Source organism: Streptomyces sp. MH60, assembly GCF_002939385.1.
Classification (GTDB): Bacteria; Actinomycetota; Actinomycetes; order Streptomycetales; family Streptomycetaceae; genus Streptomyces.
In genome coordinates this window covers 108933-221797 of record NZ_MULI01000003.1, presented here as the reverse complement: position 1 = coordinate 221797, position 112865 = coordinate 108933, and the positions used below count along the sequence as shown (strand labels likewise).

The following is a 112865-nucleotide window of genomic DNA, read 5'->3' as shown; positions in this document are numbered from 1 at the left end:
TTCGTGACGGTGCGCGCCAGTGCGCGGGACATGGTCGGCAACACCGTCCACCAGACGGTCACCCGGGCCTTCGGCCTCCGCTGAACCGACGTCACCCCAGCAGGACGGCGGGCTACGGATCGGGGCAGCGCTGCCCGGATCCGTAGCCCGCCGTGCCGTTCCCTAATGGGTGAATATCCCGGTGACACGGTGTGTCGCGGCTCTCGCGTCAGCACTCTTCCGCTGATGGCTCACCCGGGCGCGGGGCAGTAGGGGGTACACGGTATGGGGCGCCAGCGGCCCGTTTCATGGCGACACCGAGCGCGTTATGTCTTCGACCGGACACTGGCCCGAAGCACCGGGGCATTGCTCGGCTGGCTGGCCGCCTGCTGTCTGGCGATCGTCGTTCCGGTCAGCACGCTCCTGGTGTGGACCGACCCGCGGGCACCCCGCTCCCTCTCGGAACGGCTCGTCGCGGTGTGGCGTACGAGCGCCGAGACCCTCCGCCTCGGCGGGGTGACCGGCGCACCGATCCGGATGCTCCTGTCGGTGTTTCTCGGATTGATTGCCCTGCTGTGTGTATCCACCCTGGTGGGCGTGATCACGACCGGGCTGGGTGACCGCTTGGAAGAACTGCGCCGGGGTCGGTCCAGGGTGCTGGAGCAGGGGCACGCGGTGGTGCTCGGCTGGTCCGACCAGGTGTTCACCGTTGTCGGTGAGATGGTCGTCAGCCAGCTCGGCAGGGTACGGGGGGCCGTCGCGGTGCTCGCCGATCGCGACTCCGCCGTGATGGCCTCGGACCTGAACGCGGCGCTGGGGATGACGCGCGGAGTACGCGTCGTCTGCCGTACGGGCGCGCCGACGGACCTCGCCGCCCTCGCGCTGCTCACTCCCGCCGCGGCGCACTGCGTCCTGGTGCTGCCGGGCGACGACGACGCCGCCGACGCGGAAGTGGTCCGGGTGCTGTTGGCCCTGCGAGCCCTGCTCGGCGCCGGGGCGGGCCCACCGGTGGTGGCCGCCGTGCGCGACGAGCGGTTCCTGACCGCGGCCCGGCTCGCTGCCGGAACGCGGGGCGTCATCCTGGACGTCGAGGCCACGACGGCGCGGCTGCTCGTCCAGGCCGCCCGGCACCCCGGCTTGGTGCGGGCGTTGAGGGACCTGCTCGATCTCACGGGCGCCGAGTTCCACTTGGTCCACGCACCGGACGCCCTGGGGCTGACGTTCGCCGAGATTTCGCCGCGGTACGAGGAAGCCTGCGCCGTCGGGTACCTGGCGGCCGACGGCCGTGCCCTGCTCACACCGGCGTCCGGCGCGCGATGTGGCCCCGGGGACCGTTTGATCGTCGTCGCGCGGGACGATCGGCCGCCCGTTCCGAAGCAGGACGGCACCGCTGTGGATCCCACCGTCATGGCGGACCCGCACGACCGGCAGCGGTCTCCCTCGAAGACGTTGCTGCTGGGTTGGAACCGTCGCGCTCCACTGGTCATGGACTCGCTCAGCCGCACCGCACAGCCGGGCTCACACCTGCACGTCGTCACCGGTTCCGACGACGGATCGGTGACTGCGGGGGCCGCGGGCCCCACTGAAGACGAAAGGGTCGCCGTGTCGTACCACGTCGGGGAGCCGACCCGACCCGACACTGTGCGCGCACTCGACCTGTTCGGCTACGACAGCGTGATCGCGCTCGGACCGGACGCGGGTCCGCACCGGGCCCGACCCGACGACCAGCTCCTGCTCACGCTGCTGACCCTCAGGGCCGTCGAGGAGGAGACGGGCCAGGCGCTGCCCGTCATCGCCGAACTGACCGACCACCGCAGCCTGGCACTGGCCCCGCTGGGCCCGGAGTGGGACGCTGTCGTGCGCGGCGAGCTGACCTCCCTGCTCATGACCAGGATCGCGCAGAACACCGGCATGGCCGCTGTGTTCGAGGAGCTCTTCGCCGCACGGGGTGGCGCCTTGGCCCTGCGCCCGGCCTCGCACTACGTGCTCCCCGGACGGGTCGCGTCCTTCGCCACCGTGGTGGCGTCCGCCCTCAGGCGTGGGGAGTGCGCGATCGGGTACCGAGCGCACGATGCGCGCATCCCGCGCCGGGAGATCGACGTGCGCCTCGCTCCCGGCAAGGCGGAACGACGTGTCTGGACTTCCTCGGACGAGATCCTGATCGTGGCCCCGCCGGACGCGGGTGCCCGTTGCTCGGGTGCCGCGTCCGACGAGCGACCGGTGCGTCCGGACATGCTCCCGGAAGCCCGGCGGGGCACGGAAGGCAGACCTGCGCGCGGCCCCGCCCCTGGATGAGGCCAAGAGGACCGGTCCGCTCAGCCGCGGGCGGAAGGCCGGACAGCGGTCAGGCCGCTGTCCGGCGGGTGAGGGCCGGCAACGTCCTGGTCCTGATCCGACGGTAGGTCGCGAACCCGTTCACGGTCACCGCTGCCCAGATGACGGTACTGAGCAACGGCCACCAAAGCTCGCGTCCCTGCGCACCCTCGGCCAGCTTGGCGACCGAGTTCAGCGCCCAGCCGACGGCGAGGAAGAGAGCCGCCCACCTGGCCCACCGCCAGATCGCCATGGTCCCTCGCGCACGGGATTCCTGCCGAGTCCGTTCCCTGTGCCGAAGTTGTGTGTCCACCATGACTCTTCGTCTGCCCGCCATCCGGCGTCGTCTGCTCGCCTTCGCGAGGAAGGCCGAAAACCACGGGTTGCCGTCAACCGCCAGTCAGTTCGCCAGAGACCAGTCGCCACTGCTCGGCGGGAGGGCCGCAACGGCGACGCGGGCGCAAGACCGCCGGCGGGTCTGGGTCACGCCGAACCATGCGGCCAGGCAGGTGACTTACCGTCCCAATGACATCGAACGGTGCCGCCGGCGAGTGGGTCACAACACACCGTGTTGAACCATGCGGACTCTCGTGGCACCTACAACCAGCTTCGCCCTATAGTCATCCTCGCATCGAGTTGCCCTGCGCCGACGGCCTGCCACGGCCGCTGGTCGGCGCGCCTCGATGCCCTTTACTTCTTGATAAGGAGCATCACCTTGTACAAGTCACGAAGGGCAGTCGTTCTGCCCGTCGGTGTCACGGTGGGCGCACTCGTCGCGGGTGGCCTGTTGTCCATGTCGGGCGCGGCACAGGCCGACACGGCGAGTGACGCCTCGGGAAAGCGCCAGGAGGCCCTGCTCGCCGCGGCGGACGAGTACCACATCCCGCCCGCCGTCCTGCTCGCCCTGTCCCACCAGGAAGCGGCGTGGGACGCACACGGCGGCCTGCCGAGCACCGACGGCGGTTACGGCCCGATGAATCTCACCGACGTCACCCCCGCCATGCTGGCCGGCGGCGGCGCCGGTGCCGCGGGCCGCGCCGACCTCGAGACCCTTGCCGCCGACCCCGCTCTCCACACACTGCGCACCGCTGCGGAGTTGACCGGCCTGTCGGCGGGGGACCTGCGCGAGGACGACGCCGCGAACATTCGGGGCGGCGCCGCGCTGCTGGCCTCGTACGAGCGGGAACTGGTCGGCGCAACGCCCACGGACCCCGCCCAGTGGTACGGGGCCGTGGCCCGCTACAGCCAGGCCAAGCAGGAGAAGGCAGCGGCGAGCTTCGCCGACCGCGTCTTCCGCACGGTGCGGGGCGGCGCCTCCGCCACGACCCAGGACGGCCAGCGCCTGCGCCTGGCTGCCAGCCCCTGGGTCGCCCCCAACCGGCAGCAGATAGACGCACTGGGCCTGAAAAAGACGTCCACGGCGGCCGTTACGGAATGCCCCACGACGGTCGACTGCACCTTCGTCGCCGGCTCTCCGGTCGGCGGCCAGGTGGCCAACCGGCCCGCGAACGGCATCCGCATCGACACGATCGTCATTCACGACCTGGAGTCCACCTACGACGCCGGTGTCGCGGGCCTGGCCAACCCCACCACCCCCGCCTCGACCCATTACGTCATGTCGTCGTCCGGTGCGGTCACCCAGATGGTCCCGACCAAGGACATCGCCTTCCACGCCGGAAACTACTCGACCAACCTGCACTCCATCGGGATCGAGCACGAAGGCTACGCCGCTCACGGCGCCGCCTGGTACACGGAGTCGCAGTACCAGGCCACAGCCGACCTGGTGAAGTACCTGGCCGCGCGCTTCGGCGTACCGCTGGACCGGCAGCATGTCATCGGCCATGACAACGTCGCTGGGCCGAACTCCGCGCTGGTCGCCGGCATGCACTGGGACCCCGGCTACGCGTGGGACTGGAACCACTTCATGAGCCTGCTCGGGGCGCCGGTCAGCGGTCTGCCCGAGGTGCCCCAGCCGGGCGAGGTCGTGGCGATCACGCCCTCGTTCACGGACAACGTGCAGACCTTCCAGGTGTGCCCCTCCGACGACCCCACCGGGCAGACAACCGCCTGCACCGAGCGGCAGCAGCAGACCAACTTCGTCTACCTGCGCACCGCCCCCAGCGAGACCGCCCCGCTCTTCGGCGACCAGGCGATCCACGGCACCGCCGCGGGTACCAACCGGGTGAGCGACTGGGGCAGCACGGCACAGGCCGGTCAGCAGTTCGTGGTGGCAGAGGTGCGGGAGGACTGGACCGCCGTCTGGTTCAGCGGGGCGAAGGTGTGGTTCCACAACCCGGGCGGCACCAACACCCGTATCCGCTACGGAGTGAAGATCATCAAGCCCGCCGGGAGCGCACCGGTGGCACTCTACGGCTCCAGCTATCCCGACAAGGCCGAGTATCCGGCCGGCCTCGGCGCCTCCACCCAGGCCCCGCTCAGCATGTACTCCATCCCGGTCGGACAGGCGTACGTGGCCACCCAGGACGCCTCGGCCACCGACGACTACTTCCCGTCCAGCGGAGCGGTCGTCATCGGCGGGAAGAAGATGTACACCGTGCAGTACAACCACCGCGTCGCACTCGTCTACGCGGACACCGTCACCGCGACCACGGCGACTCACCACTGGGAGAACGGCGGCGCCTGACCGTCGGGCCCGTCACGTGACGTCCGTCAGGGACGGGTCCGGCACGTCGCCGTCGTCAGCGGCGACGTGCCCGCCCTTCTGACGTCGTCCCGCGCACCTGGTCCGCTTCGGCAGGTGTCGGTGACTGGTTGCGCTCCGATCCGGGCAACGCTCCCGCCCGCGGTCGGGTGGCCTTTTCCTCGACGGCCACCCGACCGCGGGCATCTCACTGCCCGGCATCAGCCCTTCCCGTCAGAACGGCGCCCGATCAGGGTGCCCTCAGCCGAGGCCGGCCGCCAGTGTCACCGTGCCGCCCGCGGCCGGAACCGGTCTCGCGTCCGGCCGCTCACAGCCAGTCGCGGCGGGCTGCCGCCACGCCGGCACCGAACCGGTTGGTGGTGCCCAGCTCCGCGTACAGGTTCTGGATCCGACGTCGCAGGGTTCGGGTCGAGACGCCGAACTGGCGGGCGATGGCGTCGTCCTTGACGCCGGCGGCGAAGAGGGCCAGCAGCTGACGCTCCTCTTCGGTCGGCCGCCGCGCGCCGCCGCCCGGACCGGCTTTGTCCGGTCCCGGTGCCGCGGAGGTCTCCGCCTCGCTCAGACGGGCGGCGACGGCCCAGTAGCGGTCGAAGAGTTCGGACAGCACCTCGATCAGGGGCGGTGCCTCGGTGTAGAGGCAGTCGGTGCTGCCTCCTTCCAGGGTCAGCGACACCATCGCCGCCGAGCGATCGACCACGACGAGCTTGACGGGCAGCGCGGGCACCACTCGGGCCTCCTCGCCGCGGGAGACCAGGCTGCCCAAGTCCTGCCAGCCGCCGTCGTCGTCGAAGCTGGCGGCCGCGTAGACGGCCCGTACCCGTACCCCACGGCGGATCGCGGCCTCGTCCAGCGGCTCGTTGGGAGCCAGCAGGTAGGGCGGGCGCTCCAGCTCGCAGATCTCGCGCCGGGCGGCCTGTTTGAGCCGGTAGTAGCAGTCCCCGACCTCCTCCGCGCCACTGATGGTCCGGGTGTCGGGCTGGGCCGTGCCCGACCTCCGCGCCTCGTCGAAGAGTTCACCGAGCGAGGCGGCGGCGTCGCGCACGGCCGCCAGTTGCCGAGTGCGCGACTCCACCAGGGCGGCGAGCGCGTGTCGCGGATCCACGGTCTGGTACTCGCCGGAGGAGCGGCGGCTGAGCAGTCCGTTGCGGTGCAGGCGTTCGAGTTGGGCCACTGCCTGACCGCGGTTCAGCCCGAAGGCCGTGACGAGGCTCTCGGCGGTCCCGCCACCGCGTGTGAGCAGCTCACGGTAGACGGCCTCCGTGTCCGCGTCGAGTCCGACCAGCGCCATCGGCGCATCGGTTTCCGCCATCGCTCTCCCACCCTGACCCCTGCGGCGCGAGCATCCGGTGCGCCTTGCGTACCGTACGCCGGAACACTCGAATTACACACGGTGCAGTGTGTCGCGCTTGCGGAACGTTGCACCTTTTGCATCGTGTCCACATGGTGACATGGCACAGGAGTGCCAGAGATGTGTCTTTACAGCCTCGCGAGCGGGATGGCTGACTTCGATCGATCCCTGCACATCTAGTCGGTGAGGTCCCCTTGCCCATCCCCTGGTCCCGCGGACGCGGGCTGACCGTCGGCATCGCCGCCCTGCTGGTGCTCACCGCGACGGCTCCGGCCGCCTCGGCGGCCCCGGCGACGGTGTCCCCCGCGCCACCCACCGCTCCGGCGGGGCCGACCCGCGTCCTGACGCTGATCACCGGCGACAGGGTCACCGTGACCGGCGAGGGCGGAGCCGAGACCGTGCTGTCGGTGACCGACAGCCATGGCAGGAGCGGCGGCGCGCATGTGATGTCGGTGGGCTCCGACACGTACGTCTATCCCGACGCGGCCGTCCCGTACCTCGGGTCGGGAGCCCTGGACGGGCGGCTCTTCAACGTCACGGAGCTGCTTGAGGACGGGTACGACGACGCGCGCGCCGATGAACTGCCGCTCATCGTCACCTACACCGACACGGCGGCCCGCTCGCGCAGCGCGAAGACGCCCGAGGGTGCCCGGCGGACCCGGGCGCTCAGCAGCATCCAGGGTGCCGCCATCTCCGCGGACCACTCCCGCGCGGCGGACTTCTGGACGTCGCTGACCGGTACCGGGGACACCGGGGCCGGCGACTCGGCGGCCCGGTCGGGCACGTCCGGGGGCCGGCTGGCCGGCGGTATCGCCAAGGTGTGGCTGGACGGCAAGGTGCGGGCCACGCTGTCGGACACGACGGCGCAGATCGGAGCCCCGGAGGTCTGGTCGGGCGCGAACACCGGTGAGGGCGTGGGCGTCGCCGTCCTGGACACCGGCATCGACGCGGGCCACCCGGACTTCGCCGGGCGCGTCGCGGCCACGGCGAGTTTCGTGCCGGACCAGGACGTCACCGACCGGAACGGTCACGGCACCCATGTGGCGTCCACCGTGGCCGGGACGGGCGCCGCGTCCGGCGGGGTCGAGAAGGGCGTCGCACCGGGGGCGTCGCTGCACATCGGCAAGGTCCTCGACAACAGCGGGAGCGGTCAGGACTCCTGGGTCCTCGCCGGCATGGAGTGGGCGGTCCGCGACCAGCACGCGAAGATCGTCAGCATGAGTCTGGGCGACTCCCCCACCGATGGCACCGATCCGCTCAGCGAGGCGGTCAACCGGCTCAGTGAGGAGACCGGAGCGCTGTTCGTCATCGCCGCGGGCAACTCCGGCCCGGAGGCGTACACCGTGGGCACGCCCGCTGCCGCCGACGCGGCGCTGACGGTGGGTGCGGTGAACGGTCCGGGCAAGGGCGTCGACCAGCTCGCGGACTTCTCCAGCCGCGGTCCCCGCGTGGGTGACAACGCCATCAAGCCGGACCTGACCGCTCCGGGTGTGGGCGTTCTCGCCGCGCGCTCGCAGTACGCGCCGGAGGGCGAGGGCGCCTACCAGTCCATGGACGGCACCTCGATGGCCACGCCGCATGTGGCGGGCGCCGCGGCCCTGTTGGCCGCCGAGCACCCCGACTGGACGGGGCAGCGGCTCAAGGAGACACTGGTCGGCACCACCGCCGGCACCCAGCGATTCAGCCCGTTCGACGCGGGCAGCGGACGGGTGGACGTCGCCGCCGCGGTGCGCTCGACGCTGCTGGCATCCGGTGACGCGTTCGCGCAGACCCACTACCCGTACACCCCGGGTCAGACCGTCCGCCGGGACGTCGCCTACACCAACTCCGGCCCCGCGCCGGTCACGCTGGATCTCGCGCTGAGCCCCGCCGAGCTGCCCGAGGGCCTGTTCACCCTGTCGGACGCACAGGTGACCGTGCCCGCCCACGGCACCGCCTCCGTCGGCGTGATCACACATCTCGACGCGGCCGAGGACAACGGCGCGTACGCCACCCGCCTGGTCGCCACCGGCGCCGACGGAGCCGTGCTGGCCCGCACCCCGGTCGGGGTGAACAAGGAGGGCCCTCGGGCGACCCTGGCGCTCACGGCAAAGGACCGCCACGACAAGCCGTTGTCCGGAACCGTCATCCTCAAGGACGTCGAACGCAACACCGCGCCGAAGGTCTACTCCGTGGACGCCTCGGGCCGCCTGGACCTCCGGTTGTCCCCGAGCACCTACTCGGTGTGGATGAACTCCGCCATGCCCGGCGTCGACGGCACGCACACGCTGGGCTTCGCGATGTTCACCGCACCCGAGGTCGTCCTCGACGCGGACCGCACGGTCGCCTTCGACGCCGACGACCTGCGCAAGGCGGCCGCCGTCACACCACGGGCCACGGCCAACCAGTTCCTCCGGATCGACCAGTACCGCGGCAACACCGGACTGTTCCCCTTCATGGACAGCTATGTGGCCGAGTACTGGCGCTACGACAGCCTGTGGGTCACACCCACGCCCGAGGTGCGGACGGGCTCGTACACCTTCGCCACCCGCTGGCGGCAGATCCAGCCTCCGCTGACGTTCTCCGCGGGCTCCCAGACCTTCGACGACGTCACGGTCCAGAGCCTGTCGCCCGAACTGCCCGAGGGCACACATGCCTACCGAGCCGTCTGGGCGGGTGACGGCTCCGCGGCCGAATTCCGCCGGGTCGAGGTCAGGGACCGCGTCGCGGTCGTCCGTCGCAGCGACACCGTGACCCCGACGGACCAGGCCGCCGCGGCGGCGAAGGCCGGGGCGCGTCAGCTCCTGATCCTGAACGACGGGTACGGGAAGTTCGACCCCTGGGCCGACCTGCCGGAGGCCGCCCCGCTTCCCGTGGCGTCGCTGGGCACCGACGACGGCAGGCGGCTGCTGGCCCGGCTCCGCGGGACCGGCACGACCACGCTCCGGGTCGTCTCCCACCCCGCCCCCCGCTACGCCTACGACCTGGTCCGCCACCACGACGGTGCGGTTCCTCAGAACCCGTCCTACCGCCCCGCCCCCGGGGAGCTGGCACGCGTCGACGACACGTTCCGCGACACGTCGCAGGGCCGGGCGGTCGAATACCGCCAGGACGTCTCCCTCCTCGGCCATCCGCTGGGCGTCGTGCCCACCCAGGTCCGGGCCCAGGGTGAACTCACCTCGTGGGTCACCGCGGACGACGACGTCCAGTGGGTGTCCTTCGCCTCCAGGTCCGACCTGGGCCAGCGGGGCGTGGCGCGCTCGTACAAGCCGCGCAGCACCACCCGGGAGACCTGGTTCGCCCCGATCCAGCACCCTCGCCTGCTCAGCGACGACGGCACCAGTGGGCAGGGCCCCTTCCGGGCCGGTGACAACATCAGCACCTCCGTCATGACCGCGTGGGGCGACTCCGGCCGGCACGCGGGCGTCGTCTGGGCCGACAGCGACACGTCCCGGATCTCGCTCTACCAGGGCGGCGAACTGCTCGGCGAGGACGTCAACGAACGGATCGTCACGGTCGGGGATCTGTCGCCTGATCCGAAGCCCTACCGGCTCGTGCTGGAAGGCAGCCGAAACCTCCCGGACCGCCCGTACTCGACCCGTACCCGCACCGTCTGGGACTTCACCTCGGCCACCACGGATCCCACCCGTCTCACACCGCTGCCCCTGGTGCAGCTCGACTACGCGGTGGACGCCGATCTGTCGGGCCGCGCCCACCGACGCACGGAGCTGACCGTCACGGCCTCGCACCTCAGGGGCGCGGCGGGAGCCGGCGCGATCCGCACGGCGACCGTGGAGGTGTCCTACGACGACGGCGCCACCTGGCACCGGACGGCGCTGCGGACGTCGGCGGACGGCTGGACGACGCGGCTCGACGCACCGGGCAAGGCGCGCTACGCGAGCTTGCGGACGACGGCGAAGGACACCGAGGGCAACGGCGTCAGCCAGACCCTGATCCGCGCCTTCGGCCTGCGATGAGCGCGGGGTGGGGACATCTCCGGCCAAGTGCCCCGGGGTCATCGAGACGAGGCCTCGGGTTCGTCGAACAGCGTCGAGAGGAAGGCGTCGGTCCCGAGCCGCGACGGCTCCGTACCGGCCGGTACGTGCAGGTACGTGCGGTCGAGCCACTCCTCCAGTTCCGGGACGGGCAAGCTGAAGATGGCTATGCCACCATGTGCGTTGATCTGGAGCCATGCGGTCTCTCGGTCGGCGGGGGTGTCGGCCCACACCTGCACGTCTCCCAGGCCGCTCGTGGTGCGCAGGCCCTCGTACAGCAGGTCACGGCCGACATGCCAGGTGACCGGTGGGGCGCCCACGGGAGCGAAGCGGATCGTGACGAGGAGCGGATGGTCGGGATCGTAACGAAACTCCGCTGGAACGTCCTCCCACTCAAGAGCACCCGTCATCTGGCTGAGACACAAGGAAAGAGGGAGGAGAGTGTGTGCGGCCAAGTGTTGTGCCTGCACACTGTGGTGGTCACCACTCATGATGGCGGTTCCTTCCAGTTGGGCGATATGGATGACAGCCACTGTGGCCCGGGACAGCCGGAAGTTCATCCGTCGGTTGACGGTCGGACCCAGGGAGACCCGCCGGAGAGGAAGGGCGCGGCACACCGGCCCCGACCGGGCTGTGGCGCGGACAAGATCGCTGCGAGGCACGTACCACGACAGTGCGTCTCACGGTGGCAAGACAGTGGCACATGCGGCTAGTGTGGCGGCACGTGACCGGTTCCCGGGGAGAGCAGTGAATCGGGCACCATGCCGCGACTACGCGCAGGCACAGCAGATGGCGACGCTGCTGCTCGAGAAGCACCGTGTTCTCACGGTCGCGCCCACAGGTATCGCACCGGGCAGCGCTGTCCGGGTGATCTCCACGCTGTACAACACGCGCCAGGAACTCGACCGTCTGGTGGCGGCGCTCCGCCAGGAACGTGGCGCCTTCGTGTGAGGCCGTCCCGGCCGCGCGAGTCCGAAGGAACGTCGGCTCTCCGCGCACCGCTCATCCGGCCAAGCCCGCTCAACCCGAGGTCGGCTGGTCGTCTCCGAGCGCGGCCAGCGCTGCGGAGAGCCTGCCGCGGCTGGTGATGCCCAGGCGCGGATAGATCCGGTACAGGTGGGCTCCGACGGTCCGGTGCGAGATGAACAGGCGCTGGCCGATTTCCCGGTTGCTCAGCCCCTGCGAGGCCAACTCGGCGATCTGCCGTTCCTGGACTGTCAGACTCTCGCCCTTGCTCGGGCGCCGACGTCCGTCCGACTCCCCCGCGGCCCGCAATTGCTCACGTGCCATGTCGGCCCAGGGTTGCGCACCGACTCGGTCGAACTCGTCACGCGCGAGCCGCAGAGGCTTGCGCGCATCCACGTTCCGACGCTGTCGGCGCAGTCGCCGGCCGTGCTGCAGATGAAGTCGGGCACGCGACAGCGGCCACGTGTCCGGCAGTGCGGAGAGCGCGGAGTCGTAGCATTCTTCGGCGGTGTCGTCCGCAGCGAGGACTGCCGCGCTGTAGGCGCGGGCGACGATCATCATTTCCGAGGGCAGCCGGTCCGCCAGCTCCGGCAGCTCTGCCAGCAGCTCTCGTGCCTGTTCGGTCCGGCCCGCGGCCGCGGCCGCGTCCACCAGGTCCGGGACGAGCAGCCAGCGACTGGTCGAGTGGTAGTGCGGGTCGGTCCTGTCGAAGGCACGCGCGAGGACGTCGTACGCCTCCACGGCGCGGCTGTCGAACAGGGCGAGGAGACCGTCGACCTGTTGCGCCATGACGCTCGCGAAGGGCATGACGTGGAAGAGGCTGTGCGCTCTCAGTTCCCCAACGCTCCGAGCTGCCGCTTCGCGTTCCCCCCGCAGCACCGCCGCGAGCGCCGACGTGGCCTTGACGCCCAGCCAGACGATCCACTCCCCGGTCTCCTCGGCGAGCGCGATCCCTTCGGCGGACTCTTCACGGGCCTGGGCCAACTGCCCGAGGTACAGACGTGGCCAGGATCCTGCCAGGGATCGCGCGAGCAGCCCGAGGCGGCCCTGGGACCGCCACACGGAAGCCGCCTGGGCCAGGTAGCGAGTGGCACGGCCGATGTCACCGATGACCATCGAACCGCTGCCGAGGTAGTGCAGCAGCTGGCCGTTCTCTCGGTCCGGCTTGAGCTTCTCGAGCCGTGCGATCAGGTCGGTCCCATGGCGGTACGGCTCCGTGTAGGCCCGTACCGTCAGGACGTGGGGGGCGTCCGGGTCGGGCTTCCACCGGTCCAGTTCGGCGGCGGCCTGGGCACGCACGCGTGCGTCACCGTCCTGGAAGAAGCATCGGGCGGCCGCACGCCACAGCAGGTTCTCCGCGACGCTCGTACTGCCGACGTCGAACGCCCCCGCTGCCGCGTCGATCATGTCCTGAATGCGGCGTTGCGGCTCATCGGGCTCGAACGCGGCCTTGTCGGAGACCAGCATGAGGCGGGCCCGCTCCGTGGGGCCCAACTCCGCCAGATCGGCTCTGTCCAGCAGGATCTGGGCCTGGACACGGTCGTTGATCTCGCTGGCCAGCTCGGCCGCCCTGACCAGAAGGCCGGTCTGGCGACGTGCGTCGTGCACCAGCTCGCCGGCCTGGCGCAGGGCCGGTACGGCCGCGGCCAGTTGCCCCCGTTTCTGGGCGTCGTCCGCGAAGCGCTCCAGCTGGCCGGCCAGTTCGTCGTCCGGCCCGAGCGCGGCCGCGGCGAGGTGGACGAGCCGCCGCCCAGGTGATCCCTCCAGCGTCCCGGCCAGGGCCCGGTGGGTGGACAACCGGTCGGCGACGGTGGCCCGTGTGTAGATCGCGGAGCGCATCAGGGGATGCCGGAACTCGGGTGTGCGACCGGTCAGAACCACCAATCCGGCGTCGACGGCCTCCTGAAGGGCGTACACGGAGACTTCCGAACCCGCGAGACGACTTGCCACGTCGAGGAGCTGGTTCAGTGGTGCGGTGGGTTCCGCTGCCAGGACCAGGAGGAGCGTCCTGCACTCGCGGGTGAGCGAGTCGGTGCGGGAGGCGAAGGCGGTCTCCAGTCGCTGGGTCAGAGGCAGGTCGTCGAGCGGGGGCGACATGCCCTGAGCTGCCCTCGGCAGTTCGACGAGCGCGAGAGGGTTACCGGCGGCGCGCTCCAGGATGCGGGCCCGCACCGCGTCCGCCAGGCCCGGGGCGTCGGCGTCGAGCAGTTCGGCCGCCGCCGCCGGGGAGAGGGGCTCCAGAACGAGTTCGGCGTGCGTCCCCAGGCTGTACGTGCCCGGTGACGAGGTCCTTGCCGCGCCGATCATGAGGATGGGGAGGTCCCGGGTACGCCGGGCCACGAATCCGAGCACGTCACGACTCGACGAGTCGACCCATTGGAGATCATCGACGAGCAGCAGGAGGGGCTGGCGGTCGGCGGCGTCGGCGAGCAGTTCGAGCACCGCCATCCCGACCCGGTAGATCTCGGGTTCCCCGTCACTGGCCCCGAAGGCGCCGTCGAGGGCCTTCTGGTAGGGGGCCGGCAACGTCTCGGCGCCGCCGAGAACCGGTTGGAGCAGCAGGTGCAGCGCGGCGAACGGCAGCCACTGTTCGGTCTCGACGCCGGAGGCGCGAAGGACTCTGACCCCCTGGTCCGAGGCACGAGAACCGAATGTGCGCAGCACGGAGGATTTGCCGACCCCGGGGTCTCCGCGGACCAGCAGAGCGTCGCCCTTGCCTGCCACCGTGCTCGAAAGCAGGCCGTACAGGACCGCCAGTTCCCTGTCCCGACCGATCATGCCGTGAGCACCGACAGCGGTCCGGACGAAGCGCCCCTCAGGCGCGTCGTGGTCGGCCGTTCAGCCGCCGTTTCTCTTCGTATCCGGCTCAGCGTCTGCTGCACACCTCTGATTTCGGCCACGGTTCCGGACTTTACCTGTCCCTGACCGCTTCCGTTGAGACGGGTCCGGCTCAGTCATCAGTCGAACGACTACGTGATGACTCACTGCCCACGGCTTGTCCGGACCGGTCTCCTCCGCTCTCGTCCGCCGTGGGCCGCCCGCACGCGGTCCACCGGCTGGGTCGGTGGACCGGCATGCGGGGAGGTGGACCGAGGCGCCTACCGCTTCCAGAGGTTCCAGTAGCCGGCTTCGAGGTCGTCGTCGCAGTAGTAGCTGTGGCCGGGGTCGCCGCTCTGGTAGACGACCTTCACCGCGAGGCACTGTGCCTGCGTGCTGTAGCTTCCGACCATGGTGTCGGCGTACGCGGCCGCGCTCGCCCCGACCGTGACACCCGTCGCGCCGAGCGCGACCAGGCTCGCGGAGACGAGCTTCCTCTTCAAGCCCTGCAATATCATCTCTGACCTTTCCATTCCTTGGCAGCGCGGTGCTCGTGATACGAGATGACGAGCACGTACAACGTGTCACACTGTGTCACATTGACGAGCAGGCGGTATCCTCGACACATGTGCGCTGGTGCCCGTATGAGGACCGCGCACTCCGGAAAGAACGGGCCCATGCCGCCTGATTCGATGACACCGTTGCACGGTGAAACGTAAGAGAGTGACGACACGTGGATCTCAAGCTGGAAGTCCTGGTACTGCCCGTCTCCGACGCCGACCGGGCGAAGGCCTTCTACGAGGCGGTCGGGTTCCGCCTGGACGCCGACCACGTCACGGACGACACCTACCGAGTCGTCCACATGACACCCCCGGGGTCGCCCTGCTCGGTGCTCTTCGGCACCGGCGTCACCCTGGCCGCGCCCGGGTCGTCCAAGGGCCTCCACCTCATAGTCTCGGACATCTACGAGGCCCGGGACGAGCTGGTCGGCCGAGGTGTGGAGGTGGGCGAGATCTATCACGACACCAGCGACATCTTCCACCGCTGCACGGGCGAGAAGTGGATCAGCGGACCCGACCCTCAGCGCCGCAACTACTGCACGTACGCGGACTTCACCGACCCCGACGGCAATGGCTGGGTCCTTCAGGAGGTGCCGAACCCGTAGGGCTCGTCGTGCGCCTCGTTCGTGGGTCCCGCCCTCTGCTGCCGATCCTCCGCGGGCCCCGGCGCCCGCGCCCGGGGGCGCGCGGTGGCCGGGGCCGTTGACCGACGGTGAAGGCAGCCGTCAGCGGCCTACTGGGAGATCACCTTCTCCACCGAGAAGTGATCGATGTTCGCGACGCCCGGTGCGGTGCCGAGAGCCTTGAGGTAGACGTCGTGCGTGCCGCTCGTCGGCGTGATCGTGAACGTCTGGTCCAGGTACGTGTCCCAGCCGCCCGTGTTCTCCACCCGCACCGTGCCGACGACCGGGCCGGTGGCCGAGTCGAGCCGGACCTCGAAGCGGCCGCCCGCGTACGGCCGCTCGCTGCCGATGCTCGCGACCAGGAGATTCCGGCCGGTGCCGAAGTCCACGTCGTCGTAGCGGACCCAGTCACCGCCGTCGAAGCTGCCGAGCACCGAGCCGGTTCCCGCGGCGTGCGTGGCGACGCCGCCGCCCTCCGCGTACGACTCGGCCTGGACCGTCGTGCGCTGCACGGCCACCCCGGCCTGCCACGGCGTCGCACCGTACTGGTACGCGCCGGCGCTGGGCTGCGGGTCGGTGTAGCCGTCCGTGGCAGGGGGCCGCACCAGGCCGTAGTTGCGTGCCGGTGAGGAGGAGCCGAGGGTGTAGTCGTGGTGCGCGGGGTCGGTGAACTGCGGACCGTCGGCCATGGGCAGGTTGTGGGTGGAGGACACTCCGGCCATGGTGTCGGCGTCGCCGATGTTGTTGGCCACCTCGGTGTCCGAGTAGGTGCCCGGGAAGAGGCTGACGGACTTGCGATCGGTTCCGCTGGTGTTGTTGTAGACGCGGTTGCCGCTGGTGGTGCCGCCGTTGGGGTTGATCAGGACGACGCCGTAGGTCGTGCGGTTCCACGCCACATTGTCGTAGACCGTGGCGTTGTACGTGGACAGGTCCAGGTACACGCCGGGCGCGGGCGCGCTGGCCGCGAACAGTGCGGCGTCGTGGAGCTTGTTGTGATGGATCTCGGTGCCGGCCAGGTTCACCTGGCAGCAGATGTAGATCGCGCCGACGTCCACGACCAGGTTGCCGTAGTCGGACAGGTCGTTGTAGGCGATCTCGTGGCCGGCGGCCGTGGTCCCGGCGACCTTGTTGTCGATGTTGATGTTGCTGCGGCCGCTGTTGGTCACGGTGTTGTGCGTGATCGTCTGGTCGCTGCCGAGGACGTTGATCCCGGCGGCGTAGCTGCCGCGGTAGTCGACGCGGGTGATGAGGTTGTTGGTCACGGTGTTGCCCGAACCGGCCAGCAGCACCCCGTTTCCGGCGCTGTGGTCGATCCTGCTGTTGCGCAGGATGTTGGCGGTGCCCTTCAGGAGGATGCCGCTGGTGGTCTCACCCGCCGTCAGCACGTCGCAGGGGTCGGCGGGCGTGACCTTGCCCGGGTCCACTGTGAGGTCCATGTAGTGGGAGACGTAGGTGGCGTCGATGCCGTCCAGCACGTTGTGCGTGGAGGTGGACGAGGTCACCACCGTGGCGGCCCGGACACCGAGGCCGACGAAGGACACGTAGGACCGCCCGGACAGGTCGACGGCGACGTTGCGCTGCTTGGCCTCGACGGTGTGCCCGGCCGGGCTCGTTCCGTCCGGCATCCACATGTAGAGCCGCTGCGCGTCGGCGTCGTAGAACCACTGGCCGGAATGGCTGAACGCCTGGAGCTTGCCGGTGAGCGAGTAGAGGTTCTGCTGGTTGGGGCTGAGGCCGACACAGGCGGTGGCCAGCCCGGAGGCGGTCACGGAGCCGACCGCGGACGAGGTGACGGTGCCCGTCTGGCTGACGAACCAGTTGTGCGAGGTCAGGCGGGCCCCCTTCCAGTACCCGGTGGGCTGGGTCAGGGCGTCGTCGTACAGCGTGTCGTTGGTGCCGGCGTCCGCGGAGTTGTAGTCGGGGCGCGTCGGCTCGGTGCCCGGGTAGGGCCACTGGGCCTCCCCCAGCATCGTGCCGTCGACGAAGAGCTGGTTGCCGGGCAGCGCGGGGTTCAGGGCGATGTCGGTCCGGTACATCTTCCCGGCCGTGGCGGCCGTGGCGAAGTCCGAGCCGCTCAGTGTCGGGTCGGCGGACTGCAGTACCGACAGGTCGGAGGCGCTGACCTGCGCCCATCCGTCGACCGGGGCACTGCCGTCGAGGACGACGCGCGCACCGGGGGCGGCGCGGAACGTGATCCGGGCGGACGCCGTGCCGTCGCGCGGCGGCGTCAGGGTCTCCCGGTAGGTTCCGGCGGCGATCACACAGGTGTCGCCGGCCTGTGCGACGTCGGCGCACTGCTGCACGGTGCTGAACGGGGACTGCTTGGTGCCGCGGTTCGCGTCGGAACCGGTGACGCTCACATAGCGCGTGGTGCCCTTCGTGTGTGCCGATACCGGAACGGCGGCCGTCAGTGCGGTGAGCACCGTCGCGGCAGCGGTTCCGATGACCAGAGCACTACGTCTCCAGTACATGACTCTCCCATCGCCTATCGATAATCGCGAGTCGGCGATCAATATAGGTCCCGAGGCGCGATCGCGTAAGGAGTCGGAGGCATGGGTCTGTGAGGGGGTGTGCGGCGCGGACGACGCCGCGTGGCGCGGCGCGGCGTGAGTGACACCCGTCGCCGGGGCGGAGACCGGGCGGACCCGCGGCGGCACGGAAAGCGGGAGGCCGCGCACGGCCTGGAGGCCAGGGGCGGCCGGACCGTCGGCGACGGACGGACGGTCAGAGACGGCCAGAAGGACACGAACCGACGGGAGCGGTACGCACGCCGAAACCGTCGTGGACAGGCGGGCCGATCAGCGGGCCACGGCCCGTCCCCGTGAAGCGGAGAACCCGCCGAGCCGGCCGACGGGGCAGGCCGAGGCGGGGAGAGAGACGGCGGACAGCGCGGGACGGCTCAGATCTCTTCGAGCCGACCGGCCCACGACCGGGCCGGGCTGGACCGGAAGGTGCCCGCGCACACGCCCCGCTCAGCCGTGGCCGTGGCCGTGGCCCAGAACGCCCTCGTCCCCCCGGGCGTGCGCGGCGAACGCGGCGGCTGCGCGGTCGGCGTCGGCCGACTCCAGGGTCTCCAGAAGTACGCCGTGCTGGACTGCCATCTCGGCCCAGTCACCGGTGAACATGGGGTCGGATACCACGCGCAGGGCCCGCAGGCTCGGCTCCATCAGGCTCCAGATGCGGGACAGGAACGGGTTGGCGCTCGCTTCGCACAGGATCCGGTGGAAGGCGATGTCGGCGTCCCGGAAGCGTCCGATGTCGCCGGCCTCGGCCGCTTCCCGCATGTCCCGCACCTTGGCGCGCAGCGCCGCGACGGACTCCGGGTCGGCGCGCTCGGCGACCGCGCGGGCCGCGAACTCCTCGATGATGACCCGCACCGCCCGCGCGGCGTCGGCGTCCTGCGAGGACACGTCGGCCACGAAGCTGCCGCGCCGCGGGATGTGGTCGGCCAGGCCCTCGTGCACCAGCCGCTTGACGGCTTCCCGTACGGGTGCCTGGCTGACCCCGAGATCACGGGCGATCTCGGCTTCGACCAGCCGGTCGCCGGCTTTGAGGTCCCCGTTGACGATGAGACCCCGCACCCGGGTGTACACCTGATCGGACAGCAGTACCCGGGTCAGCGGCTCACCGACGCCCGCCATGACGGCCCCCTAGGTTCGTAGAACGTCTTCGCATCTTATCGATGATCGTGTGTCTGTGGTTGCAGGCTCTTGACAACCGCGTGACAGGAGTCATCATATCACCTATCGATAGAACATAATCGATAGGGAGGGCGACATGGCCCGGAGAAGATCCATCAACGCCGCGGTAGGCATCCTGTTGGGCCTGGCCCTGACCACCGCGTGCGGCGGCAGCGGCGGGTTCGAGGCGGACTCGGCCGCCGACCCGGACTCGGGTGCCACCGGCACCGTGCGGATGCTGGTGAACATCACACCGAACCTGACCAAGGGGTACTGGCGGGAGCTGGTCGCTCCCTTCGAGAAGGCCAACCCCGGAATCAAGGTACAGATCGACTCGCCCACGGCCGCCGACGGCTCCGTGGACAGCACACTGCAGCAGCTGCTGGCAGCGGGCAACGCCCCCGACGTCGTCGAGGGCTCGCACAACGACAAGGTCCTCCCCTATCTCAGGGATCTGTCCGACCTGAGCTGGGCGGCCGACGCGCCCATGGCGGACGCCCAGCGACTGGACGGCCACCTGTACGACGTGGCGATCGGACAACAGGTCCAGTCCCTCGTCTTCTACAACAAGAAGGCCTTCGAGAAGGCCGGCATCGCCAAGCCGCCCGCCACCATGCAGGAGCTGACGGCGGCGATGCGGAAGCTCAAGTCCGCCGGGTACCTGCCCCTGCAGACGGCCGGAGAGTGGGTCACGCAGGCACAGGTCATGATGCTCTTCGCACCGACCGTCACCACCGGCGAGCCCGACTGGTTCAAACAGGCCGCCGACGGCAGGCGTTCCCTGGGCACCGACCTCGGCCCGGCCATGGACCTGTACAAGGACTGGCTGGACGAGGGCTATCTCGACAAGCAGGCCCTGGGTACCAAGTACGCCGACGCGGAGACCGAGTTCCTGTCCGGCAAGGCCGCGATGTACCCGATGGGCTGCTGGTTCGTGGCGGCCGAGGCACAGGCGAAGAAGGACTTCGAGGTCGGCGTCTTCCCTTCACCCCAGCTCAACGATCCCTCCACCCCGAGGCTCTCGGTGACCCCCGGGGCCAACTACAGGATCTTCAAGGCCGGCAAGCACCAGAAGGCCTCGGAGAAGCTCGTCCAGTTCCTGACCACCGACCGCGCCGCCGTGGCCGGCCAGCTCAAGCAGGACTCCTCGTTCCGCACCGGCTACCCCTACAAGCTCTCCCCGCTGGCCGACGAGGTGCAGGCGCTCCTCGACAAGTCCACCAACCACCAGGCCATCGCGGGCAGCGGCGAGTACCAGATGCCGACCGGCTTCGAGGCGGAGCAGAACAAGCAGGTGCAGAGCCTCTACACCGGCGGCGACGCCGCCGACGGGCTGAAGAACGTGGACACCTGGCTGAAGGCGCACACGAAATGAGTCTGCCCACCACCTCCCGGCCGGCGCGGGCCGTGCGCGACCTGTTCGCCACCGCCCGCGGCCGGGACCGGCTGACGGGACTGCTCATGACCGCTCCCGCGGTCGCGCTCTTCCTCGTCATGATGGTCGTGCCCCTGGTGCTGTCCGGCTACCTCAGTCTGACCGACTGGGACGGCTACACGGCACACCCCGCGATGGTGGGGCTCGACCACTACCGCGCTCTCGTGGACGATCCGGAGGTCCGGCAGGCGGCCTGGATCACGGTGCTGCTGGCGGTGATCGGCACCCTCGCCGTCAACGCCGTGGGACTCACCCTGGCCCTCGCCATCTCCACTCCCAGCCGGACCAACACCGTGCTGCGGACCGTCTTCTTCTACCCGTACGTCATCAGTGCGCTGATCATCGGCTTCCTCTGGTCGGCGCTCCTGTCCACCAACGGCGCGGTCAACAGCGTGCTGCGCTCCGCCGGGCACGCCGGACTGCCGTTCCTGTCCCAGCCCGGCTGGGCGCTGGCGAGCCTCATCGGGGTAGTGGTGTGGTCCGGCTTCGGATTCACCCTCGTGCTGTACATCGCCGGCCTGCACACCGTCCCCGCCTCGCTGCTCGAAGCCGCCCGGATCGACGGCGCCGGCCGGTGGCGGACCCTGCGCAGTGTGACCCTGCCGATGATCGCGCCGGTCGTCACCGTCAACATCGTGCTGACCCTGGTGACCCTGCTGCGTTCCTACGACCTGGTCCTCTCCCTGACCGGAGGCGGTCCCGCGGGCTCCACCCAGACCGCCGCCTATCTGATCCTGGCCCAGTCGTTCCAGAACAACGCCCTGGGATACGGCTCCGCCCAGTCGATGGTGCTGACGGTGGTGACCGGCATCGCCGCACTGGCGATCACCTTCCTGCGGCGCCGCGCCGACGAGAGAGCGGGGGCCTGACCATGCCCACCGAACCCACCACCAGCCCTCCCCCGGCCGTCCTGCGTCCAGTGGCACCCGCCGCTGCGCCGGACCAGGCCCCGCCGGGCCCGGCGCCCTCACGGACGCGGCGGCGCGGGAGCGGCACCGTACCGGGAACCTCGCTGTGGCGGCTGCCACTGCTCCTCGTGTCCGCCTCGTTCATGGTGATCCCGCTGTGGCTGCTGGTCGTCAACGCCTTCAAGTCGGAGCAGGACATCCGCGACTCCCCGTTCGGCCTGCCGCTGACCCGGCTGAGCCTGCGGCCGCTGCGCGACGCGTTCTCCAACCCGGACTTCGACGTCGTACGGGCCTACGGGATCACCCTGCTCTTCGTGCTGCTCGTCAACGTCCTGTCCCTGCTGGTGTCCGCCCCGGTGTCGTACGTGATCGCCCGCGGCACCACACGGTGGCACACGGCGCTGCTGCTGCTGTTCGTCGCCGGGACGTTCGTCCCCAGCCAGGTGCTGCTGATCCCGGTGGTCTACGTCCTCAAGTACCTCGGACTGATGGGCACCATCCCCGGCTTCGTGCTCTTCGAGACGGCGCTGACCCTGCCCGTGTCGGTGTTCCTGTACAGCGCCTACATCCGAACCATCCCCAGGGAGCTGGACCAGGCCGCGTCCGTGGACGGCCTGGGACGGCTGCGGACCTTCCGGCTCGTCGTGCTGCCGCTGATGCGGCCCATGGTGGCCACCGCGGTGATCCTGCACAGCCTCAGCGTGTGGAACGACTTCGCCAACCCGCAGATCATCCTCGGACCCGGCAGCGGCCTCTACACCGTCACCACCGGGGTGTACGCCGCGGTCGGCAAGTACTCGACGCACTACGCCGTGGTCTTCCCCAACCTGCTCCTCGCCGTCGCGCCGGCACTCGCCTTCTTCGCGATCATGCAGCGGCACATCATCAGCGGCCTGACCTCCGGTGCCCTGAAGGGCTGACATGAACGCACCACACGACAATCCCGCCACCGGGACGAGGTCCGTCGGGGCTCCGCCGTCCGGCAGCACGCCCCCCGAAACCCGCCCCATCGAGATCACCGCCACCCTGCCCACCGGGCCGCCGCCCGCCTGGGCCGTGCTGCAACGCCACCTCTTCGACGAACTCGACAGAGCCTGGCGGCTGTTCAGCGACCGATACACCGAACCCGACGGCCGACTGCGCTTCTCCGGCACCATTCCCGACCGGGACGGCGCCGACGACTTCTACGAGGCGTTCTTCAACTGGCCCGCCCTCTATCGCCTGGGCGGAGCCGACGACCTACTGCCCGCGGTCAAGCGCCACTGGGAAGGAGTCACCGCACAACTCACCGAACTGGGCCTGTACCGGGACGAGTTCGAGCGCGGCTACGACTGGTTCCACCAGGGCGAGGCCCTGCTGATGTTCTACGGCATCTGTGCCGCCGACCCCACCGACCAGCGCTTCCGCGAGCGGGCCCGGCGCTTCGCCGAGCAGTACCTCCCGGGCAGCACGACCGGCAACTACGACCCCGTCACCCGGGCCCTGCGCGCGCCGCACAACGGCTCGGACGGCCCCCGGCCCGGCCTGGGCCCCCAGTGGGACGACCGGTTCGGGCACGAGCAGCGGGGTATGCGCCCCTACGGTCTGCCCCTGCGCGACGTCCCCGGCATCACCTCCTGGGACGACCTGGCCGACGAGGACAACGCCGTGCGGATGGGCCACGCGATGCGCGACCGGCTCGGCCGCGGGGACACCGCCGTCGATCTGGCCGCCACCGCTCTGGTCGTCAACGCCTGGCTGTACGACCACGATCCGCGCCTGGCGGACTGGGTCCTGGAATACGTCGACGCCTGGCGCGAGCGCGCGGCCGCCGCCGGGGCCATGCCCGACAACGTCGGCCCCTCCGGCGAGGTCGGCGAGGACCACGGAGGCCGCTGGTACGGCGGCCACTACGGCTGGACCTGGCCGCACGGTGTGCACTCGATCGGTGCCGCGACGCTGGTCGGAGCCATCAGTGCCGGCATGGTCGGCCGTGCCGACTCCCGGCTGGATCTCGCCCGGCGGCCTCTGGACCAGGTCTGGGAGCAGCGCCGCACCGCCATGCCGTACGACACCGGAGCGACCCGCCGCCCCGGCTGGGCTCACGCCCTCGGCCTGGGCGAGGGACGCACCGTCAACGCGCTGCCCACCCGCGTCGGCCCCGAAGGATGGTTCGACCACCAACCCGCCCAGGTCGCCTACTGGACCTGGCTGTGGTGGTTCGGCATGCGCGACGAGGACCGCGCCCGTCTGGAGCGGGTCCGCGAGCACTCCGGCTACGACTGGCGCGAGGTGCACGCCTTCCGCGACAAGGAGGAGGCCGGACACGAGGCGCCGTGGCTGGCCTACCTCGACGGTGACAACCCCGACTACCCCGAGCGTGCCCTGCGTATGGCCCTCGCTCAGGTCGCCCACCGCACCGCCCTGATGACGGCCGAGGACGCCGACACCGACGACCTCGACCTGCACAAGTGGCAGCGGGTGAACCCGGTGGTCACCGAGGTGCTCACCCAGCTCACCGCCGGAGCGCCGCAGACCCTCTACAACGGTGGCCTGCCGCTCGCCCGGGTGCGCTACGACGACCTGGACGCCGCCCGCCCCGGGCTCCCGTGGGACGTCGCCGCCCTCGTCGAACACCTCGACGCCGGCGGCACCACCGTGCAGTTGGTCAACCTCAGTACGGTGCACACCCGCCGGCTGCGGCTGCTCGCGGGCGGCTTCGGCGAGCACCTGATCACCGAGGCCCACTGGACCGGCGGCGGCGAGCACTATCCGGGCGACTCCCACGACTACCACCTGCCGACCGGCCCCGAGACGGAACACTCGGCACCGGTCAACGACCACAGCCTCCACATCGTCCTGCCCCCGGGGCGCCGCATCCGGCTGCGGCTGGACATGCTCCTCAACGCCCGACCCTTCGCCCACCACGCATCCCCCACGACCTTCCGGAGAACCCGATGACCATGTCACTCCCCCGTCCCGCGGGCCACGAGGCCGACGGCGTCGCGGCTGGCGCCCAGCCCGTGTGGGACCTGCCCGTGCACGGTGCGCCCTGGGACCGCCCCGACGGCGAGCTGGTGAGGAGCCTGAACCGGGTCAGCTCCGCCACCGCCTGCGCCAAGCTCCACGAACTCGGCATCCGCCGCAGCTACCTGTCCGGACCCACCGCCCTGGAACTCGGCAACAAGGTCACGGGCCCGGCCCGCACCCTCCAGTTCATGCCGCAGCGCGAGGACGTCGCCAGCGGCCTGGCCCAGGAGTACGTCGAGCGCAGCACGGCCCTGTGGGCGGTCCTCGAAGAGGTCCAGCCCGGCGACGTCCTCGTCGTCCAGGCCTACGGCAGTGCCTTCACCGGCTGCCTCGGCGACATGCTGGTGCGTTACTTCAAGCGCAAGGGCGGTGCCGGCATCGTCGTCGACGGGCGCATCCGGGACGCGCCCCGTGTCCGCGAACTCGGCGTCCCGATCTGGTGCACCGGCACCACCCCGCACTACGCCTCCCAATCCGAGCTGTTCCCCTGGGCCTACGACGTGCCCGTGGCGGCCGGCGGTGTCCTCACCCTGCCCGGCGACCTCGTCGTCGCCGACGACGACGGCGCCGTGGTGGTCCCGGTGTCCAAGGCCCAGGAGATCGTCGACAGCGCCTCCGACCACGAGCAGTGGGAGGAATTCAGCCGGATGCGCATCGACCAGGGCGCGCGGCTGTCGGACTACTACCCCCTGAGCCCCGACAGCAGGGAGGAGTACGAGCAGTGGCGTGCCTCGAAGCGGTGACCCCGGCCCCCGGCCGACGGCTCGCCCTGCCCCGCTTCGGCCTCGGCTGCGCCCCGATCGGCAATCTCTACCACGAGGTGGATCCCGACGTCGCCGCGGCCACCGTGCACGCCGCCGTCGACGGCGGGGCCACGTTGATCGACACGGCTCCGCTGTACGGCGACGGCCTGTCCGAGCGACGGGTCGGCAGGGCGCTGGCCACCGTGGACCGCGCCCGGTTCCAGCTGTCCACCAAGGTCGGCTGGCAGGTCACCGAAGGCGCCGAGCCCCGGCACGCGTTCGGCCGCGACGACGTCCTGCGCAGCCTCGAAGGCAGCATGGCACGTCTCGGTGTCGACCGGTTCGACGTCGTGCACGTGCACGACCCCGAGGACCATCTCGACGAGGCGGTACGGCACGCCGTGCCCACGCTGCTGCGCCTGCGGGACGAGGGAGTCGTCGGCGCCGTCGGCGCCGGGATGAACCACAGCGCGCCGCTGGCGGAGCTGGTGCGGCGCACCGACCTGGACGTGGTGCTGATCGCCGGCCGCTACACACTGCTGGAGCAGCCCGCGCTGGCCGGCCTGCTGCCCCTGTGCGCCGAACGGGGCGTCGGGGTGATCGCCGGAGGCGTGTTCAACTCCGGGCTGCTGGCGGACCCCCGGCCCGGCGCGCCGTACCACTACCACCCCGTACCGGACGACGTGCTGCGACGGGCGCTCGCGCTCGACGACGTCTGCGCACGGCACGGGGTGCCACTGCGGGCCGCGGCCCAGCAGTTCCCGTTCGGGCACCCGGCCGTGGTGTCCGTCGTTGTGGGCGCCGCGTCGCCGCAGGAGGTGACGGGCAATCTCGAACTGGCCCGTCACCCGATCCCAGCCGCGATGTGGGCGGAGCTGCGCGAGGCGCACCTGCTCGCCCCGGCCGTCCCGGTGCCGTGACAGCGGGCGCCGGGCCACGGGCAGACACAGGACCAGGACCGACGACCATGGGGAGAGAGCACATATGACAACGACCGGTTCCGCACTACCCGGCGCGGTGCCCTTCGCCGGTCTCACCGCGCTGGTCACCGGCGGCGCCTCCGGGATCGGCCTGGCCACCGCCCGGCTGCTCACCGCTCAGGGCGCCCGCGTGGCCGTCCTGGACCTGTCCGAACCGGAGCCCGCCGACTTCGCGGCGACCCTGCGCGCGGACATACGCGACGACGCCTCGGTGATGGCCGCCGTCGACGCGGCGGTCTCCCGGCTCGGTGGACTCGACATCGTGGTCAACAACGCGGGGATCGGGGCGCAGGGCGGCGTCGAGGACAACTCCGACGAGGAGTGGCACCGCGTCCTGGACACCAACGTCGTCGGCATGGTCCGGGTCACCCGGGCCGCGCTGCCCGCCCTGCGGGCCTCCGTCCACGCGGCGGTCGTCAACGTCGGCTCCATCGCGGCCACCGCCGGGCTGCCCCAGCGGGTGCTGTACTCGGCCGGCAAGGGCGCCGTGGTGGCGATGACCCGGGCCATGGCCGCCGACCTGCTGCCGGAGGGCATCCGGGTCAACGCGGTCAACCCCGGGACCGCGGACACGCCCTGGATCGGCCGGCTGCTGGACCGGGCCGCCGATCCCGCCGCCGAGTACACCGCCCTGGCGGCCCGGCAGCCGCACGGCCGCCTGGTCGCCGCCGACGAGGTCGCCGCCGCGATCGCCTACCTCGCCTCGCCGGCCGCCGGGTCCACCACGGGCACGTGCCTGGCCGTGGACGGCGGCATGGACAGCCTGCGGCTGCGCAAGGAGGGGTGAGACGGCTTCGTGCGCGTCGACGCCCATCATCATGTGTGGGACCTGGCCGTCCGTGACCTGCCGTGGACCCACGGCAGTCCGGTCCTGCACCGCACCTACACGGCCGACGACCTGCGCCCGGCCCTGCTGCGGAACGCGATCGACGCCACCGTCGTGGTGCAGACGTGTGCCGTGGCCGAGGAGACGGCGGAACTGCTGGCCCTGGCCGCCGGGGACCCGCACACGAGGGGGGTCGTCGGCTGGGCCGACCTCACCGACCCGGCCGTCGCCGACCGCCTCGCCGCGGTGCGCGAGGGTCCCGGCGGCCGGGCCCTGGTGGGCCTGCGGCACCCGGTGACGGACGAGGCGGACCCGGACTGGCTCGCCCGGTCCGAGGTCCGCCGCGGGCTGCGTGCGGCCGCCGAAGCGGGCCTCGTCCACGACCTGCTCGTCAGCGTGGACCAACTGCCGGCCGCGGTACGCGCGGTACGGGGACTGCCGGAGGTCCGCTTCGTCCTGGACCACGCGGGCAACCCGGTGACCGACCCGGACGCGTTCGCCCTCTGGGCGGGGCACATGGCTGCTCTGGCGGTGAGCCCCAACGTCGTCGTCAAACTGTCCGGTCTGGTGACCCGCACCACCGGGGATCCGGTCCGCGCGCTGCGCCCGTTCACCGACGTGCTGCTGTCGGCCCTGGGTCCGCAGCGTCTCATGTACGGCTCGGACTGGCCGGTGTGCCTGCTGGCGGCCGGGTACGACGAGGTGCTCACGCTCGCCGAGACCCTCACCGCGGGTCTCGGAACGGAGGAACGCGAGGCGGTCTTCGGCACCACGGCCGCCCGCTGGTACGGCCTCGGCGCCTGACCGCCCGCCGGGCGCCGCTCCGAACGCCCCAGGCGCGCCCTCGCGAAGGGCTCGTCAGCTGTGTCCGTCCGTAGACAGTCTGATCGCGTTACGGGGCTCGTCGTAACGCGCCGACTACCGAGCCGCCGAAACACACATGTACTCCAGCATTGCGGTAAGGACGACTGCACTCCAACGCCTGCGGTGATTCTCAGGCTTGTCCGGTTGCTGTGGGTCAGTGCGGTTTGAATTCGGGGTAGTAGGCTGCGGCGGCAGTCGCCGTGTCGATGTTTCGCGGGAAGAGCCCGGCTTCGTAGGCGCGGATGGCCGCGTCGACGTTCTCGGGCTGTTGGGCGATGGCGTTGCCGAGCTGTGCTGCGTCGAAGAGGGCCCAGTTGGCTCCTTCGCCGTCCGGTGGTGCCAGGTGGGCGGCGTCTCCGACGAGCGTGACCCCGGGTACATGTTCCCAGCGGTGTCCGATCGGTAGCCCGTACAAGGGGCGGAAGACCGGCGGTATGTCGCTGTCCGCGACCAGGGCCACGAGCTCCGGAGCCCATCCCTCGAACATCGCCGCGACCGTCCGGGCGGCCGCGGGGCCGTCATTGAAGTCGATGCCGTCGAACCAGTCGAGCGGCTGGTCGAACATGGCGTAGGAGTGCAGGGTGTCCGCGCGCTCGCGCTGCACGCCGAGACCGATGCGGGTGGATTCGTCGTAGGCGGTCATCGATCCGCCGCCGACCAGCGCCAGGGTGTCGGGGTGCCGGGTGCCGCTCTCAAACAGGTACGTCTCGATCATCGAGCGTCCGGCATAGGCGGGCGTGGCATCGGACAGCAGCGGCCGGACCTTCGACCAGGCGCCGTCGGCACCGACCAGGATGTCGGTGCCGATCGTCGATCCGTTGGCGAAGGTCACTTCGTGACGACCGTCGGCGAGGGTCCGGACACTCCGAGTCCTGTGGCCCCAGACGACGCTGTCGGGGGGCAGGGAGTCCAGCAGCAACTGCCGAAGCTCGCCACGCTGTACCTCGGGGCGGCCTCCGGCGGGGTCATCGGGCCGGTCCGCCAGGACAGTGCCGTCAGGTGTCACGTCGCGGGACGCCTGGCGGCCTTCGAGGACGAGGGATCGGAAGCCGTCCATCAGGCCGGCGGCACGGATCCCGTGCTGTCCGTTGTAATCGTGGATGTCGAGCATGCCGCCTTGGCCCCGGGCCTGGGCAGACGCCTCCGCTTCGTACACCGTGGACGGGATTCCGTGAACCGCCAGGGTTCGTGCCAGTGTCAGTCCCGCAAGACCGGCACCGATGATCGTGATCTGGGTCATACCTGTGTTCCTTACTGCTGCTGGAGGAACCGGTGGTCCCGCCCGCGAGGCTCCCGGCCCGCCGTGCCGTGCGGTGCGGTAGAGCCGGTTCAGGGAGAGCTGGGTGGATCGATCCGGGACGCGAGCTGTTCCAGGAGTTCATGGAGCCGCGCCTGCCCTGCGGCGCCCAGCGGCGCGAGGATCGACTCCTCGACGCCGTCCATGGCCTCTTCGAATCCTTGGATCAGCTCGGAGCCCGCCGGAGTGACCTGCACCCGGCGGCTGCGCGTGTCACTCTCCTGTGTCTGGCGCTCCACGAGTCCGCGCCGCTCGAGTCCGGCCAGGAGCCGCGAGACGCTCGGCGCGCTGGTGCGCATGGCCTGCGCGACGTCACGCTGAATGGCGTCCGGGTTCTTCGACAGGTACGCCAACACGGCGCTCTGCTCGTGCGTGAGGCCGCGTTCCCGTATCCAGTCCTCAGCGATGCGTCGCTGCGCCCACACAACCCACCGCATCAGCTCCAACGTGCTCTCTCGGTTCGATCCACTCATAGTTAGCACGCTAACTGTTGTCAGGCTAACTATCAAGCCTTGGGCCTTGCCTCACTCCAGCCGGCACCTCCGCGTCCTGTGGCCCGCCGCGACGTCCGCGACCTGGATCGGCGGTGCTCACGCCTGGTGGCGGGTGCCCGGACACACAGGTGGGCCCGCCCCCTTGCTGAGGGGGGCGGGCCCATCCGCGTCGCGTGGCCGCTCGGCCGGTGAGGAGCGGGTGGTGGCGGGATCACTCACCCGGCCTGATGCGCCCGCGCCAGGCTCCAGACTCGTCGCCGCGCTTCTCGATGTACTCCTTGAAGCGCTGCATGTCGCCCTTCACCCGTCGGTCGATGACTCCCAGCATGTCGCCGGTCTTCTCCGCGACGCCGGTGGGCTCGACATTCATGACGAGTTCGACCCGGGTGTGCGTGTCGTCCAGGCGCTGGAAGCGGACCGTGCCCTTCTGGCTGGTGTCACCCGTGGTGGTACGCCACGTGATGCGCTCGTCGGGGAGCTGGTCCACGATTTCGGTGTCGAACTCGCGCTTCACTCCGCTGACCTGGGTGATCCAGTGGTTGTGCCGCTCGTCCAGCTGCCTGACCTCCTCGACCCCCTCCATGAAATGCGGGAACTCCTCGAACTGGGTCCACTGGTTGTAGGCGGTGTGCACGGGAACCTCGACGTCCACCGCTTCCTTGACCGTGCTCATCTGAGAACTTCCCTCTCTGTCGCGATCGTTGCTGCCAAGGGGCTGACGTCCGGTCAGCGCCCTCGGCACGATGAGGCGAGTACCCGAGGACTGCCCGTATAACGTCACTCGTCGCAGTCGGCCGTGGTCCTTGTGGACGACGACGCCCAGGACGATCGCGCCCACGTCGCCGATTCCCGTGAACACGGCGGACGCCGTGCCCCCCGGCAGGTCCCGACACGGCTCGCCCTCGCCTCGGAAGGGACTACAGAACCCTTCAGAGAGCCTTAAGTCCCGCATCCGCATGTCCACTTCACCCTGATCCGCGGCGTCGGCTCACCGACCGACGGATTCAGTCGGGCCGGTGAGCCGGCCACGGTGCGTAAGCCTGAGCCGGCGCGTTGGCGAGCTCCTCGCGGAGTCCTGGCACCGCGTTCGAGGGCTGGGCGCGGGGACCAGGTCAGGTCACAGCAACCGGTCGACCAGCCCGTCGATGTAGTCCGGGGTGAGCGGGACCATGCCGAACAAGACGCGGATATACATCGGGGCCAGGATATGGTCCAGCACGTCGAACGCGTCGGGTGCGTGCTCGCCACGGTCGCGGGCGCGATCGAGCATGGCCTGCAGTTGCCGGGTGCGTTCGGCGCGGAGGTCCGCGCCGGCCCGCAGCCCCTGCTGACCGCTGGTCGACAGGGCGACGGCCAGGTGCAGCACCGCCGGACCGTCGGGTCCGGTGATCTCGCGGGCCACTTGGGCCGCGTACGTGCGCAGATCACCGACGAGGCTCCCGGTGTCGGGCATCGGCGACTGCGCATTGAGGCGGGTGAGCGCCACGTCGGTGAGCAGGGTTTCCAGGTCGCCCCACCGGCGGTAGATGCTGCTGTCGGCCACGCCCGCGCGGGCTGCGACCTCGCCGACGGTGAAGTTGCCGTAGCCGCGCTCACTGATCAGGGCGGTGACGGCCTGGTGCACCTGCGCGCCGACGCGAGCGCTGCGCCCGCCGGGCCGCCGGGCTCGCTGTCGCTCGTTCATCCCACCACCTTAACGCAGCCGGTACTTGCGTTTACGAGGCAACCCTCCCTATAGTCACCTAACGCAGTAACCGACTGCGTTAGTGCGCTCAAGTGCATCACCACCCGCGGCGACCGCGACCGGGCGGGCGCCATCAACGATTGAGGGGCATCCCATGGCCGCATCGCATGCGACCGCAGGCAGTCGATCGAGCCGTGCCGTGCTGCTCACGACGACCTGCCTGGGCCAGTTCATGGTCCTGCTCGACAACACGATCGTCGGAGCGGCACTGCCCGATATGCAGCACCGGCTGCACACCGAGCTGACCGGACTGCAGTGGATCGTCGACGCGTACGTACTGCTGGTCGCCATGCTGCTGCTGTCCGGCGGCGTCTTCGCCGACCGTTTCGGCCGCAAGCGGGTGTACCTGACCGGCGTGGCGGTGTTCACCGCCGCGTCGCTGCTGTGCAGCCTCGCCCCCTCGCTCGGCTGGCTGGTCGCCGGCCGGGTGCTGCAGGGCATCGGGGCCGCGGCACTGAGCCCTGCCTCGCTCGCCCTGCTCGCCGCCTCCTGTCCCGTACCGCAGGAACGCGTCAAGGCGATCGGGCTGTGGGCCGGACTCAGCGGAATCGGCCTGGCCGCGGGCCCCGTGGCCGGCGGCGTGCTCACACAAGCCTTCGGCTGGCCCGCCATTTTCCTGGTCAATCTGCCCATCGGCGTGGTCCTGCTGCTGGTCGGCCTGCGGTACGTCGGTGAGTCCCGCAACCCGAGCGCCCCCGCTATCGACGTCCCGGGCACGGTGCTGTCCGTTCTGGCGGTGGGGGTACTGACCTACGGGCTGATCGAGGGGGGTGCCCGCGGCTGGACCTCACCGGTGATCCTGGGCAGCTTCGCTGCCGGGGCGATCCTCCTCGCCGCCTTCGTCGCCGTCGAAACCCGTCGTTCCGCTCCGATGCTGCCGCTGCGGCTGTTCGGGCAGCGTCTGTTCACCGTGTCCAACACCGCCATGGTCGTGGTGGGGTTCGCGCTCATGGGCTCGTCGTTCTTCTTCTCCCAGTTCTTCGTGTACGTACAGGACAGCTCGATCCTGCGGGCCGGCCTGCAGACCCTGCCGATGTCCCTCGCCATGGTGATCGTCAGCCCGTACGCGGGCCGACTCGCCGCCCGGTACGGCTTCCGAGTCGTGGTCACCACCGGCCTGGCCCTGGCCGGCCTGGGACTGCTGGCGCTCGGCACGGTGCACGCCGACACCGGCTACGGGAACGTGTGGTGGCGGCTGGGACTCGTCGGCATCGGCTTCGCCCTGGCCATGTCCCCACTGACAGGCGCCGCCATCCAAGCGGTCAGTCCGCAGGAAAGCGGCCTCGCCTCCGGCATCAGCAGCACCACCCGGCAGATCGGTGCGGTACTCGGCGTAGCGGTACTCGGAGCCGTCGTCCGCACCCGGCAATCCGGCGGCGCCTCCTTCGAGACCGGCCTCAACAGCGCCTTCCTCACCGCCGGCGCCATCCTTCTGGCCACCGCCGTGGTCACCGGCCTGTGGCTGACGAGGTCGCAGCCCGCGGAAGGCTACGCGGCGCCGCGACGTCCCACTGATCCCGGTGTGGTCACCACCTCGTACGAGGCATCCGTGAACAGCCGTTGACAAGAAGTACCGCCTTGGCCGGGGGGAGCGGCCGCGCGACATCGTCACCGCCATGCCCAGCCGCGGCGGCACAGTCGACCGGCAACGACGTCCGGTCCAGGGACCGGGCGACCGTCATACCCGACGTACGGATGGGAGACGGCGCCACCATGGCGGCCACCGCCGAACCCACCACCGCTTGCCCACGCAGATACTTCCCCACGGCATCAGCCGCACATGGCTCAGCACCACTGTCAAAGCCATGGCCAGACGTATCGCAGCCCTCTCGAGCCCTTGGTCTTGCTCAGAAAATCGTTCTACTGGAGGCTGACCCATGCATAATCCGCCGACGTTCGTCTTTGTTCACGGCGCCTTCGCGAATTCGTTCTCGTTCGCGCCGCTGCAGGCCGAGCTCGCCCTACTCGGACACCGCTCGGCCGCGGTCGACCTTCCCGGGCACGGATTCGAGGCGACTTTCCCCGCGGCCTATCAGGCTCCCCAGATCCTCGACGCCCTCGCCGCAGAACCGGGGCGCATCAAGGGAGTCACGCTCGCCGACAACGCCGCCCGCGTGATCGAAGTCCTCGAACGGGTCAAGCAGAACGGGCCCACCATGCTCGTCGCCCACAGCAGGGGTGGCATCACGGCCACCGCCGTCGCCAACGCCCGGCCCGAGCTGATCGACCGGATGGTCTACGTGTCCGCCTGGTGCCCCGTCGAGCTGGACGTGAGCGACTACTACGCCCAGCCGGAGATGGCGGACGTCGACGCGGGAGCCTTCGCTGCCACCCTCGTCGGGAACCCCGCCGAACTCGGTCTGCTCCGCACCAACTTCCGCACCGCCGACCCGGCGGCCCTCGCCGCGTTGAAGCGAGCGCTCGCCGCCGACCTCACGGATGACGAGTTCCGGGCCTTCCTGAACACCTTCCAGCCCGATGAGAACCTCGACGTCGGTACGTCCGCCGACCGGGCAAGGGCCGCGACCTGGGGCCGGATCCCCAAGACCTACGTGCGCCTGGCCGCCGATGCCAGCATTCCGCTCGCCGTGCAGGACCGCATGATTCGCGAAGCCGAGGCGCTCACACCCGACAACCCCTTCGACGTCCGGACACTCGAGGGGAGCCACCTGCACTGGCTCGTCCACCCGAAGCCCGCCGCCGAGCTGCTGGCAGACCTCGCAGCGCCACGCTGACCGGACTACTCGGTGTGGGCGGCGGCTGTCTCGCCGTCGCCGCCCTGATCGCCGTCCTGGCCTTCGAGATGGAGGCCGCAGTCGGCACCAGGCTGCTGGTCATCACGGCCAACTCGCCGGCCTCACTGGCCACTCGTTCCAGTGCCGCCATCTCACTCGACTGGGCGCTGATCGGCCCGTTCGTCGCAACCGCGATCCTGGGCGCCTGGGACGGCAGGCGCCTGGCCGCGAAAGTCTCCGGGCCCCGCCCGGAACGCATGTTCGCGGTGGCCCTCCTGGCCGTGGCCTTCTTCATGGTTGCCGACGCCGTGCTGTGATGGCAGCTCAGAACGACGACCAGTTCTCCAGACGGCCCGTAGCGGCCGGTTCAGGGCTGGAGATCGCGTCGCCCCAGGTGAGCCGCAGGATGTCGAAGGTCTCGCGGCGGCACAGTCGCCGGGCCACGTCGCCGTGATGACGCCTACACGCCACCCCGACTCACCGGCGGCCTCCCGCAGCGTTCCGGTGGGCCGAGAGCGAGGGCGTCGTCCGCACCCGCAGCGGCGCCGGGGCCCTCAGGGGTGCTGCGGGTCGTCGGCGCCGCGGCCGTAACGGGCGAGCATCGTCGTGACCGCCTCGTCGACGGCGTGGCCAACGTCGGCAGGTGCGGGGCTCCAGTCGGCGAGCAGCATCCGCGGCCACAGGACGTAGTTGGCGATCATGCCGAGGAACTGGTTGGTGGCACTCTCCGCGTCAGGTACCACCGCAGTGCCCGCGGCGTGCTGAGCCTCCAGGTAGCGCTGGACGGAGACGAAGTAGGGCAGCTTGCCCAGCTCGAACTGAGCCCGTCCCAGTTCCGGGAAGCGCGGCAGTTCGGCGATGACGATGCGGAAGAGGGCCGCCATCGCGGGCCGGCCGATCAGGTCGGCGTACTGGCGGCCGATCGCGCTCAGGCCGGCGCCCAGATCCCCGGGCTGCGCCGCGGGCGCCGCCGGGTCAGGCCCGCCCTTCCAGTACTCGGTGACGATGGCCTCGAAGAGCGCCGCCTTGGTGGGGAACTGCTTGAACAGCGTGGACTTCGAAACGGCCGCTTCCTGCGCGACCTTCGCCAGCGAGGTCCCGTCATAGCCCCGCTCCAGGAACAGTTTCGTGGCCGCTGCGGTGATCGCCTCGCGCTTGCGCTGAGCGAGTCGTTGATGGTGCACGGAGAGGCCTGCGGTCATGGGTCCAGTATGCCCCATCACGAGGCGAGTCACTTGACTCGCCACTGTCCGGATGTTTACGTGGACCGGGAGGCGAGTCGACCGACTCGCCTCTGGACGGCGGGAGCGCTCTCGGCCGCGTCGTTCCGGTGCCGAAGGAGAAGCACGCATGGAGTCAGGCAGGATCGCAATGGTGACCGGTGGCAATCGCGGGCTGGGCCGGGCCACGGCCCAGGCGCTGGCCCGGCACGGACTGCGCGTCATCGTCACCTACCGCGGCGACGCGCAGGAGGCGGAGGAGACGGTCGAGAACGTTCAGCAAACCGGCGTTACGGCTGCCGCACTGCGGTTGGACATCAGCGACGTGGCCGCCTTTCCCGCCTTCGTCTCCCGTCTGGCCGCGCAACTGGAGCGCTGGGAGGCGACCCGGCTGGACGTCCTGGTCAACAACGCCGGGATCGGGCTGTTCGGACCGCTGGAGGCGGTCACGGTCGACGACTACAACGCGGTGATGGACACCAACGTGCGCGGCACGTTCTTCCTCATCCAGGCGCTTGCCCCCGTGCTGGCCGACGGGGGGCGGATCATCAACGTCTCCTCCTCCCTCAGCCGTCACACCAGTGCCGGCACCTCGGTCTACTCGGCCTCCAAGGCGGCGGTCGAGGTCCTCAGCCGGACATTGGCCGTGGAGCTGGGGGCGCGCAAGATCCGCGTCAACGCCATCGCGCCGGGGCCGACCGCCACCGACTTCAACGGCGGCGCGATGCGGGACGACGCGCAGATGCGCGAGGGCCTGAGCGCACAGACCGCGCTCGGCCGCGTCGGCGAACCGCAGGAGATCGGCGACGCCATCGCCGCGCTCGCCTCCGAGGACCTGCGATGGGTCACCGCCCAGCGCCTCGAAGTGTCCGGCGGCGCCCTGCTGTAGGGATCCCCGGACCGCTTCAGCTGTTGCAGCTGAACCCACGTCCGGCTGCGGAACGTCGAGTCATGGCACGCGCGGCGCTGGTGCCGCATCACCCTGGTGCTCCCGCAGGCATGCCCAGGGCTGGTGTGCGCGGCCTGTCGGTGCAGGCCGCGCAGCGGCTGTCAGTGTGCCCGCCTCTCCACGATCCGCTGCTCCGCCGCGTCGGGAAGACAGCCCAGGACCTTCGGCAGCCATTACTCGAGCGGGGACCGCTCTCTGCTGCTACGGGCGCCTTGTCCGCCTCACCACGTAGAACGGGGTCTCAGAAGAAATGCTTGCGTCCACCGACCGCGCGACCGGTCGCACCCAGGATCCACAGGATGGCGCCAACCAGAATGAGGATGCCACCGATCGTCGTCAGCAGACCCATGCCGACAAGCAGGCCGATGATCAGCAGAATAAGCCCAAGAATGATCATTTCAAATCCCATCGTCAATTCCGACTCAGGCGCCTATACGCATAAGCGTCACAACGGCCTGAGTACGCCCCTTGGTTGGTAGATCCCGGCCCGCTCCGAATGCCAGGACCTCGGTGCGATAGCTCGTGTGCCCGGCGAAACGGCGTTCACACACTCCTTCGAAAGTTCGTGCAGTACGCCATCTCCTCGACCGACCACCGCTCCGGAAGGACCGTCCACCCGGACGCTTTGGACGTTCGTGACCAAGACACTCGCAGCGGCGCCACAGGAAGGCGCAGCTCTGCCCACTTCCGCTCCCTTCCCTGCCTGGGACACCTACACAGCGCTCCGGTACCAGGGTTGGTTGCTTCCTTACCGAAGGACATGGCTCAGGCGGTCGGGCCGACATTCATCGCGCCAAGCGTCTTCAGGCGCCCGAATGCCAGGTTCCGCAGCGACGCCGTTTCGCCCACCTGCCTGGAATGCGGTGAACCGTCAGAAGGCAGTCGGCCACTGGTGGCCACCGCAGCTTCCGGCCCGTGCTCACGTCTCGTTGCCGCGCAGCAGCGCCGTGGCGGCGTGCGTGGCCCGGGCGGCGACATCCTCCGGGGAAAGGCGGGAGCAGGTCAGGAAGTCCTCCGCGTCCAGGGTGATGTAGCCGTGGGCCAGGCAGAAGAGCTGTTCGAGCAAGAGCAGCGCCTGGGGAGGATCGGTGTGGCCCGCCCGCCGTGCGAGGTCGAGCAGCAGCGTCATCAGACCGCGGCCGGCCCGGGCCAGGTCGGCGTCGCGCAGCGGCCTCAACTCCCGGGCGAAGATCACGTCAAGGCCGGCGCCGCGGTCGGACACGTGGCGCACGTAGGCTCCCGCGGTGGCCGCGAGCCGGTCGATCGGGTCGGGGCCGGCCGTCTGTGCGGCGGTCTCCATGGCGCGGGTGAGCTCGTCGGCGGCGTGTGTCGCGACGACGGCGAGCAGTGCCTCCCGGTTGCGGAAGTGGCGGTACGGGGCGGCGGTGCTCACCTTGAGCCTGCGGGCGAGTTCGGCGACGGAGAAACCGGCCATCCCTTTCTCGGAGAGCAGTTTGAAGCTCTCGGCGATCAGTGCCGAGCGGAGCTGCCCCCGGGCGGGACGCTCCATACCCGCCCCAACTGTGGCCTCGGCCACTCATGACCACCTGCCTTGACCAGAAGTAAGAGCCCTCTTACTGTAGAAGTGATAGCCCTCTTACTTCTAGTGCTGGAGGCCGCACGTGTCAGGGATCAACGGAAAAGTGGTGGCCATCACGGGCGCGGGCAGCGGGATCGGCGAGGCGAGCGCACTGCTGCTGGCCTCGCGCGGTGCAAAGCTCGTCCTCGGGGCGCGTCGCGGCGACCGGCTCGAAGCGCTCGCCGCCCGCATCGAGGCCAAGGGCGGCACAGCCGCCTGGACGACTACGGACGTGCGTCGCCGCAACGACCTCGCGGACCTGGTGGCGTGCGCTCGCGAGCGCTACGGCGCGCTCGACGTGCTCGTCAACAACGCCGGGGTCGGCCCCATCTCCCCCTTCGACGAGCTGCGCGTCGAGGACTGGGACCAGATGATCGACGTCAACTTCCGCGGCGTGCTGTACGGGATCGCTGCAGCACTCCCCGTCTTCCGCGAGCAACGCAAGGGGCAGTTCGTCAACGTGGTCTCGACCGCCGGGCTGCGCATCGTGCCGAACCAGGCTGTCTACGCGGCGACGAAGAACGCGGTCCGCACCCTCACGGAGGGACTGCGCCAGGAAGCCGGGCCCGACCTGCGGGTCACCATGGTCTCGCCCGGCTACGTCGGGACGGAGTTCGCCGACTCGGTCACCAGCCCCACCGTCAAGTCGCAGGCCCAGACGGTCGACTTCTGCCTCGCCCCCGACGACATCGCCCGCGCTATCGCCTTCGCGATCGAGCAACCGTCGAACGTCGACGTCGGCGACATCGTCGTCCGCCCCACGGCCCAGGGCTGACGCCTCACGGAGATTCTGGCCCCCCTAGGCCGGTCCGCGGCGAAGGCCGTGCGCCAGGCCCGCGATGGTGGCGGAGTCGAGCAAGGCCGGCAACTCGCCGTCCGCGCCGCTGTGGAGGCAGATCACGCCCCCACAGGGACGGGCCCGCGTCAGGAGGACGGATGGTGAACCGGCCGGCGGGCAGCTCGTGCAGCCAGCCGCGGTCGACCAGTCGGACCAGCTTCCCTCTCAGCGGTCCCGCTGCCCGCGTCACATCAGCCTGACGTCCCCACCCGCGAAATTCCTCACCAATCGGCCAGACTCAGGAGCAGTCGGTGGACACCGGCTACTTCGGTACCCACGGGCACGTTCCCCTGTGCGTGACCCTGCCGACCGCGGTGGCGGTCATCCTGCTCACCGCGGCCGGCGGACAGCGCGCGGATCATGCAGTCGCGCGTGATCGCCAGCAAGCACCGCCGGGTCGGCCACAGTGCCGTGAAGGCCGAGACCAAGGGCTCATCGAAGGCCGGCGGTGGCCCGGACTACCGGGAGTCCGCCCCAGGGCGCGGCTTGTAAAAGGACTCCTCCAGGTAAGCGGCCTCGTGCGGCTGGTAGGGCTCCTCCAAGTAGGCGGCCTCGTCTTCGTCGAGTTGGACGTCCACCGCGGCGATCGCGTCGGCCAGTTGGGCCGGCTTGGTGACCCCGACGATGGGCGAGGTCACCGTAGGGTGGCGCATGACCCAGGCCAGGGCGACCTGGGCCGGGGACAGACCCCGCTTGCCCGCGATCTCCTGGACGCGCTCGGCCACCGCCTGGTCCTCGTCGCGGTAGAGGATCCTGCCGCCCTCGTCGGTCCCGGCACGCGCCGTGGCGGTGTCCCGGGCCCGCGTCAGCCTGCCTCGCGCCAGCGGGCTCCACGGGATCACGCCGATGCCCTGGTCGGCGCAGAGCGGCAGCATCTCCCGTTCTGCTTCTCGGTGGATGAGGTTGTAGTGGTCCTGCATCGACACGAACCGGGTCCAGCCGTTCAGGTCTGCCAGGTACAGGGCCTTGGCGAACTGCCAGGCGTACATGGAAGAGGCGCCGATGTAGCGGACCTTCCCGGACTTGACCGCGTCGTGCAGTGCCTCGAGGGTTTCCTCGATCGGGGTCTCGTAGTCCCAGCGGTGGATCTGGTAGAGGTCGATGTAGTCGGTACCCAGTCGCTTCAGGGAGGCGTCGAGTTCGGCGAAGATCGCCTTGCGGGACAGCCCGGCGCCGTTCGGGCCGGGGCGCATCCGCATCCAGACCTTGGTGGCGAGGACCACCTCCTCGCGCCGGGTGAAGTCCTTGACCGCCTGGCCGACGATCTCCTCACTGCTTCCGGCGCTGTACCCATTGGCCGTGTCGAGGAAGTTGACGCCGCCCTCGAGGGCCTGCTTGATGATGTCCCGGCTGGCGTCCGCGCCCAGCGACCAGGGCTCGCCGCCCCGGTCCGGCTCGCCGAAGCTCATGCAGCCGAGGGCGATGGCGGAGACTTCCAGTCCGGTCGTTCCTAGTTTGATGTATCGCACGATTCCGAACCTAGGAGTTGGAGTGCGCTCTATCGCAATACGTCTCGATCCGGAACCCGGAGTGGTGGGGCCTGTGCGCCCTGTCAGGTTTCAACCATTGCGGCCAGACGGGCTTGAAGGACTCAGCGGTCGGCGGGTTCAGCGCGCCGCCGGCCTCCCACGACTGGCGTTCCGCCCACGAGCCGCGCCGGTCCCGACACCCCTGTGACGGGGACATGCTGGGTACCGGTCTGACCAGGGCGAAGACCTCGCGGGTGGCGTACCGCGTCATTCCGCAGGAACGCGAAACTCGAATTCGGGACGGTCCCACGGCAGGACGGGCGGGTTCGCGAGCACGGTCCCGACCCGCACCGCACCGACGCGGTGGTAGAAGCCCTCGGCGGGAAGGTGCGACACGACCTTGACACAGTCCAGACCGGCGGCACGGGCCTCGGACAGCATGTGCGCGACGAGAAGCCGTCCAATGCCCCGTCCCTGCGCTTCGTCGGCGACGAACAGCAGGTCGAGTTCCGGTGGAGCGAGGACGAGCGAGTAGAACCCGAGGACCCGGTCTCCATGTTCGTCGGCGCCGACGGCCACAAAGACGCGGTGGGCCTCGATGTAATCCGGCCCGACCCGGTAGCCCGCGACTGCGGCTGCGTACTTACCCGAGTAGGCACCTGAGCCACGCACGAGCCGGGTAAGCCGTTTGGCATCCCGCGCAACGGCCCTCCGTATCGTGATCGGCCGGCCCATCGGGGAAGTGCGTGAACTCATCGGGAAAGTATTTCGCACCGGGGCGTACCGTCGTGCGGCGGGTCGGCTGCTCGGGCAGAATTCCTGCATCCCTCCCGGGAACCGCCTGTCCTGCCGAGTCGGCGATCACCTGCACGTTCATGCCGTGCTTCTTGTGCTTCCCGGAGTGGAAGGTCGGTCGGCGGCGATCCGGTCGATCGGCAGCAACATGCCGTCCAGGGGTGATCGGGCCGGTCCCGTGCGTCAGCCATCGAGGGGCGGCCGCACGAGGCCGCTCTGGTAGGCGATCACGACCAGTTGTGCCCGGTCACGTGCGTGGAGTTTGGTCATCGCGCGGGAGATGTGACTGCGCACGGTCAACGGGCTGAGGACCAACTGGTCGGCGATCTCGTGGTTCGACTTGCCCAGCGCGGCCAGTGCCATGACCTCGCGTTCACGTTCGGTGAGCAGGGCGAGGCGTTCCGGCGCGGCAAGGGGCACGTGGTCGGCCGGGGAGGCCAGGAAGCGGGAGATCAGGGCACGGGTGGCCGTGGGCGAGAGCAGGGAGTCGCCTGCGGCCACGGTGCGGATGCCGGCCAGCAGGTCGTCGGGTCCGACGTCCTTGCCGAGGAATCCACTCGCCCCGGAACGCAGGGCCATGGCGACGTTCTCGTCGTTCTCGAACGTGGTGAGGATCAGGACCCGGGTGCCCGACAGTTCGGTGCGGGCGCAGATGCCGGAGGTGGCGGCCAGCCCGTCGGTGGAGGGCATGCGGATGTCCATGAGGACGACGTCGGGACGGTGCTGGTGCGTGAGTTCCACGGCCTGCTGACCGTCGGCCGCCTCTGCCACGACGGTCATGTCCGGGTCGGAGTCGATGAGAATGCGGAAGGTGGCCCGGAGCAGCGCTTGGTCGTCGGCGAGCAGAACGCGGATCGTCATGAGGTGCTTTCCTCGGAGCTGGGAAGGGGGAGCGTGCAGACGACTTCGAAACCGCCGTCGGGCCCCCAGCCGGCATGAAACGTTCCGCCCACCGACAAGGCGCGTTCGCGCATGCCGAGCAGTCCGTAGCCACGGCTGGAGCCGGGGAAGCCTGCAGCGGCCGCAAGGCGTGGGCCGGCTTCGTTGGTGATGGTCAGGGACAGGTCGTGAGGGCTGTAGTCCAGCCGGACCCGTGCGGAGGGTGTGGCGGCGTGTTTGGTGATGTTGGTGAGTGCCTCCTGGACGATTCGGTAGGCCGTGAGGTCCAGGCCGGGCGGGAGTGGTCGTCGTCGCCCCTCGACGGCGACGGCGACGTTCAGGCCCGCTGACGAGCAGGTGTCGACGAGTTGCGGCAGCTGCTCCAGACCCGGTGCGGGAGAAAGCTCCCGCGAGTCGGTGTCCTGACGAAGCAAGCCAACCGTGGCCTTGAGCTCGCGGAGGGCCGAGGCGGTCACTTCCGGCAGTTTCTCGATCATGGCGATGGCCTGGTCGGGATGGGTCCGGGCCAGATGGGCGGCGGTGCCGGCCTGGGCGTTGGCGAGCGCGAGATGGTGGGCGACCACGTCGTGCAGCTCGCGGGCGATACGCATGCGTTCCTGGACCACCCGTCGGCGTGTCTCTTCTTCCCTCTCCTGGGCGGCGTGCTCGGCGCGGGCAACAGCGTACTCGCGGCGCACGCGCACGTAGCTGCCGAAGGAGGCGACCATCAGGATCCAGGCGGCCGGATTGACCAGGCCGATGATCCAGTCGTGCGGAGAGTCGGTGGCGATGAAGCCGGTGAGCGCGATCCCGGCTGCGGCCGCGACGGCGCTGTACCAGGTGGTTCTGCGATCGGGACCCAGACTCACGGTGTACTGCGCGACCAGCATCGGGCCCATGAGCAGCGGCGTCAGGAGGTATCCCAGGAACCCCTCGGTCATGATGCATGCCGTGGTCACCAGCAGCACGACAAGGGGGAAGCTGCGCCGGCGCAGCAACACGGCGCAGGCCACGGCGGACAGCACGAGGCCGGGCCACAGGACGAGCGGCTCCTCGGCCGCGACCGCCGGGGTGAGGAAGACACCGCCCACGGTGAAGGCGAGCAACAGGCTCGTGGTCACCGCTTGGAAGAGGGGGGTGCGGTCGTCGGCGCGGTGCTTCCATCGTTCAGTCATCGTCGTACTCCGAGGTGGGACCGGCCGGTTCAGGGTGACAGACGCGCCGTGGCGCCGTGCCACGGCGCCACGGCGCGTCTTGAGGTCGGCTTCGTTCAGCCGGTGCGGGCCGGCTCCCGGGGCTGAGCTTCAGCCCCCGTCGCAGCGGATGCCCGCGTCCGGGACGTGAGTGCGGCACCTTCGACGTCGACTCGGGGCAGCGCCCGGTCGAGCCACCGGGGCAGCCACCATGCCTTGTCCCCCAGCAGGGCGAGGACGGCGGGCACCAGGGCCAGGCGGACGACGAAGGCGTCGAAGAGGACTGCGACGGCGAGACCGAACCCGATCGTCTTGATCATGGACTCTCCGGAGCCGATGAAACCGGAGAAGACCGCCATCATGATCACGGCCGCGGCGACGACCACGCGGGCGCTGTGCCGGAAGCCGCTCACCACGGCCTGTCCGGGACGCTCGCCGTGGACGTGTGCCTCCCGCATGCGGGCGACGAGGAAGACCTCGTAGTCCATGGCCAGGCCGAACACGATGCCCACCAGGAAGATCGGCATGAGGCTCATGATCGGGCCGGTCTGCTCCACGCCCAGCAGTTCGGCACCCCAGCCCCACTGGAAGACTGCGACGACCGTACCGAGCGAGGCGAGTACCGACAGCAGGAAGCCGAGAGCCGCCTTGACGGGCACGAGTACGGAGCGGAAGACGACCAGGAGCAGCAGCAGGGACAGCAGCACGATGACCGCCAGGTAGGGCACCAAAGCGTCCTTGAGGGCCTGCGCGACGTCGATGTTCATCGCGGTGCTGCCGGTGACCTCGAACGTCGCCCCGGTCTCCGCCTCCAGATCGGAGCGCTCCGCGCGGATGGTCTGAACGATGTCCTTCGTGGCCTCCTCGCTGGGGCCGGCGGTCGGTACGGCGGAGAAGAGCGCGGCGTCCCCGGCCTCGTTGAACCGCGGGGGTGTCACGGACACGACGCCCTCGGTGTCCTTGATCTGCTCGGCCATCCTTGCCGCGGCCGCCTGCCGGTCCGCCGACCCCCTGACGTCGGCGATGATGGTCAGCGGGCCGTTGAAGCCCGCACCGAAGCCGTCGGCCAACGCGTCGTAGGCACGTCGCTCCGTCGCCGACGTAGGCTTCGCCTCATCGCCGGGCATGCCCATCTCCAGCTGAGCGGCGGGCAGCGCCAGGGCTCCCAGACCGGCCGCACCCAGCAGAAGGACCGCCACGGGCCGCCTCATCACGAAGCGCGCCCACCGGGTGCCGCCACCGGCGGCGGTCCCGGAGCGGCGGCCGGCGCTGCCGCCCCGCTTGCCGGGCTTGCGGACCTTGCGGGAGAGGACGGCGTTCGGCCACATCCCGAGCAGCGCGGGCACCAAGGTCAGGGCGACCAGGACGCCGACGGCGACCGCTCCGGCGGCGCACAGACCCATCTTCGTCAGCATCGGCACGCCGACCACGGACAGTCCGGCGAGCGCGATGATCACGGTCAGGCCGGCGAAGACCACGGCCGAACCGGCCGTGCCTGCCGCGAGGCCCGCTGCCTCCTGGGGATCGCGGCCGTTCGCGCGCTCCTCGCGGTAGCGGGAGACCACGAAGAGGGCGTAGTCGATGCCGACCGCGAGCCCGAGCATCGACGCGAGCGTACCGGTGGTCATGGACAGCCCCAGGGCGCTGCCGAGAGTGAGGATCGCGCACATGCTGACGCCGACGCCGATGACGGCTGTGAGCAGCGGCAGCCCGGCCGCCGCCAGGGAGCCGAAGGTGATCAGCAGGACGACCGCGGCCAGGGCGATACCGATCGCCTCGGCCGACCCGCCTGCGGCCGGCTGCGAAGCGAGTGCGGTGCCACCCACCTCCACCGTGAGCCCCGCGTCGCGGGCCTGGCCGAGGGCCCTTTCGAGGCCCTCCTTGCTGGCGTCGGTCAGGTCGTCGGCCTTGACCTTGTAATTGACCGTGGCGTATGCGGTCGAGGCGTCCTTGCTGACCGCGTGGGCCTTGAAGGGATCGACGGTGCTGTCCACCTGTGCGCCTTCGGCGACCGTGGACACCAGCTCGTCGATGGCGGCCCGGTTCTCCTTGGCCGTCACCTTCTCCTCGCCGGAAGCGATGAAGACGATGCGGGCGTTGGCGCCGTTGGCATCCGAGCCGGGGAACCGCTCACCGATGAGGTCGAACGCCTTCTGGGCTTCGATGCCGGGCATGAACGACGTGCCGTCGTCACCCGCGGCCGGGGCCTTGGCGGCGCCGAGACCGACGCCGCCGAGGACCACCAGCCACAACAAGGTCACGAGCCAGCGCCGCCGGAAGGCGGCTCGGCCCAGTCGGTACAGGAAGGTAGCCACGAGAAAGGTCTCTCCAAAGTGGGTTCTCAGGTAAGTACCAAGGCTGTCCGTCCGGGTGCTGCCAGAGCATCGTGCCGGTGCCGTGACCTGGTCCTCATGCCCGTGCAGCAGACAAGAGGCCGTCCTCGTGCGAGACGAGGAGGCCGTTTTCCTACCTGAGGATGACCGTGGGGGCGAAGGAGCCCGGCCACGGCATCGGGGGCGCCGCAGGCAAGGGTCGACCTGGCGAGGCGAGGACGGCCCGGGTGTGAACCGCGCGCTCGGTTTGCCAGGCGACCGGCCGGGGGCACAGCGCGTTCGAGGGAAGGAGGTGTGGTGCGCAGCATCCACCTTCGGGCACGGTCGGACGGTCACCGAGCCGGCACAGCCGCGGCTGTCTGGTCATCCCTGCCGCGTCACTGGCATGCGCGCGGAACGGTCCCTGAAGCCCGTTATGCGTGTTCTGACGGAACGCTACTGGTCGGGGGTGTCCGGCGAGGTGAACAGGGCTTGGAGGGTCTGTGTCGCCAGGTTGCGCAGCCAGGTGTGGGCAGGGTCGTTGTCGTGGCGCTGGTGCCAGAGCAAGTGGAGGGGCACTTTGGGCAGTTCGAGCGGGAGCGGCAGTGTGGTCAGGCCCAACTGGTGGCGGGAGGAGCGGGTGGCTGCGTCGGGGAGGGTGACCACGAGGTCGGTGTCATGGGCGAGTTGGAGTGCGGTGGCCGTGGTGGGGGCGGAGGCGATGACGCGGCGTTCGTGGCCGAGGTCGGTCAGGGCGTCGTCGATCCGGTCGCGCAGTCGCCCGCGCCGGGAGACGGTGAGGTGGTCGGCCGCGGCGTACCTCGCGGTGGTCACGGGCTGTTCGGTCAGTGGGTGGCCGGGTCGGACGGTGAGGACGAGCTGGTCGCGGCCGATGAGGCGGTGGCGGATGTCGGGCAGGGACGGCGGGCCGGCGCTGGAGGCGAGGTCGACCTCGCCGCGGCGCAGTTCGGGGGTGTCGTCGCCGGGTTCGGCGGTGAGCCGCAGTCGTACTCCGGGGGCGTGGCGGTGGACTTCGGCGATCAGTGCGGTCCCGCACGTGGTGACGAGGGCGTCGTGCCAGCGGACGGTGAACACCCGCTCCAGCGTCGCCAGGTCGAGTTCCGTCTGAGCCGACAGCAGATGGTGGGCCTGCTGTACCAGGGCGTGGACCTCGGTGCGCATGGCCAGCGCGCGGGTCGTGGGGGTCATGTGGCGTCCGGTGCGGACCAGGATCTGGTCGCCGGTGGCCTTGCGGATGCGGCCCAGCGAGCGGCTCATCGCGGGTGCGGTGACGTGGAGGCGGGCTGCGGCCCCGGTCACGCTGCCCTCTTCCAGTAGCGCGTCCAGGGCGGTGAGCAGGTTCAGATCCAGTTGCATGGCAGTAACTTTACGAGTGACAACCATGCACTTGTTGTTAATACCCGGGGCTTCTACCTTCGAGAAGCGGGGCCAAGGGAAGCACCCACGCTCGCCCCGCTTCCACCGAATCCAGGGAGTCCGCCATGAACACAGCCATGCCTTCCGACCTCGACGCCACGCTTCTGCCCGCGGTGACCGCCGTACTGCAAGACGCCGGAGCCACTCTGCGGGAGCGCCACACGACCCATGCCCGGGGCGTGAGCCTGGGCGAGGTCGTCGGCGAGATCCACGCCAATGACGACGCGGTCCTCGCCGTGATGCGTGAGCCGCTGATCAAGCTCAGGCCGGGGTCGCGGTGGGTGGAGGACGAGCTGGCGGGCGGGGCGCTGCCGGCGGGCGAGTGGTGGATCTGCGATCCGGCCGAGGGCAACATCAACCACGTCCACGGCATGTCCGACTGGGCCGTCACCGCCACCCTGGTCCGCGACAACCAACCGGTCCTCACCGTCGTCCACCTCCCGCTGACCGGCGACACCTACACCGCCACCGCCGGAGACGGCGCCCACCTCAACGGCCGCCGTCTGACCGTGTCGGCCAAGGACGACCTGGGCGCCGCACTGATCGGCACCGGGCAGGCCAGGCCCGGCGAGAGCACCGACACCTTCCGCCGGATCGGCGCCTCGGTCACCGCCATGCTCACCGCCGGCCTCGTCGTGCGGGTCTCCGTCCCGGCCACCCTGCAGCTCATCCACGTCGCCGCCGGGCGCATGGACGCCTTCTGGCAGTTCTCCGACGTCCGCTCCGGCCTGGCCGCCGGCGCCCTGCTGGTCACCGAGGCCGGAGGCACCGTCACCGACCTGGACGGCAAGCCCTGGAACGCGGGCAGCCGCGACTTCCTGGCCGCCGCCCCCGGCATCCACACCACGGCGCTGAACGTCCTGTCCGCGATCTGACCGGCCGCACCCCCACCCCCACCCCCACCCCGAACCACCCGCCTTCCCAAGGAGCCCCCTCTTGACCACCATCGGCATCCTCGGCGCCGGCCGCGTCGGCACCAACCTCGCCCACGCCCTCGCCGCAGCGGGACACCAGGTCGTCCTCGGCCGCCGCAGGAACGGAGACGAGACGAGTCGGCCGCCCGGAGAAGTAACCTCAATCCGCTACGCCGACCACGCGACCACCGCCCGCACCGCGGACGTCGTGATCAACGCGACCCCCGGCGACAGCACCCTGGAACGGCTCACCGCCCTGCGGGCCGAACTCGCGGGCAAGGTCCTCATCGACGTCTCCAACGCCACCCGCGACGCCGCCGACGGCCTGCCCGGCGACCTGTGCTACCCCGGCAGCAGCCTCGCCGAACAGCTCCAGACCGCCCTGCCCGACACCCACGTCGTCAAGACCCTCAACACCATGCTGTTCATGGTCATGACCGCCCCACGGATGCTGGCCACCCCGCCCACCGCCTACCTCTCCGGCAACGACGAACAGGCCAAGAAGACCGTCACCGGCCTCCTCGGCGACCTGGGCTGGGAACCCGCGTGGATCGAGGACCTCGGCGGCATCACCACCGCCCGCGCCACCGAGGCCATGATCCTCGTCGTCCCCCACATCCTGCGCCGCAACGGCTTCACCTCCTTCGCCGTCTCCCTCGCCCGCTGATCCTCATCCCACCGAGGCCACGCACCCCGGTCGACTGACAGCACCAGGCGTACGGGAGGCCCCCGGAGCCCGGAGCCCCTGTGCAGCCCGCACCCCTCGCCGTCAGCACCACCCCACGAGGGAGCACGTCGTACCAGCCCCCTCCGGTCTCGGAGCTGTCGTCGGCCGGACCGCAGCGAGTGGCTGTCTCGAGCCGGGGGCGGCCCGGTCGGCGAGTTCGGTGGCGAAGTCACGGTCGCCCTGGTCGAAGGGCTCGGGTCGTGGACGCGCGGCAGGGACAGTGCACCCGGGACGCAGCCGTGCGCGCTGAGGGGAACGGCCAGGCAGGCGTGGGCACCGGCGCGGGTTGGCGGCCGGGCGCAACAACCGGAGTCGACGGAGCGACCGCACGCGACCGTCGTGCGATCAGTCGCGGCGGGGATGCCGTCCGCCGGCTTCCACGGTCTGGGTAGTGTGCGCCGCTTGTGGGCCGGTCACGTCCAGCAGGAGGAGGGCATCGTGGTCGGGGGTGCCGGGTTCGGCGGTGTATACGCCGATGCGCTGGCCGGGGGTGCCTTCGACGTGCAGTGACTGCGAGGTGAGGGTGACCGGCGGCGTGGACAAGGTCATCGAGGCCGTCGGCACCCGACCGGCCCTCGACACCGCGCTCGGCGCCGTCCTGGACGGCGGCACCATCAGCCGCCTCGGCGTGCCGCAGTACGAAGTGGGACCGATCGGTCCCGGCCTGTTCATGCGGAACATCACCCTGACCGGCGGCGCCAGCCCCGCCCGCGCCTACATCGAGCACCTGCTGCCCGACGTCCTCGACGGCACCATCACCCCCGGCCGCGTCTTCGACCAGACCTTCACCCTCGACCGGACACCGGACGCCTACCGGGCGATGGCCGACCGGCAGGTCCTGAAGGCCCTCATCCGCCCCTGACCCACCGCCCCGCCGACGAGACCGAGCGCGCCGTCCCCGACGCCCTCGCCGCCGGCTACCGCCTCCTGGACACCGCCGCCGCCTACGGCGACGAAGAAGCAGCCGGCAGGTGTGCCCGCTCCGTATCGTCGAGCCGCAGCGCCCTGGCGAGCGCGTCCAGGACAGCGTCGGACACCCCGTCGAGGCTTCAGAAAAGAACGGATCTCCGCCCGGTTTCTAGCTCTCCCCCACGAAGCCCTCTCCACCTCCTGCACGACAGATCGATCACCCCGCCCGTCACCGAGACCCACGTTGCGGACTACTCCACCGGGTTCTCCAGCAGGGTGACTCGGTTGCCGTCCGGGTCCTCCAAGGCGGCGAACCGGGTACGCTCGCCACCGGTTTGCACCGGCCCCGTCGTAAGACCCCGCTCCGCCAGCTCGGACAGCGCCTTGTCCAACGCGGGCACCTCCAGGTTGAGCAGCGTCGAGCCGGCGTGTGTCGGGTCCTCGAAGACCTGGAGCCAACCGCTCGCGGTGAGATGCCAGTCGGCCAGCGACGGCATCGGCCGGAGGTCCGCCGGGCGGCCCAGCAGCCGTTCATACCAGGCCACCGCGATGTCGATGTTCCGTACCGGAGAGACCATCAGTACGCGAGTCACGTCCATGAGAATCACCTGCTTCCACAGCGCGTTCTTGGTGCTTCTTCCCTTGCAGACGACACGCGGGGCCAGAACTCATCGGTCCTCGAAGCATCGCAGCCGGCCCACCAGCACTGAGTGACCGGCGGACCGGCATCGGGACGAGCACGGGGAGGAGTGACGCCCATGACAACCCCGGTACGCAGAGGACGCCCCCGCGGTGCGGACGCCGACGGACGGGTTCTCAAGGCGGCCCACGAACTGTGGGCCGAACGCGGTTACGACCGGTTCGCCATCGACGAGGTGGCAGCCCGTGCCGCGGTGGCCAAGACCACGATCTACCGGAGCCGTCTGCTACCCGCTGCTGATCGCCCGGTGCACCGATCGGCGCCGATTGTGTCGAGGGGCCGGTCGGCCACGTACTCGCCGGATCCGGTGCCAATCGTCGCCCCGGTAGGACCTGATCCTGCCCTGCTGTTGCGTCTTCCGTGCCCGCCGCGTTGCTCGGGGCGGCAGCGCAAGCCTCCCCGGGAGCCGTCGCTTCGCCAGGCTGCGCCGGTTCCGCCCCGAGCCTGCCGGGTGGTCAGTCCAATGCGGGGCGTGTGCGGCGTGCGGTGGGTGCGGGCCGCCCGACTGCGGCGTACCAGACCAGGGCAGCGCATATGAAGGCCGTCGCCGCGGAGACCAGCGTCCTTGTGAGGGTGTCGTTCCGTGCGCCGGACACGAGGGCGACGGCCAGTGCCAGCGTCAGGGTGATGACGGGCAGCGCACGGGGGTTCCGCGTGGCGCCTGACTCGGCGGCCGGCGGCAGCAGCCAGGTGGCGAGGCCGTAACAGGCACAGGCAAGCAGTGTGGCTCCCAGCACTTCGCTGGGCCGGTGGCCGCCCATGGTCGCGCTGGCGGCGGCGATGCAGGCGAGCCACAGCACACCGACCGTGGCGACGTAGGGGCGGATGCGGGGGGAAACCACGAGGACGGCGGCCAGGGTCAGCGCGGCGGGGATGACCGTGTGCCCGCTGGGAAAACCCTGATCAAGGAGATTCTCGGGCGCGCCCACCAGGTCGGGGCGGGGCATGGCCGATTTGAACACCTCCTTGCCTCCGGTCGCGAGAATGACGACCCCGAGCGCCGCGCACCCCTGTCGCCAGCACCGCCGCACCAGGGTGAGGACCACGATGACGGCCAGACCCACCAGCACGGTGGGCTTGGCGCTCAATTCCATCGGCGGCAGGGGCGTCGAGCCGTAGGCCGATCCTGACAGGGGGTAGATCCATGCTTCTTCGCCGCCCTGTTCGCCGAGACCGAACAGGGCGTTCTCAGCTCGTTGCCCCCACGGGGTGCAGACGGCGAGCAGGTAGACCGTCAGGAACCCCAGGGCGTACAGCAGGGCCGGCATCCACGGCCGCGTCTCACGCGACGGGCCGGTGTCGTCGAGGGCCTCGGGGGCCCCGGGGGCCTGCCTTGAGGCCCCCGGACGGTGCGCGGGCAGGGACGGAGAATCGTGCTGAGTCATCTCTCTGTTTCTTCCGTTGGGAGGAGTTCGGTCACGCGCGCCCTGCGGCACGACGTGGGCCGCCGGGCTCGGCCGGCCAACCGGGGGTCCGCTCCTATTCGGCGAGCGCCTGCCCCTGTCGGCGCTGGGCGGTGATCGCCAGGGCGGGGAGGGGTGCGATCAGCAGGATGAGGACGACCAGGTCCGGAAAGGACTGCATGAACGCGTCCGGCCGGACGACGATCGCCTGCGTGCGGACGATCGCCACCGCCGCGACGGGGATCAGCCACCGGTGGTCGCCGGTGGCGGCCGTCGCCACCCATGCGGCGATCAGCGCGGCGACTTCGAGGACGAACAGACCACGCTGGAAAGCCGGGCTGACGGAGATGACATGCAGGCCCCCGGCCACGAACATGGCGAGCACGACGGGGGCCAGCCAACGGTACGAGCGGCGTCGCAGACGGCCGGGACGGCAGAGCGCCAGCACGGCGCACGCGGCGCACAGTGCCCCCGAGAGCGCCAGGTCACGGGCCGTTATCGGGGCGCCGAGACCGTAGTAGCCCAGGCCCGCCTTGCCCTCGTCGCCGAAGAGGGTGCGGCCGGGGGACGTGCCGCCGGCCCAGATCATGGCTGCCGCGGCCGGCAGCGCGATCCACGCCCTGCCCCGCAACAGAGCGATCAGGCAGCCCAGCGGGAGCAGCCCGTAGGGCAGCAGCCGTATCCGCGTGGGACCTTCGGCCCACGGGTACCAGCCGGAGAAGCGGAAGGCGATTGCGTGCTGTCCGGGATCGATGTGCAATGCCCAGTGCCACACATCCTGCAAGTACGGAACCAGTGCCAGCGCGGCGAGGACGAGGGCGGCCAGGTGGATGCCGTCCAGCCACCACGGCCGAGTGGTGTCGTCAACGGTGACACGGGCGCGGGCCTGCACCCCGGCGCGCACCAGGGCGGCAACTTCCCGCGGCGGGGGCCAGGAGCGGCCGGGATACGCCTCGGCCAGGCAGGCCAGCACTTCCTCTCCCTGCCGGGAACGGTAGGGCTCGGGATAGGCCGCAAGCAGCAGACGATTCATGCCGGGGCCGCTCCGGCATCCCGCGAGCGTCCGATGACGACGGCCGCCGCCTGCTGCATCCGCAGCGCCTCCCGGCCGAGTGCCTCGGTGCCGTCCTCGGTGAGCCGGTAGTAGCGCCTCGCCCGCCCGTCCACGATCTCCTCATGACCGGCGGCCACCAGCCCGGCCCGCTCCATCCGCTCCAGCGCGCCGTAGAGGGTGCCGACAGCGATCCGCAGCCGCCCGTCGGTGGCCTGCTCGGCAGCCTTGATGATGCCGTACCCGTGCAAGGGGCCGTCCATGAGCGAAGCCAGGATGAAGTACTGCGGTTCGGTCAAGGGCGGATTCTGTCTGGTCATGCGTCGAGCATATATCGACCTACGAAATATATCTGCCACCCCGGGCGGCCCGGCAGGCCCTCCACGCCCGCGGCAAGCGTCACCTCTCCCGGCCGACGGGTGCGACGGGCGTCTCCTCGACGCAGCCGTGCGGCGTTGGATCAGCGCCTGGCCGACACGGTCGGTGGCGACAACGTCTGCGAGACCACCGCCGGCGCTGACGAGACGAACTGATCCGACACGTCAGCAGAATCCGCCCCTTGGCGAGAGGCAAGGGCGGCCGACGTCGTTTCGCGCATGTTCGAGCAGGGCTGCCGCCGGCCCGCGGAGCTCAGCGCGCTCGGGGGAAAAGCCGCTCGACGGCGGTCACCACCGCTGCGCGGCGGGCGGCGGTGGTGGGGTCCACGGCGTGCGCGGCGGCAGCCTCGCTGAGTTCGGGTTGTGCCGCCCAAGTCATGGCGATCTGGTTGACCAGGGCGAGGACGTCGGCCGGGTCCCAGGCGGGATCGAGCTGTCCAGCCTGCTGCACCTGGCGGAGCTGGTCGACTTTGCGGGCGATCACCGCCTGGGTGGGATCGTCGGCAACGGCTGCGGTGCCCGGCAGTTCGAGGCGGCCCCAGGTGATCAGACGGTGGTGGTCCGGACGGACGACGAAGTAGTCGAACAGGCGGCCCGCGTAGCCAGGCAGGTCGTACGGGTCCATCTGAGTGGCCTCGGCGATGACGACGTACTCCCGTGCGGCCACGGCGGCATAGAGCGCTTCTTTGCCGCGGAAGTAGGCGTAGACGCGTTCTTTGCTGGTCCTGGCGAGCTTGGCGATGCGGTCCACGCGGGCGCCGGCGATGCCGTGGCGGGCGAACTCCTCCATGGCAGCGGCGAGGATGCGCTCGCGCGTGTCGCCGCCGGCGGCTGCGGCTGCGGGCGCTGCGGTCTGGCCGGAGTCACGGGACCGGGACATAGCTCCAGAATAGAGCACCGAACCATTTGGTTTGGCATCGCGGGCGATCGACCCGTACAGTCAAACCGAACGGTTCGGTTTGGCCTCTTCGAAGCAAAACCGGCGAAACACTGAGGGAGTGAACTCATGCAGCACCGCGATCTGGGCTCTCAAGGTCTGCGCGTCTCGGCGCTCGGCCTGGGGACCATGGGCATGTCCATGGCCTACGGCGCCTCGAACAACGACGAGAGCATCGCGACCATCCGCCGCGCGCACGAACTCGGGATCGACTTCTTCGATACCGCCGAGCTGTACGGCGCCGGTACCGGCAGCAACGAGGCCCTCCTCGGCGAGGCGGTCAAGGGCTTCCGCGACGAGGTGGTCCTCGCCACCAAGTTCGGCTTCGACATGACCGCCCGGCCGATCGGCTCCGCCTTCAACAGCCGCCCGGAAAACATCCGCAAGGTCGCCGAGCACAGCCTGCGCTATCTGCAGAGCGACCGCATCGACCTCTTCTACCAGCACATCTCCGACCCCGCCACTCCGGCCGAGGAGGTCGGTGAACTGATCACCGAAGGCAAGGTGAAGTACTTCGGTCTGAGCAATGTCGGCCCCCAGTACATCCGCCGTGCCCACGCCGTCACCCCGGTCTCCGCGCTCCAGTACGAGTACTCGCTGTTCGAGCGGGAGGTGGAGGAAAAGATCCTTCCCGTCCTTCGGGAACTCGGCATCGGCCTGGTGCCGTACTCCCCTCTCGGCCGCGGCTTCCTCACCGGCCAGGTCAAGCCCGCGAGCGAGTACCCCGCCGACGACATGCGCAGCTGGGACGAGCGCTGGCAGGGCGAGAACTACACGTACAACCTGCGCGCCACCGAACAGCTCAAGGATCTGGCCGACACCAGGGGCGTCACTACCGCCCAACTCGCGCTGGCCTGGCTGCTCGCCCAGGGCGAGGATGTCGCACCCATTCCCGGCACCCGCAGCGCCAAGCGCCTTGAGGAGAACGCCGGCGCCGTCGCCGTCCAGCTCTCCGCCGCCGATCTGGATCGCATCACCGAGATCCTTCCCCACGGCTCGGCAGGCAGCCGTTACCCCGCTGCGGCACTGCCCAGCTTCACCACCGACTGACCGCTCCCCCGCTCACGTATGCGAGCCCGGAGACGTCGTCCACAGACGGCACGCGGTCCGGTGGCGATGGCAGGGATGGCGCAGCTTCCTGCCGAACGCCAACCGAAGTGGAAGGGCGGTCATCTCCGCCGGTGCGGTCTGATCTGGGTGACGCCTGTGGTCGTTTCGGATTGCTGGGACAGATGTCGGCTTTCCTGGGTGATCTGCGGGGTGCCGGCGGTGGGCGCCCCGGTCTGGGAGGCGTCAGCGACGTCCCGGACGATGTCGGGGAAGTGACGCCGGAAGGTCGTGTCGCTCAGCCGGCTCTGCTGGCGGTGGTGCCGTGCCGCCGACACGACGCCGACGGCATCCTCACATACACCGAACCGCAGACCATCGTCCACCAGCGCGTCCAGGGGTTCTCCCCACCGTCGGGCATCAGCCCCAAGTCCTGGGCCGAACCTCCTGACCGGAGCGCTCAGGGTTCTCAAGGCAGCCGGGGTCCGCTGAACGGTGACCGTCGTACACCGGCGCCCCGATCGGGCCGCGCCGCGAATGACGGGCGGCCCGTGCACACGGTGGGCCGCCCCCTTGGTGAGCATCAGAGAAGCGGGACCGCTCCGGACGGCGCTGGAGCTGACGACAGGGGGAGATCAGCACATCGACCGTCTCGGTTCCGTCCTTCTTTTCGATCGCTTACGACGTATACGGCATTCACCTTTGAGAGACAATGTGGGCATTCTGATCATTAAGGATGCGTCCCATGTCCCCGAACGACACGTACCATCACGGCGATCTGCGTGCCGCCTGCCTGCGGGCCGCGCGCGAACTCCTCGAAGAGGACGGCAGCGCGGGCCTCTCGCTGCGCGCGGTCGCCCGGCGTGCCGGGGTATCGGCCACCGCCCCCTACCGCCACTACGCCGACCGCGAAGCCCTCGTCTCCGCCGTCGCCGCCGAGGGCTACCGCGAACTCGCCGGACACCTGGCCGGCGCCCATCCCGCGCCCTCGACCCCCGACGAACTCGCCGCGGTCGCCGTCGCCTACGTTCAGTTCGCGCTGAAGCACCCGGGCCTCTTCCGCGCCATGTTCGCCGAGCCCTGCGATCCGACCAGCGAGGAACGGGTCGCCGCGACCGCCGCGATTTCGGAGTACGTCCGCGGCATCGTCCGGGCCACCTTCCCCGACGTGGACTCAGACACCCTGTCCACCACCGTGTGGGCCCTGGTCCACGGCCTCGCGTTCCTGCACCTCGACGGCAAGCTCGACGCCTCCACCCCCGAGGTGGTCACCACCCAGGTCACCGCCGCCGTCCACGCCCTGTTCAACGCCTCCCCGGCGATGTCCACAACGGCGGCAGCCGCTCGGCCCGGGGTCTGAGCCGTCGCCCCCCTCGGTTCCCGGCGGCGCACTCAGCGGTAGTGGGCTGCCACGCTCCGGCCTGGTGCTGTGCCTCGGCACGAAGCGGGCCCCGGAACCCTGGGGGTTGGCCACGTCGAGCAAGATCTACACTGCCCCCGGCGGCTGGACTCTCGCTTCCGGCGATGGATCGCGGTGTGGGCATTCGGAGCACACGATCACCGTCCCCGTGGATGGCGCGCGAATTCTGACGAAGGTGGACTGATGGGGGCAATACCTTTCGATGCGGCGCTGCTGGACGGATACCGCGCCGTGCAGGAGGCCGGTTCGGGCCCGATGAGCCTGGAGCGGCTGCCAAAGGTCCGGGCCGAGGACGCCGCAGAGGTCCCCACGCTCGACGAGCTGCAGCAGGGCGGGCGGTTCGAGGTGACTTCGCACTCGGTTCCAAGGGCGTCCGGCACTTCGGAGGCCGAGCTGCTGATCTGCACGCCTGCCGCCGTTGCGGGCGCGGCCGCGTCCCGCCCGGCCATCTACTTCGTGCACGGCGGCGGCTACTTCAGCGGCGATCCGCGGCACCTGTTCTTCCTCGAACCGCTGCTGGACGAGGCCGAGCGGTTCGGGGCGTCGCTGATCTCGGCAGGGTACCGGCTCGCGCCGGAGCATCCGCATCCCGCACCGCTCGACGATGTCTACGCCGGGCTGCTGTGGACCGCCGAGCACGCGGCCGAACTCGGCCTGGACGCGGACCGGATCGTCGTCGCGGGGACGAGTGCCGGCGGTGGCCTGGCCGCCGCGCTGAGTTTGTCGGTGCGCGACAAGGGCGGTCCGCGGCTGGTCGGGCAGTTGCTGATGTGCCCGATGCTCGACGACCGCAACGACAGTGCTTCGGCCCATCAGATGGACGGTGTCGACGTCTGGGACCGTAGCTGGAACGGCTTCGGCTGGAAGGCCCTGCTCGGCTCCGCGTGCGGGGGCCCGGAAGTGTCGCCCTACGCCGCGCCCGCCCGCGCCACGGATCTGTCCGGACTGCCGCCCGCCTTCATCGACGTCGGCTCCGCGGAAACGCTGCGCGACGAGGCCGTCGCCTACGCCGACCGGATCTGGCGGGCCGGCGGCTCCGCCGAGCTGCATGTGTGGTCCGGCGGCTACCACACGTTCGACCTGGTGGTCCCGGACGCGATGATCAGCCGGGCGGCGTGGCAGGCCCGCCGTTCCTGGCTGGAGCGGGTGCTGGCGGCGGACTGACGTCCCGCTCGGGTCCCGGGCGACGACCGCGCCGGCTCGTTCCAGGGCCCACGGGTTGGCCTCGGCCTTCTCACGAAGGCCCGTTCGGCGTCGTCGGAGAGGCGGCGGCCGGCGCACCGAGGCTGCCCATGGGCGTCATGCCTCAGCGCACCTTGAGCTCGATCTGAGCGGTCAGATACCGGCAGCCCAGGAAGCCGGGGGCATTCGCCTGCGACTCCAGCTGGTCAAAGACGTACGGAATCCGCTCGCGAGGTGCCCTGCCGTCGTCCGTCCCGGGCAGGAGCCCGGCCACGAAGGCGGCGGCGCCCTCCTCCAGGCTTGCCGCCGGCCGCTACCTGGACAAGAGCCACTGGATCTCGCTGAGGCCGGCGGGGCATCAGGAAGCAGCTGATCAACGATGCGGTCGAGCACTCCTACGACCTGGTCATCGACGGTCTGCCGCAGAGCAAGCGCCCGCCGCGAGCCCCTGGCCCGGGGCGCTAAGTACTTACAGCGTGCCGGGCCCGACCCCCGCCTCTTTGACCACCGCCTTCAGGGACGTGCCGACCCCGTACTCCAGGGAGTGGCGCTGCGCCGCTTCCAGGAGGGCAGCCCGGCTGCGCTGCACTCCGCACGGGGCTTGCGGCCCTGGTCCTCGGCGCTCATCCGCTTCTCCCTGACCACTGTGCCCCTGGACAATGAAACGGAGGCTACCTCCGTATGCATCCCCATCGAGAGGAAGGCTCTGGTCCACCTCGTATGGTCGCGTACACGAACCGGCTGGCTGCGCTTGAAGCGAGCTCCTCTCATCAGGCTTCTTGGGATCGATGATCTAGGCTGGCGCGGTGACTGATAGGCAGGAGTGGGTGCAGCCGTCGGGGGTGTGGGCCACGGCGGTGGGGGTGGCCAGGGTGCGGGCGCTGGAGACCGAGCGGGAGAACGCACTGTTCCGCGACCCGCTGGCACAGGCCTTCGCCGCCGCAGGCGGCCTATGGCCGTCCTCGTCGCCGCTGCCCGATGACGAGGCCGCACGACGCCGCCGGCTGGCCGTGTCGTTCTCCATCGTCATCAGGACGAAGTTCCTCGACGACCTGTTGCAGCGGGCCTCCGCGTCCGGGGTCCGGCAGGTCGTACTGCTCGGCGCCGGCATGGACAGCCGGGCCTTCCGGATGAACTGGCCCGAAGGCACCCGGCTGTTCGAGGTCGACACCGCCGCGCCATTGGACTTCAAGGAGTCGGTGCTGCGCCAGGAGCGGGCCGTCGCACGCTGCGAGCGGACTACCGTCGCGGTGGACCTGCGTGAGGACTGGCCAGACGCACTGGCGGCCGCGGGGCACGACCCGGCCGTGCCGACCGCGTGGATCGCCGAAGGACTACTGATCTATCTGCCCGAGGACGCGGTGGAGCTACTGCTGGCCCGGATCAGCGCGCAGTCGGCGGCAGGTAGTTGGATGGGACTGACGTTGGGCTCGCGCGGCGTGGTCGAGCGCTTCAGCGCGGACGCCGAGCCGGGATCGGCGGCGTCCATGTGGGTCTCGGAGATGCCTGACGACCCGGTGGGCTGGCTGGCCGGGCACGGCTGGGACGCCGACAGCCACACCCTGCGCGAGCGCGCCGCCGCCTACGGCCGCCCGATCAGCACCCCGCCGCAGCGCGAGGAGCGACCCGGCGGACTGATCTCGGCGGTCCGCCGGTAGAGAGCTCGACGACTACGAGCCCTACTCGATCAACGTTGGCGGGAAGGCAGCACCAACGCCCGGGAAGAGTGGTGTCCCGCAAAGGTCTTGGCTCCGAGCGCGCAGCAACCTGAGGAGCTGGCGAGGTGCTTAGCCGGTGGTTCGTGAGGCGTCCAGGGACCGGGCGAAGTCGGCGAGCGTGTGGAAGTCGTTCTCCCGTAGGCCAATCCGCGGGTTGACGTGGTGCAGGAGCGCGTGACCTTGGTGGCGGGCAGTCACGTACAGCTGATCCAACTCACTCTGCTCGTCGTCCACCCATGCGAAAGGACGGCCGTCTGCGTAGTCCACCAGCGGTCCGGTCTTCCAGTGGACTCCGTCAGGGCGTTCCTGGAGCAGGACGTCGCCGAAGTCCACGAAGGGAAGTTCCGGAAGGCCGAGGATCGGTGCGATCCACCGGTTGGCGTCGTCCATCCACGTGGTGGCCCAGCACAGCTCGAAGCCGAGCTGGAGCAGGAGTCTTCCGTGCTCCGGATTGAGCCAGACTCGCAGGGGGCGCCGTCGGGACGAAAGGCCCCTGTCGTCCTGATGGACGTCGTTCCGGGGGACTCTGAGCGTCGTGTAGCCCTCGGGACGCCTCTCCGGCTTGGCTGCATAGGGATTGAGTGGCCCGTCCACGTCGAGGAACAGCAGCGGTCGGTTCACGGCTTCCCCCCGGATCTTGCGTACTGTGGACTGCCCCGATCAGCGTAACTGTGGGATTGCCCTGGCATTGAGCCGGTCTCAGCGGTGATCACGATGTGGGGAGTGTGATCACGGCATCGGAGCCGTCCTGGATATCCCCGTTCGCGGGGCTGAGCCCGCGCATGCAACACCCTCATGATCGCAGCCCGCCATCAGCGTCGAGGACGGAAGCGCCCGGTACGTCCGCTGGCTGAAGGGCACGCCCACCGATCTGTCCGGCTGGCTGCGCCAGGAAGCAGGACAGCCTGCCTAGATGACCGGCGGACGGCCCAGGCGCGTCATCCGTGCCACGGTCGCCCACCGCATCGGCCGCCGCGGGCCGCCCGACTCACGGACGCCCTCGGCGAACCCGCCCGCCCAGGCCCGCCATCCGTCCCACGACCGCGTCCGCACCGCCGTCAGCAGGGCCCACACCCCGAGATAGACCGGGACCAGAGGCGCGGGCAGATGCCGTTTCGCCAGCCACACCCGGTTGCGGGCCGTCATCCGGTAGTAGACCGCGTGTCGGGCCGGTGACGTCCACGGGTGCTGCAGCAGCAGCGACGGCTCGTACACCACCCGCCATCCGTCATCCAGCGCCCGCCAGGCCAGATCGGTCTCCTCATGCGCGAAGAAGAACTTCTCGGGCCAGCCACCGATCCGTTCCAGCATGCGCATCGACAGCCCGTGCCCGCCGCCCAGGAACGTCGTCACCTCCCCGGCCCGCATCGGGTCCTTCGACCGCAGCCGCGGCACGTGCCGTCGCTGCGTACGACCGCGCTCGTCAGCGATCCGGAACGACACGATCCCCAACTGCTCATCGGCTTCGTACATCGAGGCCAGGTGGACGAACACGCCGGTGTCCACGAGCAGTCCGTCGTCGTCCAGGTCGACGACGACGTCCACGTCGCCACACGCCCGCAGGTGCTCGATGGCCACATTCCTGCCGCCGGACACCCCCAGGTTCTCCTCCAGCTCCACCCCGTCCACGCCTGCGGGCAGCTCCGGCAGCGGGCTGCCGTTGCCCACCACCACGATCCGCGTGGCCGGCAACGTCTGCCGCGCCACCGACTCCAGCAGCGCCTGCAGCTCCACGGGCCGGTTGCCCATGGTCAGGACCGCGATCCCCAAGCGTGGACGACTCACAGGTGAACTCCGATCGACTTCCGATCGACGCAGCCTATCGGCCCGCCGCCCCTCCCCGCGGCACCGACAGGAGACCACCGCGTGACGACCAACCGGCCGGCCCAACCCCGGACGCCCGCCTGGCCTTCAGCGACCTGACCGCTGGCTGACCCAGTGGCCCGACCTCCGCACGCGGACCGTGAAGACAGTCCCGCCCCTTCCACCCCACCACGATCATTGGTGAGGACGTCATCATCGACCCCGACGTACCGCTCTGGGAGTTCACCACCGTCGACGTCCACACGCTCTTGGCCCCGGGCAAGAGCATCGGCTTCAACCGCACTCTCGTGGGCGACCACACCCACCTCTCCCCCGACGTCCCGCGTGACGCCCTCGATGGCGCCGGCGCCGGCGATGAAGGGCGGCGGCGACTGGTCCTGGCCAGCGAGGGTCAGCAGGGGATGGGCGAGCTTGGCGGGGGTCTCCGGGCTGCTGTCCGTGGATGCTCTTCCGGGCTTCGACCGTGGCGGTGGTGCGCTCGGCATCGTCGTCGATGGTCGGCGCGGGCCAGGTGGTGGAGGCGTCCGCGAGCAGCTCGGTGTCTCATCCGCGAGCAGGTCGACGGAGTCATCGGTGCGTGAGACGTGCTTGCCCGGCCAGGAGGACCGCTCAAGCGCCCCCGCCTCTCCTCTCGGTGCCTGGCTCCTACGTGACGCATTTGACCGACACGCGCGGGCACGTTGCGGTCTTGGACGAGCCGGGTCGGTCCGGGCTGACATCAGATGGTGACGAGCCGGTGAAGGAACCTCAGGAGGCGTGGCGCACGTCCCCTCAGTGATCAAGCCAAAGGAGTCTTCACCATGCGGATCTACATCAGCGCGGACATGGAAGGCGTCACCGGACTCGTCGACGCTGAGGATGTCCAGCCCGGTGGCCGGGACTACGAGCGTGGGCGGTTGATGATGGCCCAGGACGTCAACGCAGCCGTCCGAGGGGCCGTCGCGGCCGGCGCCACCGACATCACCGTCAACGACGCTCATGGTCCGATGCGCAACATCCTTCCGGAGTCCCTGCACCCGGCAGCTCGTCTGATCCGCGGCAAGCCCAAGCACATGGGCATGCTCGAGGGCCTGCTGCCCGAGCATGACGCCATGGTCTGCGTCGGGTACCACTCGCGGGCGGGCGCCGTCGGAGTGCTGAGCCACAGCTTCATGGGGCACGAGATCGAAGACATGTGGCTGGATGATCGGCCGGTGGGCGAGATCGGCTTGGCCCACGCCACTGCGGCGGCCATCGGCGTCCCAGTAACGGTGCTTACCGGCGACGACCGTGCCTGCGAGGAGATGACGGAATGGGATGCCTCCGTTACTACCGTGGCTGTGAAGCGTGCGCGGGATCGGTTCGCGGCGGATCTGCGCCCAACCGAGGAGGCACAGGGGGCCATTGAAGAGGCGGTCGCCACCAGCCTTTCCATACGGCGGACGCCTTCAGCGGTGACTCCCGGTCCGTCCACCCTCACGGTCCGCTGGCAGTCGGCGTCAGTCGCCTCCACGCTCCTGGGAATTCCAGGGGTCACTTCGAAGGACACGCGGACCGTCCAGGCGCAGGGGAATCTGCCTGGCCTCTACCGGTTGTTCGGGGTGTGGATGCGAGTAGCGGCTTCCCTGACCAACCAGCCGCCGTACTGCTGACCCGCCACGAAGTGACAGCCGAGCGCACGTCGGGCTTCTGCTGGTGCGATGTGGGCAGTCACAAGGGCACTGTCATCGCCTCCACCAGGCGGTGGGTCTTCCCCCGTTGTGTGCCTACCCGCGACGTTCTCGGCACGCGACGAGTCGTTTCCGAGCCCAGCTCACGCAGTTCGAGGAGCGGCTTTCGGCGCGGCCGCCAGCCACCCTCCGGCTGTGATGATCGGGCCAGGTCGGCACCGCCCGCACCACCGCGCGCGCTCCTCACTCCGGTGCCTGACGGTGTCGGGCCGGTGACCACCGTTCTGCTCACACACGCCGTGGAAGCCGCCGCCGACCCGCTCGGTGTGCGGCACGCTGACGCGCGGTTCCTCCACGCGCACGGCAGAGCCGGAGCCCGGTTCGCACGGAGCGGGCCCCGGGCCGGTCAGGCTGTCGGGGCGGCCGCCAGCAGGTCCGCGGGGACGCCACCCTTGTCCGGCGCGTAGTAGTTCTTGATCTCGGCCTCCCAGACGTCCACCCGGATCCGGTCGGCGGCGTCGGGTCCGAACGCGTTGAACAGCGCCTCGATGTTGGGCAGGTCGAAGCCGACGCCCCTCATCATTCCGATGAACACCGGGCGCGTGACGGTGCCGCTGCCGTCCACGTCACCGAAGCGCGCGAAGCCCGCCGCGAACGCGTCCACGGCGCCGCTGAAGCGTTCCGGTGACAGGACGCACTCCTGGAACTCGTCGTAGGTGATCCGACCGTCGCGGTTGGTGTCGAGTTCCTTGGCCAGCGTCTCCCAGTAACGCTGGAAGCCGGCGCGCATCGCCTTGGTGCTGGCCTCGTCGGCGTCGGGCACCGCCGCGGCCACCCGGTCGCTCATGAGCCTGAAGTCGTCGGCTTCCAGGACCCCGTTGCCGTCGGCGTCGAACAGGGTGAAGACCAGTTTCACGCGTGTGACTGCTTCGGTGCGCATGTGTATGTGCCCTTCTTGAGTCCGGGAGACGGCCGTGTGTGCCAGCCGAGCAGCAACTATGCGGGCCTGCGGGCCCGGTGTCCCGGGAAGACTGGCTGGTCAACATAAAGAGTGAAGATGGTGCCACGTCGGCATGAACGTGACGCGGAGCCGGTTGAACCGGCGCGCACGGCGCATTGGTTACGGAGGTAGCACCTCCCTCGGTCCTCGCGCGCCCTACCGGTGGTCGTGGGCGGCCGCTGATGATGAGCAGACCGCAAAAGACGCAAGCGCGTTCGCACACTCCGGCCTGCTTCCCGGGCGCTGAGGGGTGTGCGGGAAGGAGTACACGTTGTTACTTCTGATCTCCCCGGACAGCGTCGAGGAAGCCCTCGAGTGTGCGAAGGCGGCGCAGCATCTCGACATCGTCGATGTCAAGAGACCCGAGGAAGGCTCGCTCGGCGCCAACTTCCCGTGGGTCATCAAGGACATCCGGGGAGTGGTCCCCGCCGACAAGCCGGTGTCCGCCACCGTCGGCGACGTGCCGTACAAGCCAGGCACCGTGGCGCAGGCGGCCCTCGGCGCAGTGGTCTCGGGAGCCACGTACATCAAGGTCGGGTTGTACGGGTGCACGACGCCCGCGCAAGGTGCCGAGGTCATGCGAGGGGTCGTCAGGGCGGTGAAGGACCACCGGCCGGACGCCTTCGTCGTCGCCTCGGGCTACGCCGACGCCCACCGCATCGGCTGCGTCAACCCGCTCGCGCTCCCCGACATCGCCCAGCGGTCGGGCGCCGACGCGGCCATGCTCGACACCGCGATCAAGGACGGAACACGGCTGTTCGACCATGTACCGGTGGAGGTGTGCGCGGAGTTCGTGCGACGGGCCCATGAAGCCGGACTCCTCGCCGCTCTCGCGGGCAGCGTGAAGGTCGGCGACCTCGGTGCGCTGACCCGTATCGGCACGGACATCGTGGGTGTGCGGGGAGCGGTCTGCGAGGGCGGTGACCGCAACGCCGGCAGGATCCAGCCGCAGTTGGTCGCCGCCTTCCGCGCGGAGATGGACCGGCATGCCCGGGAACATGCGGCGGCCGTCGTCGCCGCGGGCTGACCGCTGACATGCCGATGAAGTTCGACGCGGCGGTCCTTCGTTCCTCAGAAGGCCGGTTCTCGGTCGAGGAAGTGCTGCTGCACGCAGGACCCGACGCCGACGAAATACTGGTGCGGATCGCGGGCTGCGGGATGTGCCGGACCGATCTCGCCGTCCGGCGACCGGACAGCCGCTCACCGCTGCCGGCGGTGCTCGGCCACGAGGGTGCCGGGACCGTGGTGGAGACGGGCGGGCCGCACACCGGACTGGCCACCGGCGACCACGTCGTCCTGAGCTTCGACTCCTGCGGCCGCTGCCCGAACTGCCGGGGCGCCGCTCCCGCCTACTGCGACTCGTTCGCCGAGCTCAACCTGTTCGGCGGGCGCAAGGAGAACGCCGCCAGGTTCACCGACGCGGCGGGGGAAAGCCTGGCCCCGCGCTGGTTCGGCCAGTCCTCGTTCGCCGAGTACGCGCTGGTGCCGGCCCGCAACGCCGTACGGGTCGACCCGTCCCTTCCCATCGAACTGCTCGGACCACTGGGCTGCGGGTTCCTCACCGGCGCCGGGGCGGTCCTCAACTCCTTCGGCGCGGGGCCGCACGAGACCGTGGCCGTCTTCGGCGCGGGTGCGGTGGGTCTGGCCGCGATCATGGCCGCCACGGCGGCCGGAGCGGTGACCGTGGCGGTCGACCAGTACCCCGAACGGCTCGCCCTGGCGGAGCGCTACGGCGCGATACCCCTGCCTGTCACGACATCCGACCTGTCCGCCCGCATCCGCCGACTGACCGACGGCGGCGCGCACTACGCCCTGGACACCACGGCAGTCCCCTCGCTGATCAACGACGCGCTGCGGTCCCTGCGCCCGACCGGCCACCTCGGCCTGATCGCGCGGCTGCACACCACCTTGCCGATCGAGCCGGGAGCGCTGGACCGCGGCAGGCGCATCTCACACATCTGCGAGGGGGACGCCGTGCCGGGCCTGCTGATCCCGCGGCTGATCGGCCTGTGGCAGGCAGGCCGGTTCCCGTTCAGCGAGCTGATACGTACGTACCCGCTCACCGACATCGACGAGGCCGAACGCGACTGCGAAGCGGGCCGCGTCATCAAACCCGTCGTGGTCCCGCGGGAGCGGAGCCGATGAGCACATCCGTCAACGGAGGAAGCGTGGTCGGAACAACGGAGCACGACACCGGCGTCGCGAGCGGGGTGGGAAGGACCGCGCTCCTGGTCGCCGCCGCACGAGCCATCGAAACGTATCGCGACGACAGTCTCGCCCAGGATGTCTTCGCGGAACACTTCGTGCTCGCCGCACCGGCCTCCCACGGCTGGCCGACCCGCCTGCGCCAGGTGGCGGACGGGGACGCGAACCCGCTGTGGGGACGCTTCGCCCGCTACTTCGGCCTGCGGACGAGGGTCCTCGACGACTTCCTCCTCCAGTCGGCACACACGACTGGCGCCCGCCAAGTCGTTCTGCTCGGCGCGGGGTTGGACACCCGCGCCTTCCGGCTCGACTGGCCCGCCGGCACGGTCTTCTTCGAGGTCGACAGGGAGGAGGTGCTGGCCTTCAAACACAAGGTGCTGGACGGCCTCTCGGCCACCCCGAAGGCGGCGCGCGTCCCGGTCCCGGTGGATCTCCGCGCCGACTGGGTCACGGCGCTCGCCGCCTCCGGATTCGACCCGGTCGCACCGAGCGTCTGGCTCGCCGAAGGGCTGCTGTTCTACCTCCCCGCCGTCGCCGAGTCAGCCCTCATCGCACAGGTGGACCGGTTGAGCGCGCACAGCAGCGCCCTGGCCTACGAGGTCAAGCTCGAACCTGACCTGATGACCTACCGCGACAGCCCCCTCTACGTCGCGACGACCCAGCAGATCGGCATCGACCTGCTCGGCCTGTTCGCGAAGGAACCGCGCCCCGACTCCGCCGGCGTGCTGGCGAGCAACGGCTGGTCCACATCGATCCATACTCCCTTCGAATTCACCCACCGTCACGGACGCGGCCCACTCCCCGAGGGGAACGACGCCTTGGCGGGCAACCGGTGGGTGTTCGCGAACAGGCCCTGAGTCCTTGGAGGCCCGGACCCGATCCGCCGAACGGGCGCGCCACCCAGCCCGCGTCCTACCGCGGCTCGTCCCCATGGTGCTTCGAGCCCCGCGAATCGACGCAGCGGACAGCGAGCGGCAGTTGCAGAGGTCGCGGAGACGGTGATGCAGTCGCTCACCCGGAGTGCCAGGTCGTTGTCCGTCGCTGCCCGGCCCAGCCCGGTCCCGGAAGCGTGCACTTCTCGGTCCCCGTGATGGGTAGGATCACGCCGCACGCCAAGCGGACGGTTTGAGCCACGCGGCGCACGGCACAGACGAAACATCGGGGGCGCACGGGATGAGTACGTACGGCAATGGTCAGTGGGGTCCGGCGGGCGGACCCGGATACGGCCCCGGTGGGCAGCCAGGCCCGGGTCCCGGCCCTCAGCCATACCCCGGAGGCGGACCCCACCCGTACACCGGCGGTCCCGGCGTGGGGCCCTACCCACCGCAGCCCGCCCCCGTGCCGCCGCAGGGGTTTCCGGGACATCCGCAGGGCTGGGGCCCGTACCCGCCGCAACCGTACGGCGGTGGCCCGCGACCGCCGTTCCCCCGACCGCCCCGGCCTCCGCTGACGCGCGGGCAGCGGATTTTCAGGTGCGTCTACAACCCGTTCTACGCCGCCCAGCGCGCCTTCCGCCCCTCGCGCCCGGACGCCGTCGAGGACCTGACGGTGCGCAAGATCCAGATGTGGCGGACCGGGCTCGGCGCCGCCGCCTGGCTCGTGCTGGTCATGTCGTACAAGCCGGTCGACACCGCCAAGGGCGCCAACGCCGCCGCGAGCGACAAGTTCGACCAGAGCTGGACCAGCACGCTGTTCCTCGTGTGCGCCTTCCCGTTCGTGATCGCCCTGTTCGCGTTCGCCGCGCAGGGTACGCTGCGCCGGCTCTACCTGCGGCGGTCCCTGAAGCCCTTCGGAGCGGTGGCGGCTCTGATGGGGTCCATGGCGACGTTCCCCTCGCCGTCGCCCCCGACCCGGCGACCAGTGGCTTCCGTGACGCCATCGGGGTGCCCGGCATGGTCGTCCTCGTCGCCCTCTGCACGTGGTCGCTGGGATTCGTCCTGTACGGGATTGCGCTCTGCCTCAACCACGTCTTCCGCACCGCCGACATCCACGAGGTGCTGCCACCGGTTCTCGCCACCGTGCTGGCGTGGGTGATGGCCGCCCTCGACATGATCAACGACGCGAACGCCGAGGTTCCCGCCCTTGCCCGGATCGTGTTTCTGCTCGGAGCCCCGGTGTCGGTGACGGTGTTGTCGTGCTGGGAGCTGTACCGGCTGCGGAAGTACCACAACCTGTCCGTGCGACAGGCCCTCGGCCGCTAGGTGGACGAAGCGAGGGATTGGCGAGGAGTTGGCGACGCCCCGGCGTCGTCGAATGGCTGACGGCTGGTTGGCCCTCCGCTGCGGGGCCGGTGCTAGCTGCTGATCTCCGGAAGTCCAGCTGTTACGCGGGGCATGGACCGCCGCGGCAAGCTGGGATCGTTGCTCCATCTGCCCAGCGACCGGACCGGACTGCCGCTGTCCCGTAGGTGGCTCGTTCCTTTCGCGGCTCCGCGGTCGGTTCAGGTCAGAACCATCCATCGTCGGCCGTCGATGAGTTCCCGTGCGGCGTCGAGATGTCCGGCGTGGCATGCGGTTTCGGTGATGACGTGCAGCAGTACGTCCCGAACGGTGTGCAGGTGCGGTTCTCCGAAGAGGTGGTGGGGCCACCAGGCCAGCGGAGCGTCCGCGTCCGCAGTGGAGACAGCGGTGTTTGCGAGGCCCGCCTCCGTGCGGTATCGGTCGAGTACCTCGGTGTGCGGTACGTCGGGGGCAACCTGCCAGGCGTCGTCGATGTCGTCGAGGGCTTCGATGACAGCGGGATCACCGGTGATGACGGCACGGAACCAGAACCGCTCGACGTCGAGCGCGAGGTGCTGGACGAGCCCCAGGCAGTTCCATCGGGACGGCAGCACGGGCCGTCGCAGTGTCTCCGGGTCCAGCCCTTCGAGTATGCCGAGGACATGGCGACGCTGTCCCTCCAGAACGGACAGGAGGGCCTGGACCTCACTGTTCGTTGTCGGGAACACGTTTGCGGTCACTGTGCGATCTCCCAGATGTGGCCGCCCGGATCCTTGAAGCTGGCCGTTCGTATTCCCCAAGGCCTGTCCATCGGACCGTTCAGGAGCGTCACGCCGCGGCTGGTCAGCTCCTTGCACATCGCGTCCACGTCGTCCACCGGGAGGGTGAGCTGAACGCGGGAGCCGGCGTCGGGAGCGGCGAGGGGCGCAGGGTCGATCAGTTGGTGTGCCGCGGTGGATTGCAACAGGTTGATGATGGTGTTGGCGAAGCTGAACACCGCCGAGTTGTCGTTCTCGTAGGTCACCGGCAGGCGGAACACGTCACGGTAGAACCGCTTCGTGGCCTCCAGGTCCTCTACGAACAGGGTGATGGCACTGATCTTTCCGGGCCACGCGGCTTCGCTTGTCGTTTGGGTCACGGCTACAAAGGATCTACTAGTGGCTGCCCCCTGCCTAGGTGGCAGCGGGTATCTCCGCGTGAGCAGACCCAGGTCATCAAACGGGCGAGGGCGTGCTCGACGCGGGTGCGGACCTGAAGCACCGGTATGCCCTCGACTACTCGCCCACGTCGCGGTTCTTGGCCTGCTGCGTCCATGCGGGCAGGCGGGCAGGCGGGCAGGCGGGCCACCACGGTCATCTTCCGGCCCTGGTCGTGCCAGGGAATCCCTTCACGCAGCGGTGCCTGCACGAACCGCCTGATCAAGTCCAGGTGTTCCAGGTTGCAGGCCCATACCCCCCGTGTCGGGTCTCGGTCTGCAGCCTGCTTGAGCGAGGGGGAGACAGCACGTGGCATCGACTGCGTTTCGTATCGGCGGGGATCTGGAAGTACGGCGGCTGGGGTTCGGGGTTGATCACTCGCCGCCTGACGGTGCGGGCTGGAAGGCGATGGCGACGAGGTCGTCGCCCAGGGTGGACGCCCACCGGGCGACGTCCTCCTCGATGAAGGTGACGAGACGGGTGGGGGAAACCGGCCCCGCACTGCTCGAACAGTGGTCCTGGAGGCGTTCGCGCAGCGGGTAGAACGTGCCGGCGCTGTCACGCGCCTCGGTGACCCCGTCGGAGTAGGCGATCAGGATGTCACCGGGGTCCAGGGTCTGCGTCACGGTGCGCGGAGGCGCGGTCAGCAGGTCGCTCATGCCCAGCGGCAGGCTGTGGTCGCTCTCCACGACGGACGCCGTGCCGTGCCGGACCGTGAGCAGGGGCTGATGCCCCCGGTCCAGGACCCGTACGGCACGCGCGTCGGCGGTGAACTCGAGCAGGACGGCCGTGACGAAGACCTCGTCCACCGGCCCCGCGGCCTCACCGGGTGTGTAGGCCGGCCGTCCGTCCCCCATCGGCTCCGACGGAGGGCTGTCGCGGTCCAACTGCAGGGCCACGTCGATCCGCTCGGCCACCTGGCTCAGCGACGGGTGGAGCAACGCCGCCTCCTGGAACGAGGAGATCACTGTCGCCACCGTCTGCGTCGCGCTGATGCCCTTGCCCTTGACGTCCCCGACGATCACCCGGATGCCGAACGGCGTCGGACGGACACTGTAGAGGTCCCCGCCGATGAGCGCCTCGTCGTCCGCCGCCCGGTAGAAGCCGGCCAGGCGCAACGGGCCGATCCGGTCAGGCAGCGGACGCAGGAGGGCCAGTTGCACGGCCTCGGCGACCGCCTGTACGCGGCGGAAGCGGCTCTCGGCCCGTCGGCGCACCACACACAGCGAAGCGGACAGCACCGTGACGGTGGCCAGAACGGTCAGGGCCACGATGGTCATCGGACCGATGTAGTCCTCGAGCCACTCGGTGACCACCAGCAGCACACATCCTGCGGCGCCGACGGCGAGCACACCCAACGGCGGGTACGTGAAGAGGGCCAGCACCACCGAGGCCGACAGCAGCGAGCCGAAGAAGTAGCGCGACGGTGTCACCTGGTCGAGCACCATGGTCACCACGACGAGTGCGGGCGGGACATAGCGGAGCCACTGGGGCGGCCAGGGATGCTGCTCGTCCCACTGTCTGTGCTCCGCGGCAGCCCGCCCCGCACCCACACTGTCACCCCGCTTCTCACGAGCTCCCGGTCCCAAGGTCTCGGTGAGCATCATGCACGAGTGAGCACGCTCCGGACGGCACCAACCCACCGCGCGACGACACTGCCCGGAGCACGGGACGCCGCGGCCGCGGGGGCCAGTGAGGCTCAGATCCAGCTCGAAGGCGGAGAGGACGGCGAGGACGAGGCCGAGCTCGTTCACAGCGCTGCCGCACCTCACGCCGACCGCCCCGGTGACCCGCTGCGAGGGCGCAAGACACCGCCTTCTTCGGTGGGTTCGACTACCAACGTACTGGCCCAGCCATTCCCCAGGTCTCGCGTGTCCCGGACTTCCTCGTACTCGCGGCGGGACGTTCGTGGTCGGCCGGACGTGCGACAACACCCGCCGCAACGCACGCGTCTACCACCGCCTCCCGCTCCTGATCAACCGGAGATCGCACGGTCCTCGGGCGGATTGCCGGATGCCGACGGGACGGCGAAGAAGCCCAGTGCGGCGAGAACCGCCACGCTCGCTGCGAGAGCCAAGGCGACTGGAAGGGACCGACTCGCGACAGGGCCGGCAACCGCCGCCCCCACGGCGAATCCGGTGATCTTCAAGCTGGCGCCGGTGGTGAAGATCTGGCCGCGCAACTCTCCCGGGGCCTCCCGGTGACGGATGGCGAACACAGCGGCCAGTTGGGGGCCCTCACCGACCCCCGTTACGAGTACAGCCACGACAAGCATCACGGGAGAACCCACCGTGGCCAGGACCAAGGCGACAGCCTGGACCAGAGCGCCGGCCCAGATGATCGTCTCAGGGGCAACGGAACGCGCAAACCGGGCGAGTACGGCGTTGGCCGCCAGAGCGGAGACCGCCGCGCAGGAGAGCAGCAGCGCGCCGCGGCCGACTCCGCCCAGGACACGCTCACCCAGAAGCGGGACGCACGCCGTCAGCATGCCCTGGGCGACGCAGGAGACGACGGAGGTCAGGGTCGCGCGGGCCAGTGACGGACTTCCGATGATGACCTGTATCCCGGCGGCCAGGTCCCTGATCACCGGGGCCGTCCGAACACCCCGCGCCCGACCTGGACGGGCCGGCAACGTCCAGGCGGCGGGCAGTGCCAAGGTGATGAGCACGACGGAGACCACCACTGCCGACGAGGCGCCCAGCGCCTCCGCCACGACGCCTGCGAGAGCCGGACCGGCCAGACTCGCCACGCTGAACGTCATGGCATCGAGCGCGTTGGCCCGGGGCAGGTGGCCACCGGGCACGACACGGGGCAGCTGGGCCGTCCATCCGCCCGACAGGGCCGGCCCCAGCAGCCCTGTCACCATGGCGATCACGATCGTGACGGCGAACGGCCACCGGCCGAGTCCCCCGAGCATCACCGCCAGCCCCGTCACATACATGACGAGGGCCCCGGCCAGCAGGCGTCCCGGCCTCACCGCCCTGTCGAGGAGCGCCCCGAGCACCGGCCCACCTACGGCGGCAGAGATCGTGATTCCCGCGAGCAGCGCCGACGCTTCGACCGTCGATCCGGCCACGGCGAATCCTGCCAGCATCAGCGCCGGTCCCGACATCTCGTCCCCGGCACGAGCTGCCACTGCTCCAGCGAGATACAAGCGGAGTGAGTAACGCCCTCTCATCAGCGAGACGTTACGGAGGTAACTCAAAACTCAGCAAGATGCGTTACATTCCACAGGTGCTCTCCCACCGCGACGACTGGTCCACCCGCCACTCCGTGCTGACCACGGCTCGTCGGACCGCCGCCCTGATCAACACCCTCGCCGCCGACCACCCCGACCCGGCAGGAGTCGCCGACGTCCTCCGCACATACGGCGAGACCGACCCCATCGACCTGACCACCCAAGACGTTGCCGAGATGCGCGCAGCCGCTGCCCTACTGCGGCAAGTCTTCGCCGCTGAGCACACCGACGACGCCGCAGCCGCCCTCAACCGTCTCCTGCAGGACCACACCGGACCACTCCGCCTGACCTCGCACGGCAGCAGCACGCCCTGGCACCCCCACCTCGACCACGACGACAACGCCCCCTGGCACGCATGGTTCCTCGCCTCCTCCTGCATGGCCCTGACCGTCCTTGTCTGGGACCGCCAACGCCCACCCGGCAGAGTCTGCGCCTCGCCCAGCTGCCACAACGTCTTCATCACCCAGGGCAGCGGCCCCGAACGCCGCTACTGCTCCCGCCGGTGCGCGACCCGCGAACGAGTCGCAGCCCACCGACGCTCCCGCACCACCCAACAACCGAACAGACTCACGTAGAACGCCCAACCCCATGCAGACCACTCAACGACCTGGTCCCGACTCGGATCAGGCGGAGAGACACCCACTGAATCAGCGACCCAGCAGTGTCGACGCCGCGCGCGCACTGGCCGGGGGCGCCGAGGCCGCCCGCATGATCCGCGGCATTGTGCCGACCGCCCTCTCACCGGCGGTCCTGCCCTTCCTGTACGCGGTCTTCCTCCTGCCCGCCCAGCTGGGCGTCCCCGGCGTGCCCAGCCCCGCGGTCACGCCGCCGAAGTTGCTGTTCAACGTGATGGCCGGGCCCGGTGCCCCGTCGTCCATGACCACGTTGGTGTGCAGCGGCACATCTCGTGGCTCGCAAGAGGCGGTGGGTCAGGCGGCGCGGAAATCGTGAGCCGGGCCACCGCGCCATTCCACCCACCGCCGGTCGTCCAGAACGGCTTCCGCGTCGTCGATGCCGGCGCCTTCGAGGAACACCGCCAAGTCGTGATCGCTGTAGGCGGTGCCGAGTATCTCGTCCCGGCCGTGACGGTGCACGGTGACCCGTCGGCCCCCGGAGATCGAGGGCCGGTGCACGACGATGGGTGCGCGACTCACGCCTCCAGGGTGCTCCTGTCAGCCCGGAAGCGCGAGCAGCACGTGAGGGGGCGGTCATCAGCCGGCTTGCCGCGCCGCCGCTGCGCCTGATCGCTTCAGTCGGCCGGCGCATGCGATACCTGGGCAGTTCTGCCGCATCACGTGCGCGGTCAGGAATGGCGAGACCGTCGAGGGCTTGCGGTGACGCCATCAGCGATCAGCGGGCCAGTCCGGGGAGACGAGGCGGCGTACGGCATCAGTGACTGTTGCGCGCTGATGTGCGGGCGGGGCCAGGGCGTTGACGTCCTCTGTGTGGTGCTGCCACATGTTCGCGAGCGCCAGAACGAGCGCCAGGATCTCCGCGGCCGGCTTGTCCCGCCGGACGCTGCCGCGTTGCTGGGCGGCCTCGACGGAGGCGATCTTGTCTTGCATCGAGCGGGCCACGACGTCGGACGTCGGCCGTTCGGTGCTTTCCAGCGCGTACCAGGTGAGGAAGCGCATGACCTGGGGGTGCTGCTGTCCGGCATCGTGCAGGCGGCCGGCGTATTCGGCCAGGTCGTCGGCGTCGATGGGGACCGCGTTGACGGTCTGCTCGGCGATCGCTTCGTAGACGGCCTCGAACAGACCCTCCTTGCCGGCGGCGAAGGAGTACACCAGGCCAGGGCTGATGCCGGCTCGTTTTGCGAGCCGGTCCACGCGGGCTCCGGCCAGGCCGAACTCGGCGAACTCGGCGAGAGCGGCTTCCATCAGCTGCCGACGCTTGCGGTCGGGGTCACGTGTTGCCATGCACTCAGCCTTTCCAATGAACGTTCATTTGACAACTCGGATCAGCGCCTGCATGCTGAGCAAATTAAATGAACATTCATTTAGGAGGTACTCATGGCCAACGCGCACTGGACCCCGGCCGACATCCCGGACCTCAAGGGCCGAACCGCACTGATCACCGGCGCCAACAGCGGCATCGGCTACCGCACCGCCCAGGTTCTGGCGGAGCACGGTGCCCGCGTCCTGCTGGCGGGTCGGCGCCCTGACTCCCTGGCCGATGCCGCCCGCCGCCTGGACGCCGACGTGCCCGGCACTCGCCTGGAGACGGTGGAAATCGACCTCGGCGACCTTGCCTTGATCCGTGAGGCAGCCGCCCCGCTCGCCGCGGGCGAGACAATCGACATCCTCATCAACAACGCCGGTGTGATGGATGTCCCGGAGCGTCGGCTCACCCCCGATGGGCTGGAACTCACGGTGGGCACCAACCACCTCGGCCATTTCGCGCTGACAGCGCACCTGATGCCGGCCCTGCGGCGCTCTTCAGCTGCCCGCGTCGTCACGGTCAGCGCCGTCGCCGCCGCCTGGCGCTCCGGTGATCTCGCAGATCTGATGAGCGAGCGCGGCTACCGCCCGATGAGTGCGTATGCCAAGTCCAAGCGCGCCAACGTCGTCTTCACCCAGGAACTCGCCCGCCGCCTTGCCGGCCGTACGCACCGTGCAGTGGTCGTCCATCCGGGCTCGGCCGTCACCAACCTGCAGCGCCACACCTCCGCCAGCCGGACGGGGCGCCTGTTCGTGGCCCTCGCCTCCCGCACACTGATGGGCTCCCCCGACGGCGCGGCCTGGCCGTCTTTGTTCGCCGCGACCCATCCCGACGTCACCAATGGGGCCTACCTCGGCCCGGCCGGACGCGACCAGACCTCCGGCACGCCCAAACCGGCCCGGCTGCCCACCGGAGCGGACGGCCCCGACCTGGGGGCCTGGCTGTGGCATGAGAGCGAACGGCTGACCGGCGTCACCTTCCCCATCCCGCAGACGTCTGCTGGACTTCGGAGTTCGGCCAGCGCTGGCCCATGAAGGGGAATGGTGGTGCCTGCCTTCTGCCGCTCGGCGACTGCCCTGCTCGCCGGATCGACGGTGAAGTTCGAACGCCCCCCGGTCCACGCGCACATACCTCCCGTACACAGCACTCGTCGGGCGTCACAGAAGCACCGCTCCGACGACGACCGCCGCCACGCCGAGGAGCAGCGCCACGACGCCGAAGGCAGTGTCGACTGAGCGGGACCGGTGTTCTGCCGCGAGGTCGGTGGTGAACACAGCGGGGTCGTCGGGCGTGTAGTGGACTGTGACGTTGCGGCCGTAGGAGTTCGCGGGGGCAGGCAGCCCGCCGGTGCAATAGGCGCTGACGGTGGTGCCGTCGTGGGTGGTGAAGGTGATAACCGGCGTGTGGCTGGTACTGGTGTGGCCGTCCTCGTCGGTGCTGGTGTCCGTGAGCACGGCGATGACCCGGCCCTGAACAGGGGGCCGGGAGGTCAGCCCATCCATACGTCGGCTCGCCGCGCGTTCGCTCTGCGGCAGGTACCAGACGCCGGACACGGTCCACGGCCCACCGAAGCCGATCAAGGCCCACGGCCAGGCCCAGTCGACGGCGGCGAAGACGACCAGTCCGACGTAGATCAGGAAGAGCGCGAAGTTCGGCCACCCGAGCCCTCGTCGGCCCGCCCACAGGTCGCCGACGAAGTGGTAGGCATGCGGTCTCCCGCGCGGATAACGGACACCGATCTCCCGTCCGGGCCAGGCCGCCGTGATCCTTTCCCCGCGGTCACCGTCGTTCGTCACGGTGAACGCCTCCCCGGTGGACGGATCCTGGAAGGAGACGACCACGGGTATCCCGTCGTGCTGCGAGCTTCCGTGCCTGGGCTCGCGCACCCGCTCGATCCGCCCCACCACCCTCACCGCCCGCTGCGCCGGTGTCGCCCCGGCCAGCGACCGGGCATAACCGACCAGCGCGAAGATGCCGAACGCCCCGCACCACAGCGCCAGATATCCCTGCAGGCCCACGTGTCTTCCCTCTGCTCCCGTGTCGACGCGGCGCCCGTCAGTGCGCCGGAGTGCGGCGCACCACCTTGCCCTGCGCGTCCGCCTCCAACGAGGCACCTCCTTCGGTACCCGTCACACCGACCCTGACGGTGAGAGAGCCGGTGAGACGCTCGACGGTGATCTGCCAGGTCTGCGAGGAACCGGCCCGCAGGCTGCTTTTCGCCTCCTTGACCAGCGCAGGGAAACGGTCGTAGGGCAGGGAATCCGGGTCGAACGTCGAGGCCCGTGCGCCGGTGGGCGCGTAGACGATCGACAGCAGGCGTTCCTGCACGACGACGGTGAGCGCCGCGCGCGTGTCCGTGCCCTTGGCGAGCGAGCTGACCGCCCGGCGCAGTTCGCCCTCGTCGAGGAACGACTGGTTCGGGCCGAGGGTGACCGTGCCGGACGCCGACGACACCACCGTGGTCGACGACGAGGAAGTGGAGGAGGAGACCGATGGTCCGGTGGCGGCAGCGGGCGGGTGCGCGGAGGCGTTCTGGTCGAACAGGTCGGCGCGGAACAGCAGGACCACGCCGCCCGCTGCGAGCAACAGGGCGAGCAGCCCGACGAAGCCGACGGCACAGCCCTCGGGGGCCTCGCTCACCATGGCGGGTCCTGGCGCGGAGTCGATGCGGGCCCCGGCCGCGCGCTCCTCCCACTCCGGTGTCGGCCGCTTCACGATCCTCAACCGCCATGGCCGGTCCGGCGGGTACTGGACCACCACGACGCCGCCCGGCCGGTAGTCGGCCAGGTCGACGACGTTGATGCTCTGCGTGAACGCGACGCGATACGCCGGTACGTCGTCCGGCGCGACGGTCAGATCGAACCGCACCGCCACGTCGCTCGTCGACTCACCCCCGACCGCCTCCCGGCTCTCGACCATCGCGAGCGCGGTGCGGGGCGCGACCGCCGCCTCCCGGGCCCGACGCGGTGCACCGGCGAGGAAGAAGAGCAGACCGTAGACCGCGGGCAGGACCAGTCCCGTGACGAACAGCAGCGCGTTCTCGATGATGCCGCCGACGACGAGAGCGGCCAGCGACGCCCCGATCACACCGCCCGTGAGGAACCCCGAGGCGACAGCAGCGGGAGTGCTGCGCGTGGGCGGCGCGCCCGTGGTGATCGTCATACGGGTGATTGTGCCGGGCTCGGGTGACGGCCGGTACCTCTTCGACCACCCCGGCGCGGATCCGTAACGCCAGCCCGGCCAGCCCGGTCGGCAGGCCGGCCAGCAGATGAGCGATGCGCGGGCCGTCCGCCGTACCCGGAGTCCAGCACGATACGGAGGTCAGTCGGTGAAGAAGTCACCCAAGGCGGCGGAGAGCGGGCCAGGGGCTTCCTCCGCCACATGGTGTCCGGCGTCGATGCCGTGGCCCCGGACGTCGTCGGCCCAGTCGCGCCAGATGGTGCGCGGGTCGCCGTACAGGTCCTCCAGATCGTCCCGTAGCGACCACAGGACCAGGACGGGACAGTCGATCCGTGCGCCCCGGGCGCGGTCCGCCTCCTCGTGTCGGCGGTCCACGGTGAGACCGGCGCGGTAGTCCTCCAGCATGGCGCGGACGACGTCCGGATTTCTGGTGGCGGCCCGCCACTCGTCGTAATTCTCCTGCCCCATGGCCTCTGGGTCGCCGCGGTACCAGGAGTCAGGATCGGCGTTGATGACGCGTTCGGGGATCTCCGGCTGGGCGAAGAAGAACCAGTGCCACCACGCGGTGGCGAACCTGGCATCCGCACGGATCAGGTGCTCGCTCAGAGGCAGGCCGTCCACGAACGCCGCCCGGGTCACCGCGGAAGGGTGGTCCAGCACCAGCCGGAGCGCCACAGCGGCCCCACGGTCGTGCCCGACGAGCCCGAAGCGATGGTGCCCGAGGGCCTGCATGACCTCGACCATGTCCTCGGCCACGGCACGCTTGGAGTGCGGGGCGTGATCCGCGGCGGGCGCGGGACCGCGGGAGCGTCCGTAACCGCGCAGGTCGGGGCAGACGACGGTGAAGCCGCGCCGCACCAGAACGGGCGCGACCCGGTGCCAGGTCGCCGACGTCCGCGGGTGGCCGTGCAACAACAGGAGAGGCGGGCCCTCGCCCCCGTACCGAACGAAGACGGACGCCTCACCGGTGCGCACCGTCTTGGTGGCGAACTCCTCGAACATGGCATGCCCTTCTCGCTCCGGGGCCCGATCCGCGCTGCCCCGCCGTCCCGCCTGCCCCTCATGAGCCCCGGCACTCATCTGGACGGCCCGAGAAACGGGGCTCCGGTGTTGACTCGGCCGAAGCCAGGGCGCCATCCATCCGTCCGGCCCGCCCGCCCGCCCGCAGCAGGAAGACCGCCTTCGCTCGAAGAGCTGTGCACCGTGCGCTCCACGCCGAGCCACTCGCCGCACTCATCCGACGGACTGCTGCCAGTGCCACCAGCGATGACGCATGACGATCACCAGGCGCAGGTGCGGCTTCCCGTGCCCCCCTCAGGCAGCGACAGAATCCCCAACCGGCCACCGGCCTGCTCACGGACGTCGAAGCGGTGACGAGTATCAGGGTGCAACAGACCGCGGTCACGGACCGGGCGGTGCCACAGGCGGCTGGACAACCGGTGCGCGACGACCTCCGTGGAAAGCACCACACACGAAGCCGGATGAGCGGCGCTGCGGTGTTCCGCTCGGCCCGCACCTCCGTCATGTGCGCGGCCGGCTGCTCGAGTCCATCCAGTTCCGCGCGACGCGCGGTGATGCCGGCAGTTCGGGGCCCAGCACGCGTCGGGTCGCAGAAGGCAGCCCAGCCGCCACGGGAAGGAACCAGCCGCTCACACCCCGGGCCCCTCGTGATCAGCGTCCGGGCGAGAGGCGATCCGTCACCGCGAGAAGGGGAGGAGGGAAGGGATACTGGGACGCGCAACGGCGACGGCGGTGACCACCCGGTTGGGGGACGACCGCATGCCGCCCGAAGCCTGAGTGACCGGCTCCGGGCAACCGGACAGAAGCTGACGGGGCAGCCGTCTGGGTCAGCCGTGGTGGCGGCGCCGGCAAGGCCCGGCGAGGGTGGAGTAACGCCCGACACTCGTCGGCCCTCACCGCCACTCCTGCAAGGAGCACGCCCATGTCCGGACGCAATACCGTCATCCGTAGCCTGCACGACGTGGGCCTGGCCGCCTGGTTCGGCGGCTCTCTGATGGGCGCGGTCGGCCTCAACGGGGCGGCCGAGCACGAGGGCTCCACGGTCGCCGCCCGGGCCCGGATCGCCTCGGTCGGCTGGACGAAGTGGGTGCCGGTCAACGCCGCCGCGATCGGCGCGCACCTGTTCGGCGGTGGCGGCCTGCTCGCCGTCAACGCCCACCGCGTCAGGACCCAGCACGGCGTGGGCGCCTCCACCACCGCCAAGACCGTCGTCACGGCGGCAGCCCTGGCCGCCACCGCCTACGCCCGCGTCCTCGGCAAGAAGGTCGAGTGGGCCTCCTCCGCCAACCCCGACGACGCGGAGAAGGGGGCCCGGCACCCCGTCGACCTGGGAAAGGCCCGGCGCCAGCTCGCCTGCGTGCAGTGGACGGTGCCCGCCCTCACCGGATGCCTCGTCGTACTCAACGCCCTCCACGGCGAACAGCAGCGCCCCCTCGAACAGCTCCACGGCATGTGGGCGCACGCCCGCTCCATGACGCCGCTCGTCCCATGAGCTGACCCGTCGGACGCCCGCCCCAGGGCTGCTGATGGCCGCGAGCCCGCATACGACCCCGCCTCCAAGCGACGTGGTGGTTGCGAGGCGGGTGCTCCGCGGCCATGTCCAGGACGACGTCGACGGCGTCGAGCTGCTCGCCCCGGCACTTCACGGCGTTCGTGGACATACCGCTCGGTTCCGGGGCGGCGGAAGCTGTACACGCTGTTGTCGACCGACGCGCGACGCGGAGCACGCCCGCGGCACAGGCTCAGCCGTTGCCGACCAAGTAGCGCACTGCCATCAAGGACCGTGTCCTCGCGCAGGGGCGTGAACCCGAGGCGCTGGGCGACAGCCGCCTCTGCACCGTTTAACCTCTGGCTCGGGACGGCTTCCCCGCCGCCTGAGCGCAGACCGCCGCTCCGGGCGCTTTTCGCTTCTTCTAATCAGCCCCTATACCGCTGCCGTACGAGGGCGTGAGGTCAGCGGGGCGGGCGGGTCGGTTCCGTGGGTGAGGTCTGCGGCGTCGGCGCCGTCCAACTGGCGAGGAGCCTGAGTCGGTCCTCCGAGGGGGTGCCGGGCTCGGCCGTGTAGACGATCAGGTCGTGGACGGCTCGTTGGGGCAGGGGCAGGTCCAGGGAGCGGAAGGTCATCTCCAGACGGCCGACTTCGGGATGGTCCAGCCGCTTGACGCCCTCGTGACGGATTCGGACGTCGTGACTGGCCCACATGGTGCGGAAGTCAGCGCTGAGCGTGGACAGTTCGCCGACCAGCTCGCGCAGGGCCCGGTCGTGAGGTTCTCGTCCGGCTTCGGCGCGGAGTACTGCGACCGTTGCTCTCGCGCCTTCTTCCCAGTCGACGAAGAAGTCGTGGGAGCCGGGGTCGAGGAAGAAGTAACGGGGGAAATTGGCGCAGCCCCGCTCGCCCGTGGTGTCGCTGTCGAACATCGGTGAATACAAGGCCCTGCACAGCGCGTTGCTCGCGACGATGTCCAGACGGCCGGTCCGTACGAAGGCGGGAGCCATCGTCATGGAGTCCACCATCCACTGGACGGAGGACGGGATCTTGACGTCCTTGCGGCGGTTCGAGCTGCGGCGGGCGGGGCGAGCCGCCCTGGCCAGCTCCAGCAGGTAGGTGCGCTCGTCCTCGTCGAGGAGCAACGCCTGCGCGACCGCTTCCAGCACGCTCTCGGAGACACCGCCGATGTGGCCCTTCTCCAGCCGCGTGTACCACTCGGTGCTCACGCCGGCGAGGGCCGCGACCTCCTCGCGCCGTAGTCCCGGAACCCGGCGCCGTCGGCCGGTGGGCAGTCCGACCCGTTCCGGGGCCAGCTTGGCGCGTCGGCTGGTGAGGAAGGCACGGATCTCCGAGCGGTTGTCGGCGGGATCACCGGTCTGGTTTTCGGACGGAGGTTCCATTCGTCCACAGTACCCAGCGGCCGAGCGATGGGGAGGTTGCGTTTATGCCCCCCGTAAACCCGACCTTGCCCGCCTCTGACGGCGCCGGTTTCCTGAGGTCGGCGGACTTGAGCGGCACTCCTCCATGGCGGGCCGCCGTCCGCCGCCCCCCTTCCCCACCTCAGGAGCATGACCATGACCATGACCAGCAAGACCGTATTGATCACCGGCGCGACCAGCGGTATCGGCGCCCACACCGCGCAGTTGCTCCTCGACCGCGGCCACCGTGTGGTGGTCACCGGACGCAACGAGAGCAAACTGAAGGCCTTCCTCGACCAGGCCGGCCACGCCGACCGGCTGCTGGGTCTGGTGGCGGACGCGGCGGACTGGCAGGCCACCGAGTCGGTCGTGACCCGCACCGTGGAGCACTTCGGTGCCCTTGACGCGGCGGTGGCCAACGCCGGATTCATGTCCGGCGACTCCATCGGGGACGGCGACCCGGCGCTGTGGTCGCCCATGGTCCTCACCAACGTCCTCGGCCCCGCTCTGCTGGCCCATGCCGCCCTGCCCCACCTGGAGGCCACTGGCGGACGGCTGGTGCTCATCGGCAGCGTCGCCGGGCTGAAGAACTCTCCCGCCAATCTCTACTCGGCCACCAAGTGGGCTACCACCGGACTCGCCGAGAACCTGCGCCTGCACGCCACGCCCCGCGGCATCGGTGTCACTCTCGTCAACCCCGGAATGATCGACACGCCCTTCTGGCAAGGCGCCGACGTTCCCCCCTTCGCCCTGTCTCCCCAGCCCATCGCCGAGGCCATCTGTTTCGCCCTCGGCCAACCGGCAGGCGTCGACCTCAACACCCTCACCATCCGGCCCATCGGCCAGCCCGCCTGAAAGGGGCGGGGCTGGGGCAGGGGCCGGCGCGGCGGAGGCCTCTGATCGCATCACGAGCCTGCGGACAGACCGGCACCCGGCGAGGGCTGGGCGGCGATCCCCGTGTCGCCCCTGCCGCACCGTTTCGATCTCGCTTCCACCGGTACCCAGCCCTCTGGGTCCCGGGAGGCCGGGCGTTGAGAGGAGGCGGCTTGAAAGCCCGACTTGAACGGTATCTGCTGCAGGACTTCCCGTTCCTTCACCTGATCATCGGCGGCTTCGGCAACACGACGTTCCTGGTCGGCAGCGTGTGCTTCCTCTTTCCCAGCCTGGAAAAGATCGCCCTGTGGCTGTTCGTGGTGGGCTCACTCGGCATGCTGGTAGGCACCGCCGGTGAGGCGTTCGTCCGGCACGAGCGTAAGTCGCGCCAGCGGAACACCACCTCGCAGCCACCGCCGATGCACGAGGGCGGGGACGGTGGCATGCACGGACCCGGTCATTAGCAGCCCTACGGCAGGCGTCCGTCGGGTCGGCTCGTGGGACGAGCGGAGTCGTGGAGCGGGCGTAGGCGGTGGCGGCGGCGTTGACCGGACCCGTGCTCACTTCGTCCAGCCGGCCGAGGCGATCCGGGTCCGGGCGGCGATCGTGGAGCCGAGCTGCGGGAGATTGAGATCAAGCTGGTCGGGCTGACGCGTGAAGTAGCGGGTCGAAGCATTGACAGCGCGTGCTCGGAGAGCTGTGCGGGAACCGATTCCTCCATGGTGATCCCCTGAGCGGTCGTCGGTCCAGTCGGCTTGTGGGCCCGCGACTTCAGCCGGGCCTAGCACGACCGGATACAGTGCGCGGGTCTGCAAGTGTGGTGAGGGAGGGCAAGCATGACCGACACCAGCAGCACCCGGCCTGCCGAGGGTGGGGCGCGAGCGCCGCGGCAGAGCCGGCTGCACAGCCTGATGCGCTACCTCCCCCTGATCGCCCCCATCCTGCTGTGGGCCGTGCCCTGCTGGGTGCTCCTGCACGCGGGCCAGCACTGGCCGTTGCCCGTCACGCTGGCCGGCACCGCCCTGTTCGCCCTCGGCCTCGCCGGTATGCCGCTCGCGATGGTGCGCGGTCACGGCCGACACCAGCAGGACCGGGCGGCGATCGCCGGTGACACGCTGCTGGGCACCAGCTGGGTCCTTTTCACCTGGTCCGTTCTGCTCGGCGTCTTCTTGCGTCTGGCCCTGACCGTGGCCGGTGTCGGCGAGAGCCAGGACCGGGCTCGCATCGTCACGTGGGCCGTGCTCGGCGTGACCGCCGTACTGCTGACCTGGGGGTACGCCGAGGCCCGGCGCGTGCCGCGCGTGCGCCGACTCGATGTGCAACTGCCTCGCCTCGGTGCCGGGTTGGACGGCCTCCGGGTCGCCCTCATCACGGACACCCACTACGGCCCGCTCGACCGAGCCCGCTGGTCGGCACGAGTGTGCGAAGCGGTGAACGCCCTCGAAGCCGACGTGGTCTGCCACACCGGCGACATCGCGGACGGCACAGCCGAACGCCGCCGCGCCCAAGCCGCCCCGCTCGGTACCGTCCGGGCCACCCATGCCCGTGTCTACGTCACCGGCAACCACGAGTACTACAGCGAGGCCCAGGGCTGGGTCGACCTGATGGACGAGCTGGGCTGGGAGCCGCTGCGCAACCGCCACCTGCTGCTCGAACGCGGCGGCGACACCCTCGTGGTCGCCGGCGTGGACGACGTCACCGCCGAATCGTCAGGTCTGGCAGGCCACGGCGCCCACCTCGCCGGAGCCCTGAACGGCGCCGATCCCGATCTCCCCGTCCTGCTTCTCGCGCACCAGCCCAAGTTCGTGGACCGGGCCGCAGCAGCCGGCATCGACCTCCAGCTCTCCGGCCACACCCACGGCGGCCAGATCTGGCCCTTCCACCACCTGGTCCGCCTCGACCAGCCCGCCCTCGCCGGCCTCAGCCACCACGGCACCCGCACCTTCCTCTACACCAGCCGCGGCACCGGCTTCTGGGGCCCGCCGTTCCGTGTCTTCGCCCCCAGTGAGATCACCCTGCTCGTCCTCCGCAGCCCGCAGACGACCACGTCGGCGTAGCACCGGGCGGGTCATCACCGCGTCCGGCCTACGACGAGATCCGGCCTACGACGAGATCCGACCCACGCCCGAGGCCCGGCGCCGCTGCCGAGCCCGGCATGGCCACTTGCCAAGCCGGTCAGCGAGGGTGCACTGACGCCCGCTTTCGCGGCCACGTGCGTCGTGCCCGCAGCCGGCAGGCGGCCTGCGTCACGCCTGTTGCAGGTCGCGGTTCACGTGGACCTGGGTGAATCCATGCTCCAGCAGAGCCGAGCGGTTCGCATGCCCGTTTGATCGCACCCACTGGCTGGACACCGCGTCGAGTACCGCGGTGGCGGCGTTGGTGAGCAGGTCCGCGGTGTAGGCGTCGATGTCGGCCCCCGGCCGGCTCCGCAGCGCATCGCTGACTCGCCGACGCCATTCCGCTCTTCGTTGGTGGAGGCGTCCTACCAGCGCGGGTGTGGCCTCGATGAGGCGCAGGGTCGCGAGTACCTGCTCGCCGGCATGGATCTCCTCCTGCCAGGCCCGTAGGACGTGATGCAGAGAGTCCCAAGGGTCTTCCTCGGCGGGGCGTGCCGCGATGTCGCCGACCACCTTCTCTCCGGTGAGGTCGACGCCGTCGAAGACGACGTCTTCCTTGGTCGGGAAGTACCGGAAGAAGCTGCGTTTGGTCATGCCGGCTGCTTGAGCGATGTCCTCGACGGTCGTGTCGTCGAAGCCCTGGCGGACGAACAGACCGATGGCCACCTCGGCGAGCTCTGCCCGCACTGCTCTGCGGGTGCGTTCACGCAGTCCTTCTTCCATGCACCCAGTCTACTTTGCATCACCTGATGACTATAGTGTCACCGAGTGACAGGCGACGGAATGGAGTGGTGACCATGAAAGGCAAGACCGTTCTGATCACTGGCAGCACCGGAGGCATCGGCAAGGAGACGGCACGCCAACTGGCGTTGCTCGGCGCCGACGTCATCCTCGTCGGCCGTAACAAGAACCGCGCCGACAGTGCCGTGGCGGAACTCCGCCGCTCCAGCGGAAACGAGGGCGTCGCAGCGATCACAGCCGACGTGTCTCGCCTACGCGACGTCCGTCGACTCGCCCGGGAGGTCAGCACCCGGACCGGTGGCGTGGACGTGCTGATCAACAACGCCGGGGCGACGCGATCCCACCGCGAACTGACCGAGGACGGCATCGAGACCGCGTTCGCGGTCAACGTGGTCGCGCCGTTCTGCCTCACTCACTGGCTGATGCCGGCTCTGACGGCCTCGGGACCGGCCCGGGTCATCAACATCACCGGCGGCATCCCACGGGGACGGATCGACCTGGAGAACCTGCGTGGCGAGAAGTCCTATGTCGGACTGTCGTTCTACAACCAGACCAAGTTGGCGCAGATGGCGATGAGTTACCGCTTCGCCCAGCAGCTCAAGGCGACGCCGGTGACGCTGAACGTCGCCTACCCCGGGCACGCCTACACCTCGATGAACAAGAACCTCGCCACCAGCACCTACCCGCCCCTGGCACGCCCGATCGTGCCGCTACTGCGGCTCGCGATGCCCCTCGTGTACGGGCACCGGGCGCTGCTCAAGGCCACCCGCTCCAGCGTGTACCTCGCTTCCCGTCCCGAGGCGCAGGAAGCCCACGGCACCTACTTCAACAGCAAGGCCATCCCCACCCCGTGGCCCGACGCAGCCCTGGACGACACCACTCGCAACACCGTCTGGGAACTGTGCGAGACATACCGCGATCGTCTGACCACGACCTGACACACACCACCGGGCGAGGTTCGGCCCCTGGCACCCGTCCCGGGGCCTGAGGTCAACGGCCAGTCTCACCAGGTCGGCGCTTCCGGCCAAGGGCTCCGGCCCGACCCCAGGTACATCTCCCTACGATCACCGCGACCGGCGGACCGTGTTCCGCACAACACGCGACGACCTCACCGCTCCGGGATGGAGGCTGCAGCCCGGGTCACCGCTCGGGTCGGTGCTGGGTGGCCGAGAAGCGGTGTCCGCTTGCTCGCGTCGAGCGTCTGGGCGAGTGCGTCGAGGGTCACGTCGACGATGGCGCGCAGTTGCTCCGTGCTCGCTCCGGCTCTGCTCATGACGGCGAGGGACTGGTTCACGGCCGCAAGGTGGACCGCGAAGGACTCGGCCGCCTCGTCGTGCAGTCGGCCGGCCTTCAGCGCGGCGCGTAGCCGGGTGTGCTGGAGGCCGATCGACTCACGTGCACGCGCCGCAACGCTCGCGCTCAGCACGGGGGTCGCCATGACGGTTTGGGCCACCAGGCATCCGTCGGGCAGGCCGGGGTCCGCGATGCGTTCGAGGGTGACGTCGAAGAACGCCCGCGCGGCTGCCAGGGGCCGGTCGGCGGCACAGGACAACGCGGCGTCGTACTTGTCCCCGTAGCGCGTGGTGTAGCGCTCCAGGCAGCGCGTGAAGAGCGTGTCCTTGTCACCGAGGGAGGAGTAGATGGAGCTGCGGTTGAGTCCGGTCGCCCGGGACAGGTCGTCCACCGACGTGTCCGCGTAACCGGCCCGCCAGAACTGGATCATCGCGGCATCGAGCGCCGTGGCGACGTCGAACTGCTTCCTGCCTGCCATGCCGCCCCTCCCTCCTGCTCTGCCTTCTTGGTGGAGACCATCCTCTCATCATGAACCAATCAGTTCAAGATGGGTTAGGGTGGAGGCACGATCATGGCCGGTGGAGGAGAATCATGAAGGAACCCGCAAGCACCCCCCGCGACTCCGGCAATCCGGTCCGGGACCTGCCGTTGGCCAACCTGGACGGTTTCACCCACCGTTGGGTCGACGCGGGCGGTGTCCGGCTTCACGCGGTCGAGGGCGGTCAGCCGGGCGGTCCGGCCGTCGTGCTGCTCGCCGGGTTCCCGCAGACCTGGTGGGCCTGGCGCAAGGTGATGCCGGTCCTGGCCGACCGATTCCAGGTCATCGCGATGGACCTGCCGGGCCAGGGCCACTCCGAACGCCCTGCCATCAGCTACGACACGCACACGGTCGCGGCGCACGTCCACGCCGCGGTCGAGGCGCTCGGAGTCCCGACCTACCGGCTGGTCGCCCACGACATCGGCGCGTGGGTCGCCTTCTCCCTCGCCTTGAAGTACCAGGGCCAGTTGCGTGGCCTGGCCCTGCTCGATGCCGGTATCCCGGGCATCACCCTCCCTGATGCCATTCCGACCGATCCCGAACAGGCGTGGAAGACCTGGCACTTCGCCTTCCACCTCGTGCCCGAACTGCCCGAGACGCTGCTCGCCGGCCGCGAACGGGAGTACGTCGGCTGGTTCCTCAGGGCCAAGACCCTCTCCCCCGACGCCTTCGACGACGCCGAGGTCGAGCGGTACGCCGCGTCCGTGGCCGCCGACGGCGGTCTCCGCGCGTCCCTTGCCTACTACCGGGACGCCGCCGCCTCGGCGCGCAAGAACCACGAAGCCCTGGAGCAACAGCGCCTGACTGTCCCGGTTCTCGGGATCTCCAGCAGCCACGGCTCCATCCCCGACATGGCGGCTTCCATCAGGCCGTGGGCGAAGCACGCCAGCGGGATCGTCGTGCCGGACGCAGGACACTTCATCCCCGATGAACAGCCCGATGCGGTCGCTGCCGCGCTGACCGACTTCCTCACCGAAGACGAGTGAGACCGAGGGCCCGTCACCTGCCTCCCGGCGGTATCAGCCTGTTGACCGCTCGATGACTCGATTTTGGAGAGGGCGGGGTTGCGCGGGTCGGGCCGGTTTTGGTTAGGGTCGGTTGCAGTGCTTGGGAAGCAGGCGCTGCCCGCGGCCGGTGTGTAGGAGGCGGTTGCGGTCCGTCGTCGTGCCTGCCGTACCGCATTGGAGCTTCCCATGGGCCATCTTTCCCAGTACCCGAGTGGAGAAGCCGCCCCCACGCCGCCACCCGGATCGGGCCCCGCCCCAACGGGCTCGCGATGGGAACAGTGGCAACTGGACCGACGCAACCGACGGCTGGGGCATGCCGGCGTCGCCCACGCCCAGGACATCCTTGCCCGGCGATACCGCCTCGGGTGTGCCGAAGCGGCGTTCGAACTGCTCAAGACCTCGTCGCAGCAGTCCAACGTCAAGCTCCACACCCTCGCCGACGCGGTCGTCCGCACCCCGGCACCGGACCGGGACGCGATGTCGTGGTTTCCCGGCAGGGCTCGTTTCGACCCGCCCCGGCTGCCCGGGCTCCGCCTGGAAGCGGGCTCACGCGACAGTCAGGGTGCCGTACTCAAGGCGACGCTGCACCGCCTGCTGACGATCACACAGACACCGATGGGCAATATTCAACTGGCGGAGAACGGCCGACTCCATCTGGCCCGGCACACGGGTCTGAACAAGTATTTCACCGACTTCTTCGCCTTCGTCGAGACGCCCACCACCCTGTGCGCGCAGGCGGCCTCCGCCCGCCGGCAGGTCACGGTGCCGGAGGTGGGAACCGCCGCCGTATTCGACGAGGCCTCCCGTCAAGCCATCCTTCAGGCAGGCAGCAGGGCCGCCCACAGCGTCCCCCTGACCAACGGCAAGGGCCGCGTTCTGGGCATGATCTCCTCCCATCACGAGCGTCCCCTGACCGGCTTCTCCCGCCCCCAGCTCGCCGCGCTGCACCAGACGGGAAGCGACGTCGGCCGGTGGCTTTCCTGGCACTGGGACACCGTCGTCCTGGACGCCCTGGAGCGCCTCCACGCCCAAGCGGTCGGCGCCTGCCGCTGACGCCCTCCCGCGCGGAGCACTGAGCCGGAGCGTCACACCAGCGCGGTACCGCGGGAGTTGCAGGAACCGGGCGGCTACCGCGCCGGTCTACGCGGAGTTCAATCCCACGTGGGACGCGAGGGCACGCTGCGGGCCGTACGTTCTGGGACCACGAGGCGTCGGCCGACCACCGACACCACTCACGGCGGGCCGAGGCATTCCCGTCACGGCACATCCCGTCGCTGGGGGCGGGCGCCGGCCGCGACTGTGCGACCAGCGTCCGCTCGTGCTCACACAACGGAGGAATCATGCCCTGGAAACTCACACGTGCCCTGAAGCGGGCGTCCGTGGTGGCCGCCACCGCGGCCACGCTCGGTGCGGGGACCCTCACCCTCGCCCCCTCGGCGGGTGCCACCTCGTGGAACATCGACACCTGGTCGTCCTTCTGGCAGCCGTGCGGCACCTACATGTGCCTGTACTACAGCCCGAATCTCGACAACGCGAGCTGGACCCCGACCCGGACGTCGGACGCGAACCTCGGCGGAAACACGTTCGCGAACCACGGCACCGGCTCCGCGGGCGCCGGCCAGGTGGTGCGCAACAACGCCGCATCCATGGGCAACAACACGACCAACTGCCACGTCGCCACGTTCGTCTCGCCCAACTTCACCGGCGACGCCAACTGGCTGCACGCGGGTCACGCCGGCAACCTCAACTCCCGCCTGCGCAACAACGAGGCGTCGATCCGCGTGGACTCCTGCACCTGAGCAAGTACGGCCCAGCCGGTCCGACACCGGTCCGCCCTCGCCGTGGGGCGGACCGGCCGGCGCAGGAACCCATGGACGCATGCCCCCCCCGCGGCCGAATGACACAGACGCGGGGAGATCGGAGAGACCACGTGGGAGCAGCAACGACGAGGACGCGGCGGCGACGTCTTCACCGGCGTGCGGCACTGCGCACCGCTCTTTCCGGCGGCAGCGTGCTGGCCCTTTCCGCCCTCCTCCTCGGATGTACGCAGACGCAGCCCGGATCGACGCCCCGTACACCGGTGGCGGCACCGACGCCCTCCGGCATGGCCCCACTGCGCCTGCCGATCAACCGCTACGTGCTGACCGCCGAGGAGGAGGCCACCAGCGAATACCTCACCTACCGCGTCGAGCAGGCGTGCATGCGGGGCTTCGGGTTTCGGTATCTGCCGCATCTGTCCACCGACTACATCAGCCGTGCGGTGGCGGTCCGGCGCGAGTACGAGTCCCGTCGCTACGGCATCAGCGACCGAGCCATCGCCGCCGAGCGCGGATACCACCTGAGTCCGGCGTCGGCCGGCGGCCAGAAGCCGCAGAACATCAACACGCTTTCCACAGCGGAGCGCGTGGCCCTGTCCGGACGCACCGCAGACGGCAGCGGGTCCGCACCGTCCGTCCGAGGCCGGCCCGTGCCCAGCGGCGGGTGCGCGGGGAAGGCCGCACGTACGGTGCAGGGTGACAGCGCTTCGGACGAAGCACGCCACGGACACGATCTCGTCGTCCGCCTGCGCCACGAGCTGTTCCTGGAATCGCGCACGGACCCCCGCGTCACCGCGGTCGACCGCGAGTGGTCCGCCTGTATGAGCGGGAAGGGATTCCGGTACCGCGACCCGGACGCCGCGATCGGCGACAGTCGGTGGAACCTGCAGAGCGACGCACCCAGCCGCGGCGAGATCGCCGTGGCCAAGGCCGACATCGCCTGCAAACGGCGTACGAACCTGCTGGGTGTGAACTTCGCGGTCGAGGCCGAGTATCAGAACGCCGCCGTGTCCGACCACGCCGAGGAACTCAGCACCCTTCTCGAACACCGGAACACGGAGTCCGGGCGGCTGCCGCGGCTGATGGCCCAGTACGGGACACCGCCGGCCTGAGGACACACCCGGTCCGCGAGCCGCCCTGCCCGACGGTTGGGGGGTCACGCGTGACGGGCACCGGCGACCGCCATCACTTGCTTTGAATTCGAAGCAGAGGTACCGTCGTCCAACAGTTGCTTCGAATTCGAAGCAACGTGGATCGTTGGCGAAGGTGAGAACCGAAATGAAGGCAGTACGTTTCCATGAGTACGGCGACCCCCGCGTCCTGCGCTACGAGGACGTGGAACGGCCCCTCCCCGGGGCCGGCGAGGTCCGGGTCCGGGTCGCCGCGACGTCGTTCAACCCCGTCGACGGCAACATCCGCGGCGGCTTCATGCGCGGCCCCATCCCGGTGGTGCTGCCGCACACTCCCGGCATCGACGTCGCCGGTACGGTCGACGCGCTGGGCGAGGGCGTCGACGGCATCGCGGTCGGCGACGACGTCATCGGCTTCCTGCCGATGAACGGCGACGGAGCCGCCGCGGAGTACGTCCTGGCACCGGCCGCGATCCTGGCCCGGGCGCCCAAGAGCGTCCCCTTGGCCGACGCCGCCGCGGTGCCCGTGGTGGGTCTGACCGCGTACCAGGCGCTGTTCGACCACGGCGAACTGACGGCCGGGCAACGCGTGCTGGTCAACGGCGCCGGCGGAGCGGTCGGCGGCTACGCGGTGCAGCTGGCCAAGAAGGCCGGCGCCCACGTCATCGCCACGGCCAGCCCGCGCAGCAGCGAGGCGGTCACCTCGGCCGGCGCCGACGAAGTCGTCGACCACACCACCACCGGCGTCACCGCGGCGGTGACCGAGCCGGTCGACATCGCACTCAACCTCGCCCCGGTCGACCCCGCCGAACTGGCCGCGCTGGCCACCCTGGTCCGTCCCGGCGGGGTCGTCGTGAACACCACGGTCTGGATGCCGGCTCCCAGCGACGAGGAGCGCGGCGTACGGGGCATCGACCTGTTCGTCCGCAGCGACGCCGACCAGCTGGCGAAACTGGTGGCGATGATCGACAGCGGCGAGCTGCACGTCGCCGTCACCGAGCGGATGCCGCTGACCGAACTGCCTGCGCTGCACACCCGAGCCGCCGAAGGCGGGGTGCACGGCAAGGTCATCGTCGTCCCGCCCGCCGACTGACATCGGTCCCCCCGCACATCACTCCGGTGTGACGGCGGACGGCGGGATCCGCCAGGCGGACCCGCACATAGGGGCCGCGAACGAACTCCCGAGGACGATCGCCACTCCCCCGGCGGTTCAGGTCCTCGCCTGCCACAGGGGCCGGGTGCCCAGTCCCACGGTGTCCAGGGCGAGTTCGGCGTACATCGCGTTGGCCCAGGAGAACCAGGGACGGGTGAACCGGCGGGGATCGTCCTTGTGGAACGACTCGTGCATCTGGCCGGTGCCCGCGTCGGTCGAGAGGAGGGTCGTCAGGGCCCTCACGCGCTCTGTGGTGTCGTTGCTGGTCAGACCTTGTACGGCGATGGCGATGGGCCAGATGTGCTCGTCGGGCGTGTGCGGACTGCCGATGCCTTCGGCCGCTGTTCCCCGGTGCCAGGTGGGGTTCGCCGGTGAGAGGACGAACCTTCGAGTCGCGAGGTACACCGGGTCCGTGGTGGGGATGTTCGCGACGAGGGGCAGGGAGAGCAGCCCGGGCATGTTGGCGTCGTCCATCAGTACCGCGTTGCCGTTGCCGTCCACCTCGTACGCGTACATCGGGCCGAAGTCGGGGTGACGCACGGTGCCGTGCCGTACGGTGGCCGCTCGCAGCTCTGCCGCCAGTCGGGCGGCGTCCTCGGCGAGTTCCGTGTCGTGTGCGTGGTGGGCCAGTTCGGCGGTGCCGTCGAGAGCCGCGGCGGCACAGAGGTTCGCCGGGATGTTGTAGCCGAAGGCGCAGGCGTCGTCGCTGGGCCGGAACCCGCTCCAGGTCATCCCGGTCCGGGTGACGGGCGTGCCGCGTCCGGCGTTCGGCAGCGTGTCGCTCGGCGGGCCGCTCGCGCGGCGGAAGCGGTACGTGGAGAGATGTTCGTGGTCCTGCTCCGTGCGCCACACCGAGATGACGGTGCGCGCGGTCCGGAGCATCCCGGGGACGTGGTCGGTCCGCCCGGTCGCCGCCCAGAGGCGGTGGGCCAGCAGCAGGGGGAAGGCCAGGGAGTCGACTTCGTACTTCTCCTCCCACACCCAGGGGTCCTCGCACAGGTCCTCGGGGTCGTGGGCCTGCCCGGAGGGTTCCGCGTTGAAGGCGTTGGCGTAGGGATCGTGTGCGATCTGCTGGAACTGCCTGCGCAGCACGGCGAGCAGGAGGTCCTGCAGGGCGGTGTCGTCCTTGAGGAGTGCCAGGTACGGCATCATCTGCGTGGACGAGTCGCGCAGCCACATGGCGGGGATGTCGCCGGTCACGACGAAGGCGGTGCCGTCGGGCATCGCCCTGATGGTGTGGGCCAGAGTGTCGTTCAGACAGCGTGTCAACGTCTGGCCGAAGCGCGGGTCACCGAGGCCGTCCAGCCGGTGAACGGCCTCTTGGACGACCGGGTGGTCCGTGATGCCGGTGGGAAAGCTCATGGGTCGGCCTTTCGGCGGTCGGCGGGCGGCCGTCGGCGGTCGGAAACTTCGTGACGGGGTGTCAGGCGCCGGTGGGCGGGTGACCCGGCCCGTCCGCGCGGGGTGCGCCGTGGCGGACGACGCGCGTGGGCACGGTGACGCGACGGGAGGCCCGCGGCGTCGCGTCGTCGTCCTGTTCGAGTCGGTCGATCAGCAGCCGTGCGGCCTGGCGGCCGATCTCGTCGGCGTCGTAGGAGACGAGGGTCAGCGGCAGACCGAGGACGTCGGACAGGTCGAAGTCGTCGAAACCGGCGACGGGCAAAGTGGTTCCGGATTTGTACAGGGCACGGATCGCGCCCTGGCTGATGCGGTTGTTGGTGCAGAACAGCGCGGTGGGGGGGTCGGCCAGGCCGAGCAGGTCGAGAGTGGCGCGCTCCGCTGTCGCGGCGTCGACCAGACCCTGGCGGATGAGGGAGTTGTCCGGTTCGACGCCGACTTCTTCGTGTGCCGCCCAGAATCCGCGCAGGCGTTCGGCGCCGGTGTAGAGCGCCGGCGGGTTGCCGAGGAAGGCGATGCGGGTCTGTCCGTCGGCGAGGAGGCACGCGGTGGCTTCACGTGCGCCGTGGAAGTCCTCGACCAGGACGCAGTCGGTGTCGAGTCCGGCGGGCGGTCGTGCGGCGAGGACGACGGGGACGTGCCGCATGGCCCGGGCCAGATGCTGCTGCCGGCTGCCGGCCGGGACGACGATCAGCCCTTCGACCTGGTGGTCCACGAGTCCGTCGATGAGTCCGGGTTCGCGGTCGGCCTGTTCGCCGGAGTTGCTGAGCAGGACGCGCAGGCCGTACTCGGTCGCGACTTCCTGGACGCCGAGGGCGAGGCGTGAGTAGAACGGGTTGGCGAGGTTGGTGACGACGAGGCCGATCATCCCGCTGCCCCCGAGGCGGAGACTGCGCGCGGTCTGGTTGCGGCGGTACCCCAGTCGGTCGACCGCCGCGAAGACGCGCTCGCGGGTCGCTTCGGACACGCCGGGGTCGTCCTTGAGCACACGTGAGACGGTCATGGCGCTGACCTGCGCGAGCTTGCCGACGTCGTGCATGGTCGGCCCGCTGCCCCGGCGAGCGGTCATGCTCCTGCCCCTTCCTCTGCCTTCCTGCACCGGTGCCCCCGTCCTCATGACGCGTCCGGCGCGCCCTGCGCCCAGTGGGCGGCCCCGAGCAGGGGGGCCTCCTCGGGCTGCCGGGCCGGCCGGACAGGTACGTCCGGTCCGTCGGCCGACGCCAGTCCTGTGGTGAGCGCGGGGTGGATCAGGTCCCACGACCGGGCCATGGAGCCACCGATGACCACCGCGGTGGCCGCGAAGCGGTCGATCCATGGCGCCAGGGCCTGGCCGAGTGCGTCGAAAGCGTAGCGGAAGGCTTCCCGCGCGGCGGCGTCGCCCTTCCTGGCGCGCGCGGCCAGGTCACGGACGTCGGGGAGGCGCTGGCCCTCCGTCACGGTGGTGAGGCGGGCGTAGTGCGTGCGGATGCCGCGACGCGAGACCGTGTCCTCCAGCGGCCGGCCGTGCACCGTCAGGCGGTACGCGTGTCCGCCGGGCGGGACGAGGTGACCCGTGTGGACAGGACGGCCGCCGGACAGGAACGAGGACCCCACCCCCGTGCCCAGCGTCAGGCAGACGACGCGGTCGTGCCCCGCGGCGGCACCGGAACCGTACTCGCCGACGGCGAACGCGTCGGCGTCGTTGAGGAAGCACAGCCGCTCGCACCGGCCGGCCAGGCGCTCGCGCAGGCCCGCCCCGACGTCGACGCCGTTCAGGGATTCGAACTTGCCGACATCGGCGAAGCGGCCGACGCCGGTGGCGTAGTCGAAGGGGCCGGGCATCGCCACGCCCCAGCGCGGGTGGTGCCCGCCCGGCAGCGCCAGGGCGGCCCGGGCGATGGCGTCGAGGACGGCGTCGGCCTCCGCGTGCGACCTCAGCGGCCTGCGGATCACCGGGGAGGGCACGGGGCGGCTCCGGGTGTGGTCGACGAGGGCCGCGGTGACGTGCGTGCCGCCGATGTCGAGCACCGGGACCGGCCGTGCGGCCTGCCTCGCCGCGGTCACGGTTCGACCACCAGCGCCTTGACGATCCGCACCTCGTCGCCGCCCAGGGCGCGGACGCGGTACGGGCCGACCGCGGCGGGGATCGTGATGGTCTCCGCGAAGGCCAGGGTGTGCGTGCGGCCGTCGTGGGTCTCGATGACGGCGCCTTCGCCCGCGGCCACGTTGAGGATGTGGAAGCGTCCGGCGGTGTCGTCGGGTATGCCGGAGCCCTGCGACACGACGAGGCGGTGCACCGCGTAGAACATCTCGGGCAGTGCGCCGATGACCTCCTCGCGCCACCCCTCGCCGGAGCGCAGCGGACGCGGCTGCTGGATGAGGTCCTTCGTGACGTCGTCACCGCGCCGGGCCGTGTCCAGGTTGGCGAAGCCGTGCTCGTAGGGCAGGGGCCGGGAGGCGCCGGCGGCGTCCTTGCGCAGCCAGTCGTAGAGCCGCAGGGAGTACAGGTAGGGGGTCGCGCTCACTTCCAGCACCAGGTTGCCCGCGCCGGACGCGTGCGGTGTGCCCGCGGGGATCATGAACAGCTGGCCCACCGTCGCGGGGTGCGACTGGATGTGCTCCTCGACGGGCATCGGGGTGCCGTTGCGGATGGCGTCCTCCACCTGGCTCCGCATGACGCCGAGGTCCGCCTCCCCGGTGAGGCCGAGCAGCACCCGGGCGCCGTCCTCGCTCGCGGTGACGTAGTACGTCTCGTGCTGGGTGTACGGCCAGCCGAACACCTCCCGCATGTACCGCTCCCGCGGGTGGAGGTGCAGGGACAGGTTGCCGCCGCCCATCGTGTCCAGGTAGTCGAACCGGATCGGGAAAGAGGTGCCGAAGACGCGGTGCACGTCCTCACCGAGCATCTCCTCGGGGTGTGCGGCGCACAGCAGTTGGAAGGGGACCTCCACCTGGGCCGCGTCCTTGTCACCGATCACGACCCCCGCTTCGGGCGCGATCAGCTCGTAGCCCAGGGCCGTGTTTCCCGCCCGCGGGGTGAAGCCGAGTTCGCTCGCCGCCCACTGGCCGCCCCACGGGGTGGAGTTGAAGTACGGACGGGTGCGCACCGGCCCCCGGGCCAGGTGTGCCAGCGTGCTGCGCAGTGCGGCACCGTCCAGTGCGGCCGGGCCGGCCGCGTCCTGTACGTCGATCCACCGGTCGATCCGTGCCGCGATCGCGTCGCGGTGCCGGTCCAGCACGGGCCAGTCGGTGTAGAACAGGCGCACCAGGTCGCCGGGCGCGGCGGAGCGGCCCAGGTTGACCCCGACCGGCAGCTCGCCCTTCGACACGGCCGCCTCGGCGTACCGCTTCGGCAGGTCCGCGTACCACAGCAGGTCCGGTTCGCACAGCGACGCGCCCGGCCCGTAGACCAGCACCACTCCGTCCCGCGCGGGCCGCTCGGGCCGCGGAGGGGAGTCGAACAGGTCCGCCACCCGCGCCTCGGACAGCGGGGTGAAGAACGGGTCGTCGGCGGGGACGGGCAGGGGCGTGATCCGCTCGTCGGCCGCCACCGCGTAGTGGTCGCGCACATCGATCGGGGCGATGTCGCGCCCTGCGGCGCGTACGGCTCCCGCGAGGCCGTCGGCCAGCGCGGTCCAGTCGAGGGCCGCGGGACCGTCGACCGCCAGGACGAGCGGGCCCGGCGGCAGATCCGCGGCCAGGGCCGGCCAGCCGACGGCCACCTTGCCGCCGACCGGCTGATAGCTGGGGAGGGGGTCGTACGAACGAGACGCGGGCACATCGGCTCCTTACTCGGCTCCACTTGCGTTAACGATAACAGTGCTTGGCTGGAGGTGTCCACGACCGATCCAGCACCCGATGAAGACGACCTCATGCCATTGACCTGTGCTTTCATCGCCTCTCTCTTTAGATGGAGATTCTTTTCCCTTCGGAGTCTTGCTACCGACGGAATGGTGTCGTTAACCTCCACGCAACACGCACCGGGGCTGCTCCGGGGTCTCTCCGACGCCGCACACGTCCTGTGATTCACATCCGGCCATGCAGGTGGCCCGATTCCGTGAAGGTGATCAATGTCAGCATCGGGCAGGACCAGCAGTGCGGCCGTGCCGCTTGCTCGGCGCCGCTTCCTCACCGGGGTGGCCGCCGGCGCGGCCGCTCTGACGGCAGGGGGCTGCGCGCGGGGAGCCAGCACGTCCGCGCAGCCGGGGACCACGAGCATTTCCAACGACAACGCCACCTGGGACGACGGCTACCGGGCAGCCGGCCGAGAACTGAAGAAGATCACCGGATACACGCTCAGGCCGCTGTCGAATCCGTCCGTCACCTCGTACCAGCAGGTCGTGCAGATGACCCTGCAGACCTCGAAATCCTCCGACCTCGTCAAGTGGGCGTCCGGCTACCAGCTCAAGCGCCTGGCGCGGGCCGGCGGGCTCACCGACCTGACGCACGTCTGGAAGGGGTACGCGGCCAAGGGCTGGGTGCGTGGCACGTCGCGGGAGTCCGTCTCCTATCGGGGCAAGGTGTTCGGGATCCCGCTGTACGAGTCGTACTACGTGCTCTTCTACAGCAAGCCGGTGTTCGGGAAGCTGGGCCTGTCCGCCCCGAGCAGTTGGGAAGAGCTCCTGCACTGCGCCGAAGTCCTCAAGCGCAACAGGATCACACCGTTCCTCGCCAGCCAGGTGGGCGGCTGGCCGGCGATCGAGTGGTTCCAGGAGCTGGTCAGCAAGGTCGACCCCGGCTTCTACCAGCGGCTGGTCGCCGGTGAAGCCTCCTACACGGACGACCGGGCCCGCCGGGCCATGGACATCTGGCACGACTTCATGCGCAAGGGCTGGATGACCCCTCCCGACTTCGACCAGGCGCGCGGCCCCGGCGCGCTGAAGGAGGGCACGGTGGGCATGTTCCTGCACGGCACCTGGCAGGCGTCGGGCATGTCGGCGGCCGGGATGAGGCCCGGCACCGACTACGGCGCCTTCATTCTGCCGACGGTGCGTTCCTCCACCCCGAAGAGCGTCATCGCCGAGTCGGGCGTCTTCGTGGTGCCCAGCCGCGCCTCTTCGCACGCGGCGGCGATGGCGAACGTCGGGGCCTGGCTCGACCCGTCCGTCCAGCGGGTGTGGAGCGACTTCCTCCAGGACAGCTCCGCCAACCCGAAGGTGCGCGCCGGCAATCCGGTGGTGGCGGGACTCCAGCGGGACGTGGCCCGCAACCGCCGGACGGCGCTGGTCCGTTACTGGGAGGCCAGTCCGCCCAGCCTCATCCAGGGCAACACCAACGACCTCGGCGGATTCATGGCCGGACAGACCTCGCCGGCATCCACCCTGCGGCGGATGCAGGAGCGCGCACACGACGAATGGGCGGCCTGGAAGCGAGACGAAGCATGAGCACCTCTGTGACCGACCGACGCCCGCCGACCCCGGCCGGCGGACCCGGGGCGCCCCGGCGCACGATGCGGCGTCCCCCCTCGACACCTCTGTGGGCCACCGCGCGTGAACGTCTGACGGCCGGCGGGTTCATGGCTCCGGCCGTCCTCCTCGTCACGCTGTTCCTGCTGGCCCCCTTCGTGTGGACCGTCTACCGCAGCTTCTTCAGCGACACGCGGACCTCGCCGTTCAGCTGGTTCGACAACTACTCGCTGTTCGCGTCCGACCCGGCCCTGTCCCGCTCCATCCAGAACACCCTGATGTGGGTGGTGGGCACGGTCGCGCTGCCGTTCGTGCTCGGACTCGCGATCGCCTGCATGACCAACGCCGGCCGCTTCTCGCGCCTGGCGCGGCTGTGCGTCGTACTGCCCTACGCGCTCTCCGGATCCGCGGTGGCGGTGGTGTGGAACTTCATGCTCACCACCGACGGTGCCGTCAACCAGGTCCTGACCGGCATGGGGCTCGACTCGCTGGCCCAGGGCTGGCTGCTGACCTGGCCGGGCAACACCGTGGTGATGATCCTCGCCAACGCCTGGCAGGCCACCGGCGTGGCGGTCATCCTCTTCCTGGTCGGACTGCAGTCCATCCCGCCCGAGACCCTGGAGGCCGGTGCCCTGGACGGCGCGAGCGGCTGGCAGCAGTTCCGCCACATCGTGCTGCCGCAGCTCCGCCCGGTGTCGATCATCGTGATCGGCATGAGCCTGGTCAACGGCCTCAAGTCCTTCGACCTGATCTGGGTGCTCACCCAGGGCGGGCCCGGACGGGCCACCGAGACGCTCGCCGTGTCCATGTACAACGAGACCTTCCTCGAACTGCGGCCCGGCGCGGGAGCGGCGATCGCGGTCGTCCTCACCGTGATCGTGCTGGCCGCCTCCTGGCTCTACCTGCGCCGCCAGCTCGACGTGAAAGGCGTGTGACGATGTCCCTCGGCCGAGTTCTGCGCAACGCCGTCATCGCGGTACTGGCCCTGCTGTGGCTGGTGCCCACCTGGCTCCTCGTCGTCAACGCGCTGGTGCCCGCCGGGAGTTACTCGGGCAGTCCGCACTGGCTGCCCCAGGACTTCGGGCTGTTCGGCAACATGTCCCAGGCCTGGGACAAGGCCAACCTGGGCCCCGCGCTCGGCAACAGCCTCCTGTACTCCGTGGTCAGCGCCGCGGCCGCCGCGGTGATCGCCGGGTTCGCCGCCTTCGCCACGATCGTCATGCCCGTCAAACGGCAGGCGTTGTGGTTCTGGGTGATCTACTCCGGCACCCTGCTGCCCCTCCAGGTCTTCATCAGGCCCTTGTTCCTGTCCTACGCCCACACCTCGCTGTACGACACCCAGACCGGTCTGGTGCTGATCTACACGGCGATCGCGGTCCCGTTCGCGTTCTTCGTGATGCGCAACTACGCCCTGACGCTGCCGCGGGAGGTCGTGGAAGCCGCCCGCATGGACGGCGCGTCGTGGTGGCGGGTGTTCTGGCAGATCCACGTACCGCTGACCCGCTCCGCCATGATCGCCGTGTTCGTGTTCCAGTTCGTGGCCGTCTGGAACGACCTGATGTTCGGCATCACCATGGTCACGAGCCGCAACATCCGCCCCGTCATGGCCGCGCTCGCCGACCTGCAGGGCAACTACTCCAACGTCGGGCCGCCCATCGTCCTGGCCGGCGCCCTCCTGGTGTCGCTGCCGACCGTGGTGCTGTTCTTCTCCGCCCAGCGCTTCTTCGTCAGCAGCCTCAAGATCCACCGCTGAGCCCGCACGCCCGCTCCTCCCCCGTCATCGTCGCGAAGGGAACACCCATGCTGCGCTCCCTGCTCACCCGCGCCACCGCCCCCGTCGTCTGCGCCGGCCTGCTCTGGACCGCCGCCCCCGCCCACGCCCAGAGCCCCGAGCACACCAGCCCGGTCTCCTCCGGCACCTGGGCCGACCGTGCCACCAGCACCTACCGCGCCCTCCAGCGGCACCTGTACGAGGGCCCCGGCAACCACGGCCTGTACCTGGAGCACACACCCCGGCAGGCCACCGACCCCGAGCACTCCTACCTGTGGCCGTTCCGCGAGGCCGCCCAGGCGGCCGTCGACATGCAGCGACTGCCGCGCACCGGGGCCGCCTACCGCCAGGACGCGACCGAGCGGTTCGACACGGCCGAGCGGTACCACACCGATGGCGAGCGTCCGGGCTACCAGTCGTACCTGCCCGCCCCCCTGGGCACGGGCGGCGACGTGTACTACGACGACAACGCCGTGGTCGCCCTCAGCCAGCTCGACCAGTACGAGGAGACCGGCGACGCACGGTACCTGCGGCGGGCCGAGCAGGTCGTACCCGTCGTCTCCCGGGCCTGGGACGGCGACACCGCCAAGACCTGCCCGGGCGGAATGGACTGGTACGACGCGCCCGGCAACACCATCCGTGCCACCAACGTCACCGCTCTGTCGGCGCAGCTCGCCGCCCGGCTCTACGAGCACACCCGCGACCGCGCCTACCTCGACAAGGCGGAGCAGTGGTACGGCTGGGTGTACTCGTGCATGCGCAAGGCACCCGGCCTGTACGCCAACGACCGCGGCGACGACGGCAGCACCAACGAGACGCTGTGGACCTACAACTCGGGTTCCATGATCGGCACCGCCACGGCGCTCTACCGCGGCACCGGTGACGCCCGCTACCTGAAGAAGGCGGTGGAGGACGCCCGCGGCTCCCTGGCGTACTGGACCGGGGGCACCCGCCTGCACGACCAGCCGGCCGTCTTCAACGCCTTCTACTTCAAGGACCTGCTCGACCTGGACGCCGTCCGCCCGGACCCCGCCTATCTGAAGGCCATGAGCACGTACGCGGACGGCACCTACCGGTCCAACCGGGACACCTCCACCGGCCTGTTCCGCTTCCAGCCCTCCAACGGCGGCGACTACGACCCCGCCGCACCGGCCGCGACCCTCAACCAGTCGGCCATGGTCCAGATCTTCGCCACCCTCGCCGACGCCACCCACCGGGACCACCGGTCTTCCTGACGCGGCGGACCGCGCGCCCCGCTCCCCTCGACGCAAAGGACCTTCACGCACCATGCCCAAGCCACCGCTGACCCGGCCGTCCTGGTGGGACTCCGACATCGCGCGCGACATCCTGAAGGAGCGCGTGGCCACCACCGCCGGCCTCGGCGGCCTCCAGGTGCGGCTGTCGGGAGAGCCGCTGCTGCGCCACGACGGGACGGGTGGACTGCTGCAGTCCATCCGTCTCGGGGTACACCACCCCGGCGGCGCACACCCGCGACAGCGGATCACCCGGGCCCGTGTCACCACCGCCGGGGGCGCCCCCGTCCACTGCGAGATCGTGCCCGGACCGGGAGACGACTCCCGTCTTCTGGTCCCGGAAGCAGCCGCACCCACCCCCCTCCTGATCGAACTTCCGGAACTCGAGGAGGGGACCCAGATCGCCTTCGAGGTCCGGCCGCAGCGCCACTGGACGCTGCACCTGGTGCAGCACTCCCACCTGGACATCGGCTACACCGACCCGCAGGGCCGGGTGATGGCCGAGAGCCGCGCCTACCTGGACTCGCTCCTCGAACTGTGCCGCGACACCGACGACTGGCCGGAGCCGGCCCGCTTCCGCTGGGCCGTCGAAGGATTCCACTCCTTCCAGGACTGGCGGGCCAACCGGCCCCAGCGCCAGGTGGAGAGCTTCCTGGACCGGGTGCGCGAGGGACGCGTCGAACTCACGGCCATGCCGTTCAACCTGCACACCGAAACGTGCTCCACCGACGAACTGCACGAACTGCTGCGCCCCGTCACCGCGTTGCGCGACCGACACGGCATCGACATCACCACGGCGATGCAGACGGACGTGCCCGGCCAGGTGGTGGGCCTGCCCGACGTCCTCACCGACAACGGCATCCGCTACCTGTCCGTGGCGCACAACTGGGCCGGCCGCGCCGTGCCCCACCTCGTCGGCGGGGAACACCTGCCGCGCCTGTTCCGCTGGCAGGCGCCGAGCGGCAACAGCGTCCTGGTCTGGCGCACGGACACGCCGCACGGCCTGGCCTACATGGAGGGCTCGATCCTCGGCTTCGACGAGTCGTACGACCACGTCGACGACCTGCTGCCCGCCTACCTGGGCGCCCTCGCCAGCTTCCCCTACCCCCACCAGGGGCGCGGGATCCCCGGCTTCCCCGCCCTCGATCTGCCCGGCACCGCCGACCCCTACCCGTGGGACGTGCTGCACCTGCGGGTGCTGGGCAAGTTCGCGGACAACGGCCCGCCGCGCCGCATCATCTCCGACACCGTGCGCCGCTGGAACGAACAGTGGGCTTACCCGCGGCTGCGCGCGTCACGCAACCAGGACTTCTTCGAGGACGCCGAGAAGCGCGTCGGAGACCGACTGGAGACCTACCGGGGCGACTGGAGCGACTGGTGGGTCGACGGCGTCGGCGCGGGCGCCGTCCCGCTGGCGGCCACCCGGCGCGGGCAGGCGGCCCTCGCCGAGGCACAGACCGTGGCCGGGTACGCCCACCTGATGGGCGTACCCGGCAGCACGGCCGTCGCCTCGGCCGCACCGGACGTCTACCGGTCCGCGTCCCTGTTCAACGAGCACACCTGGGGCGCCGGCGACCCCTGGACCCACGGCGAGCACGGCCACGGGTCCGGCGAGAAGCAGTGGCACTGGAAGTACTCCCAGGCCATGCGCGCCCACGACGACGCGGAGACGCTCCTGGACGCCGCTTGCGCCCTGCTCGGTGAAGCCTTCGCCCCGTCCGACGAGGCGGCGGCGTCCTTCTACGTCGTGAACACCTGCAGCTGGCCGCGCACCGAGACCGCGCGCCTCTTCCTGCCGGAGAGCACGGTCGCGCTCGGCGACGCGGTACGGGTTCTCGACGGGCGTACCGGCGAGCCGCTGCCCTTCACGGAGGAGGCGCAGAGCAACGAGCGTCACCGCGCGGCCGGGCGGTTCCTGCACGTGCCGGTCGCGGACGTGCCGGCCTGCGGAACCGTGCGGCTGGACATCGTCACCGGCGCCGACTCCCCGGCATCGGCCGACGGGGCGAACCCGCCCGCCGAGGGCACCGTCCTGGAGAACGACCACCTGCGCGTGACGGTCGACCTGCGCGAGGCGTGCATCGCGTCGGTCGTCGACAAGGCGACCGGACGCGAGATGGTCCGCCAGGACGCCGTCGTCGGCTTCAACGGCTACGTCTACGACGAGTACGCCACGGCCGGCGCGTTCAACCACCAGTCCAGCAAGACCGTGGCCGACGACTCGATGCACCTGCTCGCCTCCCGCAGCACCGCGCCGCCCGCCGCCCTCGTCGACCGCACCACGGACGCCACCGGGCAGACCCTGGTCTACGAATGCGCCCCGGCCGGTACCCGTCGGCTGCGGGTACGCGTGCACCTGCCGCACCACGCGGCCCGCGTCGACATCGAGAACCGCATCGACAAGAACGCGACCCTCACCAAGGAGAGTGCCTTCTTCGCCTTCCCCTTCGCCCTCGACGATCCCGCCGTGCACACGGAGTCCACGGGCGGCGTGCTGGGCACCGGCCGCGAGACCGTGCCGGGCTCCGCGACCCACATGCGCGCCGTGCGGCGCTGGATCAGCCTGAGCGACGGCACCCGTCACGCGGCACTGGCGACGGCCGACGCCCCGCTCGTCCAGCTCGGCGGGATCGCGATCCCCTACGTCCCCTACCCTCAGTCGCTGCCCCAGGCGGAGCCGGCCACCGTCTTCTCCTGGGTGCACAACAACATCTGGGACACCAACTTCCCCGCCCAGCAGGCCTTCGACCACGTCTTCCGCTACAGCGTCGGCTTCGCGACGACCGCGGAGGACGACAAGGCGCGGGCCGACGAACTCGCCGTACGCGTCGCCGCTGTCACCGGCCACCCCCTCGTACCGGTACGCGCCCGGGCCCAGGCGGGGGTCGCGTCCCCGGCCCAGGAGCGATTCCTGGCCCTGGACGATCCCCGGGTGCGGCTCGTCGGGGTGACGGTCCCCGACAGCGGCACCCTCCTGGTACGGCTGCAGTCCCTGGCCGACGTCCCCGTCACCTGTCGCCTGAGCACCCCCTTCGCCGTCGTCCGCGCCGTCCGCAGCACCTATCTGGGCCTGCCCCTGCGAGACATCCGTCCGGAACCGGACGGTGCGACACCGGTCGACGTACCGGCACTCGGAACGGCGGCACTGGTCCTCGATCTGCGCCGGTGACGGCCTGGCCCACACGGGCCGCGAAGCCGGCCGGGGCGTCGCCATGGCTCAGCCCTCTGCCGTGTCGGCGTTTCGGCCACTTCGGACTCGACGCCAGGCCCCCGCTGGTCCGGGGTTCCGCGCCCGCAGGGTCTCCTGGCCCGGCAAACAGCGGGTTCCGCGGCGCGACCGAATGACGTGTGTTCGAAATCGCCGCCGAGTCGTTGGTCCCCATGACTGAGCCGCAGCAACCGTTCATGGGGGGACGATGACCTCGATCACTACTCAGAAGCAGCCGCCACAGCCGGCGGAGCACGCCTTGCGGGACGGCTACCCGCAGGAGGACGGTGTTCGAGCGGCTGCCGGCGTGGGCTTCCGCGTGCTCGCGCACGGTCCGTCGTACCGGGCGCTGAACCGGCCCGCGGGAGCGGCCCTGTGAAAAGGTTCTTCGGACGGGTCACGATGGCCGACCCGCAGGTGTCCGACGCCGAACACGAGCTGTTCGGCGGTCCCCTGCGCTACGACATGGGCTGGTCCCAGCACGAGCACGCGACCCTGGACCTGACCATGATGTCCGCGCTGCGTTCCATGCCCGCCCTCGTCGGGGCCACGCTGCGCCTGGCCTGGCAGGCCGACCGGCGTGCCCTGCTCTCGGTCGGGGTCAGCGAGATCGGCCAGGGCATCGCCGCGGCCGCCGGCCTGCTCGCCGTCAACGCCGTCATGCATGCCCTGCTGGCCGGCACCGGCAGCGCTGCCGAGCGGCTGCATGCCCTGCTGCCCGGTCTGCTGGCCGCCGCCGCCATCGGCGTCGTCAATTCCGCCCTGTCCGCGTGGTCCACGTCCCGCGCGGGGCGGCTGGAGCCCAAGGTCGAGCGGATCGCCACCACGCAGTACCTGGCCGCCGCGGCCGGCGTCGAACTGGAGGCCATCGACGACCCCGACTTCCGGCGGCTGGTGGACATCGCCCAGCACGGCCCCGGTTCCGCCCGTCGCATGATCAGTGCCTGCGTCGCGGCGCTGAACGGCCTCATCTCCCTGATCACCACCGCGGGCGTCCTGCTCGTACTGCACCCCGTGCTGCTGCCCATGCTGCTCCTCATCGCCGCCCCGCGCGGTTGGGGCGCCATGCGCGTGGCCCAGGAGCGGTACGTGTCGGTGATGAGCTGGATCGAGCACGTGCGAGCCAGCCGGCTGATCGGCAACCTGCTCACCGAACGCAGCGCCGCACAGGAGGTCCGGCTTCATGCCGTCGGCGCCTTCCTCCTCAGCCGCTACGAGCGCATGGCCGAGAGCGCCGAAGCCGAACAGGAGCGCCTCGCGTCGAGCAAAGCGCTGACCGAGTGGGCCGCCTCCGCCCTGTCCGGCCTGGCGATGGCCGCGACCTACGGAGCCATGTTCTGGCTGATCCTCGCCGGGCACATGAGCCTCGCCGTCGCCGGAACCGCCGTCATCGCCGTACGTACCGGCTCGGCGAGCCTGGGCGCGCTGGTGATGAACGTCAACCAACTGCACGAGGAGAGCCTCTACGTCCGCGACCACGGACGCTTCCTCACCCAGGCCGCCCGGCGAACGCTCCCGACCGGCGGTGCGCCCGTCCCCGAGCGGGTCGAGGAGAGCGTTCTCGATCAGGTCACCTACCGCTATCCCGACCGGGACACCGCGGCCCTGGACGGGGTCTCCCTGACACTGCCGATGGGGTCCGTCACCGCGGTGGTCGGCGAGAACGGCTCCGGCAAGAGCACCCTGATGAAGATCCTCTCCGGCATGCTGCTGCCCGATACCGGCACCCTGCGCTGGGGCGACGCCGACCTCACCGGCCTCGACCGCACCCAGGTCTTCGCACGCGTGTCCCTGCTCACCCAGGACTTCCAGCACTGGCCCGTGACCGCCGCGATGAACATCCGCCTCGGCCGCCCCGACCACCCCGCGACCGACAAGGACCTCGAACCCTCGGTCGACTACGCCGTCGCCGGCCCCGTCATCGCCAAACTCCCCGACGGCCTGCGCAGCCTGCTGGCCCGCGTGTTCCGCGGCGCCATCGAACTGTCCGGCGGCGAATGGCAGAAGGTCGGCCTGGCCCGCACGCACTGGCGCAGCTCGACCTCCCAGGCGGACGGCATCCTCATCGTGGACGAACCGACCTCCGCCCTCGACCCCGAGGCCGAGATCGAGGCGTTCGACCGCATCCGCCGCCTCGCCGCCCCGAACCGCGCGGTCGTCCTGGTGACCCACCGCATGTCCGGCGTCCGCCACGCCGACCACATCTACGTCCTCAACGACGGACACCTCGCCGAGCACGGCACCCACGACGAACTCGTCGCCGCCCGCGGCCGGTACGCCGCCATGTTCGACGCGCAGGCGGCCCAGTACGCCCCGGCCCCGAGCATCCCCCACCCCGCCGCGCCGAGCGTGCCGGACCAGGTATGACCCGCTCGGCCCTGCGCCACCGGTCATTCCGGTCCCGCCGCCCCGAGCGGCCGCGTCCCCCTCCCCGGCATCGCCGCGACCGGCACCCGTCGCCGGGGCTCCGGTGCCGGCCGGCTCCGTCGCGGGCGTTCAGTGCCGTCCCCGGGGTCGGACGAGCAGCAGGTACACCAGGGCGACTACGGCGACCGCCTGCGCCACGGCGGTGGCCTCCTTCTCGCCGAACCAGATCGGCTCGTACATGTTCGGGACCGGTCCCAGTTCGCCGACGTCCACGTAGCGGTACACGAGCAGGAGCGCCAGCCCGCCCGCCGCCACCGCGGTGGCGAAGAGGTCACCGGGAAGGCGGCGCCAGAGGAGGACGAGCACGGCGGCCAGCGCCGCGAGTGCGGCCTCGATGCGGAAGAGGTTCCCCTGGCTGATACTCGCCGAGATGCCGTCGTACTGGTCGGCCAGATCCGCGTGGACATACGCGTCCACGGCGAGGCAGGCCGCGGCGAGGAGCCGGGCCGCGCCCCTGACCAGGCGGCCGACGTCACCACGGCGCGCGGGCGGGCCGGTGGGCTGGGAGGACATGGCAGATCTCCATTCGCGGCACGGACGGTACGCCGGCCGGGTCTCACTTGACGGTGAGCGTGCCCTTCATGAAGGGATGGATCGTGCAGTCGTACGGGAAGTCTCCCGGCTTCGACGGCGCCGTGAAGGTGGCGCTCTTGCCCGGGTCGATGTCCCCGGTGTCGAAGGCACCGCCCTTGGTCGCCGTCAGCGTGTGCGTGGTCGTGTCGTCGTTGACGACGGTGATCGTCGCCCCCGGGGAGACGGCCAGGGAGGCCGGCTGGAACTTGAAGTCGTTGATGGTGACCCGAGTCCCACTGCCGGCGGACGGACCGGCGGTCGACGCGGTCTCACCGCCGCCGCCACCGCCTCCTCCGTTCGAACAGCCGAGGAGGGACGTCAGAACGAGCGCGCAGGCGGTGGCCGCGGCGGTCCGGGCCGGGCCCGTGGGGAACGAGAACGGCATGCTGTCTCCGAGCGTTCGTCGGCCTGACCGGGCCGGGGTCAGTACCCGCCGTCGTTGTTCTGGGGCTTGGTGGTGATCTTCTTGCCCTCGGGGTCGACGACGAACCACTTGGCGCCGAAGGCATCGACGTCCTGACCGTTGGTGTCGCCGGCCTTCTGGTCGTCGGCGAACCGGTACAGCGGGTGCCCGTTGTACGTCACCTGCTCGGAACCGTCGTCGCGTTTGATCGTCTTGAGCAGATCCTTCTTGACCCCGTCGCCCACGGTCGGTTCCGCCTTGACGGTGAACGGCGGCCACGCCTTGGCGCAGTCCCCGTTGCACATCGACTTGTCCTTCTTGTCCTTCTCGAACAGGTAGAGCGTCCGGCCCTTCTCGTCGACGAGCATCTTTCCGTAGGTGCCGTTCTTGACGTCGACGGCGGTGGAGGTGGACGAGGTGGCGGCCGGCACCACGTCGGTGTCCAGGTCGGCTGCGGCGTTGTGGGTCTCGGTGCCGTCCCCGGCGCTGTCGCCGCCGCTGTCCGAACACCCCGCCGCCGCCGTGGCGAGCAGGAAGACGGAGGCCAGGGCCGTGACCGTCCTGGTGTGCTGCTTCATGTGGGGCTCCTTGATCGTCGGCCGCCCGTGGGCAGCGCGCGGCCCGCCCGGTCGGGGCCGACGATCCCAGTCCAGCTCAGGGCCGGAGAACCGACCAACCGAGCAGGGCCGTTCGGAGGTCTGCCTTCCCTGCCGCACGGACCGAGCCGAGTGTGCGCTCAGTGGCGCGCCCCGCCCGCCGCGGCGGTCCTGCGGGCCCGTACCGCGGCCGCCGGGTCCCAGCCGCGGCGGGGAACCGAGGCCAGCAGCAGCCGGGTGTACTCGTTCTCGGGAGCGCTCAGCAGCCGCTCCGTGGGGCCCTGTTCGACGACGGTGCCGCGTCGCATCACCACCGTCTCGTCGGTGACGTGCTGGACCACGGCGAGGTCGTGGCTGATGAAGACGAGGGCGAGGCCGGTGTCCTCCCGGATGTCGACGAGCAGCCGCAGGATCTGCGACTGGATGGACACGTCCAGTGCGGCCACCGCCTCGTCGAGGACGAGGACCCGCGGGTCCACCGCCAGGGCGCGGGCGATGGCCAGCCGCTGCTGCTGCCCGCCGGACATCTCGTGCGGGCGGGCGGCGGCCTCGCGGGAGCCGAGGCCGACCCGGTCCAGGAGTTCCTCGATCCGTCCGTCCACGTCGGTCGCGCCGTGCAGGCTCAGCGACGTGGCCAGGCACTGGCGTGCGGTCAGCCGGGGGTCGAGTGAGAGGTACGGGTCCTGGAAAACCATCTGGATCTCCCGGGCCCGGGCGAGGCGTGCGCCGCGGCCGCGGCGTCGGCCCGCCGTCCGGTCCCGTCCGTCGACGGAGATCGTTCCCGCGTCGGGCCGTACGAGTCCGACGAGCATGCGGGCGACGGTCGTCTTGCCGGAGCCCGACTCGCCGACGATCCCGACCGACCCGCCCGTCGGCAGGGTGAAGGACACGTCGTCCGCGGCGGCCAGGCTGTCTCCGCCGGGGAGCCGGTAGGTCTTGCGCAGCCCGTCGGCGATGAGCAGCGGTGGGGCCGGGGGCACGGCTTTCGGGGTGGTCACGGGATGTTCCTCGCAGTCGCTCCGGCGGTGGCCGCCGCTTCGGGCAGCCGGCGGCAGGCGGCCTCGCCGCCGTCGGGGAGTTCTGTCGCCTGTGGGGTCCACACCTCGCAGGCGGACTCGGCCTGGGGGCACCGCGCGGCGAACGGACAGCCGTCGGATCCGTCCGCGAGCGACGGGGGCCGGCCGGGGATGGGCCGCAGGGGGCGGGACACGCCGAGTTCGGGCGAGCAGTCGAGCAGTCCGCGGGTGTAGGGGTGGCGGGCGTGGTCGAAGAGACTCCGTCCCGGCCGGTGTTCCACGATGCGGCCCGCGTACATGACGTACACGCGGTCGCAGTACGCGGCGGCCAGGTGCAGGTCGTGGGTGATGAACAGCATGCCCGTCTCCCGCCGTTGCCCCAGGTCGCGCAGCAGGGCGAGGATCTCCGCCTGGGTGGTGACGTCCAGGGCGCTGGTGGACTCGTCGGCCAGGACCAGGTCGGGGCCGGCGGCCAGGGCGCCGGCGATCACGACGCGTTGGAGCATGCCGCCGGACAGTTCGTGCGGGTACTGGCGCAGGCGGTGTGCCGGATCGTTCAGGCCGACGCTGTCGAGGAGTTCGACGGCGTGGTCGCGGGCGGTGCGGCGGTCGTGGTCACCGGTGCGCAGGAGGCGTTCGACGAGGAAGTCGCCCACTCGGTGGACGGGGTTGAGGGCCGAGCGCGGGTTCTGGTGGATCATCGCCACGCGCCGGGCCCGGTGCTCGCGCAGCGCGGCGGGGGTCATGGTCAGCACGTCGGTGCCGGCGACCGTCACCCGCCCGTGTGCCGCGGCGTCGTCGGGCAGGACACGGAGTACGGCCTTGGCGGTGGTGGACTTGCCGGAGCCGGATTCGCCGACGAGGCCGACGACTTCGCCCGCGGCGACGCGCAGGGACACGTCGGCGAGGAGCGGGCGGGCGGCGCCGGGCAGGTGGACGGTGAGTCGGTCGATGTCGAGCAGCACGGTGTGGCTACCTCCTGGTTCCGAGCCGGTCGGCCAGGTGTACCCCGGCGACGTTGAAGGCCACGACGACGGCGGCGATGGCGGTGCCGGGCACCAGCGCGGGCAGCAACGCGCCCTGCACGATGGCCGACTGCCCCTCCTGCACCATCAGTCCCCAGTCGGAGCTGGGCGGCTGGGTGCCGAAGCCGAGGTAGCTGAGGGTGGCCAGGCTCATCAGTGCCTCGCCGAAGAGGACCACCAGGTATCCGGCGATCGACCGGGCGAGGTTGGGCACGAGGTGGCGTACGCAGATCCGTGCGCCGCCCATGCCCTGCACCCGGTAGGCGTCGACGTAGGGCTTGGCGCGCTCCGTCAGGGCCACGCTGCGGGTGTACTTGGCGATCGTGGGCGCGAAGGCGAGGCCGAGGCCGAGCACCGAGGTGGTCATGCCGGTGCCGAAGACGGCGATGATCAGTACGACGAACAGCAGCCCGGGGAAGGCGTACATCACGTCGGTCAGCCGGGAGACGAAGGCGTCGATCCAGCCGCCCCGCCAGGCGGCCAGGGTGCCCAGGCTGACCCCGATGGCGGCGGCGAGCGCCAGCAGCAGCACGGGAGCGACGAGACTGGTGCGCGCGCCGTACAGCACGCGGGAGAGCAGGTCCTGGCCGGAGGCGTCGGTGCCGAGCAGGTGCTCGCCGCTGGTGCCGACCAGGGAGGACGACAGGTCGACGGCGTCGGGGGCGTACGGCGCGAGCAGCGGGGCGGACACGGCGGCGAGCACGACCAGGGCGAGGAAGCCGGTGGCGACGAGCGCGGCGACCGGGCGCCGGGCACGCCGTACGGTCCGGGCCGGTGCGGGGGCGTCGGCGGGTACGGCCGTCATGCGGAGCTCCTTGCGGACTTCAGGCGCGGGTCGAGCAGCGGGTGCGCGAGGTCCACGAGGGTGGTGACCACGACGTAGCAGGTGACCATGAGCAGGAGGACTGCCTGGGCGACGGGGAAGTCGTGGCTGTTGATGGCGCCGACGAGCAGGGAGCCGATGCCGCTGAGGCCGAAGACGGTCTCGATGGCCACGGTTCCGGCGAGCATGCCGGCGGTGACCAGTCCGCACATGGTGACGATCGGGCCGAGGGCGTTGCGCAGCACGTGGCGTCGGACGATCTCGCGCTCGGGCAGGCCCGAGGAGCGGGCCACGGCGACGTGGTCGGCTCCGTCGGCGTCGACGACGGCCTGCCGGGTGACGCGGCTGACCACCGCGAGCGCGCCCAGGGCCATGGCGACGGCGGGCAGGGTGAGGTGGTGCAGGGTGCCGGCCAGTCCTTCTCCGCTGCCGGTGACGGGGAACCAGCCCAGCTGCACGCCGAAGAGCGCGACCAGCGCGATGCCGCCGACGAAGGAGGGCACGGACGCGGCGAGGGTGGTGGCGCCCACGACGGCCGAGTCGATCCAGCGGCCCCGGTTGAGGGCGGCGAGCGCGCCGGCGCTCACACCGAGGACCACGAAGAGGACGGTGGCGTAGGCGACGAGTTCCAGGGTGGTGGGGAAGCGGGCGGCCAGCAGGTCGGCGACCTCGTCGCCGTATTGGAAGGAGCGCCCCAGGTCCAGGTGGAGGCAGTCCCACAGCCACCGGCCGTACTGGACGACCAGGGGTTCGTCCAGGTGGTACTGCTCGCGTACGGCGGCCAGGCGCTCGGGGGTGAGGGTGTCGCGGCCGCCCGCCAGGAAGACCGCGGGGTCGCCGGGGGCGGCGTAGATCGCGGCGAAGATGACGAACGACGACGCGAGGAGGGTGGCGAGGAGGCCGGCGAGCCGTCTGCCGATACGGACG

At 70.4% G+C, this 112865-nt stretch carries 103 protein-coding genes and 6 pseudogenes (2 of these 109 cut by a window edge); 53 read left to right on the top strand and 56 right to left on the bottom strand.

What is annotated here, in order from left to right; translation table 11 throughout:
- Both BZZ08_RS04580 and BZZ08_RS04575 read left to right on the top strand, forming a co-directional pair.
- On the top strand, positions 1-84 hold the 3' end of the coding sequence (locus BZZ08_RS04580) for a S8 family serine peptidase (RefSeq protein WP_104630814.1). 3636 nt of this gene lie to the left of the window's left edge; only the last 84 of its 3720 coding nucleotides appear in the window; its start codon lies beyond the left edge, outside the window; the stop codon is at positions 82-84.
- A 180-nt stretch (positions 85-264) separates the two neighbouring features.
- Positions 265-2274, top strand: a complete 2010-nt coding sequence (locus tag BZZ08_RS04575) for a CASTOR/POLLUX-related putative ion channel (protein WP_104630813.1) — start codon at positions 265-267, stop codon at positions 2272-2274.
- Between the two features lie 49 nt (positions 2275-2323).
- Here the strand turns inward: BZZ08_RS04575 and BZZ08_RS04570 are convergent, their stop codons facing one another.
- Positions 2324-2545 (bottom strand): hypothetical protein, encoded by a 222-nt coding sequence (locus BZZ08_RS04570; protein ID WP_241965377.1) that lies wholly within the window; start codon positions 2543-2545, stop codon positions 2324-2326.
- 462 nt (positions 2546-3007) lie between these two features.
- Here BZZ08_RS04570 and BZZ08_RS04565 point away from each other — a divergent pair, with 462 nt between their 5' ends.
- Positions 3008-4936, top strand: coding sequence for a peptidoglycan recognition protein family protein (locus BZZ08_RS04565; protein ID WP_104630811.1), 1929 nt, complete (start codon positions 3008-3010; stop codon positions 4934-4936).
- A 325-nt stretch (positions 4937-5261) separates the two neighbouring features.
- Here BZZ08_RS04565 and BZZ08_RS04560 read toward each other — a convergent pair whose 3' ends face one another.
- Complete coding sequence (locus tag BZZ08_RS04560; protein WP_104630810.1) at positions 5262-6263, bottom strand: helix-turn-helix transcriptional regulator; 1002 nt, start codon at positions 6261-6263, stop codon at positions 5262-5264.
- A gap of 233 nt (positions 6264-6496) precedes the next feature.
- On the opposite strand from BZZ08_RS04560, the gene BZZ08_RS04555 reads away from it, so the two are divergent.
- Entirely contained in the window at positions 6497-10258 is a 3762-nt protein-coding gene (locus tag BZZ08_RS04555) for a S8 family serine peptidase (RefSeq protein ID WP_104630809.1), read from the top strand.
- A 38-nt stretch (positions 10259-10296) separates the two neighbouring features.
- On the opposite strand, the gene BZZ08_RS04550 is transcribed toward BZZ08_RS04555, so the two are convergent.
- Positions 10297-10836 carry an SsgA family sporulation/cell division regulator gene (locus BZZ08_RS04550; protein WP_241965376.1) on the bottom strand — a complete coding sequence of 180 codons (540 nt, stop codon included), beginning with the start codon at positions 10834-10836 and terminating at the stop codon, positions 10297-10299.
- A gap of 229 nt (positions 10837-11065) precedes the next feature.
- On the opposite strand from BZZ08_RS04550, the gene BZZ08_RS38760 reads away from it, so the two are divergent.
- Positions 11066-11227, top strand: coding sequence for a hypothetical protein (locus BZZ08_RS38760; protein WP_157953316.1), 162 nt, complete (start codon positions 11066-11068; stop codon positions 11225-11227).
- A gap of 69 nt (positions 11228-11296) precedes the next feature.
- Here BZZ08_RS38760 and BZZ08_RS04545 read toward each other — a convergent pair whose 3' ends face one another.
- Positions 11297-14020 carry an ATP-binding protein gene (locus BZZ08_RS04545; RefSeq protein WP_104630808.1) on the bottom strand — a complete coding sequence of 908 codons (2724 nt, stop codon included), beginning with the start codon at positions 14018-14020 and terminating at the stop codon, positions 11297-11299.
- 320 nt (positions 14021-14340) lie between these two features.
- Entirely contained in the window at positions 14341-14562 is a 222-nt protein-coding gene (locus BZZ08_RS04540) for a hypothetical protein (RefSeq protein ID WP_241965375.1), read from the bottom strand.
- Positions 14563-14792: 230 nt separating this feature from the next.
- On the opposite strand from BZZ08_RS04540, the gene BZZ08_RS04535 reads away from it, so the two are divergent.
- The gene (locus BZZ08_RS04535; RefSeq protein ID WP_104630806.1) at positions 14793-15224 is read left to right on the top strand and encodes a VOC family protein; all 432 of its coding nucleotides are present in this window, start codon (positions 14793-14795) and stop codon (positions 15222-15224) included.
- Positions 15225-15352: 128 nt separating this feature from the next.
- Here BZZ08_RS04535 and BZZ08_RS04530 read toward each other — a convergent pair whose 3' ends face one another.
- A complete protein-coding gene (locus tag BZZ08_RS04530) occupies positions 15353-17713 on the bottom strand; it encodes a carbohydrate-binding protein (RefSeq protein ID WP_104630805.1) in 2361 nt (786 codons plus the stop codon).
- A gap of 501 nt (positions 17714-18214) precedes the next feature.
- Positions 18215-18883 carry a GntR family transcriptional regulator gene (locus tag BZZ08_RS04520; protein ID WP_104630804.1) on the bottom strand — a complete coding sequence of 223 codons (669 nt, stop codon included), beginning with the start codon at positions 18881-18883 and terminating at the stop codon, positions 18215-18217.
- Between the two features lie 136 nt (positions 18884-19019).
- On the opposite strand from BZZ08_RS04520, the gene BZZ08_RS04515 reads away from it, so the two are divergent.
- The 8 genes from BZZ08_RS04515 to BZZ08_RS04480 all read left to right on the top strand — a co-directional run bounded on the left by BZZ08_RS04515 (position 19020) and on the right by BZZ08_RS04480 (position 27627).
- The gene (locus BZZ08_RS04515; RefSeq protein ID WP_104630803.1) at positions 19020-20297 is read left to right on the top strand and encodes an ABC transporter substrate-binding protein; all 1278 of its coding nucleotides are present in this window, start codon (positions 19020-19022) and stop codon (positions 20295-20297) included.
- Positions 20294-21226 carry a carbohydrate ABC transporter permease gene (locus tag BZZ08_RS04510; protein ID WP_104630802.1) on the top strand — a complete coding sequence of 311 codons (933 nt, stop codon included), beginning with the start codon at positions 20294-20296 and terminating at the stop codon, positions 21224-21226. The genes BZZ08_RS04515 and BZZ08_RS04510 overlap by 4 nt, the downstream gene beginning before the upstream one ends.
- Positions 21227-21228: 2 nt before the next feature.
- Entirely contained in the window at positions 21229-22185 is a 957-nt protein-coding gene (locus BZZ08_RS04505; protein ID WP_241965374.1) for a carbohydrate ABC transporter permease, read from the top strand.
- 1 nt (position 22186) lies between these two features.
- Entirely contained in the window at positions 22187-24205 is a 2019-nt protein-coding gene (locus BZZ08_RS04500; protein WP_104630801.1) for a hypothetical protein, read from the top strand.
- Positions 24202-25017 carry an RraA family protein gene (locus BZZ08_RS04495; protein ID WP_198601280.1) on the top strand — a complete coding sequence of 272 codons (816 nt, stop codon included), beginning with the start codon at positions 24202-24204 and terminating at the stop codon, positions 25015-25017. The genes BZZ08_RS04500 and BZZ08_RS04495 overlap by 4 nt, the downstream gene beginning before the upstream one ends.
- Positions 24996-25937 carry an aldo/keto reductase gene (locus BZZ08_RS04490; protein WP_241965373.1) on the top strand — a complete coding sequence of 314 codons (942 nt, stop codon included), beginning with the start codon at positions 24996-24998 and terminating at the stop codon, positions 25935-25937. Before BZZ08_RS04495 ends, BZZ08_RS04490 begins: the two co-directional genes overlap by 22 nt.
- 64 nt (positions 25938-26001) lie before the next feature.
- Positions 26002-26784: an SDR family NAD(P)-dependent oxidoreductase gene (locus BZZ08_RS04485; protein WP_104630800.1), complete on the top strand. Its 783-nt coding sequence runs from the start codon at positions 26002-26004 to the stop codon at positions 26782-26784.
- A 9-nt stretch (positions 26785-26793) separates the two neighbouring features.
- Positions 26794-27627 (top strand): amidohydrolase family protein, encoded by an 834-nt coding sequence (locus tag BZZ08_RS04480; protein ID WP_104630799.1) that lies wholly within the window; start codon positions 26794-26796, stop codon positions 27625-27627.
- Between the two features lie 214 nt (positions 27628-27841).
- Here BZZ08_RS04480 and BZZ08_RS04475 read toward each other — a convergent pair whose 3' ends face one another.
- The 4 genes from BZZ08_RS04475 to BZZ08_RS04460 all read right to left on the bottom strand — a co-directional run bounded on the left by BZZ08_RS04475 (position 27842) and on the right by BZZ08_RS04460 (position 31162).
- On the bottom strand, positions 27842-28927 hold the full coding sequence (locus tag BZZ08_RS04475) for an FAD-dependent oxidoreductase (protein WP_104630798.1): 1086 nt from the start codon (positions 28925-28927) through the stop codon (positions 27842-27844).
- An 89-nt stretch (positions 28928-29016) separates the two neighbouring features.
- Positions 29017-29457, bottom strand: a complete 441-nt coding sequence (locus BZZ08_RS04470) for a MarR family winged helix-turn-helix transcriptional regulator (RefSeq protein WP_104630797.1) — start codon at positions 29455-29457, stop codon at positions 29017-29019.
- A 232-nt stretch (positions 29458-29689) separates the two neighbouring features.
- A complete protein-coding gene (locus BZZ08_RS04465; RefSeq protein ID WP_104630796.1) occupies positions 29690-30151 on the bottom strand; it encodes an SRPBCC family protein in 462 nt (153 codons plus the stop codon).
- A gap of 444 nt (positions 30152-30595) precedes the next feature.
- Positions 30596-31162 carry a TetR/AcrR family transcriptional regulator gene (locus BZZ08_RS04460; protein WP_104630795.1) on the bottom strand — a complete coding sequence of 189 codons (567 nt, stop codon included), beginning with the start codon at positions 31160-31162 and terminating at the stop codon, positions 30596-30598.
- A 154-nt stretch (positions 31163-31316) separates the two neighbouring features.
- Between BZZ08_RS04460 and BZZ08_RS04455 the strand changes: the two genes are divergently transcribed.
- The 3 genes and pseudogenes from BZZ08_RS04455 to BZZ08_RS04445 form a co-directional block, all read left to right on the top strand.
- The gene (locus BZZ08_RS04455; RefSeq protein WP_104630794.1) at positions 31317-32786 is read left to right on the top strand and encodes an MFS transporter; all 1470 of its coding nucleotides are present in this window, start codon (positions 31317-31319) and stop codon (positions 32784-32786) included.
- Positions 32787-33099: 313 nt separating this feature from the next.
- A complete protein-coding gene (locus BZZ08_RS04450) occupies positions 33100-33957 on the top strand; it encodes an alpha/beta fold hydrolase (RefSeq protein WP_104630793.1) in 858 nt (285 codons plus the stop codon).
- Positions 33951-34274, top strand: a pseudogene (locus BZZ08_RS04445) (TSUP family transporter); the annotation flags it as partial. The gene BZZ08_RS04450 and the pseudogene BZZ08_RS04445, both read left to right, overlap by 7 nt.
- 237 nt (positions 34275-34511) lie before the next feature.
- On the opposite strand, the gene BZZ08_RS04440 reads toward BZZ08_RS04445, so the two are convergent.
- A complete protein-coding gene (locus BZZ08_RS04440) occupies positions 34512-35159 on the bottom strand; it encodes a TetR/AcrR family transcriptional regulator (RefSeq protein ID WP_104630791.1) in 648 nt (215 codons plus the stop codon).
- 148 nt (positions 35160-35307) lie between these two features.
- Here BZZ08_RS04440 and BZZ08_RS04435 point away from each other — a divergent pair, with 148 nt between their 5' ends.
- Positions 35308-36066 carry an SDR family NAD(P)-dependent oxidoreductase gene (locus BZZ08_RS04435; RefSeq protein ID WP_104630790.1) on the top strand — a complete coding sequence of 253 codons (759 nt, stop codon included), beginning with the start codon at positions 35308-35310 and terminating at the stop codon, positions 36064-36066.
- A gap of 301 nt (positions 36067-36367) precedes the next feature.
- Here the strand turns inward: BZZ08_RS04435 and BZZ08_RS04430 are convergent, their stop codons facing one another.
- Both BZZ08_RS04430 and BZZ08_RS04425 read right to left on the bottom strand, forming a co-directional pair.
- Positions 36368-36535, bottom strand: a complete 168-nt coding sequence (locus BZZ08_RS04430; RefSeq protein ID WP_198601287.1) for a hypothetical protein — start codon at positions 36533-36535, stop codon at positions 36368-36370.
- 510 nt (positions 36536-37045) lie between these two features.
- Positions 37046-37636 (bottom strand): TetR/AcrR family transcriptional regulator, encoded by a 591-nt coding sequence (locus BZZ08_RS04425; protein WP_104630789.1) that lies wholly within the window; start codon positions 37634-37636, stop codon positions 37046-37048.
- Between the two features lie 112 nt (positions 37637-37748).
- Here BZZ08_RS04425 and BZZ08_RS04420 point away from each other — a divergent pair, with 112 nt between their 5' ends.
- Entirely contained in the window at positions 37749-38480 is a 732-nt protein-coding gene (locus tag BZZ08_RS04420) for an SDR family oxidoreductase (protein ID WP_104630788.1), read from the top strand.
- A gap of 521 nt (positions 38481-39001) precedes the next feature.
- Here BZZ08_RS04420 and BZZ08_RS04410 read toward each other — a convergent pair.
- From BZZ08_RS04410 to BZZ08_RS04380, 7 genes and pseudogenes are all read right to left on the bottom strand, one after another.
- On the bottom strand, positions 39002-40012 hold the full coding sequence (locus BZZ08_RS04410; RefSeq protein ID WP_104630786.1) for an aldo/keto reductase: 1011 nt from the start codon (positions 40010-40012) through the stop codon (positions 39002-39004).
- Positions 40013-40279: 267 nt separating this feature from the next.
- A complete protein-coding gene (locus BZZ08_RS04405) occupies positions 40280-40768 on the bottom strand; it encodes a GNAT family N-acetyltransferase (protein WP_198601279.1) in 489 nt (162 codons plus the stop codon).
- Positions 40769-40847: 79 nt separating this feature from the next.
- Positions 40848-40966, bottom strand: a pseudogene (locus tag BZZ08_RS04400) (IS5/IS1182 family transposase); the annotation flags it as partial.
- Positions 40967-40990: 24 nt separating this feature from the next.
- Complete coding sequence (locus BZZ08_RS04395) at positions 40991-41668, bottom strand: response regulator (RefSeq protein ID WP_104630784.1); 678 nt, start codon at positions 41666-41668, stop codon at positions 40991-40993.
- Positions 41665-42807, bottom strand: coding sequence for a sensor histidine kinase (locus BZZ08_RS04390; protein WP_241965372.1), 1143 nt, complete (start codon positions 42805-42807; stop codon positions 41665-41667). The genes BZZ08_RS04395 and BZZ08_RS04390 overlap by 4 nt, the downstream gene beginning before the upstream one ends.
- Before the next feature lie 149 nt (positions 42808-42956).
- The gene (locus tag BZZ08_RS04385; RefSeq protein ID WP_104630782.1) at positions 42957-45194 is read right to left on the bottom strand and encodes an MMPL family transporter; all 2238 of its coding nucleotides are present in this window, start codon (positions 45192-45194) and stop codon (positions 42957-42959) included.
- Between the two features lie 453 nt (positions 45195-45647).
- Positions 45648-46568: a LysR family transcriptional regulator gene (locus tag BZZ08_RS04380; protein ID WP_104630781.1), complete on the bottom strand. Its 921-nt coding sequence runs from the start codon at positions 46566-46568 to the stop codon at positions 45648-45650.
- 125 nt (positions 46569-46693) lie between these two features.
- On the opposite strand from BZZ08_RS04380, the gene BZZ08_RS04375 reads away from it, so the two are divergent.
- Both BZZ08_RS04375 and BZZ08_RS04370 read left to right on the top strand, forming a co-directional pair.
- Positions 46694-47503, top strand: coding sequence for an inositol monophosphatase family protein (locus BZZ08_RS04375; RefSeq protein ID WP_104630780.1), 810 nt, complete (start codon positions 46694-46696; stop codon positions 47501-47503).
- A 61-nt stretch (positions 47504-47564) separates the two neighbouring features.
- Entirely contained in the window at positions 47565-48209 is a 645-nt protein-coding gene (locus tag BZZ08_RS04370) for an NADPH-dependent F420 reductase (RefSeq protein ID WP_104630779.1), read from the top strand.
- Between the two features lie 405 nt (positions 48210-48614).
- Here BZZ08_RS04370 and BZZ08_RS39390 read toward each other — a convergent pair.
- Positions 48615-48797 (bottom strand): annotated as a pseudogene (locus tag BZZ08_RS39390) (transcriptional regulator); the annotation flags it as partial.
- Here BZZ08_RS39390 and BZZ08_RS04355 point away from each other — a divergent pair.
- A pseudogene (locus BZZ08_RS04355) lies at positions 48793-49131 on the top strand (IMP dehydrogenase); the annotation flags it as partial. The pseudogenes BZZ08_RS39390 and BZZ08_RS04355 overlap by 5 nt on opposite strands.
- 8 nt (positions 49132-49139) lie before the next feature.
- Positions 49140-49248 (top strand): annotated as a pseudogene (locus BZZ08_RS39385) (aldo/keto reductase); the annotation flags it as partial.
- A gap of 181 nt (positions 49249-49429) precedes the next feature.
- Here the strand turns inward: BZZ08_RS39385 and BZZ08_RS04345 are convergent.
- Positions 49430-49777, bottom strand: coding sequence for a VOC family protein (locus BZZ08_RS04345; protein ID WP_104630778.1), 348 nt, complete (start codon positions 49775-49777; stop codon positions 49430-49432).
- Positions 49778-49936: 159 nt separating this feature from the next.
- Between BZZ08_RS04345 and BZZ08_RS40055 the strand changes: the two genes are divergently transcribed.
- The gene (locus BZZ08_RS40055; RefSeq protein WP_104630777.1) at positions 49937-50416 is read left to right on the top strand and encodes a helix-turn-helix domain-containing protein; all 480 of its coding nucleotides are present in this window, start codon (positions 49937-49939) and stop codon (positions 50414-50416) included.
- Here the strand turns inward: BZZ08_RS40055 and BZZ08_RS04335 are convergent.
- The 4 genes from BZZ08_RS04335 to BZZ08_RS04320 all read right to left on the bottom strand — a co-directional run bounded on the left by BZZ08_RS04335 (position 50334) and on the right by BZZ08_RS04320 (position 53589).
- Positions 50334-51263, bottom strand: a complete 930-nt coding sequence (locus tag BZZ08_RS04335; RefSeq protein WP_104630776.1) for a phosphatase PAP2 family protein — start codon at positions 51261-51263, stop codon at positions 50334-50336. The genes BZZ08_RS40055 and BZZ08_RS04335 overlap by 83 nt on opposite strands.
- 94 nt (positions 51264-51357) lie before the next feature.
- Positions 51358-52314: a hypothetical protein gene (locus BZZ08_RS04330; protein ID WP_104630775.1), complete on the bottom strand. Its 957-nt coding sequence runs from the start codon at positions 52312-52314 to the stop codon at positions 51358-51360.
- The gene (locus BZZ08_RS04325; protein WP_104630774.1) at positions 52311-52652 is read right to left on the bottom strand and encodes a PadR family transcriptional regulator; all 342 of its coding nucleotides are present in this window, start codon (positions 52650-52652) and stop codon (positions 52311-52313) included. Before BZZ08_RS04325 ends, BZZ08_RS04330 begins: the two co-directional genes overlap by 4 nt.
- 310 nt (positions 52653-52962) lie before the next feature.
- On the bottom strand, positions 52963-53589 hold the full coding sequence (locus tag BZZ08_RS04320) for a TetR family transcriptional regulator (protein WP_104630773.1): 627 nt from the start codon (positions 53587-53589) through the stop codon (positions 52963-52965).
- A 126-nt stretch (positions 53590-53715) separates the two neighbouring features.
- Between BZZ08_RS04320 and BZZ08_RS04315 the strand changes: the two genes are divergently transcribed.
- Positions 53716-54696: an aldo/keto reductase gene (locus BZZ08_RS04315; protein WP_104630772.1), complete on the top strand. Its 981-nt coding sequence runs from the start codon at positions 53716-53718 to the stop codon at positions 54694-54696.
- A 119-nt stretch (positions 54697-54815) separates the two neighbouring features.
- Here BZZ08_RS04315 and BZZ08_RS38755 read toward each other — a convergent pair whose 3' ends face one another.
- A complete protein-coding gene (locus BZZ08_RS38755) occupies positions 54816-55079 on the bottom strand; it encodes a hypothetical protein (RefSeq protein ID WP_157953315.1) in 264 nt (87 codons plus the stop codon).
- Between the two features lie 359 nt (positions 55080-55438).
- Here BZZ08_RS38755 and BZZ08_RS04305 point away from each other — a divergent pair, with 359 nt between their 5' ends.
- Both BZZ08_RS04305 and BZZ08_RS04300 read left to right on the top strand, forming a co-directional pair.
- Entirely contained in the window at positions 55439-56053 is a 615-nt protein-coding gene (locus tag BZZ08_RS04305; RefSeq protein WP_104630771.1) for a TetR/AcrR family transcriptional regulator, read from the top strand.
- Between the two features lie 243 nt (positions 56054-56296).
- Positions 56297-57277 carry an alpha/beta hydrolase gene (locus BZZ08_RS04300; RefSeq protein ID WP_198601278.1) on the top strand — a complete coding sequence of 327 codons (981 nt, stop codon included), beginning with the start codon at positions 56297-56299 and terminating at the stop codon, positions 57275-57277.
- Positions 57278-57428: 151 nt separating this feature from the next.
- Here the strand turns inward: BZZ08_RS04300 and BZZ08_RS39380 are convergent.
- Positions 57429-57602, bottom strand: a pseudogene (locus BZZ08_RS39380) (TetR/AcrR family transcriptional regulator); the annotation flags it as partial.
- A gap of 499 nt (positions 57603-58101) precedes the next feature.
- On the opposite strand from BZZ08_RS39380, the gene BZZ08_RS04280 reads away from it, so the two are divergent.
- Positions 58102-58953 carry a class I SAM-dependent methyltransferase gene (locus tag BZZ08_RS04280; RefSeq protein WP_104630770.1) on the top strand — a complete coding sequence of 284 codons (852 nt, stop codon included), beginning with the start codon at positions 58102-58104 and terminating at the stop codon, positions 58951-58953.
- Between the two features lie 129 nt (positions 58954-59082).
- On the opposite strand, the gene BZZ08_RS04275 is transcribed toward BZZ08_RS04280, so the two are convergent.
- On the bottom strand, positions 59083-59634 hold the full coding sequence (locus BZZ08_RS04275; RefSeq protein WP_104630769.1) for a hypothetical protein: 552 nt from the start codon (positions 59632-59634) through the stop codon (positions 59083-59085).
- Positions 59635-59922: 288 nt separating this feature from the next.
- Complete coding sequence (locus tag BZZ08_RS04270) at positions 59923-60798, bottom strand: glycosyltransferase family 2 protein (protein ID WP_104630768.1); 876 nt, start codon at positions 60796-60798, stop codon at positions 59923-59925.
- A gap of 839 nt (positions 60799-61637) precedes the next feature.
- Here BZZ08_RS04270 and BZZ08_RS04265 point away from each other — a divergent pair.
- Entirely contained in the window at positions 61638-62468 is an 831-nt protein-coding gene (locus tag BZZ08_RS04265) for a M55 family metallopeptidase (RefSeq protein WP_104630767.1), read from the top strand.
- A gap of 424 nt (positions 62469-62892) precedes the next feature.
- Here the strand turns inward: BZZ08_RS04265 and BZZ08_RS04255 are convergent, their stop codons facing one another.
- Complete coding sequence (locus BZZ08_RS04255) at positions 62893-63426, bottom strand: EF-hand domain-containing protein (protein WP_104630765.1); 534 nt, start codon at positions 63424-63426, stop codon at positions 62893-62895.
- A 331-nt stretch (positions 63427-63757) separates the two neighbouring features.
- Between BZZ08_RS04255 and BZZ08_RS04250 the strand changes: the two genes are divergently transcribed.
- Genes BZZ08_RS04250 through BZZ08_RS04240 form a run of 3 tightly spaced genes read left to right on the top strand, consistent with a single transcriptional unit; the run spans position 63758 to position 66548 of the window.
- A complete protein-coding gene (locus BZZ08_RS04250; protein ID WP_104630764.1) occupies positions 63758-64513 on the top strand; it encodes a (5-formylfuran-3-yl)methyl phosphate synthase in 756 nt (251 codons plus the stop codon).
- Between the two features lie 14 nt (positions 64514-64527).
- A complete protein-coding gene (locus BZZ08_RS04245) occupies positions 64528-65631 on the top strand; it encodes an NAD(P)-dependent alcohol dehydrogenase (RefSeq protein ID WP_104630839.1) in 1104 nt (367 codons plus the stop codon).
- On the top strand, positions 65628-66548 hold the full coding sequence (locus BZZ08_RS04240; RefSeq protein ID WP_104630763.1) for a class I SAM-dependent methyltransferase: 921 nt from the start codon (positions 65628-65630) through the stop codon (positions 66546-66548). The genes BZZ08_RS04245 and BZZ08_RS04240 overlap by 4 nt, the downstream gene beginning before the upstream one ends.
- Before the next feature lie 633 nt (positions 66549-67181).
- Here the strand turns inward: BZZ08_RS04240 and BZZ08_RS39375 are convergent.
- The gene (locus BZZ08_RS39375) at positions 67182-67379 is read right to left on the bottom strand and encodes a hypothetical protein (RefSeq protein WP_241965370.1); all 198 of its coding nucleotides are present in this window, start codon (positions 67377-67379) and stop codon (positions 67182-67184) included.
- A 204-nt stretch (positions 67380-67583) separates the two neighbouring features.
- On the opposite strand from BZZ08_RS39375, the gene BZZ08_RS39370 reads away from it, so the two are divergent.
- Positions 67584-67892 carry a hypothetical protein gene (locus BZZ08_RS39370; protein WP_241965369.1) on the top strand — a complete coding sequence of 103 codons (309 nt, stop codon included), beginning with the start codon at positions 67584-67586 and terminating at the stop codon, positions 67890-67892.
- 239 nt (positions 67893-68131) lie between these two features.
- Here BZZ08_RS39370 and BZZ08_RS04230 read toward each other — a convergent pair whose 3' ends face one another.
- The 4 genes from BZZ08_RS04230 to BZZ08_RS04215 form a co-directional block, all read right to left on the bottom strand.
- The gene (locus BZZ08_RS04230) at positions 68132-68638 is read right to left on the bottom strand and encodes a DinB family protein (protein ID WP_198601277.1); all 507 of its coding nucleotides are present in this window, start codon (positions 68636-68638) and stop codon (positions 68132-68134) included.
- A gap of 8 nt (positions 68639-68646) precedes the next feature.
- The gene (locus BZZ08_RS04225) at positions 68647-69048 is read right to left on the bottom strand and encodes a VOC family protein (protein WP_198601276.1); all 402 of its coding nucleotides are present in this window, start codon (positions 69046-69048) and stop codon (positions 68647-68649) included.
- Positions 69049-69480: 432 nt separating this feature from the next.
- Positions 69481-70659, bottom strand: a complete 1179-nt coding sequence (locus BZZ08_RS04220; RefSeq protein ID WP_104630761.1) for a PP2C family protein-serine/threonine phosphatase — start codon at positions 70657-70659, stop codon at positions 69481-69483.
- Positions 70660-71081: 422 nt separating this feature from the next.
- On the bottom strand, positions 71082-72242 hold the full coding sequence (locus BZZ08_RS04215; RefSeq protein ID WP_446750232.1) for an MFS transporter: 1161 nt from the start codon (positions 72240-72242) through the stop codon (positions 71082-71084).
- A gap of 80 nt (positions 72243-72322) precedes the next feature.
- On the opposite strand from BZZ08_RS04215, the gene BZZ08_RS04210 reads away from it, so the two are divergent.
- Both BZZ08_RS04210 and BZZ08_RS39360 read left to right on the top strand, forming a co-directional pair.
- Entirely contained in the window at positions 72323-72919 is a 597-nt protein-coding gene (locus tag BZZ08_RS04210) for a CGNR zinc finger domain-containing protein (RefSeq protein WP_104630759.1), read from the top strand.
- A gap of 133 nt (positions 72920-73052) precedes the next feature.
- Positions 73053-73295: a hypothetical protein gene (locus BZZ08_RS39360; RefSeq protein WP_104630758.1), complete on the top strand. Its 243-nt coding sequence runs from the start codon at positions 73053-73055 to the stop codon at positions 73293-73295.
- On the opposite strand, the gene BZZ08_RS04200 is transcribed toward BZZ08_RS39360, so the two are convergent.
- Positions 73274-73498, bottom strand: coding sequence for a hypothetical protein (locus BZZ08_RS04200; protein ID WP_104630757.1), 225 nt, complete (start codon positions 73496-73498; stop codon positions 73274-73276). The genes BZZ08_RS39360 and BZZ08_RS04200 overlap by 22 nt on opposite strands.
- Positions 73499-73687: 189 nt before the next feature.
- On the bottom strand, positions 73688-74263 hold the full coding sequence (locus BZZ08_RS04195) for a TetR family transcriptional regulator (RefSeq protein WP_104630756.1): 576 nt from the start codon (positions 74261-74263) through the stop codon (positions 73688-73690).
- A gap of 93 nt (positions 74264-74356) precedes the next feature.
- Here BZZ08_RS04195 and BZZ08_RS04190 point away from each other — a divergent pair, with 93 nt between their 5' ends.
- Entirely contained in the window at positions 74357-75319 is a 963-nt protein-coding gene (locus BZZ08_RS04190) for an oxidoreductase (protein ID WP_104630755.1), read from the top strand.
- 123 nt (positions 75320-75442) lie between these two features.
- On the opposite strand, the gene BZZ08_RS04185 is transcribed toward BZZ08_RS04190, so the two are convergent.
- The 3 genes from BZZ08_RS04185 to BZZ08_RS04175 all read right to left on the bottom strand — a co-directional run bounded on the left by BZZ08_RS04185 (position 75443) and on the right by BZZ08_RS04175 (position 78467).
- Positions 75443-76303, bottom strand: a complete 861-nt coding sequence (locus BZZ08_RS04185; protein WP_104630754.1) for a DUF3592 domain-containing protein — start codon at positions 76301-76303, stop codon at positions 75443-75445.
- A gap of 37 nt (positions 76304-76340) precedes the next feature.
- Positions 76341-77447 (bottom strand): hypothetical protein, encoded by a 1107-nt coding sequence (locus tag BZZ08_RS04180; protein ID WP_104630753.1) that lies wholly within the window; start codon positions 77445-77447, stop codon positions 76341-76343.
- Positions 77448-77606: 159 nt separating this feature from the next.
- Positions 77607-78467, bottom strand: a complete 861-nt coding sequence (locus BZZ08_RS04175) for an alpha/beta fold hydrolase (protein ID WP_104630752.1) — start codon at positions 78465-78467, stop codon at positions 77607-77609.
- A gap of 940 nt (positions 78468-79407) precedes the next feature.
- Here BZZ08_RS04175 and BZZ08_RS04170 point away from each other — a divergent pair.
- The gene (locus BZZ08_RS04170) at positions 79408-79977 is read left to right on the top strand and encodes a hypothetical protein (RefSeq protein ID WP_104630751.1); all 570 of its coding nucleotides are present in this window, start codon (positions 79408-79410) and stop codon (positions 79975-79977) included.
- Positions 79978-80438: 461 nt separating this feature from the next.
- Here BZZ08_RS04170 and BZZ08_RS04165 read toward each other — a convergent pair whose 3' ends face one another.
- Positions 80439-81374 carry a helix-turn-helix transcriptional regulator gene (locus BZZ08_RS04165; RefSeq protein WP_104630750.1) on the bottom strand — a complete coding sequence of 312 codons (936 nt, stop codon included), beginning with the start codon at positions 81372-81374 and terminating at the stop codon, positions 80439-80441.
- A 180-nt stretch (positions 81375-81554) separates the two neighbouring features.
- Here BZZ08_RS04165 and BZZ08_RS04160 point away from each other — a divergent pair, with 180 nt between their 5' ends.
- The 3 genes from BZZ08_RS04160 to BZZ08_RS04150 all read left to right on the top strand — a co-directional run bounded on the left by BZZ08_RS04160 (position 81555) and on the right by BZZ08_RS04150 (position 84322).
- Positions 81555-82247: an SDR family oxidoreductase gene (locus BZZ08_RS04160; RefSeq protein ID WP_104630837.1), complete on the top strand. Its 693-nt coding sequence runs from the start codon at positions 81555-81557 to the stop codon at positions 82245-82247.
- 191 nt (positions 82248-82438) lie between these two features.
- Positions 82439-82729: a YrhK family protein gene (locus tag BZZ08_RS04155; RefSeq protein ID WP_104630749.1), complete on the top strand. Its 291-nt coding sequence runs from the start codon at positions 82439-82441 to the stop codon at positions 82727-82729.
- A 372-nt stretch (positions 82730-83101) separates the two neighbouring features.
- Complete coding sequence (locus BZZ08_RS04150; protein ID WP_104630748.1) at positions 83102-84322, top strand: metallophosphoesterase; 1221 nt, start codon at positions 83102-83104, stop codon at positions 84320-84322.
- Positions 84323-84511: 189 nt separating this feature from the next.
- Here the strand turns inward: BZZ08_RS04150 and BZZ08_RS04145 are convergent, their stop codons facing one another.
- Entirely contained in the window at positions 84512-85105 is a 594-nt protein-coding gene (locus BZZ08_RS04145; RefSeq protein WP_241965368.1) for a TetR family transcriptional regulator, read from the bottom strand.
- Between the two features lie 74 nt (positions 85106-85179).
- Between BZZ08_RS04145 and BZZ08_RS04140 the strand changes: the two genes are divergently transcribed.
- A complete protein-coding gene (locus BZZ08_RS04140) occupies positions 85180-86061 on the top strand; it encodes an SDR family NAD(P)-dependent oxidoreductase (RefSeq protein ID WP_241965367.1) in 882 nt (293 codons plus the stop codon).
- A gap of 170 nt (positions 86062-86231) precedes the next feature.
- Here BZZ08_RS04140 and BZZ08_RS04135 read toward each other — a convergent pair whose 3' ends face one another.
- Entirely contained in the window at positions 86232-86894 is a 663-nt protein-coding gene (locus tag BZZ08_RS04135) for a TetR/AcrR family transcriptional regulator (RefSeq protein WP_241965366.1), read from the bottom strand.
- Between the two features lie 113 nt (positions 86895-87007).
- On the opposite strand from BZZ08_RS04135, the gene BZZ08_RS04130 reads away from it, so the two are divergent.
- The 5 genes from BZZ08_RS04130 (at position 87008) to BZZ08_RS04110 (ending at position 92001) form a co-directional block, all read left to right on the top strand.
- On the top strand, positions 87008-87940 hold the full coding sequence (locus BZZ08_RS04130; protein ID WP_104630746.1) for an alpha/beta fold hydrolase: 933 nt from the start codon (positions 87008-87010) through the stop codon (positions 87938-87940).
- Between the two features lie 207 nt (positions 87941-88147).
- Complete coding sequence (locus BZZ08_RS04125; protein ID WP_104630745.1) at positions 88148-89014, top strand: ANTAR domain-containing protein; 867 nt, start codon at positions 88148-88150, stop codon at positions 89012-89014.
- A 287-nt stretch (positions 89015-89301) separates the two neighbouring features.
- Complete coding sequence (locus BZZ08_RS04120; RefSeq protein WP_104630744.1) at positions 89302-89760, top strand: hypothetical protein; 459 nt, start codon at positions 89302-89304, stop codon at positions 89758-89760.
- A 305-nt stretch (positions 89761-90065) separates the two neighbouring features.
- The gene (locus tag BZZ08_RS04115) at positions 90066-90890 is read left to right on the top strand and encodes a hypothetical protein (protein WP_104630743.1); all 825 of its coding nucleotides are present in this window, start codon (positions 90066-90068) and stop codon (positions 90888-90890) included.
- Between the two features lie 166 nt (positions 90891-91056).
- The gene (locus BZZ08_RS04110) at positions 91057-92001 is read left to right on the top strand and encodes an NADP-dependent oxidoreductase (protein WP_104630742.1); all 945 of its coding nucleotides are present in this window, start codon (positions 91057-91059) and stop codon (positions 91999-92001) included.
- A 117-nt stretch (positions 92002-92118) separates the two neighbouring features.
- Here BZZ08_RS04110 and BZZ08_RS04105 read toward each other — a convergent pair whose 3' ends face one another.
- From BZZ08_RS04105 to BZZ08_RS04090, 4 genes are all read right to left on the bottom strand, one after another.
- Positions 92119-93423: a glycoside hydrolase family 125 protein gene (locus tag BZZ08_RS04105; RefSeq protein WP_104630741.1), complete on the bottom strand. Its 1305-nt coding sequence runs from the start codon at positions 93421-93423 to the stop codon at positions 92119-92121.
- A 61-nt stretch (positions 93424-93484) separates the two neighbouring features.
- Positions 93485-94528: a LacI family DNA-binding transcriptional regulator gene (locus tag BZZ08_RS04100; protein ID WP_198601275.1), complete on the bottom strand. Its 1044-nt coding sequence runs from the start codon at positions 94526-94528 to the stop codon at positions 93485-93487.
- Between the two features lie 44 nt (positions 94529-94572).
- The gene (locus tag BZZ08_RS04095) at positions 94573-95502 is read right to left on the bottom strand and encodes an ROK family protein (protein ID WP_104630739.1); all 930 of its coding nucleotides are present in this window, start codon (positions 95500-95502) and stop codon (positions 94573-94575) included.
- On the bottom strand, positions 95499-97217 hold the full coding sequence (locus BZZ08_RS04090; protein ID WP_104630738.1) for a class I mannose-6-phosphate isomerase: 1719 nt from the start codon (positions 97215-97217) through the stop codon (positions 95499-95501). Before BZZ08_RS04090 ends, BZZ08_RS04095 begins: the two co-directional genes overlap by 4 nt.
- Before the next feature lie 291 nt (positions 97218-97508).
- On the opposite strand from BZZ08_RS04090, the gene BZZ08_RS04085 reads away from it, so the two are divergent.
- From BZZ08_RS04085 to BZZ08_RS04060, 7 genes are all read left to right on the top strand, one after another.
- On the top strand, positions 97509-98822 hold the full coding sequence (locus BZZ08_RS04085) for an ABC transporter substrate-binding protein (protein ID WP_104630737.1): 1314 nt from the start codon (positions 97509-97511) through the stop codon (positions 98820-98822).
- Entirely contained in the window at positions 98819-99778 is a 960-nt protein-coding gene (locus BZZ08_RS04080) for a carbohydrate ABC transporter permease (protein ID WP_104630736.1), read from the top strand. Before BZZ08_RS04085 ends, BZZ08_RS04080 begins: the two co-directional genes overlap by 4 nt.
- Before the next feature lie 2 nt (positions 99779-99780).
- Positions 99781-100596: a carbohydrate ABC transporter permease gene (locus BZZ08_RS04075; RefSeq protein ID WP_198601274.1), complete on the top strand. Its 816-nt coding sequence runs from the start codon at positions 99781-99783 to the stop codon at positions 100594-100596.
- A 47-nt stretch (positions 100597-100643) separates the two neighbouring features.
- A complete protein-coding gene (locus BZZ08_RS04070; protein WP_104630734.1) occupies positions 100644-101849 on the top strand; it encodes a glycoside hydrolase family 76 protein in 1206 nt (401 codons plus the stop codon).
- A 52-nt stretch (positions 101850-101901) separates the two neighbouring features.
- On the top strand, positions 101902-105036 hold the full coding sequence (locus BZZ08_RS04065) for a glycoside hydrolase family 38 N-terminal domain-containing protein (protein ID WP_104630733.1): 3135 nt from the start codon (positions 101902-101904) through the stop codon (positions 105034-105036).
- Positions 105037-105283: 247 nt separating this feature from the next.
- Positions 105284-105454: a hypothetical protein gene (locus BZZ08_RS38745; RefSeq protein ID WP_157953313.1), complete on the top strand. Its 171-nt coding sequence runs from the start codon at positions 105284-105286 to the stop codon at positions 105452-105454.
- On the top strand, positions 105451-107442 hold the full coding sequence (locus tag BZZ08_RS04060; RefSeq protein WP_104630732.1) for an ATP-binding cassette domain-containing protein: 1992 nt from the start codon (positions 105451-105453) through the stop codon (positions 107440-107442). The genes BZZ08_RS38745 and BZZ08_RS04060 overlap by 4 nt, the downstream gene beginning before the upstream one ends.
- Positions 107443-107571: 129 nt before the next feature.
- Here the strand turns inward: BZZ08_RS04060 and BZZ08_RS04055 are convergent, their stop codons facing one another.
- From BZZ08_RS04055 to BZZ08_RS04025, 7 genes are all read right to left on the bottom strand, one after another.
- Complete coding sequence (locus BZZ08_RS04055; protein ID WP_104630731.1) at positions 107572-108015, bottom strand: hypothetical protein; 444 nt, start codon at positions 108013-108015, stop codon at positions 107572-107574.
- Positions 108016-108058: 43 nt separating this feature from the next.
- Complete coding sequence (locus BZZ08_RS04050; RefSeq protein ID WP_104630730.1) at positions 108059-108460, bottom strand: cupredoxin domain-containing protein; 402 nt, start codon at positions 108458-108460, stop codon at positions 108059-108061.
- Between the two features lie 38 nt (positions 108461-108498).
- Positions 108499-109056, bottom strand: coding sequence for a COG4315 family predicted lipoprotein (locus BZZ08_RS04045; RefSeq protein ID WP_104630729.1), 558 nt, complete (start codon positions 109054-109056; stop codon positions 108499-108501).
- Between the two features lie 158 nt (positions 109057-109214).
- Positions 109215-110072 carry an ABC transporter ATP-binding protein gene (locus BZZ08_RS04040; protein ID WP_104630728.1) on the bottom strand — a complete coding sequence of 286 codons (858 nt, stop codon included), beginning with the start codon at positions 110070-110072 and terminating at the stop codon, positions 109215-109217.
- On the bottom strand, positions 110069-111055 hold the full coding sequence (locus BZZ08_RS04035; protein WP_104630727.1) for an ABC transporter ATP-binding protein: 987 nt from the start codon (positions 111053-111055) through the stop codon (positions 110069-110071). Before BZZ08_RS04035 ends, BZZ08_RS04040 begins: the two co-directional genes overlap by 4 nt.
- A gap of 7 nt (positions 111056-111062) precedes the next feature.
- Entirely contained in the window at positions 111063-111920 is an 858-nt protein-coding gene (locus BZZ08_RS04030) for an ABC transporter permease (protein WP_104630726.1), read from the bottom strand.
- Positions 111917-112865, bottom strand: partial view of an ABC transporter permease gene (locus BZZ08_RS04025; RefSeq protein WP_104630725.1) — the 3' portion only. It continues 5 nt past the right edge of the window; only the last 949 of its 954 coding nucleotides appear in the window; its start codon lies off the right edge, out of view; it ends in the stop codon at positions 111917-111919. The genes BZZ08_RS04030 and BZZ08_RS04025 overlap by 4 nt, the downstream gene beginning before the upstream one ends.

Excerpts from the sequence above, each read along its gene's own strand:
- BZZ08_RS04575 (WP_104630813.1), top strand. The coding sequence starts at position 265 with ATGGGGCGCCAGCGGCCCGTTTCATGGCGACACCGAGCGCGTTATGTC.
- BZZ08_RS04570 (WP_241965377.1), bottom strand. The coding sequence starts at position 2,545 with ATGGCGATCTGGCGGTGGGCCAGGTGGGCGGCTCTCTTCCTCGCCGTC.
- BZZ08_RS04560 (WP_104630810.1), bottom strand. The coding sequence starts at position 6,263 with ATGGCGGAAACCGATGCGCCGATGGCGCTGGTCGGACTCGACGCGGAC.
- BZZ08_RS04550 (WP_241965376.1), bottom strand. The coding sequence starts at position 10,836 with ATGAACTTCCGGCTGTCCCGGGCCACAGTGGCTGTCATCCATATCGCC.
- BZZ08_RS38760 (WP_157953316.1), top strand. The coding sequence starts at position 11,066 with ATGGCGACGCTGCTGCTCGAGAAGCACCGTGTTCTCACGGTCGCGCCC.
- BZZ08_RS04545 (WP_104630808.1), bottom strand. The coding sequence starts at position 14,020 with ATGATCGGTCGGGACAGGGAACTGGCGGTCCTGTACGGCCTGCTTTCG.
- BZZ08_RS04530 (WP_104630805.1), bottom strand. The coding sequence starts at position 17,713 with ATGTACTGGAGACGTAGTGCTCTGGTCATCGGAACCGCTGCCGCGACG.
- BZZ08_RS04520 (WP_104630804.1), bottom strand. The coding sequence starts at position 18,883 with ATGGCGGGCGTCGGTGAGCCGCTGACCCGGGTACTGCTGTCCGATCAG.
- BZZ08_RS04515 (WP_104630803.1), top strand. The coding sequence starts at position 19,020 with ATGGCCCGGAGAAGATCCATCAACGCCGCGGTAGGCATCCTGTTGGGC.
- BZZ08_RS04510 (WP_104630802.1), top strand. The coding sequence starts at position 20,294 with ATGAGTCTGCCCACCACCTCCCGGCCGGCGCGGGCCGTGCGCGACCTG.
- BZZ08_RS04505 (WP_241965374.1), top strand. The coding sequence starts at position 21,229 with ATGCCCACCGAACCCACCACCAGCCCTCCCCCGGCCGTCCTGCGTCCA.
- BZZ08_RS04500 (WP_104630801.1), top strand. The coding sequence starts at position 22,187 with ATGAACGCACCACACGACAATCCCGCCACCGGGACGAGGTCCGTCGGG.
- BZZ08_RS04495 (WP_198601280.1), top strand. The coding sequence starts at position 24,202 with ATGACCATGTCACTCCCCCGTCCCGCGGGCCACGAGGCCGACGGCGTC.
- BZZ08_RS04485 (WP_104630800.1), top strand. The coding sequence starts at position 26,002 with ATGACAACGACCGGTTCCGCACTACCCGGCGCGGTGCCCTTCGCCGGT.
- BZZ08_RS04475 (WP_104630798.1), bottom strand. The coding sequence starts at position 28,927 with ATGACCCAGATCACGATCATCGGTGCCGGTCTTGCGGGACTGACACTG.
- BZZ08_RS04470 (WP_104630797.1), bottom strand. The coding sequence starts at position 29,457 with ATGAGTGGATCGAACCGAGAGAGCACGTTGGAGCTGATGCGGTGGGTT.
- BZZ08_RS04465 (WP_104630796.1), bottom strand. The coding sequence starts at position 30,151 with ATGAGCACGGTCAAGGAAGCGGTGGACGTCGAGGTTCCCGTGCACACC.
- BZZ08_RS04460 (WP_104630795.1), bottom strand. The coding sequence starts at position 31,162 with ATGAACGAGCGACAGCGAGCCCGGCGGCCCGGCGGGCGCAGCGCTCGC.
- BZZ08_RS04455 (WP_104630794.1), top strand. The coding sequence starts at position 31,317 with ATGGCCGCATCGCATGCGACCGCAGGCAGTCGATCGAGCCGTGCCGTG.
- BZZ08_RS04450 (WP_104630793.1), top strand. The coding sequence starts at position 33,100 with ATGCATAATCCGCCGACGTTCGTCTTTGTTCACGGCGCCTTCGCGAAT.
- BZZ08_RS04440 (WP_104630791.1), bottom strand. The coding sequence starts at position 35,159 with ATGACCGCAGGCCTCTCCGTGCACCATCAACGACTCGCTCAGCGCAAG.
- BZZ08_RS04435 (WP_104630790.1), top strand. The coding sequence starts at position 35,308 with ATGGAGTCAGGCAGGATCGCAATGGTGACCGGTGGCAATCGCGGGCTG.
- BZZ08_RS04430 (WP_198601287.1), bottom strand. The coding sequence starts at position 36,535 with ATGGGATTTGAAATGATCATTCTTGGGCTTATTCTGCTGATCATCGGC.
- BZZ08_RS04425 (WP_104630789.1), bottom strand. The coding sequence starts at position 37,636 with ATGGAGCGTCCCGCCCGGGGGCAGCTCCGCTCGGCACTGATCGCCGAG.
- BZZ08_RS04405 (WP_198601279.1), bottom strand. The coding sequence starts at position 40,768 with ATGAGTTCACGCACTTCCCCGATGGGCCGGCCGATCACGATACGGAGG.
- BZZ08_RS04395 (WP_104630784.1), bottom strand. The coding sequence starts at position 41,668 with ATGACGATCCGCGTTCTGCTCGCCGACGACCAAGCGCTGCTCCGGGCC.
- BZZ08_RS04380 (WP_104630781.1), bottom strand. The coding sequence starts at position 46,568 with ATGCAACTGGATCTGAACCTGCTCACCGCCCTGGACGCGCTACTGGAA.
- BZZ08_RS04375 (WP_104630780.1), top strand. The coding sequence starts at position 46,694 with ATGAACACAGCCATGCCTTCCGACCTCGACGCCACGCTTCTGCCCGCG.
- BZZ08_RS04345 (WP_104630778.1), bottom strand. The coding sequence starts at position 49,777 with ATGGACGTGACTCGCGTACTGATGGTCTCTCCGGTACGGAACATCGAC.
- BZZ08_RS40055 (WP_104630777.1), top strand. The coding sequence starts at position 49,937 with ATGACAACCCCGGTACGCAGAGGACGCCCCCGCGGTGCGGACGCCGAC.
- BZZ08_RS04335 (WP_104630776.1), bottom strand. The coding sequence starts at position 51,263 with ATGACTCAGCACGATTCTCCGTCCCTGCCCGCGCACCGTCCGGGGGCC.
- BZZ08_RS04330 (WP_104630775.1), bottom strand. The coding sequence starts at position 52,314 with ATGAATCGTCTGCTGCTTGCGGCCTATCCCGAGCCCTACCGTTCCCGG.
- BZZ08_RS04325 (WP_104630774.1), bottom strand. The coding sequence starts at position 52,652 with ATGACCAGACAGAATCCGCCCTTGACCGAACCGCAGTACTTCATCCTG.
- BZZ08_RS04320 (WP_104630773.1), bottom strand. The coding sequence starts at position 53,589 with ATGTCCCGGTCCCGTGACTCCGGCCAGACCGCAGCGCCCGCAGCCGCA.
- BZZ08_RS04315 (WP_104630772.1), top strand. The coding sequence starts at position 53,716 with ATGCAGCACCGCGATCTGGGCTCTCAAGGTCTGCGCGTCTCGGCGCTC.
- BZZ08_RS04305 (WP_104630771.1), top strand. The coding sequence starts at position 55,439 with ATGTCCCCGAACGACACGTACCATCACGGCGATCTGCGTGCCGCCTGC.
- BZZ08_RS04300 (WP_198601278.1), top strand. The coding sequence starts at position 56,297 with ATGGGGGCAATACCTTTCGATGCGGCGCTGCTGGACGGATACCGCGCC.
- BZZ08_RS04265 (WP_104630767.1), top strand. The coding sequence starts at position 61,638 with ATGCGGATCTACATCAGCGCGGACATGGAAGGCGTCACCGGACTCGTC.
- BZZ08_RS04255 (WP_104630765.1), bottom strand. The coding sequence starts at position 63,426 with ATGCGCACCGAAGCAGTCACACGCGTGAAACTGGTCTTCACCCTGTTC.
- BZZ08_RS04245 (WP_104630839.1), top strand. The coding sequence starts at position 64,528 with ATGAAGTTCGACGCGGCGGTCCTTCGTTCCTCAGAAGGCCGGTTCTCG.
- BZZ08_RS04240 (WP_104630763.1), top strand. The coding sequence starts at position 65,628 with ATGAGCACATCCGTCAACGGAGGAAGCGTGGTCGGAACAACGGAGCAC.
- BZZ08_RS39370 (WP_241965369.1), top strand. The coding sequence starts at position 67,584 with ATGGTCGTCCTCGTCGCCCTCTGCACGTGGTCGCTGGGATTCGTCCTG.
- BZZ08_RS04210 (WP_104630759.1), top strand. The coding sequence starts at position 72,323 with ATGCGTTACATTCCACAGGTGCTCTCCCACCGCGACGACTGGTCCACC.
- BZZ08_RS39360 (WP_104630758.1), top strand. The coding sequence starts at position 73,053 with ATGATCCGCGGCATTGTGCCGACCGCCCTCTCACCGGCGGTCCTGCCC.
- BZZ08_RS04195 (WP_104630756.1), bottom strand. The coding sequence starts at position 74,263 with ATGGCAACACGTGACCCCGACCGCAAGCGTCGGCAGCTGATGGAAGCC.
- BZZ08_RS04190 (WP_104630755.1), top strand. The coding sequence starts at position 74,357 with ATGGCCAACGCGCACTGGACCCCGGCCGACATCCCGGACCTCAAGGGC.
- BZZ08_RS04180 (WP_104630753.1), bottom strand. The coding sequence starts at position 77,447 with ATGACGATCACCACGGGCGCGCCGCCCACGCGCAGCACTCCCGCTGCT.
- BZZ08_RS04175 (WP_104630752.1), bottom strand. The coding sequence starts at position 78,467 with ATGTTCGAGGAGTTCGCCACCAAGACGGTGCGCACCGGTGAGGCGTCC.
- BZZ08_RS04170 (WP_104630751.1), top strand. The coding sequence starts at position 79,408 with ATGTCCGGACGCAATACCGTCATCCGTAGCCTGCACGACGTGGGCCTG.
- BZZ08_RS04165 (WP_104630750.1), bottom strand. The coding sequence starts at position 81,374 with ATGGAACCTCCGTCCGAAAACCAGACCGGTGATCCCGCCGACAACCGC.
- BZZ08_RS04160 (WP_104630837.1), top strand. The coding sequence starts at position 81,555 with ATGACCAGCAAGACCGTATTGATCACCGGCGCGACCAGCGGTATCGGC.
- BZZ08_RS04150 (WP_104630748.1), top strand. The coding sequence starts at position 83,102 with ATGACCGACACCAGCAGCACCCGGCCTGCCGAGGGTGGGGCGCGAGCG.
- BZZ08_RS04145 (WP_241965368.1), bottom strand. The coding sequence starts at position 85,105 with ATGGAAGAAGGACTGCGTGAACGCACCCGCAGAGCAGTGCGGGCAGAG.
- BZZ08_RS04140 (WP_241965367.1), top strand. The coding sequence starts at position 85,180 with ATGAAAGGCAAGACCGTTCTGATCACTGGCAGCACCGGAGGCATCGGC.
- BZZ08_RS04135 (WP_241965366.1), bottom strand. The coding sequence starts at position 86,894 with ATGGCAGGCAGGAAGCAGTTCGACGTCGCCACGGCGCTCGATGCCGCG.
- BZZ08_RS04130 (WP_104630746.1), top strand. The coding sequence starts at position 87,008 with ATGAAGGAACCCGCAAGCACCCCCCGCGACTCCGGCAATCCGGTCCGG.
- BZZ08_RS04125 (WP_104630745.1), top strand. The coding sequence starts at position 88,148 with ATGGGCCATCTTTCCCAGTACCCGAGTGGAGAAGCCGCCCCCACGCCG.
- BZZ08_RS04120 (WP_104630744.1), top strand. The coding sequence starts at position 89,302 with ATGCCCTGGAAACTCACACGTGCCCTGAAGCGGGCGTCCGTGGTGGCC.
- BZZ08_RS04115 (WP_104630743.1), top strand. The coding sequence starts at position 90,066 with ATGGCCCCACTGCGCCTGCCGATCAACCGCTACGTGCTGACCGCCGAG.
- BZZ08_RS04110 (WP_104630742.1), top strand. The coding sequence starts at position 91,057 with ATGAAGGCAGTACGTTTCCATGAGTACGGCGACCCCCGCGTCCTGCGC.
- BZZ08_RS04105 (WP_104630741.1), bottom strand. The coding sequence starts at position 93,423 with ATGAGCTTTCCCACCGGCATCACGGACCACCCGGTCGTCCAAGAGGCC.
- BZZ08_RS04100 (WP_198601275.1), bottom strand. The coding sequence starts at position 94,528 with ATGACCGCTCGCCGGGGCAGCGGGCCGACCATGCACGACGTCGGCAAG.
- BZZ08_RS04085 (WP_104630737.1), top strand. The coding sequence starts at position 97,509 with ATGTCAGCATCGGGCAGGACCAGCAGTGCGGCCGTGCCGCTTGCTCGG.
- BZZ08_RS04080 (WP_104630736.1), top strand. The coding sequence starts at position 98,819 with ATGAGCACCTCTGTGACCGACCGACGCCCGCCGACCCCGGCCGGCGGA.
- BZZ08_RS04075 (WP_198601274.1), top strand. The coding sequence starts at position 99,781 with ATGTCCCTCGGCCGAGTTCTGCGCAACGCCGTCATCGCGGTACTGGCC.
- BZZ08_RS04070 (WP_104630734.1), top strand. The coding sequence starts at position 100,644 with ATGCTGCGCTCCCTGCTCACCCGCGCCACCGCCCCCGTCGTCTGCGCC.
- BZZ08_RS04065 (WP_104630733.1), top strand. The coding sequence starts at position 101,902 with ATGCCCAAGCCACCGCTGACCCGGCCGTCCTGGTGGGACTCCGACATC.
- BZZ08_RS38745 (WP_157953313.1), top strand. The coding sequence starts at position 105,284 with ATGACCTCGATCACTACTCAGAAGCAGCCGCCACAGCCGGCGGAGCAC.
- BZZ08_RS04055 (WP_104630731.1), bottom strand. The coding sequence starts at position 108,015 with ATGTCCTCCCAGCCCACCGGCCCGCCCGCGCGCCGTGGTGACGTCGGC.
- BZZ08_RS04050 (WP_104630730.1), bottom strand. The coding sequence starts at position 108,460 with ATGCCGTTCTCGTTCCCCACGGGCCCGGCCCGGACCGCCGCGGCCACC.
- BZZ08_RS04045 (WP_104630729.1), bottom strand. The coding sequence starts at position 109,056 with ATGAAGCAGCACACCAGGACGGTCACGGCCCTGGCCTCCGTCTTCCTG.
- BZZ08_RS04030 (WP_104630726.1), bottom strand. The coding sequence starts at position 111,920 with ATGACGGCCGTACCCGCCGACGCCCCCGCACCGGCCCGGACCGTACGG.